Annotated in this window: 101 protein-coding genes and 1 pseudogene (2 of these 102 running past the window's edge); 51 read left to right on the plus strand and 51 right to left on the minus strand. The window is 72.4% G+C overall.

Features of this window, described 5'->3' with window-relative positions; all coding sequences use genetic code 11:
* Nucleotides 1–1,446, minus strand: partial view of a DHA2 family efflux MFS transporter permease subunit gene (locus BMY19_RS08295; protein WP_100251411.1) — the 5' portion only. The gene continues 234 nt to the left of window position 1, outside the view; only the first 1,446 of its 1,680 coding nucleotides appear in the window; it begins with the start codon at nt 1,444–1,446; its stop codon lies off the left edge, out of view.
* Nucleotides 1,443–2,720: an HlyD family secretion protein gene (locus BMY19_RS08300; protein WP_100251412.1), complete on the minus strand. Its 1,278-nt coding sequence runs from the start codon at nt 2,718–2,720 to the stop codon at nt 1,443–1,445. The genes BMY19_RS08295 and BMY19_RS08300 overlap by 4 nt, the downstream gene beginning before the upstream one ends.
* Before the next feature lie 194 nt (nt 2,721–2,914).
* Here BMY19_RS08300 and BMY19_RS08305 point away from each other — a divergent pair, with 194 nt between their 5' ends.
* Entirely contained in the window at nt 2,915–3,577 is a 663-nt protein-coding gene (locus BMY19_RS08305) for an HdeD family acid-resistance protein (RefSeq protein WP_100251413.1), read from the plus strand.
* 160 nt (nt 3,578–3,737) lie between these two features.
* Nucleotides 3,738–6,164 (plus strand): PBP1A family penicillin-binding protein, encoded by a 2,427-nt coding sequence (locus BMY19_RS08310; protein ID WP_100251414.1) that lies wholly within the window; start codon nt 3,738–3,740, stop codon nt 6,162–6,164.
* A 4-nt stretch (nt 6,165–6,168) separates the two neighbouring features.
* On the opposite strand, the gene BMY19_RS08315 is transcribed toward BMY19_RS08310, so the two are convergent.
* On the minus strand, nt 6,169–6,597 hold the full coding sequence (locus BMY19_RS08315) for a DUF1810 domain-containing protein (RefSeq protein ID WP_100251415.1): 429 nt from the start codon (nt 6,595–6,597) through the stop codon (nt 6,169–6,171).
* 114 nt (nt 6,598–6,711) lie between these two features.
* Between BMY19_RS08315 and BMY19_RS08320 the strand changes: the two genes are divergently transcribed.
* Nucleotides 6,712–7,092: a hypothetical protein gene (locus BMY19_RS08320; protein ID WP_100251416.1), complete on the plus strand. Its 381-nt coding sequence runs from the start codon at nt 6,712–6,714 to the stop codon at nt 7,090–7,092.
* On the opposite strand, the gene BMY19_RS08325 is transcribed toward BMY19_RS08320, so the two are convergent.
* Nucleotides 7,079–7,348 carry a hypothetical protein gene (locus BMY19_RS08325; protein ID WP_091926206.1) on the minus strand — a complete coding sequence of 90 codons (270 nt, stop codon included), beginning with the start codon at nt 7,346–7,348 and terminating at the stop codon, nt 7,079–7,081. The genes BMY19_RS08320 and BMY19_RS08325 overlap by 14 nt on opposite strands.
* A gap of 206 nt (nt 7,349–7,554) precedes the next feature.
* Between BMY19_RS08325 and BMY19_RS08330 the strand changes: the two genes are divergently transcribed.
* Together BMY19_RS08330 and pcaD are read left to right on the plus strand one after the other, a co-directional pair.
* Nucleotides 7,555–7,827 (plus strand): DUF2061 domain-containing protein, encoded by a 273-nt coding sequence (locus BMY19_RS08330; protein ID WP_020092598.1) that lies wholly within the window; start codon nt 7,555–7,557, stop codon nt 7,825–7,827.
* A gap of 88 nt (nt 7,828–7,915) precedes the next feature.
* Nucleotides 7,916–8,713 carry a 3-oxoadipate enol-lactonase gene (gene pcaD, locus BMY19_RS08335; protein ID WP_056526010.1) on the plus strand — a complete coding sequence of 266 codons (798 nt, stop codon included), beginning with the start codon at nt 7,916–7,918 and terminating at the stop codon, nt 8,711–8,713.
* A 58-nt stretch (nt 8,714–8,771) separates the two neighbouring features.
* Here pcaD and BMY19_RS08340 read toward each other — a convergent pair whose 3' ends face one another.
* The 7 genes from BMY19_RS08340 to BMY19_RS08370 form a co-directional block, all read right to left on the minus strand.
* Nucleotides 8,772–9,086: a hypothetical protein gene (locus tag BMY19_RS08340; RefSeq protein ID WP_100251417.1), complete on the minus strand. Its 315-nt coding sequence runs from the start codon at nt 9,084–9,086 to the stop codon at nt 8,772–8,774.
* Nucleotides 9,087–9,411: 325 nt separating this feature from the next.
* On the minus strand, nt 9,412–9,825 hold the full coding sequence (locus BMY19_RS08345; protein WP_100251418.1) for a CREC-EF hand family protein: 414 nt from the start codon (nt 9,823–9,825) through the stop codon (nt 9,412–9,414).
* Between the two features lie 194 nt (nt 9,826–10,019).
* Nucleotides 10,020–10,265 carry a hypothetical protein gene (locus tag BMY19_RS08350; protein ID WP_091926210.1) on the minus strand — a complete coding sequence of 82 codons (246 nt, stop codon included), beginning with the start codon at nt 10,263–10,265 and terminating at the stop codon, nt 10,020–10,022.
* A 98-nt stretch (nt 10,266–10,363) separates the two neighbouring features.
* Nucleotides 10,364–11,983 carry an ABC transporter substrate-binding protein gene (locus BMY19_RS08355; RefSeq protein WP_100251419.1) on the minus strand — a complete coding sequence of 540 codons (1,620 nt, stop codon included), beginning with the start codon at nt 11,981–11,983 and terminating at the stop codon, nt 10,364–10,366.
* Nucleotides 11,984–12,134: 151 nt separating this feature from the next.
* Entirely contained in the window at nt 12,135–13,196 is a 1,062-nt protein-coding gene (locus BMY19_RS08360) for an MBL fold metallo-hydrolase (RefSeq protein ID WP_020092592.1), read from the minus strand.
* Between the two features lie 141 nt (nt 13,197–13,337).
* Nucleotides 13,338–13,574 carry a DUF6894 family protein gene (locus BMY19_RS08365; RefSeq protein WP_020092591.1) on the minus strand — a complete coding sequence of 79 codons (237 nt, stop codon included), beginning with the start codon at nt 13,572–13,574 and terminating at the stop codon, nt 13,338–13,340.
* A gap of 308 nt (nt 13,575–13,882) precedes the next feature.
* Complete coding sequence (locus BMY19_RS08370) at nt 13,883–15,133, minus strand: transglycosylase SLT domain-containing protein (RefSeq protein ID WP_100251475.1); 1,251 nt, start codon at nt 15,131–15,133, stop codon at nt 13,883–13,885.
* Between the two features lie 349 nt (nt 15,134–15,482).
* Between BMY19_RS08370 and BMY19_RS08375 the strand changes: the two genes are divergently transcribed.
* From BMY19_RS08375 to BMY19_RS08430, 11 genes are all read left to right on the plus strand, one after another.
* Nucleotides 15,483–16,673 carry an inositol-3-phosphate synthase gene (locus tag BMY19_RS08375; protein ID WP_056526026.1) on the plus strand — a complete coding sequence of 397 codons (1,191 nt, stop codon included), beginning with the start codon at nt 15,483–15,485 and terminating at the stop codon, nt 16,671–16,673.
* A 40-nt stretch (nt 16,674–16,713) separates the two neighbouring features.
* On the plus strand, nt 16,714–17,643 hold the full coding sequence (locus BMY19_RS08380; RefSeq protein WP_100251420.1) for an HD domain-containing protein: 930 nt from the start codon (nt 16,714–16,716) through the stop codon (nt 17,641–17,643).
* A 44-nt stretch (nt 17,644–17,687) separates the two neighbouring features.
* Complete coding sequence (locus BMY19_RS08385; protein WP_100251421.1) at nt 17,688–18,869, plus strand: class I SAM-dependent methyltransferase; 1,182 nt, start codon at nt 17,688–17,690, stop codon at nt 18,867–18,869.
* Entirely contained in the window at nt 18,869–19,864 is a 996-nt protein-coding gene (locus BMY19_RS08390; RefSeq protein ID WP_100251422.1) for a Gfo/Idh/MocA family protein, read from the plus strand. The genes BMY19_RS08385 and BMY19_RS08390 overlap by 1 nt, the downstream gene beginning before the upstream one ends.
* A 219-nt stretch (nt 19,865–20,083) precedes the next feature.
* Nucleotides 20,084–21,685 carry a YcaO-like family protein gene (locus BMY19_RS08400; protein ID WP_100251423.1) on the plus strand — a complete coding sequence of 534 codons (1,602 nt, stop codon included), beginning with the start codon at nt 20,084–20,086 and terminating at the stop codon, nt 21,683–21,685.
* Nucleotides 21,682–22,554: a sugar phosphate isomerase/epimerase family protein gene (locus BMY19_RS08405; RefSeq protein WP_100251424.1), complete on the plus strand. Its 873-nt coding sequence runs from the start codon at nt 21,682–21,684 to the stop codon at nt 22,552–22,554. Before BMY19_RS08400 ends, BMY19_RS08405 begins: the two co-directional genes overlap by 4 nt.
* An 85-nt stretch (nt 22,555–22,639) precedes the next feature.
* Nucleotides 22,640–23,878, plus strand: coding sequence for a glycosyltransferase family 4 protein (locus BMY19_RS08410; RefSeq protein ID WP_091679479.1), 1,239 nt, complete (start codon nt 22,640–22,642; stop codon nt 23,876–23,878).
* A 42-nt stretch (nt 23,879–23,920) separates the two neighbouring features.
* Entirely contained in the window at nt 23,921–24,679 is a 759-nt protein-coding gene (locus BMY19_RS08415) for a PIG-L deacetylase family protein (RefSeq protein ID WP_100251476.1), read from the plus strand.
* Nucleotides 24,669–25,298 carry a uracil-DNA glycosylase gene (locus BMY19_RS08420; protein ID WP_100251425.1) on the plus strand — a complete coding sequence of 210 codons (630 nt, stop codon included), beginning with the start codon at nt 24,669–24,671 and terminating at the stop codon, nt 25,296–25,298. The genes BMY19_RS08415 and BMY19_RS08420 overlap by 11 nt, the downstream gene beginning before the upstream one ends.
* Nucleotides 25,299–25,450: 152 nt before the next feature.
* Nucleotides 25,451–26,539, plus strand: a complete 1,089-nt coding sequence (locus BMY19_RS08425; protein WP_020092580.1) for a lysylphosphatidylglycerol synthase domain-containing protein — start codon at nt 25,451–25,453, stop codon at nt 26,537–26,539.
* 19 nt (nt 26,540–26,558) lie between these two features.
* Nucleotides 26,559–27,830: an ATP-binding protein gene (locus tag BMY19_RS08430; protein WP_170862924.1), complete on the plus strand. Its 1,272-nt coding sequence runs from the start codon at nt 26,559–26,561 to the stop codon at nt 27,828–27,830.
* Here BMY19_RS08430 and BMY19_RS08435 read toward each other — a convergent pair.
* Nucleotides 27,812–28,423 (minus strand): glutathione S-transferase family protein, encoded by a 612-nt coding sequence (locus BMY19_RS08435; RefSeq protein ID WP_100251426.1) that lies wholly within the window; start codon nt 28,421–28,423, stop codon nt 27,812–27,814. The genes BMY19_RS08430 and BMY19_RS08435 overlap by 19 nt on opposite strands.
* A gap of 174 nt (nt 28,424–28,597) precedes the next feature.
* On the opposite strand from BMY19_RS08435, the gene BMY19_RS08440 reads away from it, so the two are divergent.
* From BMY19_RS08440 to BMY19_RS08450, 3 genes are all read left to right on the plus strand, one after another.
* The gene (locus tag BMY19_RS08440) at nt 28,598–31,072 is read left to right on the plus strand and encodes a heavy metal translocating P-type ATPase (RefSeq protein WP_100251427.1); all 2,475 of its coding nucleotides are present in this window, start codon (nt 28,598–28,600) and stop codon (nt 31,070–31,072) included.
* Nucleotides 31,069–31,530 (plus strand): Cu(I)-responsive transcriptional regulator, encoded by a 462-nt coding sequence (gene cueR, locus BMY19_RS08445; protein ID WP_100251428.1) that lies wholly within the window; start codon nt 31,069–31,071, stop codon nt 31,528–31,530. Before BMY19_RS08440 ends, cueR begins: the two co-directional genes overlap by 4 nt.
* A 99-nt stretch (nt 31,531–31,629) precedes the next feature.
* Complete coding sequence (locus BMY19_RS08450) at nt 31,630–32,802, plus strand: M20 aminoacylase family protein (RefSeq protein WP_100251429.1); 1,173 nt, start codon at nt 31,630–31,632, stop codon at nt 32,800–32,802.
* Nucleotides 32,803–32,909: 107 nt separating this feature from the next.
* Here BMY19_RS08450 and BMY19_RS08455 read toward each other — a convergent pair whose 3' ends face one another.
* Nucleotides 32,910–34,310 (minus strand): leucyl aminopeptidase family protein, encoded by a 1,401-nt coding sequence (locus tag BMY19_RS08455; protein WP_100251430.1) that lies wholly within the window; start codon nt 34,308–34,310, stop codon nt 32,910–32,912.
* Nucleotides 34,311–34,436: 126 nt separating this feature from the next.
* Between BMY19_RS08455 and BMY19_RS08460 the strand changes: the two genes are divergently transcribed.
* The 5 genes from BMY19_RS08460 (at nt 34,437) to BMY19_RS08480 (ending at nt 42,264) form a co-directional block, all read left to right on the plus strand.
* Complete coding sequence (locus tag BMY19_RS08460; RefSeq protein WP_091679773.1) at nt 34,437–35,258, plus strand: tetratricopeptide repeat protein; 822 nt, start codon at nt 34,437–34,439, stop codon at nt 35,256–35,258.
* Nucleotides 35,259–35,693: 435 nt separating this feature from the next.
* Complete coding sequence (acnA, locus tag BMY19_RS08465) at nt 35,694–38,393, plus strand: aconitate hydratase AcnA (protein WP_100251431.1); 2,700 nt, start codon at nt 35,694–35,696, stop codon at nt 38,391–38,393.
* 311 nt (nt 38,394–38,704) lie between these two features.
* Entirely contained in the window at nt 38,705–39,391 is a 687-nt protein-coding gene (locus BMY19_RS08470; protein ID WP_100251432.1) for a metal ABC transporter permease, read from the plus strand.
* 217 nt (nt 39,392–39,608) lie between these two features.
* Nucleotides 39,609–41,270 (plus strand): OFA family MFS transporter, encoded by a 1,662-nt coding sequence (locus tag BMY19_RS08475; RefSeq protein WP_051123735.1) that lies wholly within the window; start codon nt 39,609–39,611, stop codon nt 41,268–41,270.
* 76 nt (nt 41,271–41,346) lie between these two features.
* Nucleotides 41,347–42,264 (plus strand): LysR family transcriptional regulator, encoded by a 918-nt coding sequence (locus BMY19_RS08480; RefSeq protein WP_020092569.1) that lies wholly within the window; start codon nt 41,347–41,349, stop codon nt 42,262–42,264.
* 390 nt (nt 42,265–42,654) lie between these two features.
* Here BMY19_RS08480 and rpmG read toward each other — a convergent pair whose 3' ends face one another.
* From rpmG to BMY19_RS08510, 6 genes are all read right to left on the minus strand, one after another.
* Complete coding sequence (gene rpmG / locus BMY19_RS08485) at nt 42,655–42,822, minus strand: 50S ribosomal protein L33 (RefSeq protein WP_020092568.1); 168 nt, start codon at nt 42,820–42,822, stop codon at nt 42,655–42,657.
* A gap of 106 nt (nt 42,823–42,928) precedes the next feature.
* Nucleotides 42,929–44,113 (minus strand): MFS transporter, encoded by a 1,185-nt coding sequence (locus BMY19_RS08490; protein ID WP_244534863.1) that lies wholly within the window; start codon nt 44,111–44,113, stop codon nt 42,929–42,931.
* The gene (locus tag BMY19_RS08495) at nt 44,110–44,853 is read right to left on the minus strand and encodes an NUDIX hydrolase (RefSeq protein ID WP_100251433.1); all 744 of its coding nucleotides are present in this window, start codon (nt 44,851–44,853) and stop codon (nt 44,110–44,112) included. The genes BMY19_RS08490 and BMY19_RS08495 overlap by 4 nt, the downstream gene beginning before the upstream one ends.
* Nucleotides 44,810–45,274: a DUF983 domain-containing protein gene (locus tag BMY19_RS08500; protein ID WP_042674345.1), complete on the minus strand. Its 465-nt coding sequence runs from the start codon at nt 45,272–45,274 to the stop codon at nt 44,810–44,812. Before BMY19_RS08500 ends, BMY19_RS08495 begins: the two co-directional genes overlap by 44 nt.
* A 23-nt stretch (nt 45,275–45,297) precedes the next feature.
* Nucleotides 45,298–47,619, minus strand: coding sequence for a ribonuclease R (gene rnr / locus BMY19_RS08505; RefSeq protein ID WP_100251434.1), 2,322 nt, complete (start codon nt 47,617–47,619; stop codon nt 45,298–45,300).
* Nucleotides 47,620–47,756: 137 nt separating this feature from the next.
* Nucleotides 47,757–48,095: a hypothetical protein gene (locus BMY19_RS08510; RefSeq protein WP_100251435.1), complete on the minus strand. Its 339-nt coding sequence runs from the start codon at nt 48,093–48,095 to the stop codon at nt 47,757–47,759.
* A 125-nt stretch (nt 48,096–48,220) separates the two neighbouring features.
* On the opposite strand from BMY19_RS08510, the gene BMY19_RS08515 reads away from it, so the two are divergent.
* Nucleotides 48,221–51,304: a D-2-hydroxyglutarate dehydrogenase YdiJ gene (locus tag BMY19_RS08515; protein ID WP_100251436.1), complete on the plus strand. Its 3,084-nt coding sequence runs from the start codon at nt 48,221–48,223 to the stop codon at nt 51,302–51,304.
* A gap of 20 nt (nt 51,305–51,324) precedes the next feature.
* Nucleotides 51,325–52,215, plus strand: a complete 891-nt coding sequence (locus BMY19_RS08520) for a ketopantoate reductase family protein (protein WP_100251437.1) — start codon at nt 51,325–51,327, stop codon at nt 52,213–52,215.
* Nucleotides 52,216–52,265: 50 nt separating this feature from the next.
* On the opposite strand, the gene BMY19_RS08525 is transcribed toward BMY19_RS08520, so the two are convergent.
* From BMY19_RS08525 to BMY19_RS08540, 4 genes are all read right to left on the minus strand, one after another.
* Nucleotides 52,266–52,580, minus strand: coding sequence for a hypothetical protein (locus tag BMY19_RS08525; protein ID WP_012320505.1), 315 nt, complete (start codon nt 52,578–52,580; stop codon nt 52,266–52,268).
* Nucleotides 52,581–52,597: 17 nt separating this feature from the next.
* Entirely contained in the window at nt 52,598–54,217 is a 1,620-nt protein-coding gene (locus BMY19_RS08530) for a hybrid sensor histidine kinase/response regulator (RefSeq protein ID WP_020092559.1), read from the minus strand.
* 132 nt (nt 54,218–54,349) lie between these two features.
* Nucleotides 54,350–56,323, minus strand: a complete 1,974-nt coding sequence (locus BMY19_RS08535; protein ID WP_042674354.1) for an AI-2E family transporter — start codon at nt 56,321–56,323, stop codon at nt 54,350–54,352.
* 72 nt (nt 56,324–56,395) lie between these two features.
* On the minus strand, nt 56,396–56,776 hold the full coding sequence (locus tag BMY19_RS08540; protein ID WP_020092557.1) for a response regulator: 381 nt from the start codon (nt 56,774–56,776) through the stop codon (nt 56,396–56,398).
* A gap of 195 nt (nt 56,777–56,971) precedes the next feature.
* Here BMY19_RS08540 and BMY19_RS08545 point away from each other — a divergent pair, with 195 nt between their 5' ends.
* The 3 genes from BMY19_RS08545 (at nt 56,972) to BMY19_RS08555 (ending at nt 59,962) form a co-directional block, all read left to right on the plus strand.
* Entirely contained in the window at nt 56,972–57,607 is a 636-nt protein-coding gene (locus tag BMY19_RS08545; protein ID WP_100251438.1) for a glutathione S-transferase family protein, read from the plus strand.
* Between the two features lie 117 nt (nt 57,608–57,724).
* Entirely contained in the window at nt 57,725–58,639 is a 915-nt protein-coding gene (locus tag BMY19_RS08550) for an amino acid ABC transporter substrate-binding protein (protein WP_091679432.1), read from the plus strand.
* A gap of 81 nt (nt 58,640–58,720) precedes the next feature.
* Entirely contained in the window at nt 58,721–59,962 is a 1,242-nt protein-coding gene (locus tag BMY19_RS08555; protein ID WP_170862925.1) for an MFS transporter, read from the plus strand.
* 336 nt (nt 59,963–60,298) lie between these two features.
* On the opposite strand, the gene BMY19_RS08560 is transcribed toward BMY19_RS08555, so the two are convergent.
* On the minus strand, nt 60,299–61,543 hold the full coding sequence (locus BMY19_RS08560; RefSeq protein ID WP_100251439.1) for an NAD(P)/FAD-dependent oxidoreductase: 1,245 nt from the start codon (nt 61,541–61,543) through the stop codon (nt 60,299–60,301).
* Nucleotides 61,540–62,487 (minus strand): LysR family transcriptional regulator, encoded by a 948-nt coding sequence (locus tag BMY19_RS08565; RefSeq protein WP_026604832.1) that lies wholly within the window; start codon nt 62,485–62,487, stop codon nt 61,540–61,542. The genes BMY19_RS08560 and BMY19_RS08565 overlap by 4 nt, the downstream gene beginning before the upstream one ends.
* 182 nt (nt 62,488–62,669) lie before the next feature.
* Here BMY19_RS08565 and BMY19_RS08570 point away from each other — a divergent pair, with 182 nt between their 5' ends.
* The 4 genes from BMY19_RS08570 to BMY19_RS08585 are packed head-to-tail and all read left to right on the plus strand — an operon-like array spanning nt 62,670 to nt 66,098.
* Nucleotides 62,670–63,725 carry a class 1 fructose-bisphosphatase gene (locus tag BMY19_RS08570; RefSeq protein ID WP_100251440.1) on the plus strand — a complete coding sequence of 352 codons (1,056 nt, stop codon included), beginning with the start codon at nt 62,670–62,672 and terminating at the stop codon, nt 63,723–63,725.
* Between the two features lie 23 nt (nt 63,726–63,748).
* Nucleotides 63,749–64,609, plus strand: coding sequence for a phosphoribulokinase (locus BMY19_RS08575; RefSeq protein ID WP_091926233.1), 861 nt, complete (start codon nt 63,749–63,751; stop codon nt 64,607–64,609).
* Nucleotides 64,610–64,629: 20 nt separating this feature from the next.
* Nucleotides 64,630–65,316, plus strand: coding sequence for a ribulose-phosphate 3-epimerase (rpe, locus tag BMY19_RS08580; protein WP_091926234.1), 687 nt, complete (start codon nt 64,630–64,632; stop codon nt 65,314–65,316).
* Nucleotides 65,310–66,098: an HAD-IA family hydrolase gene (locus tag BMY19_RS08585; RefSeq protein ID WP_091679422.1), complete on the plus strand. Its 789-nt coding sequence runs from the start codon at nt 65,310–65,312 to the stop codon at nt 66,096–66,098. Before rpe ends, BMY19_RS08585 begins: the two co-directional genes overlap by 7 nt.
* Here BMY19_RS08585 and BMY19_RS08590 read toward each other — a convergent pair.
* A complete protein-coding gene (locus tag BMY19_RS08590) occupies nt 66,059–67,033 on the minus strand; it encodes an MBL fold metallo-hydrolase (protein WP_100251441.1) in 975 nt (324 codons plus the stop codon). The genes BMY19_RS08585 and BMY19_RS08590 overlap by 40 nt on opposite strands.
* Before the next feature lie 34 nt (nt 67,034–67,067).
* Complete coding sequence (locus BMY19_RS08595; RefSeq protein WP_100251442.1) at nt 67,068–68,108, minus strand: SDR family oxidoreductase; 1,041 nt, start codon at nt 68,106–68,108, stop codon at nt 67,068–67,070.
* A 229-nt stretch (nt 68,109–68,337) separates the two neighbouring features.
* Between BMY19_RS08595 and BMY19_RS08600 the strand changes: the two genes are divergently transcribed.
* Nucleotides 68,338–69,084, plus strand: coding sequence for a YebC/PmpR family DNA-binding transcriptional regulator (locus BMY19_RS08600; protein ID WP_056526849.1), 747 nt, complete (start codon nt 68,338–68,340; stop codon nt 69,082–69,084).
* 145 nt (nt 69,085–69,229) lie between these two features.
* Here BMY19_RS08600 and BMY19_RS08605 read toward each other — a convergent pair whose 3' ends face one another.
* Nucleotides 69,230–70,216 carry an alginate O-acetyltransferase AlgX-related protein gene (locus BMY19_RS08605; RefSeq protein WP_091926237.1) on the minus strand — a complete coding sequence of 329 codons (987 nt, stop codon included), beginning with the start codon at nt 70,214–70,216 and terminating at the stop codon, nt 69,230–69,232.
* Between the two features lie 177 nt (nt 70,217–70,393).
* On the opposite strand from BMY19_RS08605, the gene ada reads away from it, so the two are divergent.
* Nucleotides 70,394–71,458 (plus strand): bifunctional DNA-binding transcriptional regulator/O6-methylguanine-DNA methyltransferase Ada, encoded by a 1,065-nt coding sequence (ada, locus tag BMY19_RS08610; RefSeq protein ID WP_100251443.1) that lies wholly within the window; start codon nt 70,394–70,396, stop codon nt 71,456–71,458.
* A gap of 192 nt (nt 71,459–71,650) precedes the next feature.
* Here ada and BMY19_RS08615 read toward each other — a convergent pair whose 3' ends face one another.
* Nucleotides 71,651–72,946: a DUF5666 domain-containing protein gene (locus BMY19_RS08615; protein WP_100251444.1), complete on the minus strand. Its 1,296-nt coding sequence runs from the start codon at nt 72,944–72,946 to the stop codon at nt 71,651–71,653.
* Nucleotides 72,947–72,957: 11 nt separating this feature from the next.
* Nucleotides 72,958–73,803 carry a DUF6502 family protein gene (locus BMY19_RS08620; RefSeq protein WP_100251445.1) on the minus strand — a complete coding sequence of 282 codons (846 nt, stop codon included), beginning with the start codon at nt 73,801–73,803 and terminating at the stop codon, nt 72,958–72,960.
* 474 nt (nt 73,804–74,277) lie between these two features.
* Here BMY19_RS08620 and BMY19_RS31605 point away from each other — a divergent pair, with 474 nt between their 5' ends.
* From BMY19_RS31605 to BMY19_RS08635, 3 genes are all read left to right on the plus strand, one after another.
* Nucleotides 74,278–74,406 (plus strand): hypothetical protein, encoded by a 129-nt coding sequence (locus BMY19_RS31605; RefSeq protein WP_020092541.1) that lies wholly within the window; start codon nt 74,278–74,280, stop codon nt 74,404–74,406.
* A gap of 35 nt (nt 74,407–74,441) precedes the next feature.
* Nucleotides 74,442–75,176 (plus strand): outer membrane protein, encoded by a 735-nt coding sequence (locus tag BMY19_RS08630; protein ID WP_100251446.1) that lies wholly within the window; start codon nt 74,442–74,444, stop codon nt 75,174–75,176.
* A 185-nt stretch (nt 75,177–75,361) separates the two neighbouring features.
* The gene (locus tag BMY19_RS08635; RefSeq protein WP_020092539.1) at nt 75,362–75,733 is read left to right on the plus strand and encodes a phospholipase A2 family protein; all 372 of its coding nucleotides are present in this window, start codon (nt 75,362–75,364) and stop codon (nt 75,731–75,733) included.
* Between the two features lie 18 nt (nt 75,734–75,751).
* Here BMY19_RS08635 and grpE read toward each other — a convergent pair whose 3' ends face one another.
* The 3 genes from grpE to BMY19_RS08650 all read right to left on the minus strand — a co-directional run bounded on the left by grpE (nt 75,752) and on the right by BMY19_RS08650 (nt 80,732).
* A complete protein-coding gene (grpE, locus tag BMY19_RS08640) occupies nt 75,752–76,366 on the minus strand; it encodes a nucleotide exchange factor GrpE (RefSeq protein ID WP_026604829.1) in 615 nt (204 codons plus the stop codon).
* Between the two features lie 103 nt (nt 76,367–76,469).
* Nucleotides 76,470–79,262, minus strand: coding sequence for a [protein-PII] uridylyltransferase (locus BMY19_RS08645; RefSeq protein ID WP_020092537.1), 2,793 nt, complete (start codon nt 79,260–79,262; stop codon nt 76,470–76,472).
* 51 nt (nt 79,263–79,313) lie between these two features.
* Complete coding sequence (locus tag BMY19_RS08650) at nt 79,314–80,732, minus strand: TAXI family TRAP transporter solute-binding subunit (RefSeq protein ID WP_020092536.1); 1,419 nt, start codon at nt 80,730–80,732, stop codon at nt 79,314–79,316.
* Nucleotides 80,733–80,956: 224 nt separating this feature from the next.
* On the opposite strand from BMY19_RS08650, the gene BMY19_RS08655 reads away from it, so the two are divergent.
* From BMY19_RS08655 to BMY19_RS08690, 8 genes are all read left to right on the plus strand, one after another.
* Nucleotides 80,957–81,502: a regulatory protein RecX gene (locus tag BMY19_RS08655; RefSeq protein ID WP_091976870.1), complete on the plus strand. Its 546-nt coding sequence runs from the start codon at nt 80,957–80,959 to the stop codon at nt 81,500–81,502.
* 76 nt (nt 81,503–81,578) lie between these two features.
* Nucleotides 81,579–82,790 carry a putative DNA modification/repair radical SAM protein gene (locus BMY19_RS08660; RefSeq protein WP_100251447.1) on the plus strand — a complete coding sequence of 404 codons (1,212 nt, stop codon included), beginning with the start codon at nt 81,579–81,581 and terminating at the stop codon, nt 82,788–82,790.
* Nucleotides 82,790–84,271, plus strand: coding sequence for a UdgX family uracil-DNA binding protein (locus BMY19_RS08665; protein ID WP_170862926.1), 1,482 nt, complete (start codon nt 82,790–82,792; stop codon nt 84,269–84,271). Before BMY19_RS08660 ends, BMY19_RS08665 begins: the two co-directional genes overlap by 1 nt.
* Nucleotides 84,272–84,331: 60 nt before the next feature.
* Nucleotides 84,332–84,628 (plus strand): nucleotidyltransferase family protein, encoded by a 297-nt coding sequence (locus tag BMY19_RS08670; protein ID WP_100251448.1) that lies wholly within the window; start codon nt 84,332–84,334, stop codon nt 84,626–84,628.
* Nucleotides 84,609–84,968, plus strand: coding sequence for a HepT-like ribonuclease domain-containing protein (locus BMY19_RS08675; RefSeq protein ID WP_100251449.1), 360 nt, complete (start codon nt 84,609–84,611; stop codon nt 84,966–84,968). The genes BMY19_RS08670 and BMY19_RS08675 overlap by 20 nt, the downstream gene beginning before the upstream one ends.
* Nucleotides 84,969–84,990: 22 nt before the next feature.
* Entirely contained in the window at nt 84,991–88,149 is a 3,159-nt protein-coding gene (gene polA, locus BMY19_RS08680; protein WP_100251450.1) for a DNA polymerase I, read from the plus strand.
* Nucleotides 88,150–88,369: 220 nt separating this feature from the next.
* The gene (locus BMY19_RS08685; protein ID WP_100251451.1) at nt 88,370–90,457 is read left to right on the plus strand and encodes a hybrid sensor histidine kinase/response regulator; all 2,088 of its coding nucleotides are present in this window, start codon (nt 88,370–88,372) and stop codon (nt 90,455–90,457) included.
* A gap of 55 nt (nt 90,458–90,512) precedes the next feature.
* Nucleotides 90,513–91,484: an NADPH:quinone oxidoreductase family protein gene (locus tag BMY19_RS08690; RefSeq protein WP_100251452.1), complete on the plus strand. Its 972-nt coding sequence runs from the start codon at nt 90,513–90,515 to the stop codon at nt 91,482–91,484.
* A gap of 71 nt (nt 91,485–91,555) precedes the next feature.
* On the opposite strand, the gene BMY19_RS31260 is transcribed toward BMY19_RS08690, so the two are convergent.
* A complete protein-coding gene (locus BMY19_RS31260; RefSeq protein ID WP_244534868.1) occupies nt 91,556–91,822 on the minus strand; it encodes a hypothetical protein in 267 nt (88 codons plus the stop codon).
* On the opposite strand from BMY19_RS31260, the gene BMY19_RS08695 reads away from it, so the two are divergent.
* Complete coding sequence (locus BMY19_RS08695; protein WP_244534867.1) at nt 91,731–93,356, plus strand: methyl-accepting chemotaxis protein; 1,626 nt, start codon at nt 91,731–91,733, stop codon at nt 93,354–93,356. The two genes, BMY19_RS31260 and BMY19_RS08695, sit on opposite strands and share 92 nt — an antisense overlap.
* 54 nt (nt 93,357–93,410) lie before the next feature.
* Here BMY19_RS08695 and BMY19_RS08700 read toward each other — a convergent pair whose 3' ends face one another.
* The 7 genes from BMY19_RS08700 to BMY19_RS08730 all read right to left on the minus strand — a co-directional run bounded on the left by BMY19_RS08700 (nt 93,411) and on the right by BMY19_RS08730 (nt 102,017).
* A complete protein-coding gene (locus BMY19_RS08700) occupies nt 93,411–94,424 on the minus strand; it encodes an adenosine kinase (RefSeq protein ID WP_091926249.1) in 1,014 nt (337 codons plus the stop codon).
* Nucleotides 94,425–94,476: 52 nt separating this feature from the next.
* Complete coding sequence (locus BMY19_RS08705) at nt 94,477–95,052, minus strand: Uma2 family endonuclease (protein WP_026604825.1); 576 nt, start codon at nt 95,050–95,052, stop codon at nt 94,477–94,479.
* 52 nt (nt 95,053–95,104) lie between these two features.
* On the minus strand, nt 95,105–96,514 hold the full coding sequence (locus BMY19_RS08710) for an MFS transporter (protein WP_100251453.1): 1,410 nt from the start codon (nt 96,512–96,514) through the stop codon (nt 95,105–95,107).
* A gap of 99 nt (nt 96,515–96,613) precedes the next feature.
* Nucleotides 96,614–97,543 (minus strand): glutaminase, encoded by a 930-nt coding sequence (locus tag BMY19_RS08715; protein ID WP_100251454.1) that lies wholly within the window; start codon nt 97,541–97,543, stop codon nt 96,614–96,616.
* 308 nt (nt 97,544–97,851) lie between these two features.
* Nucleotides 97,852–99,621 carry an ABC transporter ATP-binding protein gene (locus BMY19_RS08720; RefSeq protein WP_026604824.1) on the minus strand — a complete coding sequence of 590 codons (1,770 nt, stop codon included), beginning with the start codon at nt 99,619–99,621 and terminating at the stop codon, nt 97,852–97,854.
* Nucleotides 99,622–99,825: 204 nt separating this feature from the next.
* Nucleotides 99,826–101,202, minus strand: coding sequence for an MFS transporter (locus tag BMY19_RS08725; RefSeq protein WP_042669687.1), 1,377 nt, complete (start codon nt 101,200–101,202; stop codon nt 99,826–99,828).
* Complete coding sequence (locus BMY19_RS08730; protein ID WP_100251455.1) at nt 101,199–102,017, minus strand: PRC-barrel domain-containing protein; 819 nt, start codon at nt 102,015–102,017, stop codon at nt 101,199–101,201. Before BMY19_RS08730 ends, BMY19_RS08725 begins: the two co-directional genes overlap by 4 nt.
* A gap of 339 nt (nt 102,018–102,356) precedes the next feature.
* On the opposite strand from BMY19_RS08730, the gene BMY19_RS08735 reads away from it, so the two are divergent.
* A complete protein-coding gene (locus BMY19_RS08735) occupies nt 102,357–102,764 on the plus strand; it encodes a hypothetical protein (RefSeq protein WP_026604823.1) in 408 nt (135 codons plus the stop codon).
* Nucleotides 102,765–102,870: 106 nt separating this feature from the next.
* Here the strand turns inward: BMY19_RS08735 and BMY19_RS08740 are convergent.
* The 3 genes and pseudogenes from BMY19_RS08740 to BMY19_RS31610 all read right to left on the minus strand — a co-directional run.
* Nucleotides 102,871–103,224: pseudogene (locus BMY19_RS08740) on the minus strand (PRC-barrel domain-containing protein); the annotation flags it as partial.
* A 118-nt stretch (nt 103,225–103,342) separates the two neighbouring features.
* A complete protein-coding gene (locus BMY19_RS08745) occupies nt 103,343–103,828 on the minus strand; it encodes a DUF2721 domain-containing protein (protein WP_042669689.1) in 486 nt (161 codons plus the stop codon).
* A gap of 49 nt (nt 103,829–103,877) precedes the next feature.
* Entirely contained in the window at nt 103,878–104,000 is a 123-nt protein-coding gene (locus tag BMY19_RS31610; RefSeq protein ID WP_020092516.1) for a hypothetical protein, read from the minus strand.
* Between the two features lie 243 nt (nt 104,001–104,243).
* Between BMY19_RS31610 and BMY19_RS08750 the strand changes: the two genes are divergently transcribed.
* Nucleotides 104,244–104,603: an SWIB/MDM2 domain-containing protein gene (locus BMY19_RS08750; RefSeq protein ID WP_012320460.1), complete on the plus strand. Its 360-nt coding sequence runs from the start codon at nt 104,244–104,246 to the stop codon at nt 104,601–104,603.
* 342 nt (nt 104,604–104,945) lie between these two features.
* Here BMY19_RS08750 and BMY19_RS08755 read toward each other — a convergent pair whose 3' ends face one another.
* The 5 genes from BMY19_RS08755 to BMY19_RS08775 all read right to left on the minus strand — a co-directional run bounded on the left by BMY19_RS08755 (nt 104,946) and on the right by BMY19_RS08775 (nt 110,735).
* Nucleotides 104,946–105,743 (minus strand): SDR family NAD(P)-dependent oxidoreductase, encoded by a 798-nt coding sequence (locus BMY19_RS08755; protein ID WP_020092515.1) that lies wholly within the window; start codon nt 105,741–105,743, stop codon nt 104,946–104,948.
* A 68-nt stretch (nt 105,744–105,811) separates the two neighbouring features.
* Nucleotides 105,812–107,239: an MFS transporter gene (locus tag BMY19_RS08760; protein ID WP_020092514.1), complete on the minus strand. Its 1,428-nt coding sequence runs from the start codon at nt 107,237–107,239 to the stop codon at nt 105,812–105,814.
* A 221-nt stretch (nt 107,240–107,460) separates the two neighbouring features.
* A complete protein-coding gene (locus BMY19_RS08765; RefSeq protein ID WP_100251456.1) occupies nt 107,461–108,807 on the minus strand; it encodes an ATP-binding response regulator in 1,347 nt (448 codons plus the stop codon).
* Entirely contained in the window at nt 108,804–110,024 is a 1,221-nt protein-coding gene (locus BMY19_RS08770) for an FIST signal transduction protein (RefSeq protein WP_026604820.1), read from the minus strand. The genes BMY19_RS08765 and BMY19_RS08770 overlap by 4 nt, the downstream gene beginning before the upstream one ends.
* Nucleotides 110,025–110,165: 141 nt before the next feature.
* Nucleotides 110,166–110,735 carry a c-type cytochrome, methanol metabolism-related gene (locus BMY19_RS08775; RefSeq protein WP_091679369.1) on the minus strand — a complete coding sequence of 190 codons (570 nt, stop codon included), beginning with the start codon at nt 110,733–110,735 and terminating at the stop codon, nt 110,166–110,168.
* Between the two features lie 250 nt (nt 110,736–110,985).
* On the opposite strand from BMY19_RS08775, the gene BMY19_RS08780 reads away from it, so the two are divergent.
* Both BMY19_RS08780 and BMY19_RS08785 read left to right on the plus strand, forming a co-directional pair.
* Nucleotides 110,986–111,660 (plus strand): transglutaminase-like cysteine peptidase, encoded by a 675-nt coding sequence (locus BMY19_RS08780; protein WP_170862927.1) that lies wholly within the window; start codon nt 110,986–110,988, stop codon nt 111,658–111,660.
* A gap of 103 nt (nt 111,661–111,763) precedes the next feature.
* Nucleotides 111,764–112,090: a hypothetical protein gene (locus BMY19_RS08785; protein WP_100251457.1), complete on the plus strand. Its 327-nt coding sequence runs from the start codon at nt 111,764–111,766 to the stop codon at nt 112,088–112,090.
* A 94-nt stretch (nt 112,091–112,184) separates the two neighbouring features.
* Here BMY19_RS08785 and BMY19_RS08790 read toward each other — a convergent pair whose 3' ends face one another.
* Together BMY19_RS08790 and BMY19_RS08795 are read right to left on the minus strand one after the other, a co-directional pair.
* Nucleotides 112,185–112,595, minus strand: a complete 411-nt coding sequence (locus BMY19_RS08790) for an arsenate-mycothiol transferase ArsC (RefSeq protein ID WP_234083060.1) — start codon at nt 112,593–112,595, stop codon at nt 112,185–112,187.
* 106 nt (nt 112,596–112,701) lie between these two features.
* Nucleotides 112,702–112,934 carry the 3' end of a UPF0262 family protein gene (locus BMY19_RS08795; RefSeq protein WP_100251458.1) on the minus strand. 250 nt of this gene lie beyond the right edge of the window, so the window shows 233 of its 483 coding nt (coding positions 251–483); the start codon falls outside the window, past its right edge; the stop codon is at nt 112,702–112,704.

Consider the following 112,934-nt stretch of genomic DNA (forward strand, 5'->3'; position numbering starts at 1 on the left):
GTAGGCCGGCGAGGCCGGGTTGACGCTCTCCACGAGGCGGCTCTGATGGAACTGGCTCCGGTAGGCCAGGATGTTCTGCGCCAGGGAGACGCCCATCGAGCCGCCGACGTTGCGGGCGACGTTGATCAGCGCCGAGGCCTGGTCGGTCTGGTCCTTGCGGATCCCCTCGTACGAGGCCGAGGTGATCGACAGGAACACCATCGGCAGGCCGATGCCGATATAGACCCGCGACCACGCGAAGAACGCGAAGGTCGTGCTGCCGTCGATCCGCGTCAGGTCGTACATGCCCAGCGCCACGATGGTCATGCCGGCGGCGATCAGCCATTTCGGCTGGACGTAGGACGAGATCCGGCCGGTGAGGAACATCATCACCACCGTGACGATGCCGCCCGGGCCGAGGACGAGGCCCGACAGGGTGGCGGTGTAGCCGTAATATTCCTGCGTGATCTGCGGGATGAACTGCGTGGTGGCGATCAGGATCGCCCCGGTGAACATCATCACTAGGAAGCACGAGCCGAACTGCCGGTTGCCGATGAGGCGGAGGTCGACGGCCGGGTTCTCGCGGGTCAGCAGCCACGGGATCATGGCGATGAACGAGACGACCATCAGCACGCCGGACACGTTCATCAGCGTCGAGGTGCCGAACCAGTCCTTCCGCTGGCCCTCGTCGAGGATCACCTCCAGCGAGCCGAGGAACAGGGCGACCAGCACGAAGCCGACGATGTCGAAGCGGATGCCCTTGCGCACCAGGGCGCGGCGCTCCTTCTTGGCCGCGTCGCTGTCCTCGATCAGCCAGTACATCAGCCCGAGGGCGATCACGCCCACCGGCCCGTTGATCAGGAAGCACCAGTGCCAGGAGGCGTTGTCGGAGAGCCAGCCGCCGAGCGTCGGGCCGATCACCGGCGCCACCACGATGGCGACCCCGTAGAGCGCGAAGGCCTGGCCGCGCTTCGCCGGCGGGAAGGAATCGGCCAGGATCGACTGCGCGAGCGGCGCCATGCCGCCGCCGCCGAGCCCCTGCATCACCCGGAACAGCAGCAGCGATTCCAGGCTCCAGGCGAAGCCGCACAGGATCGACGAGACGGTGAACAGCGCCACCGACCACATGAAGAACGCCTTGCGGCCGTAGCGCTTGGCCAGGAAGCTCGACGCCGTGAGCGTGATCGCGTTGGCGACGAGGTAGCTCGTCACCACCCAGGCCGCCTCGTCCGGACCGACCGCGAGGCCGCCCGAGATGTAGCGCAGGGCCACGTTGGCGATGGTGGTGTCGAGCACCTCCATGAAGGTCGCCAGCGCGACCACGCCGGCGATCAGCCACGGATTGTGGCCGCCCGGCGCCTTCCCGGACGCGGCCCTGCCGCCTGCCGCCTTGCCGCCTGCCGCCTTGCCCGCACCCGGCCTGCGCCCCGGCGCGGCCGCGCTCCCCCGGCCGGCCACGGCGCTCACCGCACCGTGACGGTCGGGACGATCGACATGCCCGGGCCGATCGACACGTCCGTCGGCCAAGTCTTGACCACGATCTTCACCGGGATGCGCTGGGTCACCTTCACGTAGTTGCCGGTGGCGTTCTGCGCCGGCAGCAGGCTGAAGGCCGTGCCCGAGCCCGGCTGCACCGAGGCCACCGTGCCCTGGATCTTGCGGCCGGGATACGCGTCGATCTCGATGTCGACCGGCTGGCCCGGCCGCATGTCGGTGATCTGCGTCTCCTTGAAGTTCGCCGTCACCCAGATGTCGTCGGGCACGAACATCGCCAGGGTCTGGCCGGCCTGGGCGAGCTGGCCGACGCCGCCGGTGAGCCGGACGACGCGGCCGGCCTGCACGGCGCGGACCGTCGTGTAGCCGAGGTTCAGCTCGGCCTGCTCGACCTGCGCCCGGTCGCGGCCGAGCTGCGCCTGGGTCGAGGCCTTCTGAGCCTGGAGCGAGCCGACCTGCTTCTGCGCGGCGACCACGCTGGCATTGGCGCTCTGGACCGCCGCCTGCCGCTGCTGCAGCGTCGAGGTCGCTGACTGCGACTGCTGGACCGAGCCGGAGCCGCGCTCGGCGAGGTCCTTGTAGCGGGCCGCGTCCTCCTGGGCGAACTTCAGCGCCGCCTCGGCGGTGGCGACCTGCGCCTTGGACACCTCGATGTTGGCGTACTGCGCCTGGATCTGCGCGTCGATGTTCTTGATGCCGGCCTCGTCGGCGGCGACCTGCGCCTTCGCCTGGTCGAGGGCGATGTCGTAGTCGCGCTGGAAGACCTGGAAGAGGATCTGGCCGGCCTCGACGTGCTGGTTGTCGGTGACCGGCACGTCCACGAGGTAGCCGCCGACCTTCGGCTGGATCGAGATGCTGCGCGCGTCGACGAAGGCGTCGTCGGTGCTCTCGTAGGGGTGCATGTAGAGCAGCCAGTAGAAGAACACGCCGACACAGAGCGCGACGACCGCGAGCCCGCCGAGCAGGAACGCGAGCGGGTGGCGCCGCAGGACGTTGGGGCGCCGCGCTTCGTCCCCGTCGTCGTCGGAATCCGCCGCGTCGTCGCCGGCCTGCCCATCCTGCGCCTCGGGCGCGCCGTCGGCCTCCTCCGCGCCGGGCTTGCGCGCGGTCTCGCGGTCGCACTCGCGGTCCGCGGCCGGCGCGGCGCGGCCGAGATCGAGCACGTCGCGCTCGCGCGCGACGGCCCGGCCGTCGGCCGGCCGCGGGCGCGCCTCGTCCTCGGAGAGGTGCCGCTGATCGTCGAACATGGAAAGTCGTCGCCCGATGGGCCGGCCACCCGGGGGTGACCGGGCTTGTCGCATCGCCCGCCTCAGGCAGCAAAAGCCGGCCGCAGGCCCAAGGTTCCACGCGCGGATCAGCCCGCCTAGGAACGCATGCCGCACTGCGGCGTTCTGCGCCCGGAACCTTTGCCGTTCCCGGCCTCAAGGCCCAGGAGTTCGCCATGACCAGCAGCCCATCCCCGACGCCGAACCGCCCCGGTTCCGGCCCCGCGACCGCCCCCTCCGGCATCCCGCTCGTCGGCGCGGCGCGCCTCGACGCCATGAGTGCGGCCCTGGCGCGGAACTGGTGGCTCGTCGCCCTGCGCGGCGTCATCGCGGTCCTGTTCGGGGCGATCGCGTTCATCGCGCCGGGCGCCTTCGTGCTGTCCCTGGTCCTGTTCTTCGCCGCCTACATGCTCGTCGACGGCGTCGTCGCCGTCGTCGGCGCGGTCCGGGCCGCGCAGCGCCACGAGCGCTGGGGCTTCATGCTGGTCGAGGGCCTCGTCGACATCGTGGTGGGCGTCGCCGCGGTGCTGGTGCCGGCCGCGGCCGTCTGGGCCTTCGTGCTGCTGCTCGCCGCGTGGGCGCTGGTCACCGGCGGCCTGATGATCGCCGCCGCCTTCCGCCTGCACCTCCATTACGGGCGCTGGTGGCTGGGCCTCGGCGGCGTCGTGTCGATCCTGTTCGGCCTCGCGCTGCTCATCAACCCGGGCATGTCGGCCCTGGTGCTGACGTGGTGGATCGGCTCCTACACCTTCGCCTTCGGCATCCTCCTGCTGATCCTGGCCTTCAAGCTGCGCGCCCAGCACGGCGCCGTCGGTCCGGGAGCGCCGCTCGGCCGGTGAGCCGGCCGGGACCGGATCGGGCCCCGTGGCCCGATCCACACGGTGGCGGCGCGATCGACGCGCCGCCCGTCCCGCGACCCAACGGCTGCGGGACACCGCGACGGATGCGGCTTAGAAGGCTCGGTCGGCCGGATCGGCCGGTCCCGGAACACGCACCACGATGACGCCCGACGCGCCGGAACGCGCCCCGGCCGACGGGCCGAAACCGCCGAAGCCGGACCCCGCCGCCGACGCCCCGGACCCGCGGCTCGCCGCCCGGGAGGCCGGGCGGGCCGCGCGCGACCTCGCGCGCCATCTCCGGACCCTCCTCGCCGCGGCCGGGCTCGGCCTCGCGCGGACCGGCCGGGCCCTGTCGGCCCGCGCGGCGGAGCGCCCGCCCGCCGTCGCCGAGACGGACGCGCGCGCCCTGAACCGGCGTTCCCGGCCGATCCTCGGCCGCCGGCACCCGGCCCTGCTCGCCGCCGCCCTGGTGGTCCTGCTGCCGGCCCTGGCGCTGGCGATCTACCTGTTCGCGGCCTTCGTGAGCCTGCCGCCGCTGGGCGGCGCCGTGGTCGAGACCGGCCAGCGGGCGATCACCGTCGAGGCCGACGACGGCCGGGTCTTCGCCACCCGCGGCAGCTTCCGCGGCCAGAAGCTCACCGCGGCCGACCTGCCGCCGCACCTCGCCCAGGCGATCGTGGCGATCGAGGACCGCCGCTTCTACAGCCACTGGGGCATCGACCTGCGCGGCCTCGCCCGGGCGGCGTGGCGCAATCTCCGCGGCGGCGGCGTGCGCGAGGGCGGCTCGACCATCACCCAGCAATATGTCCGCCTGACCTCCCTCAACCAGGAGAAGACGCTCTGGCGGAAGGTGCAGGAAGCCTTCCTGGCACTGCGGGTCGAGTCGACCATGAGCAAGGACGCGATCCTGCTCGGCTACCTCGACGCCGCGTATTTCGGCGCCGGCGCCTACGGGGCGGACGCGGCGGCGCGGCGCTACTTCGGCAAGCCCGCCAAGGCGCTGAACCTCCCGGAATCGGCGATGCTGGCCGGTCTGGTGCGGGCGCCCTCGCAGCTCGCCCCGACCCGCAACCTCGGCGGCGCCAAGGAGCGCGCCGACGTGGTGCTCCAGGCCATGGTCGAGACCGGCGCGATCTCGCAGGCCGAGGCCGACGCCGCGCGCAAGCAGAGCGTGACCCTGAAATCGCCCCCCGAGGCGCCGCCCGGCACCAACTACTTCCTCGACATGATCGCGGGCGACGTGAAGCGCCTCGCCGGCACCGACGGCGACATGACGGTGCGCTCGACCCTCAACCTCGACCTGCAGAGCCTCGCCGAGGGCGTCGTGGCCCGCCGCCTCGACAAGGACGGCGCCCGCCGCAAGGTCGGCCAGGCCGCCATGGTGGTGCTGTCGAAGGAGGGCGCGATCCTCGCCATGGTCGGCGGCCGGGACTACGAGGACAGCCAGTTCAACCGCGCCGTCCAGGCCAAGCGCCAGCCCGGCTCCCTGTTCAAGCTCCTCGCCTACCTGACGGCCTACGAGAAGGGCTACACGCCGGAATCCGTGATGGTCGACCGCCCGGTCCAGATCGGCGACTGGCAGCCCGAGAACGACGACGGCCGCTACCGGGGGCCCGTGCCCCTGCGGACCGCCTTCGCGCTCTCGATCAACACCGTGGCGGCCCAGCTCGGGCAGGATGTCGGCATCCCGGCGGTGATCGCCACCGCCCGCAAGCTCGGGATCCAGTCGGACCTGCCCAACGTGCCGAGCCTCGTCCTCGGCTCGGGCGCCGTGAGCCTCCTGGAGATGACCCGCGCCTACGGCTCGGTCCTGTCCGGGCGCACCCCGCTCCAGTCCTACGGCATCCAGGCGATCCGCGGGGCCGCGCCGCAGCCGCTCTACGTCCGCGCCGACGCGGCCCCGGGCCCGATGCTGGCGCAGGAGCCGCGCACCATGATGCTCGACTCGCTGCAGGCGGTGGTGGAATCCGGCACCGGCCGCGCCGCGCGGGTGCCCGGCCAGATCATCGGCGGCAAGACCGGCACGAGCCAGGATTTCCGCGACGCGTGGTTCGTCGGCATGACCCCCGACCTCGTGGTCGGGATCTGGGTCGGCAACGACGACGACAGCCCGATGAACCGCATGTTCGGCGGCGAGATGCCGGCCGGGATCTTCCACGACTTCGTCCAGCGGGCCGCCGAGAAGCTCGCGAAGGGCAAGGCCCGCCCCTCGGCGGAGCGGACCGAGCCGGCTCGGGCCGCCGCCGCGCCCGCGGCCGAACCCGTCGCGGCCGGCGAGGTCCGCGGCGTTCCGGAGGTGATCGATACCGGCACCCTCAACCTGCGCGGGCGGGTCGTGCGCCTCCTCGGCGTGGTCGGCGAGCGCGGCCATCTCGCCCGCCAGCTCGCCAGCTACCTGCGCCGCCGCGAGGTGGTCTGCACCGGCCTGTCCGACGGGGCCACGGCCCGCTGCCGCATCGAGGGCGACGACCTCGCCGGGCTGATCCTGGCCGCGGGCGGCGCCCGCGCCTCCGAGGACGCCCCGCCGGACCTCCTGGGCGCGGAGGAGCAGGCGCGCGCCGAGCGGGTCGGCCTGTGGGGCCGGTGAGGGCCTAGCCCGTCCCGAGCTTCGCCAGCGTCCGCGGGTCGGGGACGCCGTCGAAGTAGCGCGCCAGCGCGTCGGCGAAGACCGGCTCCTCCGGCACGGCGCGGGCGAACAGCGTCACGCTGGAGCGGAACTTCAGATCGTCGGGCGAGCCGAAGATCGCGTGGGCCGAGCGCCCGGCGACGGCGTTGACGGCCGCCGTGCAGGCGCGCAGGCGCGCGCCGAGCACCGGGTGCGCCGCGTAGGCCTGCGCCTCCGCGAGAGACCCGATGGCGTAGCGCTGCGCCATCGGGCTCGCGCCGAGCCCGGCGATCTGCGGGAAGATGAACCACATCCAGTGGCTGCGCTTGTCGCCGGCCTGCAACTCCGCCAGGGCGCGCCCGTAGACGCCCTCCTGCGCGGCGACGAAGCGGCCGAGGTCGTAGGTGTCGCTCATGCGCGGCTCCGTTGTTCCGGTCCCGCACCGTCAACCGCGCGGCGGCCGCCGGGGATGCAGGCGCGGGTCCGGAGTGCCGCTGACGCCGCGCCGGGATTGGTGTAAGCGCCGCCCATGCTCGCAACGCTCGTCGCCTTCATGGTCGCGAACCCGGCGATGAGCCACGCCCTGACGGCGATCCCCGAGACCGCCGGAATGGCGGCCGTTCTGATCCTGCTGCGCAGTCCCCGACCGGAAGGCGTCGCGGCGCTCGTGGTCTCGACCTACTATTACGGCCGCGAGGCCGGGCAGCAGGAACACGTCCTCAAACACGCGGGCTGGGACGCCGTTCAGGCGCATCTCGGCGCCGAGTTCCTGTACGGCTGGTCCCTGCCGAATCTGCAGCAGTGGGTGGCGCCGACCTGCGCGGCCTGGGCGGTCGCGGCCGCGATCTATCTGGTCCGGTCGCGGATGGCGCGGGCGGCTCCGCCGGGTGCCCGGCTCAGGCGCGGGTGAACGGTCCGTCCGACGGCCCGATCTCGCTCCGGTCTCCGAGGAGCCGCCGGCCCGAGGCGATGATCTGGACCGTCTCGCGGCTGGAGCACTGGCGCCGCGCCAGGGCCTCCAGGTCGCGCAGGTAGTCGATGACGGGACCACGCTGCTTGTCGGCTCGGCCGATCACCGGCTCGACCTTGGCGGTCACGAGGCCGCCGACCGTGTCCCAGAACTCCGCCGGTCGGATCGCGGCGTCGCCCATCGCAGGCTCGTGCATCCCCGGTCTCCTCTGCGCTCGCACCGCTCTTGTCGAGCGTTTCGGCCGCCGGCGCATTGACCCATGTTGAAGACGCTCCTCCGGAGCGCGGGGCTCGCGGCATCGTCATCCGCGCGCCGGGCGATCCGGCGGGGCAGCATCCGGTGCGCCGCCCCATAATGGACCGCGCCACCGCGCGCGTTTCGGATCGACCGCAGGGAGCCCGCATGCCCGCCGACGACGTCCCAACCCGCGATGCCCGCGCACCCGAGCCCGCACGGACGCGCGCGCCCCCGGCCGGGGAGAGCCGCCTCCGCTCGATCGCCAAGGCCGTGAGCTGGCGCGTCGTCGGGAGCCTCGACACGCTGCTGCTGTCCTACCTGTTCACCGGCAGCGTGCTGGTCGCCGGCTCGATCGCCTCGACCGAGACCGTGACCAAGACCGTGCTGTACTACCTCCACGAACGCGGCTGGGGCCTGATTCCCCTTGGTCGCGCCTGAGATCCGTCCGGGAGGCCGCGTTGCCCGCCAGCTCCGCCCCCCGCCCGGCGGCGTGACATCCTCGAGAGCCCGAACCGGAGAGAGTCGCATGCCGCAAATCACCGTCGGAGGACTCGGCCTCCGCTACCACCTCGAGGGCCCGGAGGACGCCCCGGTCGTCGCTTTCTCGAACTCGCTGGGGGCGACCCTGGAGATGTGGGACGCGCTGGTGCCCGCGCTGACGGGGCGTTACCGGACGCTGCGCTACGACACGCGCGGCCACGGCGGGTCGGAGACGCGCGACGGGCCGGTCGCGATCGCGGATCTGGCCGGCGATCTCGCAGGCCTTCTGGACGCCCTCGGCATTGGACGCGCCCATCTCGTCGGCCTCTCGCTCGGCGGGATGACCGTGCAGGCGCTGGCGAGCGCCGATCCCGGACGCGCGCTCAGCGCCACCCTGATGGCGACGGCGGCCTTCCTGCCGAGCCTGCAGAGCTGGGACGAGCGCGCCGCGACCGTGCGCGCCCAGGGGACGGCGGCCGTGGTCGAGGCGACGCTGGGGCGCTGGTTCACGCCGGGTTTCGCGGAGCGCGCCCCCGAGACGGTGCGGGCTGTCCGCGAGCGATTCCTGGCCTGCGATCCGGCCGGCTACGCGGTGTGCTGCGGGGCGATCGGGCGCATGGATCTCCGTCCGGCGCTCGGAGCCATCACCGCGCCGACCCTGGTGATCGCCGGCCGCGACGATCCCTCGACGCCCCCGGCCATGGCCGAGGAGATCTGCGGCGGCATCGCCCAGGCCGAACTCGTCGTGCTGCCCCGGGCGGCGCACCTGCTCGCCGTCGAGCGCGCCGAGGCGGTCGGCGGCTACCTGCGCGCCTTCCTCGACCGCGCCGCGCCGGGCGCGTAGGCGGGCCGCGGCGGCGTCGTCCCGTCAGTCGCCCGAGTGTCCGGGACCGCGCGCCGCTTCAGTGGCAGGCGATCCCGACATCGGCGGGCGACATCCCGCGCGCCAGGCGCCGCCCGGTCCGCAGCAGCGCCTGCCCGAGCAGCGACACGGTCAGCGCGTCGCCGTCCTGCTCGGCCAGCCGATAGGCCGCGAGCAGGGCGTCGCCGAGATCGCCGAGCGTTGCCGCCGGCTCCGCGTCCGCGCGCTCCGGCCGGCTCCCGGCAATCCGGTCGCGTCCGTCCGCCGCCGCCGCGCCGTGCGGTCCCTCGGTCAGCGCGACCGGTCTCGCGCGGCGTCTCGCGTTGCCATCGTCCTCTGGTGAGCCGTTCCGCATCGTCTTGGTCCCTCAACCGCCTCGAGGGTGCACCTACAGGTTGCGGACCGTCAACTCCCTCCGACCGCGCCCGGCGAGCGGTCGAGCGTCGCAGCCGGCGCGGCGGCCGGACGGGGTGTCGGACGGGGGGTCGGATGTTCCGTCGGCGCGGGAGCGGCCGGAGCCCGCAGAACAATCGCCACGATCCACAACTTTTACGTGCAGGCCCCATGGATCGGCGCGTCCGGGCGAAGGTTCAGGGTCGCCATGAACGCAGCAAGGCCCCCGCGGTCAGCGCCGCGGAGGCCTCGCTCATCCACGCTCCATCAGGAGCGCGCGGACGGTTTTACTTGATGAGGGCCAGGAGAGCCTTGCCGGCCTTGGAGTTCAGCTCCTTGGCGTCGAGGGTGCCGTCGTTGTCCGGGTCGGCCAGCTTGAAGCGCTCGCCGACGGCCGCGAGGTACTCCTTCTTGTCGAGGGTGCCGTCGCTGTCCGGATCGGCCTGCTTCACGCCGGAGGCGCTCAGGCGGCCCTTCAGCTCCTTGGCGTCGAGGGTGCCGTCGGCGTCCTTCTCGAGACGGTCGAAGGTCGCCGAGGCCACCGCCTCCACTTCCTTCATGTCGACGGTGCCGTCGTTGTCGGTGTCGATCATCTTGACGGCACTCGACCCGCTCATCGGCTTGGCGAAGGCGGCCGGAGCGGAGAGGCCGCACACCGCGAGGGTGACCGCCGCGAAGCCACTGATGAAACGTGAGGTCATTGCCAGATGCTCCCGAAATTTGATGCTCGATCTTCCTAGTCTCCGACTCACCGTGCCGCAAGTGCGAAATTCGACCCTGTGGGTTGCGTGCTGTCCCGGGCCGCGCTTCGGAGACGCGGCATAGAAAAAGGGGCCGGCGCGAGCCGACCCCCGAAGAGAGCGCACAATCGCCGGCAGGCGATTCGCGCGGTGATTCAGTATCCGTAGCCGCGCCGCGTCACCGGGCGGTCGTCGTCGAACCGCTGGCGTCGGTAGAGACGATCCTCGTCATAGGCGCGGTCGCGCCGATACTCTTCGCGGCGGAAATCGCGCTCCCGCTGGGCGCGGGAGCGCAGGTCGACACTCGGCCCGTCGGGACCGATATCGATTCGCTGCGCCGCAGCGGGGACGACGCTCGTCAGGGAGGCGGCCAGGACGGCGCCGGCAAGCAGGGTCTTCATGGGACTCTCCTTCGTGCGTTCGGAGTCCAACCCGTCCTCGCGCCGATCGTTCCCGATGTTCTCCCGTTCTTCCCGGAGCTGGCACAGATCCGGGCTGATCAGGCGAGCGTCGCCAGGTCCTGAAACCAGTGCTGCGCCTGGACGTAATTCTTCACCCGCGACGACAGAGCGTGCGGATTGGTGTCGTGAACGACCCAGACCTGCACGGCATCGTCCACGACGATTTCGTGAATGCGCGCGAGCAGCCGGTTCTGCTCGGCCACGTCGAGGCTCGCCTTCACCTTGTCGCAGAGGGCGTCGACCTCGGGGTTGCGGTAGTGGCTCCAGTTCACGCCGTTCGGCGCGATCTGCCGCGAATCGTAGAAGCGCAGGATCGCGTAGAACGGGTCGGAGGTGACGTAGGCGATGTTGCCGGCGCTGACGCCCTTGAGGCTCGGATCCGCGGCGCCCTGGCGCCACGCCGTGTAGGCCACCTCCAGCTCCACGGTCTTGAACGCCACCTGGATGCCGACCTCGGCCCAGCTCTGCTGGACGAACTCGTTGATCGGCAGCGACAGCATCTGCCCGGTGCCGCCGGTCGGGATCAGGACCGTGGCCTTCACGGGGTTCTTCACCGAGTAGCCGGCCTCCTCGACGAGCTTGCGCGCCGCCTCGACGTCGGTCCGGATCTTGAAACCCGGCTTGCCGAACCACGGGCTCGATTCCTGGACCTGGCCGACCGCGGGCTGGGCGAGGCCGCCCATCAGCTCGACGACGCCCGCGCGGTCGATGGCGAGGTTGGCGGCCTTGCGCAGGCGCAGGTCGCGCCAGGGCGAGCCCTCCACCATCGACAGGTGGTAGTTCCAGACATGGGGCGTCTCGTTGCCCACGACCCGCATGCCGGCGGCCTTCAGGCGCGGCACCGCGTCGGGCGCGGGCGTCTCGATCAGGTCGACGCTGCCGGACAGGAGCGCGTTCACCCGGGCGAGGTCCTCGGGCACGCAGGCAAGGGTCAGCTTCGCGAGCTTCGGGACCCGCTTCGGGTTCCAATAGCCGATGTTCGGCAGCAGCTCGAGGCGCACCCGCGGCACCAGCTGCCCCATCCGGAACGGCCCGGTTCCCGAGGGCTCGAAGGCGAACTTCGCCCAGTCCTTTCCGACCTTCTCGTACTGCGCCGGCGACGAGATCAGGAACCAGAGCATCTGGTAGGGGAACAGGCTGTCGGGCGTCTTGGTGACGACCTGGACGGTCTTGGCGTCGACCTTCCGGTAGCTCGCGACGCCGGGCAGGCGCGGGCGGACCTGGGACGCCTGCCGCTGGTCGAAATGCGGCGCCTCCTTGTTCAGCACCTTGTCGAAGTTCCAGATCACCGCGTCGGCATCGAAGGCCGACCCGTCGTGGAAGGCCACGCCCTCCCGCAGGTGGAAGGTCCAGACCTTGGGGTCGGCCGGGTCGGCCTCCCAGGCGGTGGCGAGGCCGGGCACCATCTTGCCCGGCCGGTCGGCGACGTCGAGTTCCCAGGCGACCAGGGGATCGTAGAGGGTCAGTCCGGTGAACTGGTAGCCGCCCGCGCCCCGGTCCGGCTGGCCGGTTGTGAGCGGCAGGTCGGTCATGGAGATGCCGTAGGTCAGGGTGCCGGGGGCCGCGCCCTGCGCGCCGGCGCGGCCCGCCGCCCCCAGCGCCGCCAGGGCGACGCCCCCGGCCATCAGGGATCGGCGTGTCGGCTTGATCGGGTTCATCGTGTCTCTCGGCTGAAGGCGCGGGCGCCGCACGGAACGGCACTCGCCCTCGGGCGCGGCGGCGCGGTCCGGGCCTCCACCCCATGCTGCATACAGAATGATGCACGCATCGTGCCCAATGGCCGCCGGCGTTCCCCGGATAGCCCGGGGGTCAGGCCTCCCAGACCTGGCCGGGCCTCAGGGCGACGAAGCGCTCGGCCGGGATGCCGGCCCCGCCGAGGGCCGCCGCCAACGCCTCGGCGGGCCGCTCGACGCCCTCGTCCGTGAGCTGGAACGTGCCCCAGTGATGGCCCAGCGCCTGCTCGGCGCCGAGCAGGCCGAAGACCTTCACCGCCTCGGCCGGGTCGACGTGCTGCGCCTGCATGAACCAGCGCGGCTCGTAGGCGCCGATCGGCAGCGTCGCGAGGCGCGGCGGCCCGAACCGCGCCCGCACGTCGGAGAAGAGGGCGCCGTCGCCGAAACCGGTGTCGCCGACATGGTAGTGCACGCCGCGGGGCGAGGTGATCACGAAGGCGCACCACAGCGCCATGCGCCGGTCGTTGACGCCCCGGGCCGACCAGTGGTTCGCGGGCGTCAGATGGACCTGCAGCCCGTCGCCGAGATCGACCGACTGTCCCCAGTCGCGGGTCTCGACATGCATCGTGTCGTCGTAGCCGCGCAGGATCGTGTCGTTGCCCAGCGGCGCCACGATCAGCGGCTGGTGCGCCTGCCAGAGCCGGGCGAGGCTCGGCCCGTCGAGATGGTCGTAGTGATTGTGGGTGACCAGGATCGCGTCGATCGGCGGCAGGTCGGCGAAGGCGATGCCCGGCGGGTTGACGCGCTTCGGCCCGGCGAAGCGGACCGGGCTCGCGCGCTTGGCGAAAACCGGGTCGATCAGGATGTTCCGGCCGGCGACCTGCACGAGGTAGCTCGCGTGGCCGATCAGCACGACCCGCAGGCCCTCGACGCGCTCCGGCGGCCGGTCGGCCGGGTAGGGGCTGGGGAAGCTCTTGGGCCAGGGCTCGCGCTGCCGCTTGGCCTGCCAGCGCAGCACGTCGGGGAGCGCCTTGTCGGTGGACTGACCGGGCAGGAAGAATCGCAACCCGTCGAAATGGTCGGAGGTCGGGCCGCGGTAGTACGGGTTCCGGCCGCGCCGGTGCGCGGCGTAGCCGACGCCGCCGAGCGTCATGACCGTGGCCGCACTCGCGACCGTGAGCAGGCTGCGCCGTTTCATGGGTCCGAGATGGCCGGAACCGGGGGCCGGTCAAGCACTGCCGCGGCGCGGCGGGGAGCCTCAGGGCGGTTTCGGCGCCGTCTCAGGGACGTCGCTCAGCGACGTCTGCAGGGACGCATCAGGCGGCCGGAGCGCGCCGGCTCACTCCACCATCTCGGCAGCGAGGGACAGGCGCGCCCGGTAGACCACCTTGCCGACGCCGTCGCGGACGCAGGCCACGTAATCCTGGCGCTCGACCTCCGGCAGCATGTCGCGGGCGATCGCCGACATGATCCGGGTGACCTTGGCGCGGGCCGCCGGAAGGTCCGGCAGGTCGAATCCGACCTCATCGTGGATCGGCTGGGAGCCGTCGTGCAGGTCGATGAAGTAGCGGGGCATCGGCGCCAAGCATCTCTAAGAGAAGTAGTCTGCCGATAGGATTGGTCTTGCTATGGTTAACAGTGCCTTAAAAGCCGAGCTTTGAGGCCGCTCGACGGTCGGGCGAAAGCCGCTTCCGGCCTCGCTGCGCCGCGCCCGCCCCGTCCCGACGTTTCGCGACGCCGCGGGCCGGCGCGGCCCGGCGCGGGAGACTTCCTCGGCGGACGCGGCCGGGAGAGCCGCCCGTCCGACGGATCCGGCGGGCCGGATTCTTCGGGCCGAAGCCGCGAGCCGGCCCGCTCAGGCGGGCCGGCGCCGCGATCCGGTCCTCACACGCCGTCCGGCGGCAGCGCCTCCGTCACCTCGACGCGGCGGTTGCCGGCCACCGGAACCGTCTCCTCGGTGGCGGCGACGTCGCTCTGAGCCGGCGCCCTGTCGAGCGCCTCGGCGACCGCCGCCACGCCCTGATAGCGGGTCAGCCGCCGGTCGATCATGCCGTCGATCCGGTCGTGCAGCTCTGACACGGTCAGGCTGCGGCGCTTGCCGCCCGTCTTCTCGGTGAACAGGCCGCGATTGGCCCGCGCCGCGGTGCGAAACTCGCGGCCGGCGACCTCGTCGGGCTTCTCGGAGGAGAGCGACAGGAAGCGCCCGGCGCTCGCGGTGCCGAGGAAATGGGCGAGGTACAGCTCGGTCGTGGTGAGCGCGCGCCCGACCCGGGCCTCGATCCGGTCACGGTCGCGCTTGATCAGCTCGGCCGCCATCAGGGCGGCGACGCGCGGGTCGTTGCGCAGGCCGAGCACCCGGGCGCGCATGCTGCCCGTCACGGTGATCGCGGCGCCCCGGCCCTTCACGGCGGCGGCTTCCTCGGCGAGCCCGTAGCGCGCGCCGTAGTCGCGGATCATCTCCAGCCAGGTGCGGGCAACGAACTGGAACAGGCCCTGCGCCGAGGAAGTCGCGGCCTTCGCCGCGGTGTCGAAGCTCGATTCCTTGTCGGCCAGCGCCATCATGTAGACGGGATCGACGCCGGCCTCGTCGGAGGCCTTGACGATCGTGTCGACCACCTTGCGCGGCACGCTGCGCTCGCCGAACTTGACCGCGTCCTGCTCCTGCGTCACCCGCGGCAGGGCCGCGAGGTCGTCCTGGATCAGGGCGGTGGTGGCGGGCTCCTGCTCCGGCACGGGCAGGCCGTTCCAGGCATCCTTCGCCGGTGCCGATGCCGGTGCGTCTGCCGATGCCGCGGGCGCCTCGGCGGGAACCGCGGGCTCGAACGCGCGTTGAGCGAGTTCCTGAGCGGCGCGCGGGCTGGTGTCGACCCGGTCGTGGGCCTGGGCGGCCGGCGCGAAGTAGGCGGGCGCGAAGGCGGCCTGCGGCAGGCCGAACCCGGCGACGAGCCCGAGGGCCAGCGTCCCGGAGATCCGGCCGAGGCCGGTGCGGCGAAGTGACCGGCGCCCTGCGTCGCGCCCGGCCCGCGGCAGCCACGCCACGGCTTCATCCTCGAAATGCCCCGTGCCGGTCAGGGTCTGCGGCACGAGTCGGTTCACGTCGTCGGCGCAACGCGCCGGCTCCGGGAAAACCCCCATCATCGGTCCTCTTCTAGATCGGTCCTTGCGTCCGCCCGGCTCTGACGGCCGGGTTTTTTCTGGAAGCGGCGGCCCTATCGACGCCGGCCGTGACCAGAATGGGACGGCCCCGTGATCCAAGCGTGGCACGGTCAAGGAAGGGTTAACCCTCCCGCTTAGGGCCCCGTTAACGCCGCCGACCGGCGGCCGACCGGCCGCGCGCGGGACGACGACGGGGCGATGTTGTCGCATTCGGGTTGGAACGGAGCACCGCCGAGCCAGTTAGGTACGGCCCCGGGGGGGTGAATTTCCGTCCCAGGACGGACCCTTCAAGACGCCACCCGCGTCCGCACAAGGACATCAGTTTCCGATGAGCATGCAGTCCGGTCGCCGCGTCGGTGTCGCCTTCGTTGGCATGGGAGGCGCCGTCGCCACCACCGCCATCGCCGGCATCGAGATGATCAAATCCGGCTCCAACCGTCTCGACGGGCTGCCGCTCGCCGGTCTCTCCGTGGCCGGCATGGCCGACTACAAGGACCTCGTCTTCGGGGGCTGGGACCTGAACGGCGACGACCTCGCCTCCGCGGCGAGCGGGCACGGCGTGCTCTCGAAGGACGACATCGAGAACGGCGCCCAGGTCCTGAAGGGCATCACGCCCTGGCCGGCGGTCGGCAGCGCGAAGTTCTGCAAGAACATCGACGGTCAGAACCGGATCGTCGCCAAGGACCACCGCGAGGCGGTCTCGGTGATCGCCAACGATCTCCGCCGCTTCCAGAAGGAGAGCAACCTCGACGACGTGGTCGTGGTGAACCTCGCCTCCACGGAGCGCTGGCCCGACCTCAGCGACCCGACCCTGAACTCCACCGCCGCCTTCGAGAAGGGCCTGGATTCGAGCGACGAGGCGATCTCGCCGGCGATGCTCTACGCCTACGCGGCGATCAAGAGCGGCATCCCCTACGCCAACTTCACCCCGAGCGTCGCCGCCGACGTCCCGGCGCTCCTCGACCTCGCCAAGGAGCTGAACGTCCCGGTGGCCGGCAAGGACGGCAAGACCGGCCAGACCATGATGAAGACGGTGCTGGCCCCCGCCTTCAAGGCGCGCGCCCTCCACGTCGACGGCTGGTTCTCGACCAACATCCTGGGCAACCGCGACGGCCTCGCCCTGAACGATCCGAACTCGCTGCAGTCGAAGCTCAACACCAAAGGCACGGTGCTCGACTCGATCCTCGGCTACCCGGTCGAGGACCACCTCGTGCACATCCACTATTACCGCCCGCGCGGCGACGACAAGGAGGCCTGGGACAACATCGACGTCACCGGCTTCATGGGCCAGCGGATGCAGATCAAGGTCAACTTCCTCTGCAAGGACTCGATCCTGGCCGCCCCGCTCGTCATCGAGATCGCCCGCGTCCTCGATCTCGCGAGCAAGCGCGGCGACGGCGGCGTGCAGGAGCAGCTCTCGACCTTCTTCAAGGCGCCGATGGTCAAGAACGGCCACGGTCCGGAGCACGCCTTCGGCAAGCAGGAGCAGATGCTCCGCGACTGGCTGGGCGTGCACTAGGTTTCGTCAGAACCAGGGGGCGGCTTTTCGGAACGAGACGATGCCAAGCGAGAATGAGCCGCCCCGTTCCGGCGGCGCCGCGCCGGAAGCGCTGCGCGACCTTCTGGTCGAGATGAACGACCTCAAGCGCGTCCGCTCCGCGGGCCGTACGGGCTCGATCGCCGAGCGGCTGTTCACGCAGGGCTGGGGGCTGCTGACCGGCGGCGCCGCGCCGGACGACGTCGCCCTCGACATCGCGGCCGTCACGCTGGCGGCGACGCGCCTCTGCGACCTCGACGCGGCCTTCCTGACCGCGGCCGGGCTCTCCGACGCGGCGGCCTCAGCGGTGCTGGTGGCGGGGTTCGACGCCGTCACCGGAGAGCTCGATCCGGACCTCCGCGACCGCCTGCGCGCGCGGCTCGCGCCGCGTCCGGCCGGCCGGCCCGGGCCGCTGCCGGGCTTCGTCGGCGCCCTGGCACAGCAGCCGCGGGCGGGCGTCACCTGCCCCGGCCGCGCCCGGATCCTGCTGGAGCCGCCGGAGAACCACGCCGAGCACTGCCTGATCGTGGCGGTCTACGGCGTCTGCCTCAGCCCGTTCTACCGGGCCGATCCCGGCACCGTGTTCCTGGCCGCGATGACCCACCACTTCCACAACGCCGCCATGCCGGATGCCGGCTTCACCGGCGAGATGCTGCTCGGCGACCATCTCGGCCCGATCATGGCCACCACCGCCGCGTGGGCCCTCGCCGAGCTCGACGCGCCCCTGCGGGCCCAGGTCGAGCGCGCCCGGGCGGTGCTGCCCGACGACGCCACCGCCGAGGGCCGCGCCTTCCACGCGGCCGACTGCATCGATCGCGTCCTCCAGATCGCCCAGCACCTGCGCGGGGCCTCGACCACGATGGGGATGGTGCTCGACGAGTGGGAGCTGGTCCATGCCGGCCCGGTGAAGGGCTTCCACGATCGTGTCCTCGCCGACATGCGCATCCCTTGATCGCCGGACCCGGTCGCCCATCTGCCCGGGCGGCCCCGAGAACCATGATCCCGTTCGAACTCAGATCGCCGGACACCGGCAACCCGCTGAAGGCCGATGGCCCGCACGCCCTGCGCGACGCGGAGACCGGCGCGCGCTGGCCCGTGATCGACGGCATCCCGTACCTGCGGATCAACCGCGCGGCCCTGGTCGAGCGGGTGCTCGCCCATCTCGACGCCGGCGAGCCCGACGAGGCGCTGGCCGCGCTGCTGGTCGATCAGGACGATTGGTGGAACGGGCCGCCGGCCGATCCCGCCGGGATCATCCGCCTGATCAAGACGCGCCGCGAGGCGACCCTCCGCGAGGCGGTCGAGCTCCTCGGCTGGGGCCGCGTCGGCGACTACTTCCTGCACCGCTGGAGCGACCCGACCTTCCTGGCCGGCCTGTCGCTGCTGGAGGCGCACTGGAACGAGCCCGTCTGCGTCTTCGAGTTCGCCTGCGGCATCGGCCACTACCTGCGCGAGTTGCAGCGGCGCGGCTGCAAGGTCGCCGGCGCCGACGTGGTCTTCGCCAAGCTCTGGGTCGCGCGCCACTGGGTCGTGGCCGAGAAGGCGCAGCTCGTCTGCTTCGACGCCGGCTCGCCCCACTGGCCGATCCCTGGGGCGCCGGTCGACCTCGTCGTCTGCAACGACGCCTTCTACTTCCTCGACGACAAGGCGGCGCTCCTCGAGAACCTCCGCCAGAACGCCGGCGACGACGGCTGGCTGGCGCTGAGCCACATCCACAACCGCGACTGTCCGGGCTTCTCGACCGGACGCGCGGTGACGGCCGAGGAGATCGCCGAGTTCTTCCCCGACGCCCTGGTCTACGACGACGCGGAGCTGACCCGGGCGCTGGTCGAGGCGCGGGCGCCGGGCCCGCAGGACCCCGCCGCCCTGCGGAGCTGCGAGGCGTTCTCGGTGGTGTGCGGTCCCGGGATGCGACCGGCGCCGCGCGCCTTGGTCGACGGCCTCACCCTGCCGAAGCCCGGCACCGTGCTGCGGCTCAACCCGCTCTACGTGCCCGAGGGCGGCGGTTACGTCATCCGCTGGCCCTCGGAGCGCTACGAGGCGGAGTACGCCCCGCGCGCAACGTACCCGCTGCACTCCCCGGGACCGGAGTCGCTGACCTTCGACGAAAGCCTCGATGCGCCGGAAACGCAGCGCGTGCGCGTGCGCGAGTTCGTCGACCTGCCGGAGCGGTGGTGATGGACGCGGTCGGCTGGGGCATCGTCGGCTACGGCTGGGTCGCCCGCGACTACATGGAGCCCGGCATCCGCGCGGCCGGGCACCGGCTGGTGGCGGTCAGCGATCCGAACCCGGAGAGCCGCGCGGCCGCCGAGCGGGCCGGTGCCCGCGTCCACGCCGATCTCGCCGGCCTGATCGCCGAGCCCGCGGTCGAGGCGGTCTACGTGGCGACGCCGAACCACCTGCACCGCGGCGCCGTCGAGGCGCTGGCCGCTGCCGGCAAGGCGATCCTGTGCGAGAAGCCCATGGCGGCGACGCTGGCGGATGCCGAAGCCATCGCGCACGCCGTCGACTCCCAGAAGATCTTCTACGGAACGGCCTTCGACCAGCGGCACCACCCGGCCCACCGGACGATCCGCGCGCAGGTCGAGGCCGGGCGGCTCGGCACGGTGACGACCGTACGGATCGTCTACGCCTGCTGGCTCGGTCGCGACTGGTCGGAGGCCGGGCAGCCCAATTGGCGGATCGACGCCGCCCAGGCCGGCGGCGGCGCCCTGATGGACCTCGCCCCGCACGGGCTCGATCTCGTGGACTACCTGCTCGGCGAGCCGATCGCCGACCTCGCGGCCCTCACCCAGACCAAGGCCCAGGATTACGCCGTCGACGACGGCGCCCTGTTGATCGGGCGCACGCGGAGCGGCGCACTGGCGAGCCTGCACGTCGCCTACAATTGTCCCGACGCGCTGCCCCGCCGCCGCCTGGAGGTGGTCGGCACGAAGGGTCTGCTCGTCGCCGAGAACACGATGGGCCAGACGGCCGGCGGCTCGCTGACCTTCGTCGACGGCGCCAGCGGGCGCGCGGAACCGCTCGCCTTCGACGCCGACAGCTCGCCCTTCACCGAGCAGGTGCGCGCCTTCGGCTCGGCGCTGCGCCGGCCCGAGGAGCGGGCCGCGTACGCGGCGTCCCGGGACCTTCACACGATGCGGCTCGTCGCCCGCGCCTACGGGCAGGGGTAGCGGACACAGGATACGCAGCCACGGAACCACACCCCGGCATCTCCCACCCACGCCCTCATCCTGAGGTGCCCGCGTCAGCGGGCCTCGAAGGAGGGCTCCAGGGATCGCGCGTCCGACTGGAGCCCTCCTTCGAGGCCTCCGCTGCGCTTCGGCACCTCGGGATGAGGGGATGAATGGGAGGGGGTGCGGCGCACGGTTCGAGGAAGACGGGAACACGACGTGAGCAACGCAGACGCCTTCCACGACCAGGACGACCGCGCCCGCCACGAGCGGATCAAGGCGCCGCGCCCCTACCGTTTCGGGGCCAAGCGGCCGATCGAGGGCCTACCCGAGACCCTGCCCGACCCGGTCAAGGCCTATCTCGACGTGCTGCCGGAGGGGCGCGTCGTCGGCTTCCCGCTGGCGCCACTCGATCGCACCGGCATCCCGGTCTGGTTCGTGGCCCTGTTCCTCGACGACCCGTTCTTCGTGGGCGCGATGCCGTCTGGGATCGGCTACGGCGCCACCGACGACGAGGCGCTGATCGGCGCCGTGGCGGAGATCGCCGAGAACCTGATGCCCTCGCTCGCGGTGCTGCCCCGCGCGAAGGAGCGGGCGAGCTATACCGATCTCGCCCGAGTCTACGGCGCCAAGTCGGTCGCCGACCCGCTGACCCTGTGCCTGCCCGCTGGGTCCCCGGTCGGCCGCGACACGGTGCTCGAGTGGACGCCCGCGATCCGCCACGCCACCGGCGAGATCGTCCTGATGCCGCTCGACGTCGCCGCCACCGACTATTTCGAGCTGTCGGAGGGCTACAAGCCTTTCACCAACCTGATCACCAACGGCCTCGGCGCCGGGCCCGACGTGCCTTTCGCGCTGGGCCACGGCGTGCTGGAGCTGCTCCAGCGGGACGGCAACGGCCTGCTGTTCCGGGCCCTCGACCAGGGCGTGATGCTCGACCTCGACGGCATCGGCTCGGAGAACGCCGCCATGCTGGCCCGGCTGAAGGCGCTGGGCATCCGGGCGCTGCCGAAATTCGCCACCGACCAGTTCGGGCTGACCAACCTCTACGTCGTCGGCTACGACGAGGATCCGGCGCGCACCCCGGCGCCGATCGCCCTCTCGGCCTGCGGCGAGGCCTGCGACCCGGACCGGGAGCGGGCGCTGCGCAAGGCGCTGCTGGAATTCCAGGCGGCCCGGGTGCGCAAGACCTTCGGGCACGGCCCCCTCGACATGGCCGCCACGGTGACGCCGCCCGGCTACGTCGACGCCTTCATCCAGAAGGCGCTGCCCAGCCTGGACCTCGAGGAGAGCCGCGCACTCCAGGCCATGCTCGAATGGATCGAGATGCCGGCGGCCGACCTGCGCGGCGTGCTGGCCGACACGGTCTATTCCGAGCGCAGCACGAAGCGATTTACGGAGTTGCCTTCCACTCCGGCCGCCGACGGCCATGCGCGGGGGAAGATCGCCTGCGACCGGCTGCTCGAAGCCGGGTTCGACGTGCTCTACGTCGACTGCACACCGCCGGGCGGCGGGGTCGGCGTCGTGAAGGCGATCGTGCCGGGGCTCGAGGTCGAGACCATGAGCTACTACCGGATCGGCGAGCGCAACACGAGGAAGCTCATCGACCGCGACCATCCACTCATCCAGTTCGGCACCGAGAGCGAGACTTTGCGGCCGGTGCGTCTGACCCCTGAAGCCCTGGAGCGGTTCGGCGGCCAGCCGCTGTTCGACGTGGCCCTGGCCGAGCGGATCGTCGGGCGGCACTATCCGCTCTACCGCGAGCCGGAATCGCACCACGCGCCGTTCCGCCTCGCCCAGCGGAAGGGGAGGGCGGCGTGACGCTCCGGTTCGCCTACAACACCAACGGCGCGGCCAACCACCGCCTCGACGACGCGATCCACCTGATCAAGGCGGCGGGCTACGACGGCGTGGCGCTCACCCTCGACATCCACCACCTCGACCCCTTCGCCGACACCTGGGCGGCGGAAGCCGGCCGGGTGGCGAGCCTGCTGGAGAAGCTGGAGCTGACCTGCGTCATCGAGACGGGCGCCCGCTTCCTCCTCGATCCGTCCGCCAAGCACGAGCCGACGCTGGTGACCGCCGACGCCGCGGGCCGCGCCCGGCGGGTCGGCTTCCTCAAGCGGGCGATCGAGATCGGCGCCATGCTCTCCGCCGAGGCGGTCTCGTTCTGGGCCGGCGTGCCGAAGCCCGGCGTCGATCCCGGCGAGGCGCGGCACTGGCTGGAGGAGGGGCTGAACGAGGTCGCCTCGTTCGCCGCCGAGGCCGGTGTCGTGCCCTGCCTGGAGCCCGAGCCCGGCATGCTGATCGAGACGCTCGACGACTACGCTTCCCTCTCCGTGCCGGGCTTGAAGCTCGCCCTCGACACCGGCCATTGCCTCGTCACGGGCGAGCGCGAGCCGGCGGCCGCCGTGCGGGAATTCGCCGACCGGATCGGCACCGTGGCGATCGAGGACATGAAGCGCGGCAGCCACATCCACCTGCCGTTCGGCGAGGGCGACATGGACGTGCCGGGTGTCCTGGAGGCCCTGGAGGCGGTCGGCTTCGGCAAGCTGATCTGCGTCGAGCTGTCTCGCGAGAGCCACCGGGCAGACGTGATGATCCCGCAGGCGCTGGACTATCTCCGCGGCTGTCGGCGCCCCGGCCCGGTCCTGGCCGGCGAGCAGGAGACGCGGCGGCAATGGCAGTGAGAGCTGAACCGCGGCGAGGCGAGGATCGGGCACGGGAGAGGGGGCGCCTCGGCGCCTCGCCCGGTCAATGCGAAAGTGCGGCGCGATGAGAATCCTCTTCCTCAGCCGCCGCTATTTCCCGGCGATATCGGGCATGAGCGTCTACGCGCAGAACCTGCTGCGCGAGCTGGTCGGCGCCGGCCACGACGTCACGATGATCTCGCAGTACCGGGGCGACGCCTTCGGCACCCGGGTCTACGGGGGCGGGCCGCCCCCGCCGGTGCCGGGCGTGCGGGTGATCGGCCTGGAGCAGCTCGGCGAGCAGGCGTCGGGCGACTTCGAGCGCGACATCGCCGCGATGGTGGACGCGATCTGCCGCGAGCACGCCCGACAACCCTTCGACATCCTGCACGCGCAATACGGTTACCCGACCGGCTGGGCGGTGCTGCTCGCCGCGCGCGAACTCGGCGTGCCGAGCGTCGTCTCGATCCAGGGCGGCGACGGCCACTGGGTCGGCTCTTGCTGCGAGACCCACCGGGTCGCCATGTGCGAGGTGCTGGCCCACGCCAACGCGCTGCTGATCGGCGGCGCCTCCTTCGTGGACGAGGTCTGCGAGCGGCTCGGGTCGGACCCCGCCCGCTTCACCATCGTGCCCGGCGCGGTCGACACCGACCGGTTCGCGCAGGGCACGCCCGACGGGCTGCCCGCGCCCCATCCGGGCCCGGTGCGGCTGTTCTACCACGGCCGGGTCGACCGCCGGAAAGGCGTGCTCGACTTCATCGAGGCCCTGGCGATCCTGCGCGCGCAGGGCACGCCGTTCGCCGCCACCATCTCGGGGATCGGGCCCGACGTGGACCCGGCCAAGGCGCTCGCCGCCGAGCGCGCCTTCTCGGAGCGGGAGATCGCCTTCACGGGCTACGCCGAGTACGCCACCGTGCCCGACCTCTACCGCCGCGCCGACGTGTTCGTCTCGCCGACCTACGCGGAGGGCTTCTCCAACACGATCCTGGAGGCGCTCGCGGCCGGGCTCGCCACCGTCTCGTGCCACGCGGTCGGCGTCTCGGACTGCCTGCGCGACGGGGAGAACGGGCTGCTGGTGAACCCGGGCGACGTCCCGGCGCTGGCCGCCGCGCTCACCCGGGTCATCGCGGACGCGGATCTTCGCCGCCGCATCGCGACGGCCGGCTTGGAGGAGTGCCGCCGCGTCTACTCGTGGCACGCGGTCGGGCGGCAGATCATGGACGTCTACGCCCGCGTGCGCGGCGAGCGGCCGGCCACCGGCTTCTCGCCGGATCTGCCCCACGATCCGACCTGTCGATTCCGCGCCGAGCCGCACCTTCTCTGAGCGCGCGGGTTGGAACCCATCGAGACCGTCGCACCCCGGACCATGCCCACCGCGCTCGCCCTCTCGCCCCATCTCGACGACGCGGCCTTCTCGTGCGGCGGCCTCCTGGCAAGCCTCGCGCAAGCTGGCTGGCGCGTGGTGATGGCGACCCTGTTCACCGGCAGCGTCGCCGAGCCGAGGGGCTTCGCGCTCGCCTGCCAGCTGGACAAGGGGCTCGGACCGGAGGTCGACTACATGGCCCTGCGCCGGGACGAGGATGTCCGGGCTGCCGCGGCGCTCGGCATCGCGCCGCCCGTCCACCTGCCGTTCCGGGAGGCACCGCACCGAGGCTACGGCTCGGCGCCGGAGCTCTTCGCCGACACCCGCGCCGACGACGGCGTCGCGGCCGATCTGGCGCCGGCCATCGCGGGGCTGATCGCTGCGGAGAGCCCGGACCTCCTCCTCGCCCCGCAGGCGATCGGCGGCCATGTCGATCACGTCCAGGCGGTCCGGGCGCTGCGCGGCCTCGCGCCGGCGCGGCCGATCCTGTGGTGGCGCGACTTCCCCTACACGGTGCGGGACGCCGCCCCGAAGGAACCCCTCGCCGACCTGTTCGCCGACCTCGCCGAGCCCGCGATGCGCCTCACCCCGGACGCGCAGGCCCGGAAGCGCGCCGCCTGCGCGGCCTATGCCAGCCAGATCGGCTTCCAGTTCGGCGGCGTGGCCGGCCTCGACGCGCGCCTCGCCCGGGAACAGGGCACCGAGCGCTTCCGCCGGTCCGGCCGCCTCGGCCCCGCGATCCCCGGCCTCGATGCCGGCTGAGCCGCGGGCGCCGAAGGCGCTGGCCGATCCGGATGCCCTCGCGGCCCGCCGCGTCCTGATCGACAGCCCCCACATCGCCCCGATCCGGGCGCTGGCGGCGACCATCGCGGCCGAGCGCTGCGCCCCGGTCCCGGCGCCCGACCCGCTGGACGGCGGCGTCGGCGCGCGGATGCTCCTGCTGCTCGAGACCCCCGGCCCGGCGGTCCTGCGCACCGGCTTCGTCACCCGCGACAGCGCGAACGGCACGGCCGCGAACCTGTTCCGCTTCCTCGCCGAGGCCGGGCTCGGCCGGGCCGACACGCTGATCTGGAACGCGGTCCCCTGGCTCATCCACGCCGAGGGCGCCCGCAACCGGGCGCCCCGCCGGGCGGAGGTGGCGGCGGCCGCGCCCTATCTGGCCCCGCTCCTCGACCTGCTGCCGCGCCTCGCCGTGGCGGTGCTGGCCGGCCGCTTCGCCGGCGAGGCCGCGCCCGCCCTCGCGGCGCTCCGCCCCGCCCTTCCGGTGATCCGGGTGCCGCACCCGAGCCCGACCTATGTCTGCACCGCGCCGGAGGTGCCGGAGCGGATCCGGCGCGGCCTCGCGGAAGCGGCCGCGATCCTCGATCGGACCTCCGGCTGAGGATAGATCGCCCGTCACGGGCCTGCCTTCCCTGGCCTTGCGCCCCGGTTCGGCCTACATGCGGGGCAACGGGCCGCGGTCCGGGAGATTCCGGCACGGGCTGACGGCCTTCGGGCCGGGCCGCGCAGCCGGAAGGGCGGACGCCGATCGGCATGAATTTTCAGGGACAGCACCGGAGCCCGGCCGAGCCGGTCGAGCCGGTCCAGCACGATGCCGAGGCGGGCTCGAAGCGGAAGAGCCGGCGCAGCCGCTATGCCTGGATCGGCACGGCGGCCAGCATCGTGCTGTTCGCCGTCTCCCTCGGCGTCCTGTGGAAGCTCGTGCAGAGCGTCAGCTGGGCGGAGGTGCGCAGCGCCATCGCGGCGGCGACCGCCGAGCAGCTCGGGCTCGCCTTCCTGTTCGTCGGCATCAGCTACCTGTTCCTGACCGGCTACGACGCGCTGGCCCTGCGCCAGCTCAAGATCAAGGTGCCGTACCGGATCACCGCGCTCGCCTCCTTCACGAGCTACGCGGTGAGTTTCACCCTCGGTTTCCCGCTGCTCACTGCCGGGACGATCCGCTACTGGATCTACGCCCGACAGGGGCTCTCGACGGCCAAGATCGCCGCGCTCACCGTCATCGCCGGCTTCACCTTCTGGCTCGGCATGGGCGTGGTGCTTGGCCTGAGCCTGATCATCGAGGCCGGCCAGCTCGCCGGCCTCGCCTTCACGTCGATCCGGATCAACCAGGGCGTCGGCCTCGCGGCGCTCGCCCTGGTGCTCGGCTACCTCGCCTGGGTCTCGGCCAAGAAGCGCAGCATCACCGTCAAGCAGTGGCGCCTGGAACTGCCGGGCGCCTCGGTCTCCATCGGCCAGATGATCGTCGGGATCGGCGACGTCTGCGCGGCGGCGGCGGTGCTCTACGTCCTGCTGCCGCAGGAGACGACGCTCGGCTTCACCACCTTCCTGGCGATCTACGTGCTCGCCGCCATGCTGGGGATCGCGTCGAACGCGCCGGGCGGGATCGGGGTGTTCGAGGCGACGATCCTGCTCGCCCTGTCGAGCCTGCCGCGCAACGAGGTGCTGACCTCGCTGCTGCTGTTCCGGGGCTGCTACTACGTCGTGCCGTTCGTGACCGCCCTGGCGATGCTCGGGCTGTACGAGATCGTCAAGCGCGCGGGCGGCGCCCGCGATCCCGGGCCTCCGGAGGGCACGGCCGGCCCGTCCGGCCGGGCGTGGCACGACGAGTCCGAGCCCCGCTGAGCGGCCGGCCGCGCCCGCCATGTCCGGCCGCCTGCGCAGCTCCCCCGCCTGGACCGGCGCCGCGATCGCCGCGGGCCTGCTCGGGCTCGCCACCGCGCTGGCCGGGCGGCTCGATCTCCCGCTGATCCTGATCGGCCTCGCGGCGGTCTGCCTGGGCGGCTGGCTCGGCGGGCGCGGCCGCGAGGCGCCCGCGCCGCGCCCGGCCACCACCACGCCGCGCCACGCCGTCGCCGAGGCGCTGCTCGCCCACGTGCCGGACCCGGTCATCCTGGTCGACCGGCGCACCCTGGTGCTGGAGGCCAATCCCGCCGCCCGGGCGCTCCTGCCGGCCCTCCACCAGGCCCGGCCGCTGTCCTTCGCGCTCCGCGACCCGGAGGTCCTCGACGGCATCGAGGCCGTGCTGAGTTCGGGCCTCCCCCGCCGCGTCGCGCTGTCGACCCGAGTGCCGCTGGAGCGGACCTTCGATGTCCAGATCGGCGCCCTGCCGATGCCCGACGGGTCCGGCGTCAGCGCGCTGCTGTTCCTGCGCGACCTCACCGCGGCCCGGCGCCTGGAGGCGATGCGGGTCGACTTCGTCGCCAACGCCAGCCACGAGCTGCGCACGCCGCTCGCCACCCTGATCGGCTTCATCGAGACCCTGCAGGGGCCGGCCCGCGACGACGCGCAGGCCCGGGAGCGCTTCCTGGAAATCATGCGCGTCCAGGCCCTGCGGATGACGCGGCTGATCGACGACCTGCTGTCGCTGTCGCGGATCGAGCTGCGCGAGCACGTCGCCCCCACCGCGGTGGTCGATCTCGGGGCGCTCGCCCGCCAGATGGTCGACGCCCAGGGCCCGCCCGCCGAGGCGCGGGGCGCCACGATCCGGCTGGAGGAGGGTGCGGGCCCCTACGCGGTCCCCGGCGACGCCGACGAGCTGGCGCGGGTCATCGAGAACCTGATCGAGAACGCCGTGAAGTACGGCGGCGGCCGGATCAGCGTCGGGCTCGCCCGCCAGGACGACCCGCGCCTCGGGCGCCGCGTCGTCCTGTCGGTGGCCGATGACGGGCCGGGCATCCCGCCCGAGCACATCCCGCGGCTGACGGAGCGCTTCTACCGGGTCGACGTCACCTCGAGTCGCGCCCGCGGCGGCACCGGGCTGGGGCTCGCCATCGTCAAGCACAGCCTCAATCGCCACCGCGGTCGCCTCGCCATCGAGAGCGCGGCCGGCGAGGGGACGACCGTGCGGGTCAGCCTGCCCGAGTACGGCGCCGCGCCGCCTCGGTTCGCGGCCGATCAGGCCGGCCCGGTATAGGGGCCGATCCCGAGCCCGGCCTCGACGCGCCCGACCCAGGCGCGGATCGCCGGGTAATCCGTCAGGTCGAAGCCCCCCTCGTGGGCCATGCGCGTGTAGGCGACGAGCGCCACGTCGGCGAGGGTCAGGATCTCGCCCGCCATGAAGGCCGAGCGCCCGAGGGTGTCCTCCATCAGCCGCAGGGCGTCGGCGCCGCGCTCGGCGAGCTTCGGGTCGAGATCCTCGGGCGCCCGCTTGAGGTAGTGGAGCTGGTAGCGGCGGACCGCGATGTAGGGCTCGTGGCTGTACTGCTCCCAGAACATCCACTGCAGCATCCGGGCGCGGGGCAGGGGCTCCGCGGGTACCAGCGCGGAGCCCTCCGCGAGGTAGACGATGATCGCGTTCGATTCCGACAGCACGGTGCCGTCGGGCAGGACGACGATGGGCACGCGGCCGGCGGGGTTCAGGGCGAGGAACTCGGGCCGGCGCGTCCCGCCGCCCGGGACGTCGACGTCGCGCCAGACCGCCGGGATGCCGAGATGCGCCGCGACCCATTTGACCTTGAGGCAGTTGCCGGAACCCGGGTCGCCGTAGATCGTCAGCGGCTCGCTCATCGGTGTCCCCGTCGCTCCGGTGGGCGGCGACCTTGGCCGGACGGGCGCGATTCGACAACGGCCGCGGCCCGCATCGACCGGCCGGATCCGGAGCCTCGCCCGCGAACCCTTGACCTTCCCATCATGGGAAGCTCCATCTGACCGGGCATGGATGCTTCCAACCGGACCACCGCCATGTCGAGATCCGTCGCCCTGACCCTCCCCGTCGCGGGCATGTCCTGCGCCTCCTGCGTCGGCCGCGTCGAGCGCGCCCTCGCGGCGCTGCCCGGCGCCCGTGACGTGGCGGTGAACCTCGCCACCCACCGCGCCAGCCTCGTCCTCGACGGGGCGACGAGCCCGGGCGACGTCGCGACGGCGCTCGCGGATGCCGGCTACCCCCTCCCAGAGACGCAGAGCCTGCTGGCCGTGGATGGGATGTCCTGCGCGAGTTGCGTCGGCCGCGTCGAGCGGGCGCTGGCCGCCGTGCCGGGGGTGACCGGCGCCAGCGTCAACCTCGCCGCCGGCCGGGCCGCGATCCGCCATCCCGAGGGGGTGGTGCCGATGGACGCGCTGGTGGCGGCCGTGGAGACGGCCGGTTACGAGGCCCGACCGGTCGAGGCCGGCCACCCGGTCGACCCCTCCGCCCGTCAGGCCGAGGAGGGGCGCGCCCTGCGCCGCGACCTGATCGTCGCCGCCCTGCTGTCGGCGCCCGTCGTGGTTCTCGACATGGGCGGCCACCTCCTGCCCGCCCTGCACGGCGGCCCGGTGACGGCCCTGGTCCAGGCCGCGCTGGCCACCCTGGTCCTCGCCGGCCCGGGGCGGCGCTTCTTCCTGCGCGGCGTCCCGGGCCTCCTGCGCGGCCATCCCGACATGAACGCCCTGGTCGCCCTCGGGGCCGGCGCCGCCTACCTGTACTCGCTGGTCTCGACCCTGGCTCCGCACCTCCTGCCGGCCGGGGCGGCGCACCTCTACTTCGAGGCGAGCGTCCTGATCGTCACGCTGATCCTGCTCGGCCGGACGCTGGAGGCCCGCGCCAAGGGGCGCACCGGCCAGGCGATCGCGCGGCTGATGGACCTGACGCCCAAGACCGCCCGGGTCGTCCGCGACGGTGCGGAGACCGAGGTTCCCCTCGACGCCCTGCGCCTCGGCGACGTCGTCCGGGTGCGTCCGGGCGAGCGGGTGGCGGCCGACGGTGCCGTGGTGGCCGGTAGCAGCCACGTGGACGAGAGCATGGTGACGGGCGAGCCGGCCCCGGTGCGCAAGGGGCCGGGCGATCCCGTGGTCGGCGGGACGCTCAACGGCCGCGGCAGCCTCGACCTGCGGGTCGAGGCCGTGGGCGGCGCCACCGTGGTGGCGCAGATCGCCGCCATGGTGGAGCGCGCCCAGGGCGGCAAGCTGCCGATCCAGGCGCTGGTCGACCGCGTCACCGGGCGGTTCGTCCCGGCGGTGATCGGCATCGCCGCGGTGACCTTCCTGGCCTGGCTGGCGCTGGCGCCGGCCCCGGCGCTGGGTCCGGCCCTGGTCAACGCCGTCGCGGTGCTGATCATCGCCTGCCCCTGCGCCATGGGGCTGGCGACGCCGACTGCCATCATGGTCGGCACCGGGCGCGCGGCGGCGCGCGGCGTGCTCTTCCGCGACGGCGCGGCGCTGCAGGGACTGCGCGACGTGCGGGTGGTGGCCCTCGACAAGACCGGCACCCTGACCGAAGGCCGCCCCCGGCTCACCGAGATCGTCCCGGCCGCGGGCGTCGCGGAGGACGCGGTGCTGGCCCTCGCCGCCGCGCTGGAGACCCGCTCCGAGCACCCGCTGGCCGGCGCCGTCGTGGCGGCGGCCCGCGAGCGCGGCCTCGACCTGCCGGAACCGGGCAGCTTCGAGGCGGTGGCGGGCTTCGGGATCGCCGGACGTGTCGCGGGCCGGGCCGTGGCCCTCGGCGCGCCGCGCTACCTGGAGCGTCTCGGCGTCGCCCTCGACCCGGATCTCGCTGCCCGGGCCGAGGCGCTGGCGGGCGCGGAGCGGAGCCCGATCCACCTCGTCCTCGACGGGCGCCACGCCGCGATCCTGGCGGTGGCCGATCCCGTGAAAGCCGGCGCCCGCGCGGCGGTCGCGGCCCTGAAGGCGCGCGGCCTCGCGGTGGCGATGGTCACGGGCGACGATCCCGTCACCGCCGCCGGCGTGGCGCGGAGCCTCGGCATCGACGCCGTGGCCGCCGGGGTGCTGCCCGGCGGGAAGGTCGAGGCGGTCCAGCGGTTCCGGGCGGAACACGGGCCGGTGGCCTTCGTGGGCGACGGCATCAACGACGCGCCGGCGCTGGCCGAGGCCGATGTCGGACTGGCGATCGGCACCGGCACCGACATCGCCGTCGAGAGCGCCGACGTGGTGCTGATGTCGGGCGATCTGGAGGCCCTGGTCGAGGCCCTGGCGCTGTCGCGGGCGGTGATGGCCAATATCCGCCAGAACCTGTTCTGGGCCTTCGCCTACAACGCCGCGCTGATCCCGGTGGCGGCCGGCGTGCTGGTGCCGTTCGGCGGCCCGGCCCTGTCGCCGATCCTGGCCGCGGGCGCCATGGCCTTCTCGAGCGTGTTCGTCCTGGGCAACGCCCTGCGGCTGCGCCGGGCCGGCGGGCGTCCCGCGGCGGCCGAGGGGCCGGCGCTGGCCGCGAGGCCGGCATGAGCGCGGCGACCCTCACGATCGGCGAGGCGGCGCGCCGGACCGGCGTCTCGGCCAAGATGATCCGCTGGTACGAGGCGACCGGCCTGCTGCCGCCGGCCGCCCGGTCCGAATCCGGCTACCGCCACTACGGCGAGGCGGACCTGCACACGCTGCGCTTCATCCGCCGCGCCCGCGATCTCGGCTTCAGCGTGGACGCGATCGCGGATCTCCTGGCGCTCTGGCGCGACCGCGCCCGGCCGAGCGCCGGGGTGAAGGCGATCGCGCAGGAGCAGATCGCCGATCTGCGCCGCCGCATCGCCGAGATGGAGGGCATGGCCCGGACGCTGGAGCACTTGGCGGAGGCCTGCTGCGGCGACGCGCGGCCGGACTGCCCGATCCTGGACGACCTCGCCGCGGGCGACCATACACCCGCGCCGCGGCGGCGCGGGCGCGGGATCACGGGGCCGGGTGCGGCGTGAGCGGGGCGCCGCGGATACCGAGCTTGGCCGTTGACGGCGGCTCTGGCCCCGGCTTTGCTGGTCCGGCCCACCCGCAAAGGCCACGAGAGCCCCGCCCCGATGCCCGTCCTCGAACGGATCCGCGCTTTCGCCGACACGATGACGGCGTGGCGGCACGACCTGCACGCCCATCCCGAGCTGCTCTACGACGTCGACCGCACCGCCGGCTTCGTCGCCGAGACGCTGCGGTCCTTCGGCTGTGACGAGGTCGTCACCGGCATCGGTCGGACCGGGGTGGTGGGCGTCATCCGCGGCCGGGGATGCAGCTCCAACCGTGCCATCGGCCTGCGCGCCGACATGGACGCCCTGCCGATCCAAGAGGTGCGCGACCTGCCCTACCGCTCCGCCGTGCCGGGCAAGATGCACGCCTGCGGCCACGACGGTCACACGACCATGCTCCTCGGCGCCGCCAAGTACCTCGCCGAGACCCGGGATTTCGACGGGGCGGCCGTGCTGATCTTCCAGCCAGCCGAGGAGGGTGGCGGCGGCGGCGAGGCGATGGTCGACGACGGAATGATGGAGCGGTTCGGGGTCGAGTCGGTCTACGGGATGCACAACATCCCCGGCATGGCGGTCGGCACCTTCGCGATCCGGCCGGGGCCGATCATGGCCTCGACCGATCGCTTCACGATCACGATCGAGGGACGGGGCGGCCACGCGGCCCTGCCGCAGAACGCCGTCGACAGCGTGCTCGTGTCGAGCCACGTGATCATCGCCCTGCAGAGCATCGTGTCGCGCAACCTCGACCCGGTGCAGTCGGCCGTGGTCTCGGTCTGCGCGCTGGAGGCCGGCGAGGCCTTCAATGTCCTGCCGCAGACCGTCACCATGCGCGGCACCATGCGCACGCTGTCCCAGGCCGTGCGCGGCGAGATCAAGGCGCGGATCGAGACCCTGGTGGCCGAGATCGCCGGCGGCTTCGGCGCGCGGGGCGGGGTCGCGTACGGGGCGAGCTACCCGGTGACCGAGAACCATCCCGCCGAGACCGATTTCATGGCCGGCGTCGCCGAGGCGCTGGTGGGTGAGGAGAACGTCGACCGGACGGTGGCGCCGATGATGACCGCCGAGGACTTCTCCTACATGCTCGCCCGCCGTCCCGGCGCCTACATGTTCATCGGCAACGGCGACAGCGCCTCGCTCCACCACCCGCACTACGATTTCAACGACGCGGCCGCGCCGTACGGGGCTTCCCTGTGGGCGCGCCTGATCGAGACCGGGCTGCCGCGCACCGCCTGAGCGCGCCCCCAGCCGCACCGTCATCGCGCGCGCAGCGACCCAGCCCACGCCGTTAGAGGTTGCGCAGCCCTGGGTCGCTTCGCTGCGCTCGCGATGACGGGAGGCGATCAGCCGCCGTAGCGGGCCTTGAGCAGCGCGTAGGTCAGCCGCGCCGTCTGGACCTCGCCGCCCTCTGGCCGGCCGGGCTTGGCGGAGGGGTTCCAGCCGTAGAGGTCGAAATGGCCGTGCGCCTTCGTGTTGGGCGCGAAGCGGCGCAGGAACAGGGCCGCGGTGATCGCTCCCGCGAACGGCCCGCCCGAGACGTTGTTGAGGTCGGCCACCTTGGAATCGAGCAGGCTCGCGTAGGGCGCGTGCAGCGGCATGCGCCAGACCGGGTCGATCGCCACCCGGCCGGCCCGCGCCACCGCCTCGGCCAGCGCGTCGTCCTCCGTGAAGAAGGCCGGCAGGTCCGGCCCGAGGGCCACCCGGGCCGCGCCGGTCAGGGTCGAGAAGTCGAGGATCAGGTCGGGGGAATCCGCGTCCGCGAGGGCGAGCGCGTCGGCCAGGATCAGCCGGCCCTCCGCGTCGGTGTTGCCGATCTCGACGCTGAGCCCGGCCCGGCTCGGCAGCACGTCGCCGGGGCGGAAGGCGTTGCCCGCGACCGCGTTCTCCACCGCGGGGATCAGCAGGCGCAGGCGCAGGTTCAGGCCCGCGCCCATGACCATGTCGGCGGCGGCCAGCGCCGCGGCGGCGCCGCCCATGTCCTTCTTCATCAGCAGCATCGCGGCCGACGGCTTCAGGTCGAGGCCGCCGGTGTCGAAGGCGACGCCCTTGCCGACCAGGGTCACGCGCGGCGCGTCCGCCGGCCCCCAGGTCAGGTCGATCAGCCGCGGGGCCCGGGGCGACGCGGCGCCGACCGCGTGGATCAGCGGGTACCCCTCGGCGAGGGCCCCGCCTTCCGTGACGGCGACGGAGGCGCCGTGGCGCTCGGCCACCGCCCGGGCGGCCGCCTCGATCTCGGCGGGTCCGAGATCGTTGGCCGGCGTGTTGACGAGATCCCGGCCCAGCGCCACCGCGGCGGCGATCCGCTCCACCTCGGCCGCGTCGATGCCGGCGGGCGCCGCGAGCCGGGCCTTCGTGCCGCCGCCGGACCGGTAGCGGCCGAAGCGGTAGCTCCCCATCAGCCAGGCGAGGGCGGCCTCGGCCGGCTCGGGAGCGTTGTCCAGGCGGAAGGTCCCCTCCGGCAGCAGCCCCGGCAGCTTGCCTGCGAGGAGCCTGTCGTAGGCCGCGGCCTCGGGATCGCCGAGGCCGAACAGGACCCGCGCGAGGCCGCCGTCCGGGCCGGGCAGGAGCGCGAGGCTGCCCGCCTTCGGCTTGAAGCCGATGGCCCTGGCGAAGCTCCGCTGGGCGGGCTCCAGGCCGGACTCGACCGCCGCCCAGCCCCCGGTGGTGACCAGCGTCACCGGTACGGCCTGGGTGTCGCCGGGCTGGAGCCCGCGGGTCGTCGCCGGAATCTCGGCCTGGATCATGTGCCTCTCGCGTGCCGCCCGGACCGGCGGCTTAACCGGTGATTAGGGTTAACGCTCTATCACCGGCCGGCCGGGAGCGTGAAGCGCGTGCCATCGCGTCCGGTCCCGATGCCGGCGGAGCGCACCATGATGACGGCCCTGTTCCGGGTCACCCGATCCCAGGCACGCCCCGGACGCCGCGCCGCCCTCGCGGCCGCCGTCGTCGCGCTGGGCCTGGCCGGCTGCAACACCCGCTCGCCCGAGACGACCGGGTCGATCGGCCCCCTCGGCGGGCCGTCCGCGGCCGCCGCGGCGCCCTCGCGGCAGGACATCGACCGGCTGGCCGAGCGCTACAACGCCGACCCCGCCGACGGGCGCACGGCGATGGCCTACGCCCGCGCCCTGCGGGCCACCGACCAGATCGGCCAGGCCTCGGCGGTGCTGCAGCAGGCCGCCCTGCGCAACCCGCGCGACCAGGCCCTGCTCGGTGCCTACGGAAAATCGCTGGTCGAGGCGGGCCGCTTCCGCGAGGCGATCGACGTGCTCTCCAACGCGCACACGCCCGCCAATCCCGACTGGCGCATCCTGTCGGCGCAGGGCTCGGCCTCCGCCCAGCTCGGCGAGCAGGCCCGCGCCCAGGGCTTCTACGAGGCCGCCCTCAAGATCCGCCCGAACGAGCCCTCGCTCCTGTCCAATCTCGGCCTGTCCTACGCGCTGTCGCGCAACCTCGATCAGGCCGAGCAGACCCTGCGCCTCGCCGCCGACCAGCCCGGCGCCGACGCGCGGGTGCGCGCCAACCTCGCCATGGTGCTCGGCCTCAAGGGCCGCTTCGCCGATGCCGAGGCCGTCCTGCGCCGCGACATGAGCGCCGAGGAGGCGGCCACGAACGTCGCGTCCCTGCGCAGGCTCGCGGCCCAGCCGAATCGATCGAAGGCCCTGTCCGTCGCGGGCGTGCCCGGGCAAGGGTAGGGCGCCCGCGCCACGCGACTCCCGCCCTTCTGCGGGCTCGCGGACGTACGCAGCAGCACCGGCAACACCCGTGCGGCTCTCCGCTCCCGCTCGGGAGAGGGGGCCTGTCGCGCTCGGCCGCCACCGTCGATGCCCCTGGAGATGCGCGAGTCGCCCAGGCCTCCGCGGCGCGCGCCCAGTCGCCGCCACGGTCCCCGACAGGAAAACGCACCTGTCATGACGACCCGGTAGCGGCCAGATTCGAAAAGTTCTATATCCCTCCGCGGCTGCGCCGCGCGGCATCACGGGCGTCCAAATCGCCCCCGCGCATCGTCCTGCCCGGGCACTCCCGGGGCGGCGCGCGCCCGTCGGGCGCTACACAGGCCGAACACGGATCTCGTAGCGCAGGTCTTGCCTGCGCGTGTTCGACAACCCGCAGCGAGGATAGAACCAGCCGTGCCCTCACTCGACAGCTTCAAGGCCCGCCAGACGCTCGAAGCCGGCGGCAAGACCTACACCTACTATTCCATTCCCGCGGCCGAGAAGAACGGCCTCGCCTCGGCGGCCGCGCTGCCCTTCTCCATGAAGGTGATCCTGGAGAACCTGCTCCGCTACGAGGACGACCGCTCGGTCAAGAAGGCCGACATCGAGGCCGCCGTCGCCTGGCTCGACCAGAAGGGCAAGGCCGAGGTCGAGATCGCGTTCCGCCCCTCCCGCGTGCTGATGCAGGACTTCACCGGCGTCCCGGCGGTGGTCGACCTCGCGGCCATGCGCGACGCCATGGTGGCGCTCGGCGGCGACCCGCAGAAGATCAACCCGCTGGTGCCGGTGGACCTCGTCATCGACCACTCGGTGATCGTCGACGAGTTCGGCACCCCGAAGGCGCTGGCCGACAACGTTGCCCTCGAATACGAGCGTAACGGCGAGCGCTACACCTTCCTGAAGTGGGGCCAGTCCGCCTTCGACAACTTCTCGGTGGTCCCCCCGGGCACCGGCATCTGCCACCAGGTGAACCTGGAATACCTTGCCCAGACCGTCTGGACGAAGTCGGAGAACGGCGCCGACGTCGCCTATCCCGACTCGCTCGTCGGCACCGATTCGCACACCACCATGGTCAACGGCATGGCGGTGCTGGGCTGGGGCGTCGGCGGCATCGAGGCCGAGGCGGCCATGCTCGGCCAGCCGCTCTCGATGCTGATCCCCGAGGTCGTGGGCTTCAAGCTGTCGGGCAAGCTGCCCGAGGGCACCACCGCCACCGACCTCGTGCTCACCGTCACACAGATGCTGCGCAAGAAGGGCGTGGTCGGCAAATTCGTGGAGTTCTACGGCCCCGGCCTCGACGACATGGCTGTCGCCGACCGGGCCACGATCTCCAACATGGCCCCCGAGTACGGCGCGACCTGCGGCTTCTTCCCGGTCGACCAGAAGACCATCGACTTCCTGAAGGTCACCGGCCGCTCCGACGACCGGATCGCCCTGGTCGAGGCCTACGCCAAGGCGCAGGGCATGTGGCGCGACGCCCAGACCCCCGACCCGGTCTTCACCGACACGCTGCAGCTCGACATGGGCGAGGTCCGGCCCTCGCTCGCCGGCCCGAAGCGCCCGCAGGACCGCGTGCTGCTCGACGGCGCCAAGCCCGGCTTCGCCGCCTCGATGGAGACCGAGTTCAAGAAGGCCGCCGACCTCGCGCGCCGCTACCCGGTCGAGGGCACCAACTTCGACATCGGGCACGGTGACGTAGTGATCGCCGCGATCACGAGCTGCACCAACACGTCGAACCCCTCGGTGATGATCGGCGCGGGCCTGCTCGCCCGCAACGCCGTCGCCAAGGGCCTGCGCTCCAAGCCGTGGGTGAAGACCTCGCTCGCGCCCGGCTCGCAGGTGGTCGGCGAGTACCTGGAGAAGTCCGGCCTGCAGGAGCCGCTCGATGCGCTCGGCTTCAACCTCGTGGGCTTCGGCTGCACGACCTGCATCGGCAATTCCGGCCCGCTGCCGGAGGCGATCTCGAAGGCGATCAACGACAACGACGTCGTCGCCGCGGCGGTGCTCTCGGGCAACCGCAACTTCGAGGGCCGCGTGAACCCCGACGTGCGGGCGAACTACCTCGCCTCGCCGCCGCTCGTGGTGGCCTACGCGCTGGCCGGCTCGCTGCAGATCGACATCACCACGGAGCCGCTGGGCCAGGGCTCGGACGGCAAGCCCGTCTACCTCAAGGACATCTGGCCGTCCTCGGCCGAGGTGCAGCAGTTCATCGAGGAGAACATCACCTCCGCGCTGTTCAAGTCCCGCTACGCGGACGTGTTCGGCGGCGACCAGAACTGGAAGGACGTCGAGGTCACCGAGGCCGAGACCTTCGCTTGGAACCCAGGCTCCACCTACGTGCAGAACCCGCCCTACTTCGTCGGCATGGAGAAGACCCCCAAGCCCGTCGAGGACATCGAGGGTGCGCGCATCCTCGGCCTGTTCCTCGACTCGATCACCACCGACCACATCTCGCCGGCGGGCAACATCCGCGCGGCCTCGCCGGCCGGCGAGTACCTGCAGTCGCACCAGGTGCGCGTGCAGGACTTCAACCAGTACGGCACGCGGCGCGGCAACCACGAGGTGATGATGCGGGGCACCTTCGCCAATATCCGCATCAAGAACCAGATGGTGAAGGACGCCTCCGGCGGCGTGGTCGAGGGCGGGTGGACGCACTTCCAGCCGTCCGGCGAGAAGATGTTCATCTACGATGCGGCGATGAAGTACGCCGAACAGGGCACGCCGCTCGTGATCTTCGCCGGCAAGGAGTACGGCACCGGCTCGTCGCGCGACTGGGCCGCGAAGGGCACGAAGCTGCTCGGCGTCCGCGCCGTGGTGGCTGAGAGCTTCGAGCGCATCCACCGCTCGAACCTCGTCGGGATGGGCGTGGTGCCGCTGGTCTTCCAGGGCGACACGAGCTGGCAGTCGCTGGGCCTGAAGGGTGACGAGACCGTCACCATCAAGGGCCTCGCCGGCGAGCTGAAGCCCCGCCAGACGCTCACCGCGGAGATCAAGTCCGCCGACGGCTCGGTGAAGCAGGTCCCGCTGACCTGCCGCATCGATACGCTCGACGAGCTCGAGTACTTCCGCAACGGCGGCATCCTGCCCTACGTGCTGCGCACGCTCGCGGCGTGAGCCTCCGGAGGGCAGCGTCCCCGCTGCCCGCGCGGTAATCAGGCGGCGCCCACCGAGTGCCGCCTGACTCGTTTTCGGTCGGTGCCGTCGTCCGACGCGCCACCCCGTCATCGCGAGCGCAGCGAAGTGATCCAGGGCAGCGCGACGGAGGAAGTCCTTGCGCCGGCTGGATTGCTTCGCTCCGCTCGCAAAGACGGTGGTGACTGACAACCTCGCTTCTGTCGCCGAGCAGGTCGTTTCGCTTGCGCGCAACCTTGTTTCGCGCACGGGCCGCCCCATAACCCGGCTCCTGAAACCAGGATGGGACCCCGATGAAGCACCTCAGTAAGACACTCGTCGCCGCCGGCCTGACGGCCCTGCTGTCGAGTGCGGCCTTCGCCGCGCAGGTCGAGCGCGTCCGCGGGACCGTCGACAAGGCCGACGGCGGCACGGTCACGATCAAGACCGACGACGGCAAGACCGAGACCGTCGACGTGAGCGGCGCCAAGTTCGCCTGGGTTGTCCCGTCCAGCCTCGACGCGATCAAGGACGGCGTCTTCATCGGCACCGCCACCAAGGGCGAGAACCCGATGACCGCCCTCGAGGTCGTGCTCTTCCCCGAGTCGATGCGCGGCACGGGCGAGGGCCATTACGGCTGGGATTCGATCACCGACCACACCGCGGGCGCCGGCGCCAAGGTGAAGAGCGCGATGACCAACGGCACGGTGAAGGCCGAGTCGTCGAACGCCCCGAAGGTGAAGAGCGCGATGACGAACGGCACCGTGAAGGCCGACAAGGCGGCCTCGGGCGGCGAGCGCACGCTGACGGTGAGCTACGGCAAGGACGGCTCCAAGGAGATCGTGGTGCCGGCCTCGGCGCCGATCGTGGCCTTCGAGCCTGCCGACAAGGCGATCCTGACGCCCGGCTCCAAGGTCTTCGCCGTGGTCGCCAAGGACGGTGCCAAGGCCGACGGCAAGCTCATCGCGGTCGGCAAGGACGGCCTGACGCCGCCCATGTGAGGGCGGCAGCCGCTGCGGGCGCCGGACAGACCGGCGCCCGCAGCGGCGGTCCATACGGCCTCCGGACGGCGCGTTGACGAGGAATCCGCATACAGTCGGCGCCGGACTGGATTAAAATCGACGTCTCAGCGTGTCGCGCGCTGGCACCCTGCACACAAATCGCGCATCGTCCGCCGCCGCGAGGCCCGCCAACGAGGCCGCGGCGGAGGAGTCCATCATGGGTGCTGGAGTGGCAGGCGCGATCGCGCCTGAGGGAACGCCGAGTCTGTTGTCGCGCGAGCGGATCGTCGCCAAGCCGGGCTTCAACCGGTGGCTGGTGCCGCCGGCGGCGCTGGCGATCCATCTCTGCATCGGGATGGCCTACGGCCTGTCGGTGTTCTGGCTGCCGCTGACCCGGGCGCTCTCCGTGGGCAAGCCGGCGCCCGCCGCCTGCCCCGACATGGGCGTGATGACGGCCCTGTTCACCACCACCTGCGACTGGCGGGTCAGCGACCTCGTCACGGTCTTCTCCATCGGCATCGTCGTGCTCGGTCTCTCGGCCGCCCTGTTCGGCGGCTGGCTGGAGCGGGCCGGACCGCGCAAGGCCGGCATCGCGGCGGCCCTCTGCTGGGGCGGCGGCTTCCTGATCGGCGCCTTCGGCGTCTACATCCACCAGCTCTGGCTGGTCTGGCTCGGCATGGGCCTGATCGGCGGCATCGGCCTCGGGCTCGGCTACATCTCGCCGGTCTCGACCCTGATCAAGTGGTTCCCGGACCGGCGCGGCATGGCGACCGGCATGGCGATCATGGGCTTCGGCGGCGGCGCGATGATCGGCTCGCCCCTGGCCGACAGCCTGATCAAGAGCTTCCGGACCGCTGATTCGGCCGGCGTCTGGCAGACCCTCGCGGTGATGGGCGTGGGGTACATCCTGTTCATGCTGGGCGGCGCGTTCGGCTACCGGGTGCCGCCGGCCGGCTGGCGCCCGGACGGCTGGACCAGCCCGACCGCCAAGAACGCCATGATCGCCTCGGGGCACGTCCACCTGCGCGACGCCCACAAGACCGTCCAGTTCTGGATGATCTGGCTCGTCCTGTTCCTCAACGTGTCGGCCGGCATCGGCGTGCTGGCGCTGGCCTCGCCGATGCTCCAGGAGATCTTCGGCGGCGAGCTGATCGGCCTGCCCGGCACCGGCTTCTCGGCCCTCGACGCCGGCCAGAAGGCGCAGGTCGCGGCCATCGCGGCCGGCTTCGTCGGCCTGCTCTCACTCTTCAACATCCTGGGCCGGTTCTTCTGGGCCTCGATGTCGGACCGCATCGGCCGGAAGGTCACCTACGCGATCTTCTTTGCCCTGGGCGGCCTCCTGTACGCGGCGGCACCCTGGGCCGCCGGCATCGGCTCGCAGGCGCTGTTCGTCGCGATCTTCTGCGTGATCCTGTCCATGTACGGCGGCGGCTTCGCGACCGTGCCGGCCTACCTCGCCGACGTGTTCGGCACGCAGTTCGTGGGCGCCATCCACGGGCGCCTGCTCACCGCCTGGTCGATGGCCGGCATCGTCGGGCCCTTCGTCATCACCAAGATCCGCGAGGCGCAGGTCGCCGCGGGCGTGCAGGGGGCCGATCTCTACGGCCGGACCATGTACGTGCTGGCGAGCTTCCTGGCGGTCGGCTTCCTCTGCAACCTGCTCGTCCGGCCCCTGGCGCAACGCTGGTTCATGTCCGATTCCGAGCGGGCCTCCCTGGACGTCCGCGCCGGCGCCACGGCCTCGGGGCCGTCCGGCTCCTTCGGGATCGGCCGTGGCGGCTTCAGCGCGGGGGCCGCGCTGGCCTGGGCGGTGGTCGGCATCCCGATCGTCTGGGGCATCGGCATCACCCTGTCGAAGGCGTTCATCCTGTTCCGCTGAGCGGGCACGCTCGGTTGTGGCGGGCCCGGCGGGCCGCTAGGTTTCCGGCGCCTCGCCGTGCCGGGATGCCTTCGTCGTGATCGACAAGCTGGACTTCCTGCTCGCGCTCGCCCGCGAGCAGCATTTCGGGCACGCCGCCGAAGCCTGCGGCGTGACCCAGCAGACCCTCTCGGCCGGCGTGAAGCAGCTGGAGAACCGGTTCGGCGTGCAGCTCGTGCTGCGCGGCTCCCGCTTCCAGGGCTTCACCCCCGAGGGCGAGCGGGTCCTCGAATGGGCGCGGCGCATCGTGGCCGACGCGCGGGCCATGCACGAGGAGGTCACGGGCCTGCGCCGGGGCCTGACCGGCCATCTCCGCATCGCCGCGATCCCCACGGCGCTGCCGATGATCGTGAACCTCACGACGCCCTACCGCGAGCGGCACCCGGACGTGCGGCTGACGGTCGAATCGGCCACCTCCGCCGACATCTTCTCGCTGATCGAGAACCTGGAGGCGGATGCGGGCCTGACCTACCTCGACAACGAGCCCCTCGGGCGGGTGATCTCCGTCCCGCTCTACCGGGAGCGCTACCGCCTCGTGACGGCGATCGGCGGGCCCTTCGAGGGTCGCACCAGCGTCACCTGGGCCGAGACCAGCCGCCTGCCCCTCTGCCTGCTCACGCCGAACATGCAGAACCGGCGGATCATCGACCAGCAGATCCGCGAGGCGGGTGCGGATCCCGCCGCGACCCTCGAGTCGAACTCGATGATCGTGCTGCTGACCCACGTGCGCACCCTGCGCTGGGCCTCGATCATGCCGGAGATCCTAGTCGACGCCCTGGGCCCCATGGAGGGCGTGCGCACGATCCCGATCACCGCACCCGACCTGGAGCACACGATCGGCCTCGTCGCCCCGCGGCGCGAGCCGTCCACGCCGATGGTGACGGCGCTCGTGGCTATCGCGCGGTCCCTGGCACGGACGCTCGATCCGGATCTGGCCGCGCCGGGCCCTTCCTGAGCGGTCGGCTCCGGGCGCGGGCCGGAACGCGGCGTTCCGCGAGCAAGCCGCGGGTCGCCCGGAGCGCGTACACCGGCAGCGTCAGGACGCGCCAGAGCGCGAGGATTGCCGCGGTGATGAGAATCGCCAGCAGGATCCGCTGCATCGAACCCGCCCTCCAACCGCCGAGCTGGCCGAGAACGCGGGCCGGTGATCGGCCGGCGGGTCGGGCAGCGTCCGGGACGAGCGACGGTTAACGAGTCGTGCTGGCGCCGGGCTGTCGGCCGGTCAGGTCGCGGTTCGGGAGATCCCGGCGACGCCGTGCGCGGGAACGCGCCGGGCAAGGAAAAAGCCGCCCCGTCTCCGGAGCAGCTTCCCGTGGGCGGTCAGGCCGCGAAGCGGCCCGCGGCCTTACTTGATCTTGGTTTCCTTGAAGTCGACGTGCTTGCGCGCGACCGGGTCGTACTTGCGCATCGTCAGCTTCTCGGTCTGCGTGCGGGAGTTCTTCTTGGTGACGTAGAAATAGCCCGTGTCGGCGGTGGAGACGAGCTTGATCTTGACGGTGACGGCCTTGGCCATGGCGCGGCGCTCCTGCAGGGTGCGGCATTCCGCGTGAGCGAAACGCAAATGGCCGGGAGGGCCCGGCCGAATACGGGCGGGTGAATGCCCGATCGGGCCCGGCAGGTCAAGAGCGGACGCGCCGGCGCTCCGTCGCGGCGAGCCAGCCGGCGAAGGCCAGGAACAGGGCGAGCAGCGCCAGCGCGAACCCGTTCGGCGGCACGAGGTCGAGCCCGCCGCCGATCACCGGCGGCCCCAGCATCAACCCGACATTGTAGAGCACCACGAAGGCCGCGTTGGCGCCCGCGAGATCGTTCGGCGGCGTGCGGTCGCCCAGCATCGCGAGGCCGACCGTGTAGAGGGTCCCGGCGATGCCGCCCCAGACGAGGAGCAGCGCGCCGAACGCCGCCGGATGGCCGGCCGCGAGGGGGATCAGGGCCGAGCCCGCCGCCCCCGCGAGGCCCGCGCCGAGGAGCACCGCGCCCCGGTCGAGGCGGTCGGCGAGCCAGCCGAACGGGATCTGGAACAGCACGTTGCCCAGCGCGATCAGGCTGACGAGGCCGGCCGCCCCCTGCGCGTCGTAGCCGAGGCGCAGGCCGTAGAGCGGCAGGATGGCGAAGATGCCGGTCTCCACCGCCCCGTAGGCCAGGGCCGCCGCCAGGGCGCCGGGGGCGAGCCGGACGTAGCCGAGGATGCCGCGGCCGGAGCCCGTCTCGATCGTGGGCGACAGGCCGCGGGCCAGGGCGATGGGCAGGCCGCCGGCCAGCATGAGGGCGGCCCCCGTCGCGTAGGGCGCCAGCCCCTCGGTCCCGACCAGGGCCAGCAGCAGCGGACCGACCGCGAAACCCGCCGCCAGCACGGTGGCGTAGATGCCCATCACCAGGCCGCGCCGCTCCGGCGGGGCGGCGGCGTTGATCCAGTACTCGGAGAGGACGAACAGCGCCCCGAGCGTCGCCGAGAAGACGAAGCGCAGGGGGAACCACAGGGCGATGCCCGGCAGCAGCGGGAACAGCGCGAGGCTGATCGCCCCGACGAGGAGCGCCAGACCGAGCAGCGGGGCGACGCCGACCCGCGCGGCGAGGCGCGGCACGAACGGCACCGTGCAGATGCTGGCGATGCCCGCCTCCGCGGTGTTGAGCCCGATCAGCGTGCTCGACGCGCCGCGCCGCTCCATCTCGATCGAGAGGAGCGGGATCGACAGGCTGAGCCCGATGCCGACGACGGTGACGCAGGTCACGGCCGCCGAGATCGCCGCCACGTCCTCCGAACTGATCCCCCGCCGCCCGTCCTGCAATCCGTCCGGACCGCTCACAAGGCCACCCGCTCGCGCCGCCCGTAGCGCTCGTAATGGAAGGGGATCATCCGGTAGGGCGCGAAATCGACGGCGATCTGCGCCTCCAGCTCGTCGAGGATCGCGCGGGTGATGAAGGGGAGGTCGAGCTTGCGGGCGGCGTCGAGCCGGACCCAGGCGAGTTCGGTGAACTCGGCGTCGGCCTCGACCCGCCCCGGCTCCTCGGCCGCCACCATCCGGCGGTCGACGGTGAAGAAGCGCGTGTCGAAGCGGCGCACGCGCTTCGGCGGGGTGATCGCGCGGGCGACGAGGTGCAGCGCCTCGAGGTCGGGCAGGACGCCGTGCCGGGCGAACCCCTCCCAGCCCGCCGGCACGTCCTCGGGCGCACCGTGCTCGGTCGTGCCGAGGAGCAGACCGGTCTCCTCGTAGGTCTCGCGGATCGCGGCGAGCGCCAGCGCCCGGCCGAGATGGTGCGGCGGCCGGGACACCTGCCGGGTCAGCGCCGCCTCGGCGTAGTCGGGGAGCGCCCCGGCCACCGGCATGTGGCGATCGCCGAGCTCGATCCGGCCGCCCGGGAAGACGAACTTGCCCGGCATGAAGGCGAGGTTCGGGTTGCGCCGGCCCATCAGGACCTTCGGGCCGCCCCGTCCGCGCCGGTCGATCACGATCATGGTCGCGGCGTCGCGCGGCCGCAGGCGCGCCGCGGCGGGCTTCCGCTCAGGAGCTGTGACGATCGGGGGCTCCCGCTGCGGCTCCGGCAAGGCGCGTCTCCTCAAGCCCCGCTGCGGGGCGGCTCCGCGGTAGCGTGGCGAAGCCGTGCATGCCAAGGGCGTATTGCAGCCCGACGACGGCGCCCTTCACGGGCTGGAGCAGGGCCAGCGCGAAGACGAGGGTGAAGACCGGCCACACGCCCATCTCGACCCAGAGCGGCACGTCGTAGGCGCTCTCGGTCTCCAGGATCAGGTAGCCGACGATGTGGGCGACGATGAAGATCACCACGTAGGGCGGCAGGTCGTCGGCCCGGTGGTGGTGCAACTCCAGGCCGCACACGTCGCATTCCGGCCGCACCTTGAGAAAGCGGCCGAAGATCCGGCCCTGGCCGCAATGCGGGCAGCGGCCGACGAAGCCGCGGGCCATCGCGGGGATCAGGCGGGTGCGCTCGGGAATCGCGTCGGCGGCCATGCCCCGGCTCTACACCGCCCGGGTCAGCGGCGCGAGCCGCGGTGGCGCGACCCGGTGTTGCGGATGCCGGCGGGGCGACCGGGCGGCGCGGCCTTGAAGGGCCGCCCGCCGGACTTCTTCCCCGGCCCGGCGGACCGGGCGCCGGAGCGGGTCCGGCCCTCGCTGAGCAGCTCGAAGCGCAGCGCCCCGGCCACCGGCGCGGCCTCCACGAGCCGCACCTCGACCCGATCGCCGAGGCGGAACGTCTCCCCGGTGCGCTCGCCGACCAGGGCGTGGCGGCCCTCCTCGTGGCGGAAATAGTCGGCGCCGAGCTGCGAGACCGGCACGAAGCCGTCCGCGCCGGTCTCGTCGAGCTTGATGAACAGGCCGGCCCGGGTGACGCCGGCGATCTGGCCCGCGAAGGTCGCGCCGACTTGGTCGGCGAGGTGGTGGGCGATGAGCCGGTCGATCGTCTCGCGCTCCGCCGCCATGGCGCGGCGCTCGGCCGCCGAGATCTGCTCGCCGATCTGCGCCAGCTCGCCGAGGGAGATTTCGCTCGCGAGCCCGTCCGAGCCGAGCCGGCAGGCGGTGATCAGCGCGCGGTGCACGATCAGGTCGGCGTAGCGCCGGATCGGCGAGGTGAAATGCGCGTAGCGGCGCAGGTTCAGGCCGAAATGCCCGAGATTCTCCGGGGCGTAGACGGCCTGGGCCTGGCTGCGCAGGATCACCTCGTTGAGGAAGACCCCGTGCTCGGTCTCGGCCGCGGTGGCGAGGATCCGGTTGAACAGGGCGGGGCGCAGCGCCCCCTCCTTCGGCAGCTTGATGCCCACCGAGGCCAGGACCTCGCCGAGTGCCCGCATCTTCTCCAGGGCGGGCTCGTCGTGGACGCGGTAGATCAGCGGCTGGCGCGCGTGCTCCAGGGTCTCGGCGGCGGCGACGTTCGCCTGGATCATGAACTCCTCGATCAGCCGGTGGGCGTCGAGGCGCTCCGGCACGATCACCCGGTCGACCGCGCCCTCGGGGCTCAGGAGGACCTTGCGCTCGGGCAGGTCGAGGGCCAGGGGCCCGCGGCGGTCGCGGGCCGCGCGCAGGGCCGCGTAGGCCGCCCAGAGGGGGCGGAGCGCCGTCTCCAGCAGCGGGCCGGTCGCGTCGTCCGGCCGCCCGTCGATGGCGGCCTGCGCCTGCGCGTAGGCGAGCTTGGCGCGGGAGCGCATCATCACCCGGTGGAAGCCGTGGCGGCGCTTCTCGCCGTCGGCGGCGATGATCATCCGCACCGCCAGCGCCGGCCGGTCCTCGCCCTCGCGGAGCGAGCAGAGGTCGTTCGAGATCCGCTCGGGCAGCATCGGCACGACCCGGTCGGGGAAGTAGACCGAGTTGCCCCGCTCCAGCGCCTCCCGGTCGAGGCTGGAGCCCGGCCGGACATAGGCGGCCACGTCCGCGATGGCGACGGTGAGGATGAAGCCGCCAGGGTTGGCCGGGTCGGGATCGGCCTCGGCCATGACGGCGTCGTCGTGGTCCTTGGCGTCCGGCGGGTCGATGGTCACGAGCGGTCGGTCGCGCCAGTCCTCGCGGCCCTTCAGGGTGGCGGGCTCGGCGGAATCCGCCTCCGCCAGCGTCGCGTCGGCGAAGACGTGCGGGATGTTGTGGAGGTGCAGGGCGATCAGGCTCACCGCCTTCTCGGAACCGAGCGAGCCGAGCCGCTCCCGCACACGCCCCTTCGGCAGGCCGAACCGGGTCTCGCGCTCCAGCGAGACGCTGACGAGGTCGCCGTCGCGGGCCTGCCCCTCCTCGCCGGGCGGGATCAGGATCTCGCGGCCCTGCGCGCGCTTCTCGACGGGCACGATCCGGCCGCCCTGCGCGCCGGCCCGGTAGACACCGATGATCTCGGCCTTGTTCTTCCCGATGACCTTGACGACCCGGCCGGTGTAGCCGCCCTCCGCGTCGCGCTCGACCCGGATCAGGGCGCGGTCGCCGATGCCCGGGGCCGGACGGTTGCCCTTCCGGGGGCCGCGGGGCTGCGTCAGCACGATGGCGGGCGGCTTGCCGGTGCCGGTCCACTCCACCGGGACCGCGAGGAAATCGCCGTGGCGGTCGCGGGAGCGGATGTCGGCCAGCACGACCGGCGGCAGATGGCCCGCCGGGGCGAGGCCGCCGCGGCCGCGGTCGAGGGCGCCGTCCTCCTCGATCTCCTTGAGGACGCGCTTCAGGTCGATCTTGGCGGCCCCCTTGATGCCGAAGGCCTTGGCGATCTCCCGCTTGCCGACGCGCTCCTTCGACTCGGCCACGAAGGCGAGGATCTGCTCACGGGTGGGGAAGGGCTGCGGAGCGGCGGGCTCGGCCGCCGGGGCGGTGGTGCGTCGTGCCAAAAGGGGGGTGCCGGAGAGTTCTGCGATAGACGGGACCCGCGTGCGGGCGCGGGACCGAGGCGTCGGTCCTGTGACGCTAACATGGGTGTCCGGCCCGCGCGCGGCAACGCCGTGCCGGCACTCCTCAACAGGCGCGATCAGCCGGTCGAGGCGCCCTTGCGGATGCGGGCCACAGCCTGATCCACGTCGAGGCCGGGTGCGAGGAGCTCGTCCAGGGTGAAGGGGCAGGCGCGCGGCAGGGTCAGGTTCACCCGTCCCTCCAGCGGCGCGAGTTCCGGGCTCTCCGCCGCCTGGACGGCGAGCGTCCAGGCGCCGTCCATCCGCAGGCTCTCGGGCTCGGGCGGATCGCCCGCGAGGGCGGCGAGCCTGGCGCGGCCGGCCGCGCGGCAGGCGTCGCTCAGGCCCTCGTCCGAGAGGAGGGCGGCCTTGATCAGTTCGGCCAGGGCGTCCCTGACCCGTTCGAGGCTCGCGTTCATGGGCATCCGTTCCGGAGAATTGCGGGAGGTCGCGGGAAGTCGCGGATGCGTGGCAAGCCGGGTGCCAGCGCGCCCCGTCCCGTCGCCGATGGTCTCCCGCGATCCGCCGGGTGTAGAAGGCGCGGATGATCCCGGTCCTGACCCGCCACACCGAGGCCGTGCCGCTCTACGCCGCGGCCTGCGCCGAGCTGCGCCTGCGCGGCTTCGAGGGCGACCTGACGCTCTCGGACGCCGACCGCACGGTCTTCTCCACCGACAACTCGATCTACCAGGTGGCGCCGGGGGCCGTGGCCTTTCCGCGCACCCGCGACGACCTCGTGCGCGTCGCCAAGCTCCTCGCGGATCCGCGCTTCGCCGAGATCGTGATCCGGCCCCGGGGCGGGGCGACCGGCACCAACGGGCAGTCGCTGGGCCACGGCCTCGTGGTCGACACCTCGCGGCACATGAACCGCATCCTGGAGATCGACGTCGCGAACCGCGTCGTCCGGGTCGAGCCGGGGGTGGTGAAGGACCAGCTCAACCGGGAGCTCGCCAAGCACGGCCTGTTCTTCGCGCCGGAACTCTCCACCTCGAACCGCGCCACGATCGGCGGGATGATCTCGACCGATGCCTGCGGGCAGGGCTCGTGCCTCTACGGCAAGACCCGGGACCACGTCCTCGCGCTGACCTGCGTGCTCGCCGACGGCACGGTCTGGACCGCCGAGCCCCTGGACCCGGCCGGGCTCGACGCCGCCAAGGGCCGCGACGACCGCGTCGGCGCCATCCACCGCACCGTCGACGCCGTCGTCACCGAGAACGCCGCGCTCATCGCCGAGCGCTTCCCCAAGCTCAACCGCTGCCTCACCGGCTACGACCTCGCGCATCTGCGCGACGCGGGCGGCCGATTCGACCTCAAGAGCGTGATCTGCGGCTCCGAGGGCACGCTGGCGCTGATCGCCGAGGCGCGGCTGAACGTGCTGCCGATCCCCAAGGCCGCCGTGCTGGTCGCGCTCTCGTACATCGACTTCGACGCGGCGCTGCGCGACGCGCAGGCGCTGCTGCCGTTCGGCGCCGCCTCCGTTGAGACGATCGACTCCACGGTCCTGGCGCTGGCCCGCAAGGACCCGATCTGGGCCGAGGTGCGGGCCTTCTTCCCCGACGATCCGGCCGGGCGGCCGGTGGACGGCATCAACCTCGTGGAGTTCGTCGGCGACGACGCCGCGACCGTGGAGGCGGCCCTCGCGCGGCTCACCGGGACGCTGGAGGCCGAGCGCGGCACCGACACGAAGCGCCTCGGCTTCACCATCGCCCGGGGCGACGCGATCGAGCGGCTCTGGACCATGCGCAAGAAGGCGGTGGGCCTGCTCGGCGCCGCCAAGGGCGACGCGCGCCCGATCCCGTTCGTCGAGGACACGGCGGTCCCGCCGGAGCGGCTCGCCGACTACATCGCGGAGTTCCGCGCGCTCCTCGACGGCAAGGGGCTGCGCTACGGCATGTTCGGCCACGTCGATGCCGGCGTGCTGCACGTGCGGCCGGCCATCGACCTCAAGGACCCGGCGCAGAACGGCCTGATCCGCGAGGTCACGGAGGGGGTGGTCGCGCTCACCGCCAAGTACGGCGGCCTGCTCTGGGGCGAGCACGGCAAGGGCTTCCGGTCGGAATTCGTGCCGGCGACGTTCGGGCCGCTGATGCCCGCGCTGGAGGCGGTCAAGCGCGCCTTCGACCCGGACGACCGGATGAACCCGGGCAAGATCGCCTCCGCCAGGGGCGCGGGCCTGACCCGGATCGACGGCGTCCCGCGCCGGGGCGAGCGGGACCGCGCCATCCCGGCGCCGGTCCGGGCAAATTTCGACGAAGCGCTCCACTGCAACGGCAACGGCGCCTGCTTCAGCTTCGACGCGGACGAGGCCATGTGCCCGTCCTGGAAGGCGACGCGGGAGCGGCGCCACTCGCCCAAGGGCCGCGCCTCGCTGATGCGCGAGTGGCTGCGCCGCGCCGCGGAGGCCGGGGTCGACCCGGCCGCCGAGCTGGCGCGGCAGCGCGCCGGGTGGCTCTCCGACGTGGCGGCGACCCTGCGGAGCCGCCTCCGCGGCCGGTCCGGGGCCGACGACTTCTCCCACGCCGTCAAGGAGGCGATGGACGGCTGCCTCGCCTGCAAGTCCTGCACGGGGTCCTGCCCGATCAAGGTCGACGTGCCGACCTTCCGGGCGAAGTTCCTGGCGCTCTACCACACGCGCTACGCGCGGCCGCTGAAGGACCATCTCGTGGCGGCGCTGGAGCCGCTGCTGCCGCTGGCGGCGCGGGCGCCGCGCCTCTTCAACGCGGTCCTGGCCAACCCGCTGGCCCGGCTGATCCTGGCCCGGGCCGGGCTGGTGGCGATCCCGGCCCTGTCGCCCGTCGCGCTCGCGGCGCAACTGGCGGAACGCGGCGTCGCCGTCGCGACCCCGGACGCCCTGGCCCGGCTGGACCCGCAGGAGCGCGCGCGGTCCGTGCTGGTGGTGCAGGACGCCTTCACCAGCCACTTCGACGCGGAAGTCGTGGCCGACAGCTGCGACCTCCTCGCCGCCCTCGGCTTCCGGCCCTGGCTGGTGCCCTACCGGCCGAACGGCAAGCCACTGCACGTGCACGGCTTCCTGGCGCGGTTCGCCGCCGTCGCCCGCTCGAACGCCGCGATGCTGCGCGACCTCGCCGGGCACGGCGTGCCCCTGGTCGGGATCGACCCGTCGATGACGCTGACCTACCGGTCCGAGTACGCGCAGTCGCTGGGCGGCGATCTCCCGAAGGTCCACCTCCTGCAGGAATGGCTCGCCGCCCGGCTCGACCGGATCGCGCCGGGGCAGGGCGGGCGCACGATGCGGCTGCTGCCCCACTGCACCGAGCGCACCAACGCGCCGGGCGCGGTGCGGGACTGGCAGGCCGTGTTCGCCCATCTCGGCCTGCGGCTCGAGGTGCCGGCCGCCGGCTGCTGCGGCATGGCGGGGACCTACGGTCACGAGGCGCGCCACCGCGCCACCTCCGAGGCGATCTACGGCCTGAGCTGGGCCCGCCACGTCGCCGAGGCGCCCGGCTGCACCCTGCTGGCGGACGGCTATTCCTGCCGCTCGCAGGCCAAGCTGGTCGACGGCGTGCGGCTGCGGCACCCGGCCCAGGCGCTGCTGGAGCATGTCCGCGCGGCCGACGCGGGCGCGGCGCCCTTCCATCCCGAGCGCGCCGCGGCGGTGGCGCCGTGAGCCCCGCCGTGAGCCCCGCCATGACCGTCGCCGTCGTGGGGGCCGGCGCGGTCGGCTGCTACTACGGGTTCCTCCTGGCGCGGGCCGGCCACGCGGTGACGCTGATCGGCCGTCCCGCCCTGGTCGAGGCGGTCGAGAAGGACGGTCTCGTGCTGGAGAGCGCGGCCGGGACGGCCTCCGTGCCCGTCCGGGCGACCGATACGGGGGCGGGCGTGTCGGGCGCCGACCTCGTGCTGGTCTGCGTGAAGTCGGGCGACACCGAGGCGGCGGGCGCGATGATCGCGCCCCACCTCGATCCGGCCGCCACGGTCCTCAGCCTCCAGAACGGCGTCGACAACGCCGAGCGGCTCGCCGCCGTGCTGGGCCGGCCGGTCGTGCCGGTGGCGGTCTACGTCGCCACCGCGATGGCCGGTCCCGGCCACGTCCGGCACAACGGGCGCGGCGACCTGATCCTCGGCGCGTCCGAGACGAGCGGGCGCGTCGCCGCCGCGTTCGCGGCGGCCGGCATCCCGACCACCGTCTCGGCGAAGGCCGTCGACGCGCTCTGGGCGAAGCTGATCATCAACTGCGCCTACAACGCCCTGTCGGCCCTGACGCAGCTGCCCTACGGCCGCCTGGTGGAGGGCGAGGGCGTGGCCGCGGTCATCGCGGACGTCGTCCAGGAATGCGCGCGCGTCGCGGAGGCCGAGGGCGTGTCCGTGTCGCCCGGCATCCTCGACGACGTGATGGCGCTCAGCGCCGCCATGGCCGGACAGCGCTCGTCCACCGCCCAGGACCTGGCCCGCGGCCGGCCGAGCGAGATCGACCACCTCAACGGCACCATCGTGCGCCGGGGCGCGGCGCACGGGATCCCGACGCCGGCGAACCGGCTGCTGCACGCGCTGGTCAAGCTCGCCGAGCGGCGGGACTGAGATCGGCCCCGCACCGGCCGGAGGCCGGCGGCCCGGCTCGCGACGGGCCGTCAGGCCCGAGCGGCGGCGTTGGCCTTGCGGGTCGCGGCGGCCTTCCGGGCGGAGGCGGAGCGCTCCGCGGCCGTCCGCCCGGCCGAGGCCTTGCCGCCGGACGCGCCGCCCTTGTGGGCGGCCGGGTGACCGGTGGCCTTGCCGCGGCCCGATCCGCCCGGCTTCTTGCCGCCGCCGTCGTCCTTGTTGACGGTGGCCCAGGCCCGGGCCTCCGCCTCCTTCTCCGGCACGCCGCGGGACTCGTACGACTCGGCGATGTGCTCGGCCTTGCGCTTCTGCTTGTCGGTGTATTTCGACTTGTCGCCCTGGGACATGGGCCGTCTCCCGAAGCTCAGCCCACCCCGGTCGGACCGTCGAGGATCGCGCGCACGCGGCGGACCAGCTCCGTGCGCCGGTAGGGCTTGTTCAGGAGATCAAACTCCGAGCCGCCGATATCGGTTCGCTCCAGGCTCGCCTCCGCGTAGCCCGTGGCGAGCAGCACCTTGAGCTTGGGCTGGCGGCGCCGGGCCTCGCGGGCCAGGAGCACACCGTTCATGCCTCCCGGCATGATCAGGTCGGTGAAGAGCAGATCGACCTTCCCGCTCGAGTCCAGGATCTCCAGCGCCTCGCGGGCATTGCTCGCGACCAGCGTCGTGTAGCCGAAGTCCCGCAGGATCGTGCGGGCGAGCTCGGCCACGTCCTCGCGGTCGTCGACGATCAGGATCGTCTCGGTGCCCTGGCGGTCCACGGCCCGCAGCGAGACCTTCGCGGGGGCGTTGACGTCGCCGTCGGTCGCGGGGAACGACAGGCGCACCGTCGTGCCGGACCCCACCGCCGACTCGATCTGCGCGGCGCCGCCCGACTGCTTGGCGAAGCCGTAGACCATCGACAGGCCGAGACCCGTCCCCTTGCCCTCCTCCTTGGTGGTGAAGAACGGGTCCATCACCCGGGCGAGCACGGCGGGCGGGATGCCGGTGCCGCTGTCCCTGATGGCGATGCTGACGTAGCGGCCGTCGCGCAGCGGCCCGATCTCCCGGCCGCGCGCGGCGATCTCGCTGTTCTCGGTGGAGATCCGGACGGTGCCGCCCTCCGGCATCGCGTCGCGGGCGTTGATCAGCACGTTCAGGATCGCGACCTCGGCCTGGGTCGGGTCGACGCGGCAGTTCCAGAGATCGGGCGCGAGGTCGAGTTCGACCTTCACGGCCTCGCCCACCGAGCGGGCGACCATCTCGCCCATCCCCTCGATCAGGGTGTTGAGATTGACCGCGCGGCCGTCCAGCCGCTGCTTGCGGGCGAAGGCCAGCAATTGCTGCGTCAGCGTCGTGGCGCGCTCGGCCGCCTGCCGGATGTTCTCGGTGGCGCGGCCGAGCCGCGCGCGGTCGGCGTCGGGCTTCTCCAGGCCGGCCGCCAGGATGTCGACGTAGCCGACGATCACCTGCAGCAGGTTGTTGAAATCGTGCGCGATGCCGCCGGTGAGCTGGCCGAGCGCCTCCATCTTCTGGGCCTGGCCCAGCGCCTCCTCGGCGTCGCGGCGGCGCGAGACGTCGAGCTGCGAGCCGAAGTAGTACACGAGCTCGCCGTCGGCATTGTAGACCGGCGAGACGAACAGGGCGTTCCAGAAGGTCGAGCCGTTCTTGCGGTAGTTCAGGATCTCGGTGGCGAACTCGCGCTTCTCGGCGATCGCCGCGCGGACCTGCGCGACGCTCTCGCGGTCGGTGTCGGGACCCTGGAGGAAGCGGCAGTTGCGCCCGATCAGCTCTTCCGGCGTGTAGCCGGTCATCGCCAGGAACGCCCGGTTGGCGAAGATGATCGGGTTGTCGGGTTGGCGCGGATCGGTGACGATCATCGGCATCCGCGTCGTCTCGACGGCCGCGAAGAAGATGTCGCTCTTGCGATCGGTGATGTCGCTCGGGGCGCCGTCCCGGATCGGGGGACTCGGCCCGGAGGGCGGTGTTTCTGGCGTCTCAGACATGCGAGGCGGTCGTCACCTTCCTGGCCGGGAAAGACCTCTGCGCCCGGTCAATCACGCGAGGCGTGCGCGAGACTAGCGGCCGGACGGCCGAAGTCGACCTTGTATCCCCAGCGGCGGTGTCGCGCGAAGGGCTCATGCCGCGGCCGGCCGCGCCGCCTCGGAAGGCGCGCCCACGGGGGCCGGGACGAGCCGGGGCGGCGCGGCCTCGCGGCAGGCGCCCAGCACCGCCGACAGCGCCTCGTTCAGCGACGTCACCAGGAAGTCCGCCGAGGTCGCCCGGCGCAGCCGCTCCAGGGTCGCGGGATCGCGCTCGCGCCAGAAGCCGACCAGGATGCGGACACCCGGCACCGCGGCCCGGGCCTGCCGGACGGTGAACCGGATCTGCGACAGGCTGACCGGCTCCAGGTAGGAGAAGCAGATCAGCGCGAGGCCGTCCGGGTTCTGCGGCCGCTCGCCGGCGCGGATCGCCGCCATGGACAGGATCTGCGAGGCCAGCCCGTGGCGCGCGAGGATCTGGCTCAGCATCAGCGTCGCCGCCTCGTCGAACGGGCCGCGGCTCGACACGCACAGCACCGGCGTCTCGCCGCGCCAGTTGGGCGCGAGATCCTCGCGCTCGAGGACGATGCCGGCCACCTGCCGGTCGGGCCCGACGGCGGCGAGCGCCGCCGCGGTCTCGGTGTCGGGGCCGCGGCCGGATCCCCGCCGGGCGCGGCGCCCGACCGGCGCCGTGCCGAGGCGGTCCACCACCGTCCCGATCGCGGCACCGACCTCCGCCTGCCGTTCCCGATCCAGGGTGCCGCGGGACAGGTCCTCCTGTGCCAGCAGGAGGCCCGCGAGGGCGACCTCGTCGTAGTAGGTGACGAGGGCGCGCTCCTTCAGGAACTGCCAGCCCTGATCGATCGCCTCGACCGGGTCGCCGGCCAGCATGCGCTGGTAGAAGATCTCGGGCGGCGACAAGGCGGGCTGATCGCCGAGCAGCACGTCGAGGTACCAGAGCCGCTCCACGTGCCGGCCGAGCACAACGAGGCAGACGGTGAGGGGCGTGGCCAGCACGAGGCCGATCGGGCCCCACAGGAACGTCCAGATCGTCGCGGCCAGGATGACGGCGACCGGCGAGAGGCCGGTGGAGTGCCCGTAGAGCAGCGGCTCGATCACGTGGCCGCAGATCGGCTCGACCACGAGGAACAGGGCCGCGGTGGCGATCACCATGCTCCAGCCGGGATCGACGGCGGCCGCGAGGATCAGCGGCAGCAGGGCGCTGATCGCCGCGCCGATATAGGGCACGAACCGCAGGATCGCGGCGAGCACGCCGAAGAGGGTCGGGCTCGGCACGCCGATCAGCCAGAGGCCGATGCCGATCACCAGCCCGAAGGCGATGTTGAGGGCGAGCTGGGCCAGGAAGAACCGGCTCAGCCGGCTCGTGGCGTCGTCGATCGCCGCCGTCGTGCGCCGCAGGTCGCCCGAGCCGCCGGCGAGCCGGATCGCCCGGTTCCGCAGGTCCTCGCGCTGGAGCAGGATGAAGATCGTGAAGATCAGGATCAGGCCGGTCGTCGCCAGCGGGTGCAGGATCGGGCCGGCGAAGGTCTGAAGCGTGTCGACGACGCTCGCGCGGGCGGGGGTGAGCTCGACCGTGAGCGGGTGCGTGCGCGATCCCGGCTCGCCGCGGACCTCCGCGGCCGGCGGCGGCTGCAGGGTGGCGCTGAGATCCTGCACCATGTCGACGATCCGCGAGAGCGTGCCGGTCCCGGCCGTCGCCCCGCGCAGATCCTTGATCTTCGTGCGCATCACCTGCGTGTAGCGCGGCAGGTCGGAGGCGAGCTGGGACGCCTCGCTGGCGATCAGGCTGCCGATGCCGAACAGGGCGCCGAAGACGATCACCACGACCAGCAGGACCGCGGGCGCGCGGGGCACGCGCAGCCGCCGCAGCATCCGGACCGCCGGCACGAGGACGAAGCTCAGGAGGATCGCCAGCGTCACCGGCACGAGGATCTCGCGCCCGAGGTAGAGGGCCGCCATCGTGGCGACCACGAGGAGGAGCGACGCCAGCGCCACGAAGATCGGCAGGCCCTGCCGCAGGCGCTGGGCAGTGACGGGATCCTCGCTCACGGACACGCTCCACTCACATCAGGTCTCGGGGCCACAGATCTCGGGGCCGCGGGTCGCGCGTCCGCTGCCGGGTCAGCTCGCCTGCGCGGTCTCGCCCAGGGCGGCGCTGATCTGGCTGAGCAGCTTCGAGAAATCGACGGGCTTCGGGTGATAGTCGTCGCAGCCGGCCTGGATGGCCTTGTCGCGGTCGCCCGACATGGCGTGGGCCGTGAGCGCGATGATCGGGATCGCCCGGGTGTCGGTGCCGGATTTCAGCGTCCGGGCGACCGACCAGCCGTCGAGGACCGGCAGGTTCATGTCGAGGAGGATCACGTCGGGCTGGCCCGAGCGCGCCTGCCGGACGCCGGCCTCGCCGTCATGCGCGAGCATCACCTCGTAGCCGCGCCGCTTGAGGCGGCGCGAGAGGAAGTCCCAGATCTCTTCGTGGTCCTCGACCAGCAGAATCTTCGCCATCAGAACTCGTAACCCCCGGCTCGCGTCGTGCCGGTCGGAGGCCCAACGCGCGGCAACGCACAATCGCCCAACGTTCCTGCCGCGATTCCGGTCCCTGGAGAAGTGGCCTCCGGTCCGCGGTTGACCCGTCGGTCCGCGGGTAAGAGCGTGGACGCCAACGAATCGACAATCCTCGAACGGGGCGGAATGGCCAGTATGCCTGACATCGAGTTCTATCATTCGCCCAATACCCGCTCGTCGGGCGTCCGCGTGCTGCTCGAGGAACTCGGGGTCCCGTACCGGCTGCACGCGCTCAACATGCGCGCCGGCGAGCACCTCCAGGACGCCTATCGCGCCGTGAACCCGATGGCGAAGGTGCCGGCGATCCGCCACGGCGACGCCGTGGTGACCGAGCAGGCGGCCGTCTACCTCTACCTGGCCGACCTGTTCCCCGAGGCGGGGCTCGCCCCGGCACCGACCGAGCCCGACCGGGCCACCTACCTGCGCTGGATGGTGTTCTACGGCTCCTGCTTCGAGCCCGCGGTGGTCGACCGGTACCTGAAGCGGGAGCCGGGCCCGCGCGCCATGTCGGCCTACGCCGATTACGACAGCGTCATCGCTCGGGTGAAGGAGGCCCTGACGCCCGGCCCGTACCTGCTCGGCGCGCGCTTCAGCGCCGCCGACGTGCTGTGGGGCGGCGCCCTCGGCTGGACGACGGGCTTCGGCCTCGTCGCGCCCGACCCGGTGCTGGCGGCCTACGTGGAGCGCATCCGGTCCCGCCCGGCCTCGCGGAAGGTCGCGCCCGCGGACGCGCAGCTCGCCGAGGTGCACCAAGCGGCCGCGTCCGCCTGACCGCGGCCGGACTCTTGCTGGGGCTCGCGCCGGGGGCCGGCCCCGGCGCGCGGTCCGGTCTCCCGCCGCCGGCGCACCCCGCGGACGGCCCCTCGCGCGACCGGAACCCGTCGGCCCATGCGTCTGCTCGCTCCCCTCATCGCCGCGCTCCTCCTCGGCGCCCCCGCGGGGGCCGCGCGGGCCGCCGATCTCACCGGCACGCTCAGGAAGATCCACGACAGCAACAGGCTGGTCCTCGGCGTGCGCGATACCGCGACCCCGTTCAGCTACCTGGACCAGAACCAGAAGGTCGTCGGCTTCGCGGTCGACATCTGCCTGAGGATCGCCGACGCGGTGAAGCGCGAACTGAAGATGCCGGGCCTCGAGGTCGGGATGGAGTTCGTCAACTCCTCCTCCCGCATCCCGCTGATGACCAACGGCACGATCGATCTCGAATGCGGGACGACCACCAACAACGCCGAGCGCAAGAAGCAGGTGGACTTCACCAACACGCACTTCCTCACGGCGACCCGCTTCGTCTCCCGCAAGGACCAGCACATCGCCGGCCTGGACGACCTGCGCGGCAAGACGGTCTCGTCGGTCGCCGGCTCGACCAACATCCTGATGCTGATCAAGGCCAACAACGAGCGCAAGCTCGGCATCACGGTGATCGCCGCCAAGGACGTCCCGGAGGGGTTCCTCATGGTCGAGACCGGCCGGGCCTCGGCCTTCGTCATGGACGACGTGCAGCTCAGCGTGGTCGCGGCCCAGTCCAAGGAGCCCGCCGCCTACGTGGTCAGCGAGGAGACCCTGTCCAATCCGGAGCCCTACGGGATCATGCTGCGCAAGGACGACCCGGCCTTCAAGGCGGTGGTCGACCGGGCGACGGCCGATCTCTACCGGAGCCCCGAGATCACGGTGCTCTACGACCGCTGGTTCCTGAAGCCCGTGCCGCCGCGCGGCCTCAACTACAACGTGCCGCTGTCGTCGGCCCTGCGCTGGGCCTTCGCGCACCCGACCGACAATTCGGATCCCGCGTTCTACGCGCACTGATCTGTCGCGCGGCGGGGTTCCGCTCCGGCGAGGGAGATGCGATGCCGCGGGTCTGATCCCGCCCGCGTCGCGAAGCGTGCCATGACCGACAGCACAGAGCCGGCTCTCCCGTCCAGCGCGGCCGTCGCCGCGCCGCCGGCCACGTCGATCCCGCGCCTGATCGTCGTGCTGGCCTGCGCGGGGTTCGGCAGCACCTTCGCGCTCCGCTCGGTCGAGCCCCTCGTCGGCGTGCTCGCCCGGGATCTCGCGAGCGACGCCCACACGGTGGCGCTCCTCTCCACCGCCTTCGCGCTGCCCTACGCGTTCATTCAGCCGGTGCTCGGCCCGATCGGCGACGCGCTCGGCAAGGAGCGGGTGATGAGCACCTGCCTCGCGGTGCTCGCCGTGGCGCTGACCCTGTGCAGCGTCGCGCCGGATATCGGCAGCCTGTTCGGCCTGCGCATGCTGGCGGGGGCGGCCGCGGGCGGCTGCATCCCACTCTCGCTGGCCCTCCTGGGCGACCGCGTGCCGATGGAGGGTCGCCAGGTGGCGATCGGGCGCTTCCTCGTGGCGGTGATCCTCGGCCAGCTCTCGGGCTCGACCTTCGCGGGTCTGATCGAGGCGGCGATCGGCTGGCGCGGCGTCTTCGCGGTCACCGCCGCGGTGGCCGCCCTGGCCTGCGCGGCGACCGTCCTCGGCTTCGACCGGGCCGGCCGGGCCTCGGCCCGCCGCCCCGCCTTCGGCGAGGCGGTGACGCGCTACCGCACGATCCTGGGCAATCCCCGGGCGCGGGTGCTGTTCTCGGCGGTGTTCATCGAGGCCATCGCGATCTTCGGCGTGTTCCCGCACCTCGCCCCGCTGATCGAGGCGCGGGGGGAGGGCGGCCCGCGCGAGGCCGGGCTGGTGCTGGCGGGGTTCGCGGTCGGCGGCCTGCTCTACTCGGCCCTGGTCGGGCTGCTGGTGCGGCTGCTCGGCCTGCCGCGGATGCTGATCGGCGGCGGCCTGATCTGCGGCGCGTCGCTCACCGTGGTCGGGCTCGCGGGCTCCTGGCAGGTCGACTGCGCCGCGCTCACCGCCATGGGCCTGGGCTTCTACATGCTGCACAACACCTACCAGACGCAGGTCACCGAGGTCGCGCCCAAGGCCCGCGCCTCCGCGGTGGCGCTCCACGCCTTCTCGTTCTTCTGCGGCCAGGCGCTCGGCGTCGCGGTGATCGGGCAGGCGCTGCTCCGGTTCGGGCAGCTCGGGGCCCTGCTCGGATGCGCCGTCACCATCCTGGCGCTCGGGATCGCCACCGCCATCGCCCTGCGGCAGAAGCCGGGACCAGTCCCGTTTACCGGCTGAGCGCGCCTTTTCCCGGACGCCCGCAACGCACTGGAAGGCGATCCGGGAACCAGCACACGAAGCGCCGCGAAAGCGGCACCGCATATCGACGCTTCGCGACGTTTCGCGCTGGATCCCGGGTCGCATTCCGCTGGTGCTCCATGCGCCCGGGAAAGGGCATGGTGCTCGGACGATTCAAAGCGGCGTCCAGCCGGTCCATGGTTTTCCGACAGTAAGTCTGAACCGCGCGAGGTCGTCCTTGCGAGCGCAGCGAAGCAATCCAGTGTCGCGCCACGCCTCCCGATGTCGCGCTGCTCTGGGTCGCTTCGCTACGCTCGCGATGACGCGGAGCAGCTCTCAGACCCGCCCCATCGCCAGCCCCTTCAGGTCGAAGTCCGGATCGGCCGCCTGGTCGGGCGTCAGCGGCGTCCCGGCCGCGAGCAGGCGCCGCGCGATCATGTGATCGCCCGCGCGGTCGACGGATTCCACCGCGCTCAGGCGCCCGTCGCGGAAGCGGAAGACCGAGAACGCGTCGCCGGTCCCGCGGACGACGCCGGCATCGCGGGGTCCCGACAGGCCCGCGATCTGCAGCTTGTGCGGACCCTGGTCGCTCCAGAACCACGGCAGCGCGCCGTAGGCGGCGGGCTTGCCGGTGAGGCGCCCCGCGAGGCAGCGGCCCTGGTCGATGGCGTTCTGCACGGACTCGATCCGCACCGTCCCGTCCGGCGTCAGCCCGTGGGCGAAGGGGATCGGGAAGCGGGCGCAGTCGCCGATCGCCGAGATGGCCGGGTCGGGCGTCGCCAGGAACGCGTCGACCCGCACGCCGTCCTCGGCCGGCAGGCCGGCCTCCGCGGCGAGTTCCCGGTTCGGCAGGACGCCGATCCCGACGAGGATCAGGTCGGCCGCGCGTTCGCTTCCGTCCGCCAGGGCGACGCCGGTGGCGCGGCCGTCCCGCCCGACGATCGCCGTCACGCCGGCCCCGAAGGCGAAGCGCACGCCCATCGCGGCGTGGGCGCGGCGGAAGAATTCGCCCATCTCGGACGAGACCGCCCGGGCCATGGGCCGCTCGGCCGCCTCGATCACCGTCACCGGGAGGCCGCGCGCGGCCGCGACGGCGGCGAATTCGAGACCGATGAAGCCGGCCCCGATGACCACGATCGCCCGGGCCTCGGCGACTGCCGCCTTCAGGGCGTCGGCATCGGCGAGGCCGCGCAACTGGCGCACGCCCGCGAGTTCGGCGCCCGGGACCGGCAGGGGGCGGTTGCGCGCGCCGGTGGCGAGCACGAGGTGGTCGTAGGGGAGGTCGGTGCCGTCCGAGAGCTGCAGGCGGCGCGCGTCCCGGTCGACCGCGACGGCGCGGAGCCCCGGGCGGTGCGCGATGGCGTGCTCGGCGAAGAAGCCGGGCGGGCGCAGGAACAGGCCCTCCCGGTCGGTCTTCCCGGCGAGGTAGGCCTTCGAGAGCGGCGGCCGCTGGTAGGGCAGGGCGGTCTCGTCGCCCACCAGGGTGATCGGGTCGCGGAACCCGCCCTCCCGCAGGGACGCGGCGAGCTGGAAGCCGGCCTGCCCGGCCCCGGCCACGACGACGCCGGCAGCGGCGCTCACGCCTTGGCTCCCGCCAGCACCAGACCGCTCTGGGCGACGCCCGGCAGGCAGCGCGCGCCCTCCGACATCAGGTAGGACCAGACCGCGGAGGCGGCCGGACCCAGCACCTTGTCGGCGCGCCGGACCGCGTACCAGTCGCGCCGGATCGGCAGGCCCCTGACGTTGAGGAGGACGAGGCGCCCGCTCTCCAGCTCGGCCGCCACGGAGTGCACCGAGAGCAGCGCGATCCCGAGCCCGGCCATCACCGCCTGCTTGATGGTCTCGTTCGACCCGGTGTCGATGTCCAGCGGCGCCCGCTTGACCAGGACGCCGCTCATGAACTCCTCGAAGACCATGCGGGTGCCCGAGCCCTCTTCGCGGAGGAAGAACGGCTGGTCCGCGAGGTCCTCGCGGTTCAGGTCGGTCCGGCCCGCCAGGGGGTGGCCGGGCGGCGCGATCAGCACGATCGGGTGCGGCCCGAAGGTGGCGGCCTCGATCGGGAAGTCCCGGGGCGGGCGGCCCATCAGGGCGAAGTCGATCTCGTAGCCGCGCAGCGCCTCCACGGTCTGGCCGCGGTTGCGCACCGACAGGCTGATCTCAACGCCGGGATGCTTCTTGACGAAGCCCGCGATCACCTGCGGGGCGAAGTACTTGGCGGTGGAGACGACGCCGAGCGCCACGCGGCCGCCCTCCGCGCCGCGCAGGGTGCGCAGGCGGTCCGTGCAGGTCTCCAGCACCGTGTTGATGCTGTCGATCGCCCAGAGCATCTCGCGGCCGGCATCCGTCGGCTTGAGGCCCCCCGGCGTCCGGTCGAACAGCAGCAGCCCGGCCTCCTCCTCCAGCTGGCGGATGCGCGCGTAGAGGGCGGCCGAGGTGACGTTCAGCTCCTGCGCAGCCCGGGTCATGGTGCCGAGGCGGGCCACGGCAGCGACCGCCTGAAGCTGCTTGAGAGAGAGGTTGCGCATGGCGGACATCTCGTTTTTTTCGTCCTATGGCACAAGATCGCACAGAAATCTTGAAGGCCCCGCCGCGGGTTCCTGTCGATCCGGAGACAGAGACCGCTATCTTGGCAGCCAAGCGGCCGCTACAGAGCCGGCGCGGAACGCGCGATCCCCGCGAACGGGATCCGAGCAGGAGGAGTAGGCCGATGGCAATTTCAGCGGCGATCGGGACGCCCCTCGAGACCTGCCTGGCGCAGGCCGTGGACGCCAATCCGGCGCTGAAGGACGCCGCCGCGGTGATCGCGGCCGTGGCGCGGTCGGCGGTGGAGATCAGCGAGCGGATCGGGCGCGGCGCGCTCAGCGGCGACCTCGCGGCGGCCGGCGATCACAACAGCGACGGCGACGTCCAGAAGGCCCTCGACGTCATCGCTCACGAGAGCGTGACCGCGGCGCTGCGGGGCGCGCCGGTCGCCGAGGTCGCCTCCGAGGAGGCCGAGGAGGTGATGCGTCTGAACCCGGACGCCCCGCTCGCCGTCGCCATCGACCCCCTCGACGGCTCCTCCAACATCGGCGTGAACATGGCCGTCGGCATGATCTTCGGCATCCGGCCGTCGATCAAGGATCCGGCGAATCCGCTGGCCTCGTTCACCACCCCCGGCTCGACGCAGATCGCCGCGGGCTTCGTCACCTACGGCCCGGCCACGGCGCTGATCCTGACGCTCGGCGAGGGCACCCAGTCCTACGTGCTCGACCGCGCCGAGGGCCGGTTCAAGCTGACGAACCCGGCGATGTCGGTGCCGGCCTCCACCAAGGAATTCGCCATCAACGCCTCCAACGCTCGGCACTGGGACGCGCCGGTGAAGGCCTATATCGAGGATTGCCAGCGCGGCACCGAGGGGCCGCGCGACAAGGACTACAACATGCGCTGGCTCGCCTCGCTGGTGGCCGACATCCAGCGCGTGCTGAACCGCGGCGGCGTGTTCCTCTACCCGGGCGACGCCCGGAAGAACTACGCCCGCGGCCGCCTGCGGCTGCTCTACGAGGTCGCGCCCGTGGCCATGCTGGTCGAGCAGGCCGGCGGCGCGGCGACCGACGGCCAGACGCGGATCCTCGACCTCGTGGCCACCGGGATCCACGAGCGCGCGCCGCTGGTCTGCGGCTCCACCGAGGAAGTGGCGTGCGTCGCCACCTACTATGCCGGCGGCAAGCCCGATGCCGGCCGCTCGCCGCTCTTCGGCCAGCGCGGCCTGATGCGGTCATAGCCGCACCGTGAAGTCGTAAAGGCATGTCGGCGCGGCACCCCATCATCTCGGTGACCGGCTCCTCCGGGGCCGGGACCACCTCGGTGCGCAACACCTTCGAGCAGATCTTCCGCCGCGAGGACGTGCGGGCGGTCTTCATCGAGGGTGACGGCTTCCACGCCTTCGACCGCGACACGATGCGGGCGATGATGGCGAACGAGCCGACGCTGTCCCACTTCGCGCCGCGGGCCAACCTCCTGCCCGAGCTGGAGGCGGTGTTCCGCAGCTACGCCGAGTCCGGCACCGGCCGGACCCGTCACTACGCCCACGACCAGCACGACGCGCAGGCCTACGGCATCCCGGAGGGCAGCTTCTCGGACTGGGAGACGTTCCCGCCCGATTCCGACCTCCTGTTCTACGAGGGCCTGCACGGCTGCGTGGCCGACCCGGACGTCGACATCGCCCGCTACGCCGACCTGAAGATCGGCGTCGTGCCGGTGATCAACCTCGAATGGATCCAGAAGCTGCACCGGGACCGCTCGTTCCGCGGCTACTCCACCGAGGCGGTGACCGACGTGATCCTGCGGCGCATGCCCGACTACGTGCAGACCATCTGCCCGCAATTCTCGTTCACCGACATCAACTTCCAGCGGGTGCCGACGGTCGACACGTCGAACCCGTTCATCGCCCGCTGGATTCCCACCGCCGACGAATCGATGGTCGTGATCCGCTTCAAGGACCCGAAGGGGATCGACTTCTCGTATCTCGTCTCCATGATTCACGACAGTTTCATGAGCCGGGCCAACTCCATCGTGATCCCCGGCGGCAAGCTCGACCTGGCGATGCAGCTGATCCTGACGCCGATGATCATGCAGCTCGTCGAGCGCCGCCGCCGGCTGGCCTGAGCCGACCCCGAAAGCCTCCCATGCTCGCACCCGTCATCGCCCCGTCGATCCTGTCCGCCGACTTCTCGAAGCTGGCCGAGGAGACCCGCGCCGTGGACGCGGCCGGGGCCGACTGGATCCATCTCGACGTGATGGACGGGCATTTCGTGCCCAACATCACCTTCGGGCCGCCGGTGGTGAAAGCGCTCCGGCCGCACACGCAGAAGTACTTCGACGTGCACCTGATGATCGCGCCGGCCGATCCGTACCTCGCGGCCTTCGCGCAGGCGGGGGCCGACGGCATCACGGTCCACGCCGAGGCCGGGCCGCACATCCACCGCTCGCTCCAGACCATCCGCGACCTCGGCAAGCGCGCCGGCGTGGCGATCAACCCGGGCACGCCGGCCGCCATGGTCGAGCCGGTGCTCGACCTCGTGGATCTCGTGCTGGTGATGACCGTCAATCCCGGCTTCGGCGGCCAGAGCTTCATCAAGGGCGCCATGGAATCGGTGGCGCGGGTGCGCGCCATGGTGGCGGGCCGGGACATCCGCATCCAGGTCGACGGCGGGATCGACCCCGAGACGGTCAAGGTCGCGAGCCGCGCCGGCGCCGACACGTTCGTGGCCGGCAACGCGGTGTTCAGCGGCGGCCCGGGCGCCTACGCCGAGCGCATCGCGGCGATCCGCGAGGGCGCGGAGGGCGCCTCCGGTCGCGACCTGTCGTGCTGAGGGCGCTGATCTTCGACGTCGACGGGACCCTCGCCGAGACCGAGGACCTGCACCGGCAGGCGTTCAACCGCGCCTTCGCGGAACTCGGCCTGCCCTGGCGGTGGGACGAGGCGCTCTACGCCGACCTGCTGGCCGTCATGGGCGGCAAGGAGCGGCTCGCCCACTACATCGACACCGAGCACCCGGCGGAAGCCGCCGCGCTCCACGCCCGCGCGCCGGAGATCCACGCCATCAAGACGCGCGCCTACGGCGACCTCGTCGCGCGGAACGGCCTGCCGCTGCGCCCCGGGATCGCCCGGCTGATCGCCGAGGCCCGGGCCGCGGGAATCCGGCTCGCGGTGGCCACCACGACGAGCCGCCCGAACGTCGACCGGCTCCTCGCCGCCAATTTCCCGCCGGACGCAGCGCCCTTCGACGTGATCGCGGCCGGCGACGAGGCGAGCCGCAAGAAGCCCGCCCCCGACGTGTTCCTGCTGGCGCTCGCCGGCCTGGAGATCCCGGCCTCCGAGGCGGTGGCCTTCGAGGATTCGGCCGCCGGCATCAGCTCGGCCCGGGCCGCCGGGCTGCCGGTCCTGGCGACCCGGAGCCGCTACACCGAGAGCCACCGGCTCGACGGCGCCTTCTCGGCCGTCTCGGATCTCGGCGAGCCGGACCGGCCGCACCGGCACCTCGCGGGCGTCGAATGGCCGGGCGGGGTCGTGGATCTGGCCTCCCTGATCCGGTGGCACGAATCCCAGGACGGTCAGAGCGTGCCAGCCCAGGCGATGGGCACGAGCCGGTAGCCCGGTCCGTCCCGTTCCACGTGGCCGAGCGACGGGAAGGGGAAGTGGTAGCCGACCACGAGGGCCCTCTCGGACGCGGCCGTGTCGTAGAAGCGGTGGCGCGTCGCCTGGGCCTGATCGGCGTCGTGATCGTACATCACGTGCCAGTCCGGGTGCTGCAGGAAGAAGGCCGGGATGTTGGTCACGTCGGACTGGATCAGCAGACGGTCCGCACCCGAGGCGACCGCGAAGGCCGTGTGGCCCGGCGTGTGGCCGGGGGCGGCGAGGGCGGTGATCCCGGGCACGATCTCCTCGTCCCACGCGAAGCTGCCGATCCGGTCCTTCAGGTCGCCGAGCACCCGGCGGGTGTTGGCGAAGTAGCCTTGCGTCACCGGGTCGGCGGCGCGGGCCATGTTGGCGTCGCTCATCCAGAACGCCCAGTCGGGTGCGGCGGCCCGGATCTCGGCGTTCGGGAAGGCGAGGGAGCCGTCCGCCCGCTTGAGGCCGTTCGTGTGGTCGGGATGGAGGTGCGAGAGCAGGACGAGGTCGATGTCCTCGGGCCTGATCCCGGCCGCCGCGAGGTTCGCCGCGAGGCGGCCGACGGGCGCGCCCGGCACCGGGCCGTTGCCGGTATCGATCAGGACGAGCTTCGCGCCCGTGTTGATCAGCGTCGGGTTGAACGGCACCGTCACCTGGCCGGGGGGCATGTAGGCCGCCCGCGCGGCGCCGAGCGCCTCGTCCCGGGGAACGTTGCGCACGAAGCGGTCCGGCATCGGGAAGCTGCGCGCCCCGTCGTTGAGGATCGTGACCTCGCAGCTGCCGACGCGCGTCCGGTAGAGGCCCGGCGCCTGCGCTCCGCCGAAGGGTGCGGTGGCGCGGGCGCGGCCGCCGAGACCCAGGACGGCCCCTCCCGCGAGCGCGGCCCGCACCAGATCGCGACGGTTCGTGCCCGGCATCGGATCCTCCTTGAAACCCGCGTTGGCCCGTGGCCTAGCGTCGGCCCGGCCGGCGATCGGCGCGGGCGTCCGCCCGCCCGTGCGCCTCGGTGGCGAACAGCATCGTCCCGGCCACGAGGCCGAGCGCGGCCGCGATCCCGAACTTGAGCCAGCGCGGGTCGGCCGCCGCGACGTCGCTGGTCGCGCGGGAGTCGAAGCGGCCGTGGGCGCCGGGATCGGTGTCCACCGGGTCGTAGAGGTTGTCGGGTCGGTTCTTCTGCGCCTGCACGCCGGTCATCTCCCCGCGATAGCCGTGCCGGGCGAGGTAGCCGTCGATCCAGCCCGGGATCAGCATGTTTCCGATGATCGCCTTCCAGGCCGAGGCCCCGATCCACATTTCCCGGGGCGCGTCGTGCGCCGCCCGGAAGACGTGCCGGGCGATGGCCTCCGGCTGGTAGATCGGCGGCACCGGCTCGAGCTTGCGCGGTAGCCGCGAGCGCGCCCAGTCGAATTGCGGCGTGTTCACGGCCGGAAGCTGTACCATCGTCAGGCGGACTCGGCTGCGGTCGTGGAGCAGTTCGCTGCGTAGGGAATCGACGAAGCCCCGCACGGCGGCCTTGGCGGCGCAGTAGCTCGCCTGGAGCGGGATCGACCGGTAGGCGAGCGCCGAGCCGACATGCACGATCGTGCCCCGGTCGCGCGGGACCATGTGGCGGAGGGCCGCCAGCGTGCCGTGCACCTGCCCCAGATAGGTCACCGCGGTGGCGCGGTGGAACTCGTCCGGGCTCGTCTCCTGAACGGGCGCGTAGACCGTCACCATCGCGTTGTTGACCCAGACGTCGATGCCGCTGAACGCCTCGGCCAGCGCGTCGGCGGCCTGGGCGACGGCCTCCGCGTCGGCGACGTCGGCCGCAAAGGCCAGGGCCCGGCCGCCGGCCCGCTCGACATCGCGGATCGTGCCCCTCAGCCCCGCCGGGCCGCGCGCGATCAGCCCCACGTTCCAGCCGTGCCGGGCGAATTCGTGGGCGACAGCCCGGCCGACGCCGGCGCTCGCGCCCGTGACCATGACCGTGCTGCGTCCGTTCCGGCTCGACATCGGGTTCCCAGCTGCGCGTGAAGTCCAGCGCCAACGCCCGAGACGGCGACTTTTTCCGCGGTCACGGGATTGCGAAGCCCGCGGGGCCGTGTCGGCCCGTGTCGCGCCGACCGGCAGCGGCCGCGTTGCTTCGTCCGAAGGCGGCGGCCTATATACGGCGCGACCTCACAGCCGCGACGGCGGGGTCCCGCACGCCCGCCCGCGCCAACGAACAAAAGTCCGAACCGTCATGGCAGGCCATTCGCAGTTCAAGAACATCATGCACCGGAAGGGCCGGGTGGACGCGGTCCGCTCGAAGGTGTTCGGCAAGCTCGCCCGCGAGATCACGGTGGCGGCCAAGCTCGGCACGCCCGACCCGGCGATGAACCCGCGCCTGCGCGCCGCGATCCTGGCGGCCCGCGCCGAGAACATGCCCAAGGACAATATCGAGCGCGCCATCAAGAAGGCCGCCGGCGCCGACGGCGAGAACTACGAGGACATCCGCTACGAGGGCTACGGGCCCGGCGGCGCCGCGCTGATCGTCGAGGCACAGACCGACAACCGCAACCGCACCGCCTCGGACGTGCGCTCGGCCTTCACCAAGTCCGGCGGCAGCCTCGCCGAGACCGGGGCCGTCGCCTTCATGTTCGACCGCGTCGGCGTGATCGCCTACCCGGCCTCCGTGGCCGACGCCGACACGATGCTGGAGGCGGCGATCGAGGCCGGCGCCGACGACGTCAGCTCCGGCGAGGACGGACACGAGGTCATCTGCGCCCAGGATTCCTACGGCGAGGTCACCAAGGCCCTCGAGGCGCGCTTCGGCGAGCCCGCGCGCACGGGCCTGATCTGGAAGGCGCAGAACACCATCAATGTCGACGACGAGACCGGCGAGAAGCTCATCCGCCTCGTCGAGGTGATCGAGGATCAGGACGACGTCCAGAACGTCTACGTGAACTTCGCCCTGTCGGACGCGCTGGTGGCCAAGCTGCAGGCGTGAGGGGCACGGCCGGCGAGCCGGGAACGGACTGTCCCGGTCGCAGCCATGCCGGGCGCGCTTGCGCTCCGGATCCCGCTCGGCAATCCCGGACTGGCGAATTCGGGGGTGGCGGCGTGTTCGCCCTCCGGAGTTCCGGGCTCGCCCGTCAGGCGCCCGCGGCTGCGAGTTCGGCCCCGAAGCGGTCCTGCGCGTAGCGCTCCACCGAGAAGGTGTCGTCGGGCAGCTGCACCATGAAGCGCTCGGCCACCTCGGTCAGCACGATGTCGGGCCGGACGCGCTCAATATACGGCCAGTCCAGCGAGGTGCTCCAGACGAAGTGCACCTCGCGGAACGTCTCGGCCAGCATGATCGTCAGCATGTACGGCATGACGTGCGAGAAGGAATCGCCGAACAAGACCAGCCGGCGCGGGTCGGTGGCCTTGGCGTTCCCGTAGATCACGTGCGCGCCGACATGCAGCGTGTGCAGCAGGCCGGCCTTCTCCCGGGCCTCGACGATCGGGCTGCCGTAGGTCCGGACCGCGTCCTGCTGCATCAGGACGGTGCGCGAGCGCGCCCGCCGGGGTGGATCGAAGGCGCTCCCCAGATCGCCGTCGTGGTCGGTCTCGAAGGACGGCCGCTCTCGCAGGTCCTGCCGCGGCTCGGCGCCCAGCGCCCGGCAGATCTCCGCGTAGGCGAGATAGCAGCCGTCGGCGGACCAGTGGGTGTCGGTCCGGCAGTAGAGGTCGGCCGCGTCGCGCTGCGCCCGCATCGGCGTCACCAGATCGATGCAGGTCTGCCGCCAGCGCTTCCGCCGGCGCCAGGCCGCGTACAGCCCGACCGGACCCGGGAAGCGGCCCGCCGGGGGCTCGCTGTGGAGGAGGCGGTAGGCCGGCGACGCGCCCGGCCGGATGGTGAGCCCGTCGAGCCGGTGATCGTAGATCATCAGCTTCTCCGGGGCGACGACGTGGCGGTACAGGATCCCCTGGGCGCGCAGGCGCCGCTCCCGCGTCGTCACGAGGCTGCGCCACTGCCAGATCAGCTCGGTCGTCTCCTCCGGCCGCTCGTACTGGCCGAGCACGTCGTTCGTGCCCGTCTTCAGGAACAGCCAGCCGTCCTGGCCGACATGGATGTGATCGGGCGTGCTCGAAGCCATGGCGCACTCGTGAGGCGGGTCGCCCTTCCGGCGGCCGCCGATGTCGAATTCGGCCGCAAGGCGCGGGATGCCGGAGCGGCGGCGGACCGGCAGAGTGCCGCACGCGTCATCCACCACCCGGCAGGCCCCGTCATGCCCCTCCTCAACGCCCGCGCCAAGCCGCATAGTACGGCTGCCATGAGCCCCGTTCCCGCGACAGACCCCGGCGATGCCGAGCGCTGGGCCGCCCTCGCCGCCCGCGACCCGCGGGCCGACGGCACCTTCGTGTACGCGGTCCGCACCACGGGCGTGTACTGCCGCCCGAGCTGCGGCGCGCGCGCGGCGCGGCCCGAGAATGTCAGCTTCCACCGGACCTGCGCCGAGGCCGAGGCTGCCGGCTTCCGGCCGTGCCGCCGCTGCCGCCCGGACGAGCCCGCCCTCGCCGAGCGCCGGGCCGAGGCGGTCGCCCGCGCCTGCCGCCTGATCGAGACGGCGGAGACGGTTCCGTCCCTCGCCGCGCTCGCCCGCGCCGCCGGCCTGAGCGCCTACCACTTCCACCGGGTGTTCAAGGACGCCACCGGCGTGACCCCCAGAGCCTACGCGGCCGCCCACCGCGCCGCCGCCGTGGCGCGGCGGCTGCCTGGGGCCGCCTCGGTGACGGAGGCGCTGTACGAGGCCGGCTACGCCGCCGCGAGCCGGTTCTACGCGGCGGGCGCGCCGCGCCTCGGCATGGCGCCCGCCGCCTACCGGACGGGCGGCGCGGGCCTGCGCATCCGGTTCGGCATCGGCGCCTGCAGCCTCGGCGCGATCCTCGTCGCCGCCACCGAGGCGGGCGTCTGCGCGATCCTCCTCGGGGACGCGCCCGAGCCGCTCCTGCACGATTTCCAGGACCGCTTCCCCGCCGCGGAGATCGAGGGCGGCGACCCGGCCTTCGAGGGCTGGATGGCGCGGGTCATCGGGCTCGTCGAGGCGCCGGGCAGCGGCCTCGACCTGCCCCTCGACATCCGCGGGACGGCGTTCCAGCAGCGGGTCTGGACGGCGCTGCGCAAGATCCCGGTGGGATCCACCGCGACCTACGCGGAGATCGCCCGGGCGATCGGCCTGCCGACGGCGACGCGCGCGGTCGCGCAGGCCTGCGGGGCGAACCCGGTCGCGGTGGCCATCCCCTGCCACCGCGTCGTGCGCTCGGACGGTGCCCTGTCGGGCTATCGCTGGGGCGTCGCGCGCAAGCGCGCGCTGCTCGACCGGGAGGCGGAGGCCTGAAGTCCCGCGCTTCCGGTGCTCCGTGCGGTCTGCCCCAGGGCCGTTCCCTTTCGTAGTGCGACGGTCCGGAGGAAAGGTGCCTCCGGTCGAGACAGCCGCGACTTGCCCCGCTCCCGAGCGGGAGAGGGGAACCGCGCCTCGCTCAAGACAGGCTCGGCGATCGTCACTGTCCCGACGTGGCCGGGGGCGGCGCTAGCGTCGACCGCCGCCAGGGCCGCCGAAACCGCCGCCGCCCGGGCCCGGGCCGGGGCCCCCGGGCGGACCGCCGAAGCCCCCGGGGCCGCCCGGGAACGCCCCGGGGCCTGCCGGCGGCGTGCCGCCGAAGCCGCCGCGCGGCGCTCCGAATCCGCCGGTGCCCTCCGATCCGGGGACGACCGCGCCTCCCGGCCGGGTGTCGATCGCGGGGCCGCGCGGTTCGCCGATGCCGCCCAGGCCGCCCTGGCGGCCTCCGGGCTCGGCGCCGAAGCGGCCGGGCGCCTCGTCGGGGAGGTTGCGGAGGTCGAGCCGGTCGCGCTCCCGCTCGAACCGCGGGGCGTCCGGCCGCTGCGGCTCGGGCGCGATGCGGTCCTCGATCCGCAGCCGCTCCACCGTCAGGTCCCCGTCCCGCGCGATCGCCGCGGTCAGCACCGCCCGCACGCTCCCGGTGCGCGGAACCTGCGCGCCCGGACGACCCGCGACGGCGTAGCCCGCGCCGACGTCGAGCCTGCCGCTATCCCGGCCGATATAGGCCTCGATCGAGACCTGTTTCAGACCCGGCGGGAAGGGCAGACCGACCTGCGCGGCGTTGGTCACGGTGAGCACGCCGTTCGCCGCACGGCCCGTCACCAGGGCGCGCCGGCCCGGCGGCAGGGCGTCGGCGCCCGCGAGGCGGAGGCCGCCGATCCCGAGGCCGCCCGCGACCCGCCGCACCGGGCCGGCGACGCGGTCGGGCCCGGTGTCCCGCGGCTCGATCAGGCTCGCCACGATCACGCCGTCGGGCCGGCGCAGCCCGCTCACCGCGACCCGCGCGCCCGGCTGCCACGCGCCGCCGAGACCCGTGGTCGAGACCCGCTGGCCGAGCACTACGAGCCGCCCAGGCGCGACCGATTCCACCGTCCCGACCACTTCGCTCGTGACGTCGATCCGCCCCGTGGCGAGTCCGCCGCCCTCGGGCCGCGCCACCACGTGGACGACCTGACCGATCTTCAGGTCGGCGGCCTTCGCGGCCGTGCCGTCGATATGCACCTCCACCTCGGGCGGATAGGCAATGCGCAGGTCGTTGACGACGATCGAGCCGAAGCGTCGGATCGTGCCGATCACGCCGGTGCCGCCGATGCCGCGGTCGCCCTCGCCGAGGGGCCCGCTCTTCGGCTCGTCGGTCCGCATCATGCCGGTCCCGCCGATGCCCTGATCGCGCGGGGATTCCTGCGACCGGACGGTGCCGGGCAGCACGGTCGCGGCGCCCGCTAGCAGGCGCAGGACGAACCGGCGATTGAGCGTGGCGCGCACCGGCCGGCCTCTCACCGCTCGTCCGCTCGCCGCGCCGGCGGCGCCGCTTCGGTGTAGACGTACAGGCCGAAGTTCCAGCGATGCGTGCCGCCGGGATCGGTCTGGCAGGCGGCGTGCGCTTCCCGGTTGGCCTGCTGCAGCGCCTCCATGGCGATCTCGCGGGCGCGCGACTCGAGCCGGGTCGCGAGGTCCTTGGACAGCCCGTCGTAGTGGACCGCCCGCTCGAGGAAGCGCGGCGCGTCTCCGAAGATGTTGGCGACGGCGGCGGCGATATGGTCGTGCAGGTTGCGGCCGAAATAGTAGAGCTGGGGCCCCTCGGCGCCGTCGCCCCTCGGTACGTAGGCGGCCTCGGCCAGCACGATCCGGTCCTGCGGATCCGTGAAGGCCAGCCCGCGATCGAGCCACTCGTCGAGGACGGCGCGCGGCCGCAGGTCCCGCGTCACGCCCGCGACCAGCGACTCGAACGAGGGTGCGCCGCCCTCGGCCGTGCGCGGAAGTTTCAGGGGCTGGCCCTGCGCGTCGGTGAAGGCCGGGTCGGCGATCCAGCGAGCGATGATCCGGCTGGTGCGGGAGACGACCGCCGGGACGGCGCTGACCGGAGCACCGGCGCCCCGCAGGCGCCGGACCTCCTTGCGGTGGATGCCGGTGAGCAGGGAGACGCGGCTGTCGGTCTGCTCCTTTCCGGCGAGGGCGAAGTCGTACTCGGCGACGTTCACGTAGAGCTCGCGCAGCAGGTCGGTGAGCGCCGGGAAGGTGATGCCGCGGGCGACGAGCAGGCGCACGAGGGGGCGCAGCAGCCGCGCCAGCGGCGCGTGCAGGCTGGCGCCCTCCCGCGGTGTATCGGCAGTATCAGACATGGCCGCATCGTGACGGCTCATGCTGTGGGACACAATCCCACCGCGTGCGAAGGCGCACGCTGGTCCCTCGATTTCGCTTTGACGTGGGATTTTTGCACACGTAAAACGGCTTCGTGGTCAAATTTCCCACGAAATGCGGGGCCGGCCGATGACGATTGATACGCGAACGCTCGTGGCGAGGCCCCTGCCGCCGCTCACGCTTCCCACCGCCCAGGCGCGACGGGCAAGCCTGAGTGATCCCCTTCCGCGGCTCCGACGCCTCGTCTGCGTCGTCGCCGCGCTCACACTGCCCGTCCTCGGGGTCGCCGTCGCGGAAACGGTCCACCGCGCCGGTTCACCGAGGGCGCCGCAGGCCGCCGCTCCCGCCACCCCCTCAGGCGGGGCGGCGGCACCCTCGGGCGCCGTCGGGCCCCGACGCGCCGCGAGAACCGTGAGGGTCGCGGCACGCACGGAAGAGAACCGCGAGGTCCGCTCTTGATCGCCCTGTCCGGTATCGACCGCGCACGAACCGCGCCGACCTGCGGTGGAGCGGCCATTCTCGATCTCGCCCTCTGCCTGATCCTGTCCGTGACCGTCGTCGGGCTGCTCCTCCTGGCCCTCTGATCCCGCGGCTCCGCCGCGCGCCGAACGAGATTTCCATGAACGCACGAACCTCCGCAGCCCTCGCGGGCGCCGCATGCGGCTGCCTGGCCCTCGCCGCCCAGGCGGCCGACCTGCCCCGCCGCGCGCCGCCGCCACTGCCGTCGCTCCCGGTCTTCACCTGGACGGGCTTCTATGCCGGCGTGAATGCGGGATACGCGTTCCCGACCGGGAGCGGCGGCTTCACCGACCCGACCTACGGCGCCATCACGGGCGGCGGCCGGTCAGGCGGCTTCGCCGGCGGCGGCCAGATCGGCTACAATTACCAATTCACGCCGGGCTCCGGCGGCGTCGTCGGCGTCGAGGCCGACATCCAGGGCGCGGCCTTCGCCAAGGCGGACGCCGCCTATCTCGGCACCACGCCGTATTACAGTGTCCGACCGAGCCTCGACTATTTCGGCACGGTCCGCGCCCGGCTCGGCTACGCGTTCGACCGGGTCCTCGTCTACGGGACCGGCGGTTTCGCTTACGGCGGCGGGGCGCGCGCGACGGACGCGGGCGCCTACCCCTACACCCTGCCGTCGACCGACCGGACCGGATACGCGGCCGGCGGCGGCATCGAGTACGCCTTCACCGAGAAGCTCTCCGCCAAGGTGGAGGCGCTCTACCTCCATCTCGGCCGCGGAACGAACGCCGCCACGTACTACAACGCCAGTGTTCCGGCGTTTTATGGTGCCGGCAAACAGGACTCCGGGTTTGCGGTGGTTCGGGCCGGTGTGAATTACCGATTCTGAGCAATATTCGTTCGACGATAGCTTGACGGAGCGGTCAAGCTGGGTCGCAATGCCCTGCATTCGGCTTCGCGAATCTGTCGGCCGCGCGAGCCTGTCCACGGCCGAGGGATGTCGGTGAGGCCGGATACCGCGCGGGTGCAGCCCCGCGGGACCGCGGATTCTCTCCGACAGGATCGGCCGTGAGCATGCCCAGCTCGACCTCCCTCACGACAATGCTGCTCGCCGTCGCGCTCGCGGCCTGCACCGTCCCGGCGCGGGCGCAGGAGATCGTGCCGCCCGGGCCCGACGGGCGCGGCGCCATCCTGATCTACGGGAATTTCTGCGGCCCCGGCAGCCGCGGGCCCGGCTACCCGCCGATCGACGCGCTGGATCTCGCCTGCGCGCACCACGACGCGTGCTCGCCCGAGCCGGCCGCGGGAACGCTGCCGACCTGCGCCTGCAACGGCCGCCTCCGCGTCGAGGCGGGGCTCGTCGCCCGCGATCCGGCCGCGCCGGCCCGGACCCGCCAGACCGCGCAGTTCATCTCGGATTTCGCCGCGGCGCTGCCCTGCCAGTAGGGCGCACCGCGGGACCGTTCAGGCCGCGTCGGCCGGGTTGGCGGCTGCCTTCGGGCCGCCCTTGGCGACGCCCACCAGGGCCGGGCGCAGCACGCGCTCGCCGATGACGTAGCCCGCCTGCACGACCTGCACGACGGTGCCGGCCGGAACCTCCGCGTTCGGCACCTCGAACATCGCCTGATGGCGGTTCGGGTCGAACTTCTGGCCCTGCGGCTCGACGATCTTCACGCCGTGGCGCTCGAGGGTCTTGCCGAGGTCGCGCTCGGTGAGCTCGATCCCGTCGATCAGCCCCTTCAGGGCGCCGTCGGCCGTGGCCTTCGCGTCGGCCGGGACGCTGTCGAGGGCGCGGCGGATGTTGTCGGCGACGTTGAGCACGTCCCGGGCGAAGTTGGTCACCGCGTAGGCGCGCGCGTCGGCGACCTCGCGCTCCGTCCGGCGGCGCAGGTTCTCCATCTCGGCGAGGGTGCGCAGCGTCCTGTCCTTGAGCTCGTCGCGCTCGGCGGTCAGCAGGGCCAGGGCCTCCGCGACCGGATCGACGGTGGCCGACTCGCTGCCCTGACCCGCGGGCGCGGGATCCTGGGCCGCGCCGGCACCGGCTTCGACCGTGGTCTGGCGCTGGTCATCCTGGGGCATGTCGTTGCTCGTCATCACGTTTCAGTCGTGGGCGGGAATCGGTGAGGGATGGTGGAATCGGCGCTGATATCTGGCCACGGGGCCGCGAAATCAACCCGTACGCTCACGCCTCGCGCGGCGGCGGCGCCGCCACCAGCGCCTCCAGACCCTCGGCCTTCAGCGTCGCGACGTCGTGGGCGAACACGTCCATCACGGCGGCCCGGATCGCGGCCTGCCGGTCGGGCTGCGTCACCCGCGTGCCGGTGAGGTCGGTGACGTAGAAGACGTCCACGGCGCGCTCGCCGAACGTCGCCACATGCGCCGACGTGATGTTGAGCGACAGCCGGCTGAAGGCCGTGGTGAGCTCGTAGAGCAGGCCCGGCCGGTCGAGGCCGGTGATCTCCACCACGGTCTCCCGGCTCGACAGGGCGTTGTCGATGATGACGTCCGGCGGCACCGGGAAGGTCTTGGCGCGGGTGCTGGTCGGCGGGTGCTTGTCGGCCACGAGGTCGGCGATCTTGATCTCGCCCTTCAGCGCCCGCTCGATCGCCGCTGTGATGCGCTTGGTCCGACGCAGCTCGTCGTCGTCCCGCTCGAAGGCGCGCGAGATGAAGATCGTGTCGAGGGCGAACCCGTCCGTGGTGGTGAAGATCTGCGCGTCGACGATGTTGCTGCCGGCCGCCGCGCAGGCGCCGGTGACGATGGCGAGCAGGCGGGGATGGTCCGGCGAGTAGACCGTGATCTCGGTCACGCCCCGGACGGGATCGAGGGCGACGTCGGTCGCGCTGGTCCGCCCGTCGCGCACGACGTCGCGCAGGAAGATCGCGTTCTTGAGCTGGCGCGTGCCGTCGACCTTGAGCCAGTAGGCTTGGCTGTGGCGGGCCGCGTAGGCGTCGAACTCCTCCGAGCCCCAGCCGGGCAGCTGTTCCCGCAGGCCCATCTGCACGAGGCGCACCCGGTCGGTGCGGGCGATCTCGGAATGGCCGCCCGAGAGGTAGACCTCGGTCTCGTCGTACAGGGTGCGGACCAGGGTGCCCTTCCAGGCGGTCCAGACGCCGGGACCGACGGCGGTGATGTCGGCCACCGTCAGGATGGTCAGGAGCTTCAGCCGCTCCAGGCTCTGCACGCTCGCGGCGAAGCGCTCGATCGTCTTGGCATCCGAGAGGTCGCGGCTCTGCGCGGTCATCGACATCAGCAGGTGGTGCTCCACGAGCCAGCGCACCGTCTCGGTCTCGGCCTGGTTCAGGCCGAAGCGCGGGCAGAGCTTCTCGGCGATGGCGGCGCCGGCGATCGAGTGGTCCTCCGGGCGGCCCTTGGCGATGTCGTGCAGCAGGATCGCGACGTAGAGCGCGGTGCGGTTGTGGATCGAGTGCACGAGGCGCGAGACCAGCGGGTAGGTCTCCTGGGCCCGGCCCGATTCGATGTCCGCCAGCACGCCGACCGTGCGCAGCAGGTGCTCGTCCACCGTGAAGTGGTGGTACATGTTGAACTGCATCATCGCGACGATGCGGCCGAAATCCGGGATGAAGCGGCCGAGCACGCCCGCCTCGTTCATCTCGCGCAGCGCCTCCTCCGGCGCGTTCCGCGAGGTCAGGATCTCGACGAACAGCCGGTTCGCCTCGGGATCCACGCGCAGCGACGGGTTGACGAGGCGCAGGGACCGGTTAGCCAGCCGCTTGGCGTCCGGATGGATCGCGAGGTTATGCCGGTCGGCGAGCCAGAACAGCCGGATGAGGTTGACCGGGTCGCGCTCGAAGGCGTCCTCCGCGCGCAGGTTCACCCGGCCGTGGTCGATCCAGAAATCCTCCGCCTCCATGGCGGTCGCCCGGAACCGGTCGCGGAACCGGCCGATCCAGCGGTCGAGAACCGGCGTGCGCTTGGCGTGGCGCGCCTCCAGCTCCGCGCAGACGATGGCGGTGAGATCGCCCACATCCTTGGCGATGCGGAAATAGGCCTTCATGAAGCGCTCGACGCCGGAGAGGCCGCCCCGGGCCTCGTAGCCGAAGCGCTCGGCGATCCGCGGCTGCAGACCGAAGGACAGGCGCTCCTCGGCGCGCTTCGTGGCGAAGTGCATGTGGCAGCGCACCCGCCACAGGAACTCCTCGCAGCGCTCGAACAGCGCGTACTCCTCCGGGGTGAACAGGCCGGCGCTGACGAGCTCGATCTGGTCGCGGACCCGGTAGGTGTACTTGGCGATCCAGAACAGCGTGTTGAGGTCGCGCAGGCCGCCCTTGCCGTCCTTGACGTTGGGCTCGACGAGGTAGCGCGAGGTGCCGGCCTTGGAGACGCGCAGGTCGCGCTCGCGCAGCTTCGCCTCGACGAACTCGGCGGCGGATCCGACCACCAGCTCGGCGTCGAAGCGCGTCACGAGCTCCTCGTAGAGCACCCGGGTGCCGAACAGGTACCGCGCCTCCAGCAGGGCCGTCCGGATCGTCATGTCGGCCCGCGCCTCGCGCAGGCACTCCTCGACCGAGCGGGTGGCGTGGCCGACCTTCAGTTTCAGGTCCCACAGGACGTAGAGCATCCCCTCGACGACGCTCTCGGACCACGCGGTCTGCTTGTAGGGCAGCAGGAACAGCAGATCGATGTCCGATCCCGGCGCCATCGTGCCCCGGCCGTAGCCGCCGGTGGCGACCACCGCGAGCTGCTCGCCGGTCGACGGGTTGTCGTTGGGATAGAGCCGCCAGACCACGGCGTCGTGGATCGCCCGGACCACCGCGTCGGTGAGATTCGACAGGGTCTGCGCGCACAGCAGCCCGTTGCGGTCCTCGAGGAGCTGCGCCTCGGCGGCCCGGTGGCCCTCCTCGATCACCCGGCGCAGCTGCGGCACCAGCGCGGCCCGGAGCTTCGTGGGCTCGCGGGCCTCGCGGTCGAGGTTCTCGAGAACCGTATCGAGGGCGGCGACGGGATCGAACATGGTTCCCGTTAGCATGATATCCCTAAGCCGCCAGCCATGCGGCGCCCGCCGCTACTCCGCGGCCGGCAGATCGAGGGCGAGCAGCCGGGCCGTGCGGTTGCGGGTCGCCGCCCGGGGCTCGGTCTCGCTCGTCTGCCGCCGCGCGTCGGCGATGGCCGCGTGGACGCCGTCGACCGCCAGGATCAGCGCGCTGACCGTCCGCGCGTCGATGCTGCGCTCGCGGGCGTAGCAGACCACGTCCGCCACCAGCCCGTCGGTCTCGATCGCGATCGCGTCGAGTTCGGCGGCGCTGGTCGCCGCGCGCACCTCGCGCATGATGTCGAGGAGCCGGTCGAGGACGAAATCGACCCGCTCCCGGCGCTTGCGGGCGAGGCGCTGGCCGAGCCACGCGAAGCCGGAGCCGATCGTGCCGCCGAAGAAAGCGAACAGGTAGATGTAGTCCTCGTAGCGGTCGAGGAAGGTCTGCTGCTCGCGCTCGAAATAGTCGACGGCGCCGGGGTGGTTCGGCAGGCGCGCCGAGGTCGCCGCCACCGTCGTGTCGAAGTCCGGCGCCTTCATCAGCTTGGCCACCGGCGCGGTCGAGGCGAGCCGCGAGCGCCACTCGAACAGGTGCTGCGTCGCCGAGGCGACCGCGACGCGGCTCACCGTGCCGCGGGCCATCAGGCGATAGGAGGCGCCGACGGTCTTGACCTCCTCGTCGGGCCGCTTCGGGCGGCCGCCGAAGGTGCCGGCCGGGATCGTCACCGACTGCAGCTCGGGGAAGCGCTGCAGGATCGCGTCGCCGTCCGGGATCGAGACGAAGCCGATCTTGCGGTCCGGCGCGCCCAGCTCGACGGCGCGGACGACCGCGGCCGCCGGCTTGGAGGCCGGGCTCGCGATCACCGCCACCGCGTCGACCCGCTTCTCGGTGAGCGCGGCCGTGACGTCGCCGACCTTCAGCGGCACCACGACCACGTGGCCGGGCTCCGCCTCGGCGGCGTGGCCGGCCTCCGGCGCGTCCTCGCCCACGATGTCCGGCACGAGGTCGTAGAAGGACAGGAGGTTCGTGAGGAACGACAGGTCGGCGCTGTGACGGACCACGATGCCGAGCCGCTTGCGCGCCAGGGCCGGCACGTCGTCGAGATCGGCCGCCTCCGGCGCCGCGATGACGAGGGCCTCGTCGTGCAGGATCGCCAGGGTCAGCCCGTTCTCGGGCAGGAACACGTCCGGCCGCACCACCGCGAGGTCGGCCTTGTTGCGCTGGAGTGCCAGGGCGCTGTCGCGCACGTCGCCGTAGCGCACCACCTTGAGACGGACGTCTTCCCGCGCCCGGTCGAGGGCGCCGGCATAGGCCTCGATCAGCGCGGCCTCGGGCCCGTCCTGGGGGCCGACCGCCACCGTCAGAGTGTTCGGGCGCGACAGGTAGACGATCGCGGCCGCGGCCGCGGCGAGCCCCAGGGCCACGAGGACCAGGAGCCACTCGCGCCGCATCAGTACGGCCGCCGCGCCGTGCAGCCGCGGGCGCCATCGGCCCTGCGGAGTGCCGGGCGAAGAACGGTGGTTCGGGCCATGGCCGAGCCTGTCGCGTTGCACGCGTTCCATACCCGAGTCATGGAACGCAAACCTGTCGAGATCGTGAAGAACCGGTGAAATCTCCATTCGTTGCAGGATCCGCGCCAGAAGGTCGCGACCGCGAGATCAAGCCGCCCGGCCCCGTGAGCCCGGCCTGGCTGGAGCGTGCGGCGCTCCACTATCTGGAGCGCTACAGCGCCTCGACCGAGATGCTGCGCCGGACGCTCGCGCGCCGCGTCCAGAAGCGCGCGCGGGCCCGGGGCGAGGATCCCGAACGCTTCGCCGACCTCGTGACGGCGACCGTCGCGCGGGCGGTGTCGGCCGGCCTCGTGGACGACGCGCGCTTCGCCGACACCCGCCTCGCCACCCTGCGGCGTCGCGGCACCTCGACCCGCGGCGTCTCGGCCAAGCTCGCCGCCAAGGGGGTCCCGCGCGACGTCGTGGAGGCCGCCATGCTGGCGGAGCGCGACGCCCTGCCGGACGGGGAGGCGGACGCGATCGAGGAGCAGGCCGCGCAGGCCTACGCCAAGCGGCGACGCCTGGGACCGTATCGCCGCCCGGACCAGCGGGCGACGCACCGCGACCGCGACCTCGCCGCCCTGGCCCGGGCCGGCTTCGCCTACGGCCTCGCCCGCCGTGTGGTCGACCGGGAGCCCGACGAATCCGGCGAGCCCGACGCGCCCGCGTGACGGGTGCGGCATCGCGGCCCGGGGTGAACGCCGCGCCGGCCTTGCACCTTCGGCCGTGTTGTTCATTGTCTGTTCGATGGACGAGACCCTGGCCAAGAAGCTGCGCATCCTCGCGGACGCCGCCAAGTACGACGCCTCCTGCGCCTCCTCGGCCGCGCCGAAGCGGGCGGCCGGCAAGGACGGGCTCGGGTCGACCACCGGCGCCGGGATCTGCCACGCCTACACGCCCGACGGGCGGTGCGTCTCGCTCCTCAAGATCCTGCTGACGAACTGGTGCCTGTTCGACTGCGCGTACTGCGTGAACCGGCGCTCCTCGAACGTGCGGCGGGCGAAGTTCACCGTGGAGGAGGTCGTGAACCTCACCCTGAACTTCTACCGGCGCAACTACATCGAGGGGCTGTTCCTCTCCTCCGGCATCATCAAGTCGCCCGACCACACGATGGAGCTGCTGACCCGCGTGGCGAAGTCGCTCCGGCGCGACCACGGCTTCGCCGGCTACATCCATCTCAAGTCGATCCCGGAGGCGAGCCCCTGGCTGATCGAGGAGGCAGGCCTCTACGCCGACCGGCTCTCGATCAACGTCGAGCTGCCCACCGAGGCGAGCCTGGAGCGCCTCGCTCCCGAGAAGGACGGCGCCGCGATCCAGGGCGCCATGGCGCAGATCGGCGAGCGCATCGTGCAGGCCAAGGCCGAGAAGCGCCGGTTCTCGCCGGCCGGCCACTCGACGCAGGTGATCGTCGGCGCGGACGCCACCACCGACGAGGCGCTGATCCGCAAGAGCGCGCTCCTCTACGGCAGCGTCGGCCTGAAGCGGGTCTACTACTCTGCCTACAGTCCGATCCCGGACGGGTCGTCGATCCTGCCGCCGAAGCCGCCGCCGCTCCAGCGCGAACACCGGCTGTACCAGGCCGACTGGCTGCTCCGGTACTACGAATTCACCCCCGACGAGGTGGCCGACGCCTCCGAGGGCGGGATGCTCGCCCTCGACATCGACCCGAAGCTCGCCTGGGCGCTGAAGCACCGGGACAAGTTCCCGGTGGACGTGAACAAGGCCGACCGGGAATGGCTCCTGCGCGTGCCGGGGCTCGGGGCGCGGGCGGTCGACAAGATCGTCAGGGCGCGCCGCCACGCGACCTTGCGCCTCGATGACGTCGCCCGGCTGACCTCCGGATTGAAGCGGGCGCGCCCGTTCTTGGTGGCCGCCGACCATCGGCCGGTCGGGCTGACGGACCGGCTCGACCTCCGGGCGCGGCTGGTCGAGCCCGCGGCGCAGCTGAGCCTGTTCTGATGGGAGCGGGTCACGCGCCGAGTCCTTCTCCCTCCCTGGAGAGAGGGGATTCGCTGTCGCCGCGCGCCGTCGCGCTGCGCCCCGGCGCCGATCTCGACGGTTTCCGCAACGCCGCCCGGAGCCTCGTCGCGCGGGGCGTCGCGCCCGAAGCCGTGACGTGGTCGGTGACGGACGCGCCCGGCCTGTTCGGCGGCGACGCGGAGCAGGCCGCCGGGACGCCGCTTGTCCTGCCGAAGGCCGTCGCTACCTTGATCCCGCAGGTCATTCCCCACCGCGATCCGGAGCGCTACGGCCTGCTCTACGCGCTGATCTGGCGGGTCTGCCGCGGCGAGCGGCACCTGATGGAGGTCGGCAGCGACCCGCTGGTCCACCGCCTGCACCGGATGGCGAAGGCGATCGGGCGCGACCTCCACAAGATGCACGCCTTCCTGCGCTTCCGCCGGGCGGAGGGACCGGACGGCGAGCGCTACGTCGCGTGGTTCGAGCCGGACCACCACATCCTCGAGGCGGCGGCACCGTTCTTCGTCGATCGCTTCCGCGGGATGCGCTGGTCGATCCTGACGCCCGAGGGCTCGGCCCATTGGAACACCGAGACCCTGACTTTCGGGCCGCCCGGCGACCGTGCCCAACTTCCGGAGGGCGACGGCTTCGAGGCCGGCTGGCAGACCTATTACGAGAGCACGTTCAACCCGGCCCGCACCAACCTGAAGGCGATGCGGGCGGAGATGCCCAAGAAGTACTGGCACAACATGCCCGAGACGGCCGCGATCCCGGCCCTGGTCCGGGCGGCGGCCGGGCGCACCGAAGCCATGATCGAGAGGGAGCCGACCTTGCCCACACGCCGCGAACCCGCCCGGGCCGTCGCCGCCATGGCCGACCAGGATCCCAAGAGCCTCGACGAGCTGAACGCGATCATCCGCCGGACCGAGCCGCTGGTGCCGGGGGCCACCCAGGCCGTGCTCGGCGAGGGGTCGGTCGGGGCGACGGTGGCCTTCGTGGGCGAGCAGCCCGGCGACCAGGAGGACCGGCAGGGCCGGCCCTTCGTCGGGCCCGCCGGCCAGCTGCTCTCCCGCGCTATGGCGGAGGCCGGGATCGACCGGGGCGCGAGCTACCTGACGAACGCGGTCAAGCACTTCAAGTTCGAGGAGCGCGGCAAGCGCCGCATCCACCAGAAGCCGACAGCCGGCGAGGTCAGCCACTACCGGTGGTGGCTCGACCGGGAGCTCGAGTTCGTCGGTCCGAAGCTCGTCGTGGCGCTCGGCGCGACCGCCGTGCTGGCGCTGACCGGCAAGGCGATCCCGATCACCCGGGCGCGCGGTCCGTTCCGCTTCGACCGGCACGACAACCGATTCCAGGGCTTCATCACGGTCCACCCGTCCTACCTGCTCCGGTTGCCGGACGAGGCGAAGGCGGAGGCCTACGCGGCCTTCGTGGACGACCTGCGCCGGGTGGAGGCGCTCGGGCGCGAGCTCACGGCCTGATCCTCCTCTGCCGCGGTTCTGCTATGCTGGCGGCCGCCGATTCCCTCCGGTCCCGCCGCCATGGACAAGCTCGCCGCCCTCGACATCCTGCGCGCCAACGAGGCGGAACTGCGCCGCCGCGGCGTGCTGCACGCGGCCTTGTTCGGTTCGGTTGCCCGGGGCGACGCGCAGGCCGACAGCGATCTCGACGTGATGATCGAGATCGACCGGGAGCGCGTGCGCGACCTCTTCACCTATGCCGGCCTGTGCCGCTTCATCGACGAACTGTTCCCGGTTCCGGTCGACGTGGCCGACCGGGAAAGCCTGAAGCCGCGCGTCCGTCAGCGGGCCGAGCACGATGCGGTTTCCGCCTTCTGAACGGGCGCTCGCCGCCTGCGAGGACATCATCGACAACGCCGATGCCGCTCAGCGCTTCGTCGCCGGCATGTCGTTCGAGGCCTTCGTGGCGGACCTGCGGACCAACTACGCGGTCGTCCGCTGCCTGGAGATCGTCTCGGAGGCGAGCCGACGGCTGACCGACGCGATGCGCGAGCGCCATCCGGATGTTCCGTGGCGCGACATCGCCTCCATCGGAAACGTCTTTCGTCACGGCTACCATGGCGTCAAGCTGGACATCGTCTGGCGGACCGTCCACGAGCGCTTGCCCGTTCTCGTCGCGGCCTGCCGCGCCGAATTCGTCCGCGCGCCCGACTCCTGATCGCCCCGAGCCGCCTGAGCCCATGACCGACTCGAAGCCCGACTCGAGCCCCGAGACCAAGCCCGTCGGACCCGGCGATCAGGTGATCCTGGTCGACGGCTCGTCCTTCATCTTCCGGGCCTATTTCCAGTCGATCAACCAGGACCAGAAGTACAACTCGCGTCCCTCCGACGGGCTGCCCACCGGCGCCGTGCGGCTGTTCTGCACCAAGATCGCGCAGTTCCTGCAGGACGGCGCCGCCGGCACCATGCCGAGCCATCTCGGGATCGTCTTCGACAAGTCGGAGGGCTCGTTCCGCAAGGAGATGTTCCCCGACTACAAAGGCCACCGCCCGGACGCGCCCGACGACCTGAAGCGCCAGATGCCGCTGATGCGCGACGCGGTGCGCGCCTTCGGCCTGCACGCGGTGGAGCTGGAGCGCTACGAGGCCGACGATCTCATCGCCACCTACACCCGCCAGGCCGAGGCGCGGGGCGCGGGCGTCATCATCGTCTCGTCCGACAAGGACCTGATGCAGCTCGTCGGGCCGCAGGTGCGGTTCTACGATTTCGAGTCGGGTGCCAAGGGCAAGCCCGGCTACCGGCCCGAGCGCAACCTCGACGTCGAGGCGATCGTCGCCAAGTGGGAGGGCCTGCAGCCGAACCAGATCGGCGACGCGCTGGCGCTCATCGGCGACACCTCCGACAACGTGCCGGGCGTGCCCGGCATCGGCCTGAAGACGGCCGCGGCGCTGATCAAGGAGTTCGGCAGCCTCGAGGCCCTGCTGGAGCGGGCGGGCGAGATCAAGCAGCCCAAGCGGCGGGAGACGCTGCTCGCCAACGTGGATCAGGCCAAGCTGTCGCGCAGGCTCGTGGCGCTGATGGAGGACGTACCGGTCCCGGTGCCGCTGGACGACCTCGGCGTGCCTCAGCCCAATCCCGAGAAGCTGGTCGGCTTCCTGAAGGCGATGGAGTTCAACACGCTGACGCGCCGCATCGCCCAGATGCTACACGTCGATCCCGAGGCGGTGAAGCCCGATCCGCGCCTCCTGCCGGGCGCCCGGCCGCACGGCTACGGCAACGCCGCCGGCGGCAGCGACGCGGTGCCGTTCTTCGGCGATTCCGTGCCGCCGGATCCCGAGACCGCGGCCGCCGGGGCCGAGCGACCGCCGGGCGCCGCCCCGCCGGAGGGCGGCGAGATCGATCCCTTCGCCGATCTCGACCTGCCGGACGCGCCCGCCAAGCCCCGGGCGCCCGTCGAGGCGACGCCCGGCAACGTGGTGGCGGCACGGGCCGCGGAATCCGTGGCGCCGTTCGACACCGCCGCCTACGAGACGGTCTCGTCCCTGGAGCAGCTCGACGCCTGGATCGCCGAGGCCGAGGAGGCCGGCGTGATCGCGGTCGATACCGAGACCGACTCGCTCGATGCCCACAGGGCCGGCCTCGTCGGCGTCTCGCTGGCGGTCGCCACCGGCCGGGCCTGCTACATCCCGCTCGCCCACGTCCAGGCCGCCAAGGTGCAGGCGGACGCCACCGACCTGTTCGGCGAGGGCGCCGCGCCCTCCGACGTGGTCGAGCCGGTGCCGGGCCAGATCCCCCTGAAGGAGGCCGTCGCCCGGCTGAAGCCGCTCCTCGAGCACCCCGGCGTCCTGAAGGTCGGCCAGAACCTCAAATACGACTGGGTGGTGCTCGCCCGCTACGGCATCGAGGTCGCGCCGTTCGACGACACGATGCTGATCTCGTACGTGCTCGACGCCGGCAAGGGCGGCCACGGCATGGACGAGCTGGCCCGCCGGCACCTCGGCCACCAGCCGATCACCTTCTCGGACGTGGCCGGCACCGGCCGCAACAAGGTGACGTTCGACCGCGTCGCCATCGACAAGGCCACCGCCTACGCGGCCGAGGACGCGGACGTGACCCTGCGCCTGTGGCGGATGATGAAGCCGCGCCTCGTGGCCGAGCACCGGGTCGCCGTCTACGAGACCCTGGAGCGGCCCCTGCTGCCGGTGATCGCCCGGATGGAGCAGCGCGGCATCCGCGTCGACCGGGAGATGCTGAGCCGCCTGTCCGGGGATTTCTCGCAGATCCTCGTCCGCCTGGAGGAAGAGATCCAGGAGGATGCCGGGGAGAAATTCTCGGTCGGCTCGCCGAAGCAGATCGGCGACATCCTGTTCGGGAAGATGGGTCTGCCGGGGGCCAAGAAGACGCCGTCGGGCCAGTGGGCCACGCCCGCGACCCTGCTGGAGGAGCTGGCCCAGGCGGGCCACGAGCTGCCCAAGAAGATCCTGGAATGGCGGCAGCTCTCGAAGCTGAAATCCACCTACACGGACGCGCTCCAGGCCCATGCCGACCGCGAGACGGCGCGGGTCCACACCTCGTTCTCGCTGGCGGCGACCACCACGGGGCGGCTGTCCTCCTCCGAGCCGAACCTGCAGAACATCCCGATCCGCACCGAGGAGGGTCGCCGGATCCGCCGCGCCTTCGTGGCGGCGCCCGGCAGCCGGCTGATCTCGGCCGACTACTCGCAGATCGAGCTGCGGCTGCTGGCCCACATGGCCGACATCCCGGAACTCCGGAAGGCGTTCGAGGACGGGATCGACATCCACGCGGCGACGGCCTCGGCGATGTTCGGCGTGCCGCTCAAGGCGATGACCCCCGACCTGCGGCGCCGGGCGAAGACCATCAACTTCGGCATCATCTACGGCATCTCGGCCTTCGGCCTCGCCGACCGGCTCGGCATCGGCCGCGAGGAGGCCTCGGCGTTCATCAAGCAGTATTTCGAGCAGTTCCCGGGCATCCGGGACTACATCGAGACCACCAAGAAGAGCTGCCGCGACAAGGGCTACGTCACGACCCTGTTCGGCCGCGTGTGCCACTACCCGCAGATCCGCTCCAACAACCCCTCCGAGCGCGCCAGCGTCGAGCGGCAGGCGATCAACGCGCCGATCCAGGGCTCGGCCGCCGACATCATCCGGCGGGCCATGACGCGGATGGAGGCGGCCCTCGCCGCGAAGAAGCTCAGGGCGCGCATGCTGCTGCAGGTGCACGACGAGCTGGTGTTCGAGGCGGCCGAGGACGAGGTGGAGCGGACGATCCCGATCATCCGCGGCGTCATGGAGGAGGCGCCGGCGCCGGCCCTGACCCTGAAGGTGCCGCTGGTGGTCGAGGCCAACGCGGCGGGCAACTGGCAGGAGGCGCATTGACGGGTCGGACCGAGGCTCAGCCGGCCGTCTTCGCGAGCGGAGCGAGGCGATCCCGTCGGCGCCGCGCTTTCCGACGTCCCGTAGCCCTGGGTCGCTTCGCTCCGCTCGCGAGGACGGCGGCGCGCTGAGACGACGTCGTTGAACCGCGACCGGGCAGCTTGGAGATGCCGCCGAAGACGGTCATACGCCGTACGCCCATGACCTGCATCGCTCAAAGCCCGTGACCGACCCCTTCCCCTTCCTCTCCGGCGGCGGTGAGGCCGCGCGGATGATCCGCGCGCGCGACTGGTCGGATCATCCCCTGGGGCTTCCGCAGACGTGGCCGGCGGAGTTCCGCGCGGCCCTGTCGCTCGTCCTCAACTCGCCGGAATCGATGATCCTGGCCTGGGGGCCCGACCTCCACTTCTTCTTCAACGACACCTACTTCCCGCTGCTCGGTCCGCGGCTGCCCTGGGCGATGGGTGAGCGGTTCGACGTGGTCTGGGCCGATGCTTGGGATCAGGCCAAACCGATCATCGACGCCGCCATGGCGGGCCGCCCGGAGCGTTTCGTCGACCTGCCGTGGCAGCTCGACACCGATCGGGGCGCGCGGGAGACGTGGTGGACCTTCTCGTACTCGCGGGTTCTCGACGCCGAGGGCCGGGTCGCCGGCCTGTTCATTCTCACCAACGAGACCACCGGTCGGGTCCTCGCGGACGCCGCCCTCAAGGAGAGCCAGGGCCGGCTCGAGGCGGCGCTCGCGGAGCTGCGCGACCTGAACGCGACCCTGGCGCACCAGGTCGAGGAGCGCACGGCCGACCGCAACGCCCTGTGGACGCTCTCGTCCGACATGATGCTGCGCTGCCTGTTCGACGGGACGATCACCGCGGTGAACCCGGCCTGGACCGAGGTGCTGGGCTGGCGCCCGGACGAACTGATCGGAACCAAGCTCATCGCCTTCGTCCACCCGGACGATCTCGACCGCACCGTCGAGGGCGCGCGCCAGCTCTCCGCGGGGTCGAGCCTCGCGCGCTTCGACAACCGCTACCGCCACCGGGACGGCGGCTATCGCTGGATCAGCTGGGCGGCCCGGCCCGGGGAGGGCGTCATCAACGCCGTCGGCCGCGACTTCACCGCGGAGCGCGAGCGCGCCGACGCCCTGGCCGCCGCCGAGGAGGCCCTGCGCCAGTCGCAGAAGATGGAGGCGGTCGGCCAGCTGACCGGCGGCATCGCCCACGACTTCAACAACCTGCTCGCCGGCATCTCCGGCTCGCTGGAGCTGATCCAGACCCGGCTCGGCCAGGGCCGCGTCATGGACGTCGACCGCTACATCAACGCCGCGCAGGGGGCCTCGAAACGGGCCGCGGCGCTGACCCACCGGCTGCTCGCCTTCTCGCGTCGCCAGACCCTCGACCCGAAGCCCACCGACGTGAACCGGCTGGTGGCCGGCATGGAGGAGCTGATCCGCCGCACCGTGGGCCCCGCCGTGGTGGTCGAGGTCGTGGCGCCGCCCGGCCTCTGGCCGGCCCTGGTCGACCCGCCGCAGCTCGAGAACGCGCTCCTCAACCTGTGCATCAACGCCCGGGACGCGATGCCGGAGGGCGGCCGCATCACGATCGAGACCGCCAATGCGTGGCTCGACGAGCGCGCCGCCCGGCGCCACGACATGCCGCCGGGCCAGTACCTGTCGCTGTGCGTCACCGACACCGGCAGCGGCATGGCGCCGGAGATCGTCGGCAAGGTGTTCGAGCCGTTCTTCACCACGAAGCCCCTGGGGCAGGGCACCGGCCTCGGCCTGTCGATGATCTACGGTTTCGCGCAGCAATCGGGCGGCCAGGTGCGGATCCACTCGGAGGTCGGCAGGGGCACGACGGTCTGCCTGTACCTGCCCCGCCACCGCGGCGCGGTCGCCGAGGAGGACGCGCACACCGCCGTCGGCGCGCCGCCGCGGGCCGCGCCGGGCGAGACCGTGCTGGTGGTCGACGACGAGCCGACCGTGCGCATGCTGGTCACCGAGGTGCTGGAGGATCTCGGCTACACGGCGATCGAGGCCGCCGACAGCGCGGCCGGCCTCAAAGTGCTGCAATCCGACGTGCGCATCGACCTGCTGGTGTCCGACATCGGATTGCCGGGGGGCATGAACGGGCGCCAGATGGCCGAGGCCGGGCGGCTCACGCGCCCGGGCCTCAAGGTCCTGTTCGTCACCGGCTACGCCGAGAGCGCGGTCTTCGGCAACGGGCCCCTCGAGGCCGGGATGCAGGTCATCACCAAGCCGTTCGTGGTGGAGGTGCTGGGCGCCCGCATCCGCGAGATGATCGGAACGGCTTGACCGCACGGTCGGTTCGGGCCTGATCGGCCGGGACACGCCGGGGAGGAGGGACGCCATGCGGGCGCTGCTGTGCACGAGGCTCGACGGGCCGGAGCATCTGGAGATCGTCGAGCGGCCCGACCCGGTGGCGGGCCCCGGGCAGGCGCTGGTGCGGATGCGGCTGGCGGCCCTGAACTTCTTCGACACGCTGATCACCGCCGGGCGCTACCAGGTGAAGCCGACCCTGCCGTTCTCGCCGGGCGGCGAGGGGGTCGGCGTGGTCGAGGCGCTGGGCGAGGGCGCCGCGGGCGTGTCCGTGGGCGACCGGGTGATCGTCCATGCCGGGCACGGCTGCTGCGCGGAGCTGATCGCCCTCGACGCCGCCCGGCTCACGCCGGTGCCGGACGCCGTGCCGGACGAGCAGGCGGCCGGGCTGACCATCACCTACGGCACCTCGCTGCACGCCCTGGCGAACCGCGCGCGCCTGCGGCCCGGCGAGTGGCTGGCGGTCCTCGGCGCCTCCGGGGGCGTCGGCCTCGCTGCCGTCGAGCTCGGCCGGCTGATGGGCGCCCGGGTGATCGCCTGCGCCTCCTCGGAGGAGAAGCTATCGGTCGCCCGCGCCCACGGCGCCGAGGCGGGCGTGGTCTACGACCCGGCGACGCTCAAGGACGAGCTGCGCCGGATCTCGGGCGGCGGGATCGACGTGGTCTACGACGCGGTCGGCGACGCCTACGCGGAGCCGGCCCTGCGGGCGCTCGGCTGGCGCGGGCGCTTCCTCGTCATCGGCTTCGCCGCCGGCGCCATCCCGCGGCTGCCGCTGAACCTGATGCTCCTCAAGGAACTCGACGTGCAGGGCGTCCACTGGGGCGCCTTCCTGGACCGGGAGCCGGAGGCGCACCGGGCCGATCAGCGCCGGCTCCTCGACTGGGTCGCCGCGGGCAGGCTCACCGCGCAGGTCCACGGCGTCTACCCGCTGGCGGAGTACCCGGAGGCCTTCGGCCTCCTGACCCGCCGCGCGGCGGTGGGCAAGGTTCTCCTGCGGCCCTGACCCGGGGCGCGGCCGCCCGCCTCAGCCCGGATCGGCGCGCGACCCGCAGCGCGGCGTCGGCGGGCGATGCGCTATGCGTTCCGCGCCGATCTGCGGCGCAGATCGCTGCCGCAGTAGAGGTTGCGGAAAAATCTGTCTTTCATCTTCATGCATCCCGACGCGACGGTGTCGTCCTCTGTGGTGCCCGAGATGAGACTGCGAAGAAGTATCGTATCAAAGCTGATACTGCCCTCGATCGTCGGATTTCTGCTTTTCCTGGCAAGCTCGGCCGTCGGCTTGCTGCAGATACAGGCCATCAACGCCGCCGCCGTGGAGACCCGCGACGTCTGGGTGCGCAAGGACAACGATCTCCATACGATTCGATTCTTGATGCTGCGGTACCACACGACGACGATCCGCAAGGTGGTCGCCGTCGACGACGGTGAGAACCGGGACCTCGATGCCGAGTTCGTCGAGATGGATCGGTCCATCCCCGAGGCCTTCCAGAGCTACCGCGCGCGCGCGACGACGCCCCGGGAGCGCGCGCTCTGGGACGCGTTCGAGGGGCGGTGGAAGGTCTATCGCACCGCCCAGGAGGCGATCCTCGCCCCGCTCAGGCGCGGCGACCGGACCGCGGCCCGCGACGCCATCGCGCCGGCCCGCCCGCCGCTCGTGGCCGCCTTCGATGCCCTGGCGGATCTCGCCCAGGTCACCGCCGAGGGCACGAACGTCTCGGTCCAGCGCTCCGAGGACGCGTTCCGGACGGCGTGGTCCGTCACCGTCGCGCTCGCGGTCATCGGGTTGCTCATGACCGGCGCGGCGGTCTGGTGGGTCTGGCACCGGGTCGCCCGCCCGATCCGGTCCCTGGCCGGAACCATGGGCCGGCTCGCGGCCGACGACCTCGACGCGGCCGTCGGCGGTTCCGAGCGCGGGGACGAGATCGGCGTCATGGCGGCGTCCGTCCAGGTCTTCAAGGACGGCCTGATCCGGGCGCGCACACTCGAGCACGACGCCGCACAGGCCCGCGCCACGGCCGAGGCGGAGCGGCGGAGCGGCATGCACCGGATCGCCGACGCCTTCGAGGGCACGGTCGGCGGCATCATCGGCACGGTCTCGGCCGCCGTCGCCGCGCTGCAGGACACGGCCTCGGCCATGAACGCGGCGGCCGCCGACACAGCCGATCGCTCCATCCGGGTGGCGAGCGCGGCCGAACGCGCCGCCAGCACCGTCAGCGTCGCGGCGGCGGCGGCCGAGGAGCTCGGCGCCTCCGTCCAGGAGATCGGCCGCCAGGTCGCGGGTTCGACGGAACTGACACAGTCGGCGGTCGCGGACGCGGCGGCGACCGCGCATCTGGTCCAAGAGCTGAACGGGGCGGCGATCCAGATCGGTCATGTCGTGACCCTGATCTCGACCATCGCCGAGCAGACGAATCTCCTCGCGCTGAACGCCACGATCGAGGCGGCGCGGGCCGGCGCGGCGGGCCGCGGCTTCGCCGTCGTGGCCGCGGAGGTCAAGGAACTGGCCGGTCAGACCGCGCGGGCAACCGACGAGATCGGCGGCCACGTCGCCCGGATCCAGTCTTCCACCGGCGACGCCGTCACGGCGATCGGACGCATCGGCGGTCGGGTTCAGGAACTCAGCGCGGTGGCGACGCGGATCGCCAGCGCCGTGGAGCAGCAGGGCGCCGCGACGCAGGAGATCGTCCGCAACGTCTCCCAGGCCGCCCAGGGGGCAGCGGACGTCACCAGCACCATCACGGGCGTCGCCGACGCGGCGAAGGGGACCGGAGCGGCGGCCGATCAGGTTCTCACGGCAGCCTCGGAGCTGTCGAACCGGTCCGGCCACCTCAGGGACGAGGTGACGCGCTTCCTCGCGACCGTCCGCGCGGCCTGAGCGCGCGGGATCGGCGCGGACGCGGATCTCCGACCGCGCGCCCGGCGCGCCGGCTCAGAGGAGCCCGCGCGCCTTGGCCAGGCCGACCAGGTCCGCCTGCGGGCGGGCGCCGATATGCTGGATGACCTCGGCGGCCGCGAGCGTGCCCAGGCGGGCGCTGGCGACGTTGTCGAGCCCGCGGGCGTGCCCGGCCAGGAAGCCGGCGGCGAACAGGTCGCCCGCGCCGGTCGTGTCGACCACGGTCTGGACCGGGCTCGCCTCGACGGCCCGGACCTCGCCGCCCTGAACCACCAGGGCGCCGTCGGCCGAGCGCGTGACGAGGCCGAGCAGGTGCCGGCCGCGGGCGTTGCGCTCGTCGCGCAGGGCCGCCACGGCGGCCTCGGGATCCTCGGTCTCGTAGAGGCTCTGCAGCTCGGCCATGTTGGCGAACAGGATGTCGATGCTGCCGTCCCGCACGAGGCCGAGGAACTCGTCGCGGTAGCGGCCCACGCAGAACGCGTCCGAGAGGGTCAGCGCGACGGCGTTGCCCGCCTGATGGGCGAGCTGCGCGGCCTTGCGGAACGCGTCCTTGGCGGCCGGCGGATCCCACAGGTAGCCCTCGAGATAGACGACGCGGGCCGAGCTCACGAGCGCCTTGTCGACGTCGTCGGGCGACAGGCCCTGGCAGGCGCCGAGATACGTGTTCATCGTGCGCTCGCCGTCCGGCGTCACGAGCACGAAGCACCGGGCGGTGGCCGGCCCCTCGGCGGCGGCCGGGACGGCGAAGTCGACGCCGGTCGCCTTGAGGTCGTGGCTGAACAGGCCGCCGAGCTCGTCGTTCCGGACCTTGCCAACGAAGCCGGTCTTGGCCCCGAGGAGCGCCGCGCCGACCGCGGTGTTGGCGCCCGAGCCGCCCGACACGATCGTCGCCGGTCCCATCGCCTGGAATAGCGCCTCGGCCCGCGGCTCGTCGATGAGCTGCATCGCGCCCTTGGTGACGCCCTGCGCCGACAGGAAGGCGTCGTCCGTGCGGGCGATCACGTCGACGATCGCGTTGCCGAGCACGAGGAGATCGAGGGGTGCAGTCATCCGGGCGTCCTGATTCGCGTTCGCGCCGCTGTGGCATCCGCCTCGGATCGGATCAAGCGCCGTCGTCGGCGGGCGCGAGGTCGGCGAACAGCTCCGGCACGGGCAGGCGCAGGCCGGGCGGCGTCAGGTCCAGCGTCTCCCGGGTCGCGATGCGGGTCTCGATCAGGCCGCCCTGCGCGCGGCGGTGATGGATGACGAGACGCTTCACCGGATCCACGATCAGATAGTGGATGACGCTCTCCAGACCGAAGTAGCGGGTCAATTTCAGGCCCGAGTCCACCGCGCGTGTGCCCGGCGACTGAACCTCGACGACGATGACGGGATCCGGCACTTCGATGGCATCGAGATCCATCCGGGGCCCACAATAGACCAGTGCATCCGGTTCGAACGTCGTCGTGCTGTCGATGCGGACCGTCATGCCGTCGGGCATCATGTGGCAGACGACACCGGAGGCTCTGATCGCGCGATTCAGCGCTGTCTGTGCTGCGAACTTGACCAACGCATGTCCGGCCCGCTCCGGTGACATCGCGAACACCTCGCCATCGACCAGCTCGAATCGCCCCGGCTGCCCCTCGGCCCAGGCGAGAAACTCGTCGACCGTCATCCGGGATCTCGGCTGAGCGACCATGCCCGAGGTTAGCACGGATTCGGCTTGCCGGGAGCTGTGCTCCTCACGGGCCTCACCCCGCGATCTTCTCCAGCGCGACGTCCCGCGTCCGGGGACCCAGCAGCCCGACGAGCAGGCCCGCGGCCAGCATCGCCGCCGAGATGAACAGGAACACGCCCGGCGTCCCGGCCTCCCGCAGCACGAACGCGATGACGAAGCCGGTGAAGATCGCCGAGAAGCGGCTCCAGGAATAGACGAAGCCGACCGCCCGGGCCCGGATGCCCGTGGGGAACAGCTCGGCCTGATAGGCGTGGAAGCTGTACGACATCACGTTCGAGGCCAGCGTCAGGCCGATGCCGAGCGCCACGATGACGGTGACGTCCCGCGTCTGCGCGAAGGCCAGGCCGCAGGCGATGTAGAGGAGGGCGGCGCCCACGATGACGTGCTTGCGCTCGAACCGGTCGGCGATGGCGAGGCCGATCAGGGGCCCGACCGGGGCGGCCAGCGCGATCAGCGCCGTATAGGCGAGGCTCGACGTCACCGTGATGCCCTGGGCCACCAGGAGGGTCGGCACCCAGTTGGCGAAACCGTAGAAGCCGACCGTCTGGAAGACGTTGAACCCCGCCATCATCAGGGCGCGGCGCCGGTAGGGCTGGACCCACATGTCGCGGAACGCGCCGCGCGGCTGCACCGGCTCCGGCGCGGCCGGTGCGGGAAGCGCGCCGCCGTGCTCGGCCGCGATCCGCGCCTCCAGCCGCCGCAGGACCGCCTCGGCCTCCGCCAGACGGCCGTGCTCGACGAGCCAGCGCGGGCTCTCCGGCAGGCCCGCTCGCATCCACCAGACCACGATCGCCGCCGAGGCGCCGATCAGCACCACCCAGCGCCACCCGTCGATGCCGAGGGGCGCCGCCGGGATCAGCAGGTAGGACAGGAACGCCACGACCGGCACGGCGGTGAAGCCGATGCCCTGGCACAGGGCGAAGGCCCGGCCCCGGATCGCCTTCGGCACCAGCTCGGACAGGTAGCTGCCGATCGTCACCATCTCCAGGCCGAGGCCGATCCCGGCGATCAGGCGCCAGAGATTGAGGCCGAAGGCGTCGCTCTGGCAGGCCATCACCACGTTGGCGGCGGTGTAGGACAGCAGCGACCACGTGAAGATCGCCCGCCGGCCGAACCGGTCGGCGAGCCAGCCGCAGGCGATGGTGCCGATGAACAGGCCGGTGAAGAGGGCCGCGACGAAGCTCGCGACACCGCTGGCGCCGAACAGGCCCGGGGTCGTCGGCGTGAGGATCCCGGCCTTGACGAGGCCCGGCGCGACGTAGCCGGTGAACAGCAGGTCGTAGAGCTCGAAGAAGAAGCCGAGGCCGAGCAGCACCACGAGGCGCCAGACCGTCGGCGTCGCCGGAAGCCGGTCGAGGCGGGCCAGGATGGCGCCGGGATCGAGACCTTCCTCGGAAGCCCGGACTGCCGTACGCGTCGCCATGCCGGTGCGCCCCGTTTCGGCGCCGCGGCGCCCCGCCGGCGCAGTGCCGCGGAAGCGGGCGCCGCGCAAGAGGGAGCGACGCGGGGCGCGGCGCTCCCCTCAGGCGCCGAAGACGGACCAGCCCATGCGCTGCGTCAGCCGCTCCAGGGCGATGCGGCCGAGATGGGAATTGCCCGCCGCGTCGAGGCCGGGCGACCAGACGGCGATGGACGCCTTGCCGGGCGCGATCGCCAGGATGCTGCCGCCGACCCCGCTCTTGCCCGGCAGGCCGACGCGGTAGGCGAACTCGCCCGACCCGTCGTAGTGGCCGCAGGTCAGCATGATCGCGTTGATGCGGCGCGCGCGCTCGGCCGAGACCACCGAGTGGCCGGTCGACGGGTTGACGCCGTTATGCGCCAGGAACCGTCCGGCCCGCGCGAGCTGGCGGCAGTTCATCGCGATGGCGCAGTGGTGGAAGTAGACGCCGAGGGTGTAGTCGACCGGATTGTCGAGGACGCCGAACGACTTCATGTAGTTGGCGAGCGCGGTGTTGCGGAAGCCCGTGCGCTTCTCCGAGGCCGCCACCGTCTCGTCGATGATGATGCTCGTATCCTGGGCCAGGAACTGCATGAAGCGCAGGATCTCGCCCAGCGCCTCGCGGGGCTCGTGGCCCGAGAGGATCACGTCGGTGACCGCGATCGCGCCCGCGTTGATGAAGGGATTGCGCGGCACGCCACGCTCCCGCTCCAGCTGCACGATGGAATTGAACGGATTGCCCGAGGGCTCGCGGCCGACCCGTTTCCAGAGGCGGTCGCCGACCATGCCGAGGGCGAGGGTGAGCGTGAACACCTTCGACACGCTCTGGATCGAGAACGGCGTCTCGCTGTCGCCGCCGGTGAAGACCTGCCCCTCGGCATCGATCACCGCCAGGCCGAACTGGCCGGGATCGACCCGGGCGAGCTCCGGGATGTAGTCCGCGACCGCGCCGCGGTCGGGGCGCTGGGCCATCTCCTCGGAGATCTCCCGGATGACGTGGGCAAGGTCGGGCACGGTCGGGCTCGGGCGTCGCGTTGCGTCGGAACCGGGCCGGTTCGCGACGTCTCAGGCGATGCAAGGTCCGGTCCGGCCGCGCGGTGATCTAGCAGTGCCGAGCGGGCGTGGGAACCGGAGCGGCCGTGCCCGCGCGACGATCGGCCGGCGAGCGCCGGCCGCCGGGCCGTCACTCGATCTGCACCGTCATCGCGAGCGCAGCGAAGCGACCCAGGGACGCGCCACGCTCGGGCATCGCGTGCCTCACTGGATTGCTTCGCTGCGCTCGCAAAGACGGCTGCGGTGCGTCCGCTCGGCGAGAAGGATCATCACGCGGCGGCGAGCGCCATCGCCATGGATTCCTTCTTCATCAGCTCCCGGAAGAAGCCGTCGAGATGGGTCAGCTTGTCGGGCGAGCCGTCCTGCGCGATGCGGCCGCCGTCGAGCACGACGATCCGGTCGAAATCCTGCAGCGTCGAGAGGCGGTGCGCGATCGCGATGACGGTCCGGCCCTTCATCAGGTTCGCGAGGGCGTGACGGATCGCCTGCTCGGATTCGGCGTCGAGCGCCGAGGTCGCCTCGTCGAGCAGCAGGATCGGCGAGTTCTTCAGGATCGCCCGGGCGATGGCGATGCGCTGGCGCTGGCCGCCCGAGAGCTTCACGCCGCGATCGCCCACGATCGTGTCGAAGCCTTCCGGCAGGGCCTTGATGAAGTCGGTGCAGTGCGCCGCCTCGGCCGCCTGCCAGACCTCCTCGTCGGTCGCCTCGGGCCGGCCGTAGCGGATGTTCTCACGCAGGGAGCGGTGGAACATCGAGACGTCCTGCGGCACGACCGTGATGGCCTCGCGCAGGGATTCCTGCGTGACGCGCTCGATGTTCTGCCCGTTGATGCGGATCGCGCCGCTCTGCACGTCGTAGAAGCGCTGGATCAGCGAGAACAGGGTCGACTTGCCGCCGCCCGACCTGCCCACGAGGCCGACGCGCTGGCCGGGCTCGATGACGAGGTCGAAGTCGGTGAAGACGGGGCGCCCGTCCGGATAGCTGAACGCGACGTGCTCGAACTCGATCTTGGCGCCCTGGCCGCTGAGCGGCTGCGCCTCCGGATGGTCCACGAGGTCGTGGGGCTGGAGCAGGGTGTGCAGCGCCTCGGAGAGGCGGGCGGTGTGCTGGGTCGCGTCGACCAGCGCCACCGCGAGGTCGCGGGTCGCGGCGAGGATGCGGATGCCGAGCGTGCAGACGAGGACCACCTGACCGTTCGTCGCCTGGCCGGCCTCCCACATCTGGATCGCCCAGTAGAGCAGGCCGAACACGGCGAGCACGGTGAGCACCGCGTGCACGATGCGCAGCTTCTCGAGGTAGAGCAGGGACGAGCGGCGGGCGCGCATCTCGGTGGCGACGGTGCCCTCGAAGCGCTGGCCCTCGCGCTTGAACGCCGAGAAGGCGCGCACGAGCGACATGTTGCCGACGAGGTCGACCATCTCGCCGTCGACGGAGGCGGCCTTGGCGGCGAAGTCGTGGTGCAGCGGCTTGCCGGCCGCGGCCATCTTGAACATCAGCACGACGACGGCGGCGAACACGCCCGCCAGGATGCCCGCCATGGTGAGGTTGACGGTGGCGATGTAGGCGATCGATCCGAAGGCCGCGACCGTCGGCGGCATCACGTTGAACACGAACATGTTCTCGACCGTGAAGATCGCGTTCGAGGTCGCCGTGATCCGCGACGCCAGGGTGCCCGGCTGGCGGTCGGAGAAGAAGGTCGGGGAGTGGCCGGTCAGGTGCCGGAACAGGTCGCGCCGGATGTCGCCCGTGATGCCCACGAAGGTGAAGGCGCCGGTCAGCGCGGCCACGCGCCAGAGCATGTTGTCGGCGGCGATGAAGGCGATCAGGACCGCCAGGGCGCCCCAGATCACGGTGTTGTCGGGGCCGGGACCCTTCGTCAGCGCGTCGACCACGCCCTTCAGGGCGTAATCGGTGGAGACCGAGAAGCCGACGGCGCCGAGCACCGAGATCAGGATGACCAGGTGCGGCAGCCAGCGGCGCCGGAGATACCGTCCGACGAAGGCGAAGGGCCTGTCGGCGTATCGGTGCAGCTCTTCCATCGCGGTGACCATTCCGTATTCGCGCGGCTTTGGCTTACGGGCTGAGGCGGAGTGCAGCGCGGGCGCAGTCTGACCCGCAGCGGCAACGCGAGAGCGTTGCCATATGTTTCACCGGCTCGCACCTTCGCCGCGCTTTTATCCGCAGAACCTGAACGCCGCTTGAGCGGCTCGGAAACACCCAAGCGAATCCGATGCCGCGCCGGGTCAGGCCGCGCGCTCCGGCTGGCGCGTCTCCGGCATGATCAGCGCCACCAGCATGAAGGCCGCGAAGCCGACGACCGCGAGCCCCAGGAAGGCGCTGTGGCTGCCGAGATGGTCGGCCATGATGCCGGCGAGCGAGGTCGAGAGGGCCGCGCCGATGCCCATGGCGGTCCCGACCGCACCGAGGGCGAGGTTGAAGCGGCCGGTGCCGCGGGTGAGGTCCGACACGATCAGCGGCACCATCACGCCCAGCACCGAGGCCGAGATCCCGTCGAGCACCTGGATGGCGACGAGGCCGTAGGGGTTGGTCGTGTAGGCGAGCAGCAGGCCGCGGACCGGGAGGGCGCCGAAGCCGAACAGCAGCACCGGGTAGCGGCCGAAACGCTCGGCGGCCCGGCCGACCGCCGGGGCGCTGACCGCGAGGACGGCCTGCGGGACCATGATGCAGGCCGCCACCAGCGCGGTCGCGGTCTCGCTCGCCCGCAGGGTCAGGACGCTGCCGACGAGGGGCAGCATCGCGGCGTTGGCGAGGAAGAACAGCACCATGCAGGCCGCGAAGCACAGGAGGCCGCGGTTGGTCAGGAGCGCGCGGATGCCGTCCTGGCCGGACGCGGGCGCCGTCGAGGCCGGCGCCGCCTGGGCCGGGGCCGGCTCCTTGAACACGCCCGGATCGATGTCCTGGGCGCGGATGCGCGCCAGCGCGATCACCGTCGGGATCCCGAGGGCGGCGGTGAGGTAGAAGACGGCGCCGTTCGACAGGTAGTAGCCGATGGCGCCCATGCCGGCCGCGCCGAGGGCGTTGCCGAGGGCGGCGAAGCTCGCGTTCCGGCCGAGGCGCTCGCCGGCCCGGGCGCGCCCGACCAGACCGATGCTGATCGCCGCGATGGCCGGCGTCAGCACGCAGCTCGCGGCCGAGTGGAGCGCCATCGCCAGGAGCACGATCAGGAAGCTCGGCCAGACCGCCAGCGCGAAGGCGCTGCCGGCGATCCCGATGACCGCCACGGCGGCGGCGAAGCGCTTCGAGCGCACGACGTCGACGAAGGCGCCCCCCGGCACCTGGCCGAGGAGCGCCACGAGGCTGCCCACCGTCAGGGCGAAGCCGATGTCGGACTGGGTCCACTTGGCCTGGGAGAAGTAGACCGCCAGGAACGGCCCGAACCCGGTCTGCAGGTTCGCGACGAAGAACGCGAAGGCGTCGAGGCCGTAGCGGCTCGCCGACGAGATCGCGCGTTCGCCGTGGACCGCCGAGCCTGCCGGTGCGCGCGCGGCCTCGGCCGCCTGATCCTTCAGGCGGGTCGGACGGGAACGGATGTCCTGCCGGGGCACGTCGCGCTCGCGGGGGGCGGCGGCGGTTCTGACCTTCAACCGGGCCACCGTCACTTATCCGGTGCCTTCTCCGGGGGCGGGGCGGGGGCGGGCGCGGGCACAGGCGCGGCAGGGGTCGGCGGGGTCGCGGCGGCCGGCGCCGCGGCGCCCGAGGCCGCGTTGCCGGGCGCCGGCGCGGCCGGGGCCGACTGCGGCGGCGTCGCGGAGCCCGCCGTCGGCGCGGCCGCCTGCTCGCCCTCGGCCGCGGGCGCGGCCGGGCTGGCGGGGCCCAGGACCACGATCGGCTCGCCGGCCTTGTATTCCGGGGAGACGCGGACCTGATTGCGGGTCAGCGCGACCGACAGCTTGCGCTCCTTCCCGCCGTCCGGCGTGAAGCGCAGGGCGCGCCAGTCCACGGCGATCTTGCGGGTTCCCACACCGAGGAAGCCGCCGAAATCGATGATGGCGGCGCGGGGATGGCCCTCCTTGTCGATGATGATGTCGATGACGCGCCCGAGCTCGTCGCCGCCGGCGCTGCGCACGCTGCGGCCGAGCAGGCTCTCGTAATCCTGCGTGTCGAGGACGGTGGCGGGTGTCCCCTGCTGCTGGGCCTGGGTCGCGGAGGGCGGCGCGCCCGCGGCAGCCGGCGGGCTGGCGGGCGGGGCGGCCGGGGTCGCCGCGGCCGGGGTCGCCGCGGGCGGTGGCGTCGGGGCCGGTACCGGGGCCGACGTCTGGCCCGGGGTCTGGGCAGGCGTCTGGGCCGGCGGTGCGGATGGCGGCGCGGCCGGACTCTGCGGCGCGGCCTGACCGGCAGGACCCTCGCTGCCGCTCACCTGGGCCTGCGCCGCGGCCCCCGACGCCCAGAGGGCGAGCGTCACGGCCGCGATCATCCGGTTGGTTCTGAACACGCTTCGTCCTCTGAGGAAAGGCCGGGCCGCGCCGGCGTGCCGGCGCGTCCTCGACCGCATTCGGCCGGTTCCGGGTCCGCCGCCGGCAGGATCCCGCCCGCGGATGGCGTCGTGCCGCAGGACCTGGGCGAAGTTATGGACCGCGGCGGCCTCGCAGCAAGGCTCGGGCCGCGCGGGGCGCCCGCACGGCCCGAGGGGGCGGCGTCATCCCCCGGCGTCCCGCGGCGCTGTCTGGTTTTCGCCGCATCCCCAGCGTAGACAACCGCGCATAAACCCACGCGAGCCGCGGATGGCACCGTGGCCACTGTCGAGGACTACACGATGTCGACCCTCACCACGTCGCGATGCGCGGCAGCACGCGGCCTCGCGCTCGGTGCCGCCCTGTCCGGTCTCGTGGCCGGCTGTCAGGCGCTCGGCGGAGGCGGAGGCGTGATGCCGGCGACGGAGGTCGGGCTGCCGCCGTCGCTGCGCGGTTCGCTGCCGAACCGCGAGCCGCGCAACGCCGCGGTCGATGCCGACGGTCAGCCTCTCCAGACGGCGCCGACGAGGCAGCTCGCGATTCCCAAGACCGCCGGCGGCGCCACGCGGACGGCCGACAGCGGCGAGCGCCGCATCCGGCGCGAGGATCTCGACGGCGGCAACGCGGCCGTCGGCGGCAGCGGCGGCAGCGGCTCGATGGGCCCGATGCTGTCGCCGGGTGGCAGCGTCGGCCTCGGCGGGAAGTTCTGAGCCGGCACGTCCCGGGGCCCGCTCCGCAGCGAAGCGTCCGCGCGCCGCGACGCGGGATGATCCGCGCCCGACAGCCCGGGTCGACGAGCCAGGCCTAACCGGCCGCCTGGCTCGGCGCCTCCGCGAGCACGCCGGGCTCGAGATCGACCACGTAGCCGCCGAGTTCAGTGCTGTAGCTCAGCGCCTTCCAGGGCAGCGGGTGGTGGGTCTCGCCGAGCCCAAGGAAGCCTCCGAAGGCCAGAACCGCGTAGGCGACCTGTCCGGAGATCTTGTCCACCATGAAATTGTGGATAGCGCCGAGGTGGCGGCCGCTGCGGTCGTAGACGGCGGTGCCCTCGACCCTGTTGGACGCGATCAGACGCGGCGTCTCGTCGATGGCGACGCCTTCGCCGGCGGCGGGGTCGAGCTCCAGCGTGCCGGGCTTTCTCAGGGTGCGCTCGTTGGGCAGGTCCGTCGGCATGATCTCTCCCGGTTCGCGCGCGGGGTCGTGCCCGCGCGGCGGTCCCTCGGCTCACTAAGCGCGCCGGTCGGGACCGGTTCCGCCGGCGGGGCGCGGGGTCCGGACCCGCACCGAGCGCTCAGCGGTCGGGCGGCATGCCGGCGCTCGCCCGCCGCTGGTTGATCCGGTCGCGGACCGAGCGGTTCGCCAGCAGCATCTCGAAGCCGAAGGCCACGAGGGCGCACAGCGTGCACAGGATCGCCGCGCCGAACAGGCCGAACAGCAGGGTCGCGACCGTGCTGTCGCGCAGCGCGCCCACGAACAGCGTCAGCACCGAGCCGCAGGTCGCCACGCCGCCGAGCGCGGCCAGGAACACCGCGGCGTCGAGCGCGAGGGAGCGCCGGTGAAGGCGGTCCAGGCGCTGACCGAGGCGGACGCGCTCGGCGTCGCCGGCCCCCGCCAGCAATCCGGAGACGTGGTCGGCCTGGTCCGCCACGCGCGCGAGGCGGGCCCCGAAGACGTTGAGGAGCGTCGCGATGCCCGACAGCAGGAAGACGGGGCTGAGCGCCACCTGGACGACGTGCGCAGTCCCTTCCAGGCTCGCGAGGGTGATCGGGTCGGTCATGCGGTCGGGCTGATGCACCCGGCGGACCGGCGCGGCAATCCCGGTTCGCTCAGATCAGTCCGCGCCCCGGCGCGGTGCCGGAGGCCGTCGTCTCTGCGCGGATCACCAACCCGAGACCGGTGACCAGTCCGGTGGCGAGCAGGAGCGCGAGCGTGAGGGCCGGGGCGAACATGTCTGTACTTCGCGCGCAGGATTGTTAAGAGCAGGTTTCGCGCCCGGCATCGGACCGAATAATCTTCACCACGGCGTCGATCGGGCGATCCCACAGGGGATTCTCGTGCGTGCCTTGTGGATGAGGGGGCTGCAAAGGCAATTTCCCCTTGGAACGGCGGCGGCACCGCTTAGTTGCTGCTATGCTGGCTCGGCCGTGGGGCGATCATGCCCCGGCCTGCGGCCCGAGAACCGGAGGAAGTTTATGGCCACAAAGACCGAGAAGGCTGCGCCGAAGGCGGCCAAGACCACCAAGACTGCGGAGAAGGCCGCCCCGGCGAAGGCTGCGAAGCCGGCTGCCGCCAAGTCGGCCGGCACCAAGCCCAACGCTCTGCAGCAGCCGCTGAAGCCGTCGGCCGAGCTCGGCGCCATCGTCGGTACCAGCCCGCTGCCCCGCGGCGAGGTGGTCAGCAAGGTTTGGGACTACATCAAGAAGAACAATCTTCAGAACCCGCAGAACAAGCGCGAGATCGTTGCCGACGACAAGCTCAAGAAGGTCTTCGGCAAGGACAAGTGCTCCATGTTCGAGATGAACAAGCATCTCGCCGCCCACCTGAAGGCCTGATCACGACCTAGAGCCAAGTCCGGCGTCTCGTCTGGGCCGACGGCTCTAGGTGCCTCCGCGACGCTCCAGTCGGGCCGGCCGACCGGCCGACATGGCGCGGCGCGCCGCGGGCGAAAGCCCGTTATCCAGAGCCGCCGGTCGCTCCGGCGGGCTCGGGCGATCCGCGGAGCGGGGCGCGTCCACAGGTCCGGATCCACGGGTCTGGATCGCGGGCTTCCTCGCGCGCTCTCGCCGGGCCATCGCGGTGCCGCGTCCGCGGATTGGTCGACCGGGCCACCACTTCCGAGACCGGCGGGTGATGCCCGGACCGGTCCTGATCCCGGGGTCGGGCCCTGCCTGATCCTAGGCGACGCCCTGCAGGACACCGCCATCGACCCGCAGAGCTGCGCCGGTGGTGGCGCTCGCGGCCGGGCTGCAGAGATAGGCGACGAGGTTCGCCACCTCCTCCACCCGCGCGAGGCGCCGGATCAGCGAGGAGGGCCGGTGCTCCGCGACGAACTGGCGGCCCATGGCCTCGAGGTCGGCGTCGGCCGCGCCGCCGGCCATCTGCGTCATGAACTCCGCGACGCCCTCCGACAGGGTCGGGCCGGGCAGGACGCTGTTGACCGTCACGCCGCTGCCGGCCACCGTCTGGGCGAGCCCGCGGGAAATCGCGAGCTGCGCGGTCTTGGTCATCCCGTAATGGACCATCTCGGTCGGCGTATTGATGCCGGACTCGCTGGAGATGAAGATCACCCGGCCCCAGCCGCGCTCCGCCATGCCGGGCGTGTAGGCCCGGGACAGGCGCACGCCGCTCATCACGTTGACGTCGAAGAAGCGCTGCCAGTCGGCATCCGGGATCTCGAAGAACGGCTTCGGCTCGAAGATCCCGGTGTTGTTGACCAGGATATCCACGACCGGCAGCCCCTGGACGAGCGCGGACACGCCGTCCGCGGTCGCGACATCCCCCGGTGCCGCGAAGGCGCGGCCGGCCCGCGCCTCGCCCCGCAGCCTCGCCAGCGCGGCCTCGACGCGCTCGGGCGTGCGGCCGTTGATGCCGACCTCGGCGCCGAGATCGAGGAGTTCCTTGGCGATGGCGTAGCCGATGCCGCCGGTCGAGCCGGTGACCAGGGCCTTCCGGCCGGAGAGATCGAGATCCATGGGACGCTCCTGCACGTGACTCGTCGCGTCAACGCGGTCCCGCGCCCGCGGTGGCATACGGGGTCGGTCTAGCCGCTCCGACTCCGCCGCAGGACGCTGGCGCAGCCGCCGATCACCGAGAGCGCCACCGCGCAGGAGAGCGAGATGGTGACGGCCCGCTCGGCCCCGAGCCCGTGCGTCAGGCCGAAGATCACCGCCACCAGGGCCGCGCCGAGCGACTGCCCGGTGAGCCGCGCCGTCGACTGCATCCCGCTCGCCCCGCCGGCCCGCTCGCGCGGCGCCGAGGTGACGATGACCTTGTTGTTGGGCGACTGGAACAGGCCGAAGCCGAGGCCGCACAGGGTGAGCCTCCAGACGATGTCGAGGGTGGCGGGGGCCGCGGGCAGGAGCGTCACGCTGACGAGCCCGGCGGCCATCATGGCCAGCCCGACGCCGCCGAGGATGCCGGGCGGGTAGCGGTCCGCGAGGCGGCCGGAGATCGGCGCCATCGCGGCGACCGCGATCGGCCAGGGGGTGAGCAGGAAGCCGGTCTGGGTGCTGGAGAGGTGCAGCACGTCCTGGAAGTAGAAGGGCAGCGCCACGTAGGAGACCATCTGGGCGCAGAACGAGGCGACGGACGTCGCCATCGACAGGGCGAAGGCGGGGATCCGCAGCAGGTCGACCGGCAGGAGCGGGGCGGGCAGCCGGATCTGGCGCCGGACGAACACCGCGCCGATGACCAGGGCGGCGGCGAGCTCGACGATCGCGACGCTGCGCGCCTCCGGATCGCCGAGACCGTCGATCCCGATGATCAGCAGGCCGAAGGTCAGCGCATTGAGCACCGCGCTCGCGAGGTCGAAGGGGCGGCCGCTCGCCGGTGTGACCGGCAGGGTCCGGGACGCCACCGCCAGGGCCAGCAGGCCCACGGGGATGTTCACGAGGAACAGCCAGGGCCAGGTCGCCACCGACAGGATCGCCGCCGCCACGGTCGGGCCGGCGGCCGAGGCCACCGCCACCACCAGCGCGACGTTGGCGACCCCCTGGCCGATCATCCGGTGCGGGTAGATGAAGCGCACGAAGCCGATATTCACGCTCATGATCGCCGCGCCACCGAGGCCCTGGACGATGCGGGCCGCGATCAGCATCGGCAGGTTCGGCGCGACCGCGCAGGCGAGCGACGCGGCGACGAACAGCGCGAGCCCCGGCAGGTAGACTTTCCGGAAGCCGAAGATGTCGCCGAGGGCCGCGAACGGCAGGAGGCTCGCCGTGACGGCGACCTGGTAGGCGTTGACCACGAAGATCGCGTCGGCCGGCCGGACCGCGAGGTCCTTGGCCATGACGGGCAGCGCCACGTTGACGATGGCCCCGTCGAGGACCGCCATGGTCATGGCGAGCCCGATCGCCGCCATGGCGAGGACGCGCTCGCGCGGCGGCAGGCCGTCCTGGACGGGCCCCTGCGCGGTGCCCTGAGGATGACCCGGCGGGCTGCCTGTCGGACCGTGCGGGACCTGCGCCATGGGTGCGCGCTCCTGCGGCGTCCCGGCGGGTCCGTGACGTCGATGGCGGGGGGACATCCGGGCACGGGACGCGCCGCGGATGCTGCTCCCTGTCGCGCAGGCGGGGAGGCCCGTCGAGGGGTACCGTGTGTCCTATGTCACGGCGCGGACGGGAGTGTTCGCCGCGGACGCCCGCGGCTCGGACCGGGCGCGAGCCGGCGCGTCGCGGCGCCCGATCGGGCTCAGGCCAGCATGTAGGTCAGCAGGGAGCGGAGCTGGGCCGGCTTGATCGGCTTGTGCACGAGCTCCGCGCCGGCGGCGGTGACGCGCTCCTCGACCGCGCCGGTATGGTCGGCGGTGGTGACGATGACCGGGAGCGGCCCGGTATGCAGCGCCCGGAGATAGGCGGCCACGTCGAGGCCGCAGGCGCCGTCGTCGAGATGGTAGTCGAGCACCAGGATGTCCGGCGCCCCGGCGCCCGCCGCGACGGCGGCCTTCACCCCCGCGAGGTCGCGGAAGGTCGAGACCCTTGCATCCCAGTTCTGGAGCAGGCGCGCGAGGGCGTCGGCCGTGGAGGCGTCGTTCTCCACGACGAGGACGTGGGCTCCCGAGAGCCGGGTCGCCACCGGGGCGGGCGGCGCCGCGGCGGCCGGGACCGCGCTCAGGGGCAGCGTCAGCGACACCCGGGTGCCGTGGCCGACCCGGGAGCGCAGCCGCAGGGGATGATCGAGGGCGAGGGCCATGCGGCGGACGATCGACAGGCCGAGGCCGAGGCCAGGCTCCTCGCCGCTGCTCGGCCGGTCGCCGCCTCGGAAGAACTCGTCGAAGACGAGCTCGCATTCCTCGGCGGCGATGCCGCAGCCCGTGTCGGTCACTTCGATCCAGACGCCGCCGGACCGGCGCCGGGCCGCCAGGACGATCCCGCCGGTGCGGGTGTAGCGGACGGCGTTGGAGACGAGGTTCTGGAGGATCCGCTGCAGGAGCACCACGTCGCTGGTGACGGTCAGGTCCGGGCAGTGCACCGACAGGCGCAGGCCCTTGCGCTGCGCGAAGGGTTTGAAGCTCTCCGCGATCCCCGCCAGCAGGTCGGGCAGGAAGACGGGCTGGACTTGCGGCCGGACGATCCCGGCATCGAGCTTCGAGATGTCGAGCAGCGTCTTGATCAGGTCCTCGATGGTCTGCAGGCCCCGCTCCACCTGTCCGGCGATGGTGCGCGCCTCCGGCGGCACGTCGAGGTCGGCGAGCGCCGAGATCGAGAGGCGGGCGGCGTTGACCGGCTGCAGCAGGTCGTGGCTCGCCGCCGCCAGGAACCGCGTCTTCGAGCGGTTGGCAGTCTCGGCCTCCTCCTTGGCCGCGGCCAGCGCCTCGTTGGAGCGCTCCAGCCGGTGCATCAGCCCGGTCAGCTCCTCGGTGCGGGTGCGGACCCGGCCCTCGAGCATGATCGCCGTCTGGAACAGCGAGTAGGCGCTGCCTCGCTGGTCCATGGAGCGCTCGACATGGGACATCAGCGCGGCGTTGATCCGCTCGAGCTTCTCGATCCGCCGGTGCAGCGACGCGTCGGTCTCGAGTCCGTTCGGGTGCAGGGTCACGACGCGGCCGGGGCGGGGGCCGCGGCCGGCGCGCCCGCGGCGAGGGTCTTGCCGATGGCGATGCCCGTGAAGGTCTGGTTCAGGTGCATCGCCCGGTACTGCTCGCCGAAGGTCTCGAAGCCGACGACGTTGTAGCGGCGGTAGAGGTCGGCGATCCCGTGCCGGACCTGCCGGCTCTCGGCGTCGAGGCGGCGGAGCACGCACTCGAAGCCGATGATGAGGTCGACGCCGCCGAGCACGGCGTCGAGGCGCGCCAGCTCCGCCCGGGTCGAGGCGACGATGTCGCGCGGCTCGGCGAGGGTCAGCACCACGCCCTCATCCACCGCGCAGAAGAAGCTGAGCGAGCCGTCCTCGTTCATCCGCCGGATCGAGCGGCAGAAATACTCGCCGCCGACCTTCACGGCGAGCGGGTAGGCGGCGAAGCTCATCGGCGACAGGCCCTCGGGGTCGAGGCCGATCGCCATCGCGTATTCCCGGGCCGCCGGCTCGGCGTTGAGCTCGTGCACGGTGCGGCGCTCGCCGTCCGAGGCGGTGACCACGAACTTGGTCCGCGTCGGCTCGAAATTGTCGCTCTTGAAGATCTCCACCGAGAAGTCGGTCTCGACGAGCACCAGGACCGCCGCCTTGCGGTGGATCTTCCCGCCGTGGAGCATGACGGCGTCCCGGAAGCGCAGGTCGTCGCCGGCCGAGCCGCCGACGATCGGGATGCCGTCGAGCGCCCAGGCGATCGCCGAGACCACGGTCTCCTCGGCGTTGGCGAGCCCGTCGATCAGCGACAGGGCGAAGCGGTGGCCCGTGCCGGCCGCGTCGACATCGCGGCACCGGTCCAGCGGGTCCAGGGTCCGGCGCAGCGCCCGGACCGCCGAGGCGGTCCGCTCCACGTCGAGGTGGTCGATGGCGTCGAGGACGGTCGAGACGATCCGGAAGCGCTCGGCCGGGAACGCGATGACGACGAGCCCGCGGTCGAGGCCGCCGGCCGGGGCGATGCCGCCCGACATCGAACAGCCGGCCACCGGCACGCCGGGGAACCGGGTCTCCAGGGCACGGGCCAGGATCTCGGCATCGTAATCGGCGGAGAAGAACGCGACGACCTGCGACAGGGCGGTGTCACCGACCGCGAGCGCCACCTCCGCGGCCGCGTCGGCGGCCCCGGCCGCGTCCGTCCAGGCCGTCCAGATGCCGCACAGATGGCGGCGCACTCCCGATCCTTGAGCCACGTTCCACCCCCTGCGACCCCCTCGGCAGGCTTGGCGCCCGCTCTTCAGCGTCTTGGGCGGAGTATGTCGTGCGCGATCGAGCGGTGCAACGGGGCGTGTCGACCCGGTCCGGTTCGCGCGGGAAGCCGGACCGGGGCGGCCTCACTTCATGCAGGCATCCTCGGCCTTCTCGAAGGCCGCGGGCTTGGGTTCGTGCTCGGACGGCCGGTTGCGGCCGAGCGCCCCGTCGGAGCGGGCGCGGAGATAGGTGTAAATGTCCGGCAGGTAGCAGGTGACGTTCTTGTTCTCGCCGAAGGCGGGCATCACCAGCTCCTGCGAGGCGTTCACGTCCCTCTTGCCGCCCACGACGATGCCGGCGAACTGCGCGTAGTCCATGCCCTTGAGGGCGTCGACCAGCGACGGCGCGTAGGTCGATCCCAGCCCGTCGGGGCCGTGGCAGGCCATGCAGTTCGCGCTGTACCGGACGTAGCCGGACATGGTGTACCAGTCGACCATCTTGCCGCCGTCCGTGACGTGGTAGGTCGGGTTACCGTTCTTGTCGGTGTACTGACCGTCCTGGACCTTGGCCGGCTGCGTCGGCCCCTCGCTCTTCAGGTCGGTCGCGGGCGGGGCGGCGGTCGGAGCCGCGGCGGAGGCCGGCAGCATCCCCAGGGTTCCCGCTGCGAGCCCGGCCAGGACGAGGCCGGCCACTCTGTCTGCAACGCACCGCATACGTCTTCCTCCTGCCGCCCACAGGCTTCTTCTTGGTGGCGCGGTGCCGGGATAACGGCGGATCTCGTCCGAGAACACCTTGAGACGCCTTCACGTTTTCGCGCACGGCCGGTGAGCGTCACGATGACCGGCCGAGAGTGCGCTTATCCGCGTTGCGCACAGCATTAACCTTTTGTTAATCGGCGGATTGCCGCCGGCCCGCCGGCGTGAGAGCTTTCGTTAACGAGAGCTTAACGGTTGGGTCCCGGCGATGCGGTTCGCGGTTTCCATGATGCAGGGCCTGGTCAAGGGACCCGCCTCGCGTCGGCTCTCCCGGAGCCGCCGGGCGGCCCTGGCTGCCCTCGCCGTCGCGGGGCTCGCCGCCCCGGCCCAGGCGCAGACGCTGGCGAGCCTGCCCACCGAGGCCGGCGCCCGGGTGCAGGGCGATGCCAAGCCGATCGCGGCGTGGGTGACGTTCTGCCAGAATTACGCGGCGGAGTGCGCGCTGGACCGGGGTGAGCCGGCCCGGATCAGCCTGACGCCCGCCACCTGGGCGACGATCGTGTCGGTGAACCGGCGGGTCAACAAGGCGATCGAGCCGATGACCGACCAGGACCACCTGCACGTGGCCGACCGCTGGGACCTGGCCGAGGACGGCATCGGCGACTGCGAGGACTTCCAGCTGCTCAAGCGCCACATGCTGGCCGAGGCCGGCCTGCCGCGGCGGGCGATGCGCATGACCGTGGTGATCGACGAGAAGGGCGAGGGCCACGCCGTGCTGACCCTGATCACCGACCGCGGCGACCTGGTGCTCGACAACAAGACCAGCGCGATCCTGCCCTGGCACAAGACGGGCTACGTGTTCATCAAGCGCGAGAGCCAGGACGCCGTCGCCTGGGTCTCCCTCGGCGGCGTCACCTCCCCGGTCACCACCGCAAACCGGTGAACAAGCCACGCGGCGAGCAGTGGAACCTCGGCCGCACGCGCCGTTGCTTAACGGATCGCTAACCCTGCGGCGCCACTCTGTCGGGCGACGGAGTGCCTTAACGATGCCGCGAGCCCGCCACGTGACGCCGCTCCCGCTTCTGGCGGTCGTCCTCGTCGCCGCCGCCTGCGGCACCGCCCGGGCCGCGAGCGAGACCGAAGCCCGCCACGCCGCGTGGCGCGACTGCGTCAGCCGCAATTTCCGGATCCAGGCCGCGCTGACGGACCGGGATCTCGCCGCCGACGCCGCCTTCCGGGCCTGCCGGACCGCCGAGGACGCCTATCTCGCGACCCTCGCGGCCTCACCGCTGCTCGACGACGAGGACATCGGGCGCGCCCGGCCGCTCCTCGCCGGCCGAATGCGCGCTTGGCTGGTCGGCAACCGCGGCTGACGTCGGGGATTCCCGGCAGCGGCCATCGGGAAAGGATGTTTCCGCCAAGCGCGTGAGGTCGGCCAGCAAGGCAGCGTCGCGGCGGCCTGTCCGCCTATGCCTTCAGGCGCGCCTTGATCCGCCGGGTCAGCCCGTCGCGGACGTCGCGGTAGGCGTCGAGGCGCTGCTCGCGCGAGGCGTCCTGCAGCAGCGTCGGGTCGGGGGTCGGCCAGTACTCGACATCGGCCGCGAGGGTGTGCGTCAGGTCCAGTGCCCGGTGGTGCGCCTCCGGCGCGAGGGTGATGATCAGGTCGAAGTTCAGGCCCTCCCAGTCCTCCAGCTCCTCCACGGTGCGCGGGCGGTGCCGGCTCGCGTCGATGCCGACCTCGTCGAGGGCGGCGACCATGAACGGGTCGGTGGGCTCGCCGGAGCGCACCCCGGCCGACTGCACGTAGGTGGACTTGCCGAAATAGGCGCGCGCGATCGCTTCCGCCGCCACGGAGCGCACGGCGTTGTAGTTGCACATGAACAGGACGGACTGCACCCGCCGCTTCTTCGGGGGCGCGTGGGGAAAAGGCTCGGGAGGAGGCTCGGGAGCGGGCTCAGCCATCGCCGGTCGGCGCGGAGGGCGCCTAACCCTTCCAGTGCAGCGCGAAGATCAGGGTGAACAGGCGGCGCGCCGTGTCGTGGTCGAGGTCGACCTTCCCCTCGAGCCGCTGCTTGAGCGTCTCGGACGCCTCGTTGTGCAGGCCCCGCCGACCCATGTCGATCGCCTCGATCTGCGACGGTGAGGCGGTGCGGATCGCGTTGTAGTAGCTCTCGCAGATCATCTCGTAGTCGCGGATCACCCGCCGGAACGGCGTGA

The organism is Methylobacterium sp. UNC300MFChir4.1 (assembly GCF_900110155.1).
Classification (GTDB): Bacteria; Pseudomonadota; Alphaproteobacteria; order Rhizobiales; family Beijerinckiaceae; genus Methylobacterium.

Bases quoted from the DNA above. Each gene is read 5' to 3' on its own strand.
- BMY19_RS08520 (WP_100251437.1), top strand. From the start codon at position 51,325: ATGACCGTCGCCGTCGTGGGGGCCGGCGCGGTCGGCTGCTACTACGGG.
- BMY19_RS08780 (WP_170862927.1), top strand. From the start codon at position 110,986: ATGCGGTTCGCGGTTTCCATGATGCAGGGCCTGGTCAAGGGACCCGCC.
- BMY19_RS08460 (WP_091679773.1), top strand. From the start codon at position 34,437: ATGATGACGGCCCTGTTCCGGGTCACCCGATCCCAGGCACGCCCCGGA.
- BMY19_RS08310 (WP_100251414.1), top strand. From the start codon at position 3,738: ATGACGCCCGACGCGCCGGAACGCGCCCCGGCCGACGGGCCGAAACCG.
- BMY19_RS08350 (WP_091926210.1), bottom strand. From the start codon at position 10,265: ATGAAGACCCTGCTTGCCGGCGCCGTCCTGGCCGCCTCCCTGACGAGC.
- BMY19_RS31610 (WP_020092516.1), bottom strand. From the start codon at position 104,000: ATGTTCGCCCCGGCCCTCACGCTCGCGCTCCTGCTCGCCACCGGACTG.
- BMY19_RS08385 (WP_100251421.1), top strand. From the start codon at position 17,688: ATGATCCCGTTCGAACTCAGATCGCCGGACACCGGCAACCCGCTGAAG.
- BMY19_RS08360 (WP_020092592.1), bottom strand. From the start codon at position 13,196: ATGAAACGGCGCAGCCTGCTCACGGTCGCGAGTGCGGCCACGGTCATG.
- BMY19_RS08620 (WP_100251445.1), bottom strand. From the start codon at position 73,803: ATGTCTGATACTGCCGATACACCGCGGGAGGGCGCCAGCCTGCACGCG.
- BMY19_RS08325 (WP_091926206.1), bottom strand. From the start codon at position 7,348: ATGCACGAGCCTGCGATGGGCGACGCCGCGATCCGACCGGCGGAGTTC.
- BMY19_RS08755 (WP_020092515.1), bottom strand. From the start codon at position 105,743: ATGGATCTCGATCTCTCCGGCCGGAAGGCCCTGGTCACCGGCTCGACC.
- rpe (WP_091926234.1), top strand. From the start codon at position 64,630: ATGCTCGCACCCGTCATCGCCCCGTCGATCCTGTCCGCCGACTTCTCG.
- BMY19_RS08570 (WP_100251440.1), top strand. From the start codon at position 62,670: ATGGCAATTTCAGCGGCGATCGGGACGCCCCTCGAGACCTGCCTGGCG.
- BMY19_RS08565 (WP_026604832.1), bottom strand. From the start codon at position 62,487: ATGCGCAACCTCTCTCTCAAGCAGCTTCAGGCGGTCGCTGCCGTGGCC.
- BMY19_RS08440 (WP_100251427.1), top strand. From the start codon at position 28,598: ATGTCGAGATCCGTCGCCCTGACCCTCCCCGTCGCGGGCATGTCCTGC.
- BMY19_RS08525 (WP_012320505.1), bottom strand. From the start codon at position 52,580: ATGTCCCAGGGCGACAAGTCGAAATACACCGACAAGCAGAAGCGCAAG.
- BMY19_RS08475 (WP_051123735.1), top strand. From the start codon at position 39,609: ATGGGTGCTGGAGTGGCAGGCGCGATCGCGCCTGAGGGAACGCCGAGT.
- ada (WP_100251443.1), top strand. From the start codon at position 70,394: ATGAGCCCCGTTCCCGCGACAGACCCCGGCGATGCCGAGCGCTGGGCC.
- BMY19_RS08595 (WP_100251442.1), bottom strand. From the start codon at position 68,108: ATGTCGAGCCGGAACGGACGCAGCACGGTCATGGTCACGGGCGCGAGC.
- BMY19_RS08345 (WP_100251418.1), bottom strand. From the start codon at position 9,825: ATGACCTCACGTTTCATCAGTGGCTTCGCGGCGGTCACCCTCGCGGTG.
- BMY19_RS08370 (WP_100251475.1), bottom strand. From the start codon at position 15,133: ATGGGGGTTTTCCCGGAGCCGGCGCGTTGCGCCGACGACGTGAACCGA.
- BMY19_RS08690 (WP_100251452.1), top strand. From the start codon at position 90,513: ATGCGGGCGCTGCTGTGCACGAGGCTCGACGGGCCGGAGCATCTGGAG.
- BMY19_RS08630 (WP_100251446.1), top strand. From the start codon at position 74,442: ATGAACGCACGAACCTCCGCAGCCCTCGCGGGCGCCGCATGCGGCTGC.
- BMY19_RS08650 (WP_020092536.1), bottom strand. From the start codon at position 80,732: ATGCGGCGCGAGTGGCTCCTGGTCCTCGTGGCCCTGGGGCTCGCCGCG.
- BMY19_RS08545 (WP_100251438.1), top strand. From the start codon at position 56,972: ATGCCTGACATCGAGTTCTATCATTCGCCCAATACCCGCTCGTCGGGC.
- BMY19_RS08790 (WP_234083060.1), bottom strand. From the start codon at position 112,595: ATGTGCAACTACAACGCCGTGCGCTCCGTGGCGGCGGAAGCGATCGCG.
- BMY19_RS08320 (WP_100251416.1), top strand. From the start codon at position 6,712: ATGCTCGCAACGCTCGTCGCCTTCATGGTCGCGAACCCGGCGATGAGC.
- BMY19_RS08515 (WP_100251436.1), top strand. From the start codon at position 48,221: ATGATCCCGGTCCTGACCCGCCACACCGAGGCCGTGCCGCTCTACGCC.
- polA (WP_100251450.1), top strand. From the start codon at position 84,991: ATGACCGACTCGAAGCCCGACTCGAGCCCCGAGACCAAGCCCGTCGGA.
- BMY19_RS08375 (WP_056526026.1), top strand. From the start codon at position 15,483: ATGAGCATGCAGTCCGGTCGCCGCGTCGGTGTCGCCTTCGTTGGCATG.
- BMY19_RS08555 (WP_170862925.1), top strand. From the start codon at position 58,721: ATGACCGACAGCACAGAGCCGGCTCTCCCGTCCAGCGCGGCCGTCGCC.
- BMY19_RS08425 (WP_020092580.1), top strand. From the start codon at position 25,451: ATGAATTTTCAGGGACAGCACCGGAGCCCGGCCGAGCCGGTCGAGCCG.
- BMY19_RS08710 (WP_100251453.1), bottom strand. From the start codon at position 96,514: ATGGCGACGCGTACGGCAGTCCGGGCTTCCGAGGAAGGTCTCGATCCC.
- BMY19_RS08605 (WP_091926237.1), bottom strand. From the start codon at position 70,216: ATGGCTTCGAGCACGCCCGATCACATCCATGTCGGCCAGGACGGCTGG.
- BMY19_RS08745 (WP_042669689.1), bottom strand. From the start codon at position 103,828: ATGACCGACCCGATCACCCTCGCGAGCCTGGAAGGGACTGCGCACGTC.
- BMY19_RS08785 (WP_100251457.1), top strand. From the start codon at position 111,764: ATGCCGCGAGCCCGCCACGTGACGCCGCTCCCGCTTCTGGCGGTCGTC.
- BMY19_RS08760 (WP_020092514.1), bottom strand. From the start codon at position 107,239: ATGGCGCAGGTCCCGCACGGTCCGACAGGCAGCCCGCCGGGTCATCCT.
- BMY19_RS08575 (WP_091926233.1), top strand. From the start codon at position 63,749: ATGTCGGCGCGGCACCCCATCATCTCGGTGACCGGCTCCTCCGGGGCC.
- BMY19_RS08435 (WP_100251426.1), bottom strand. From the start codon at position 28,423: ATGAGCGAGCCGCTGACGATCTACGGCGACCCGGGTTCCGGCAACTGC.
- BMY19_RS08510 (WP_100251435.1), bottom strand. From the start codon at position 48,095: ATGAACGCGAGCCTCGAACGGGTCAGGGACGCCCTGGCCGAACTGATC.
- BMY19_RS08775 (WP_091679369.1), bottom strand. From the start codon at position 110,735: ATGCGGTGCGTTGCAGACAGAGTGGCCGGCCTCGTCCTGGCCGGGCTC.
- BMY19_RS08390 (WP_100251422.1), top strand. From the start codon at position 18,869: ATGGACGCGGTCGGCTGGGGCATCGTCGGCTACGGCTGGGTCGCCCGC.
- BMY19_RS08355 (WP_100251419.1), bottom strand. From the start codon at position 11,983: ATGAACCCGATCAAGCCGACACGCCGATCCCTGATGGCCGGGGGCGTC.
- BMY19_RS08720 (WP_026604824.1), bottom strand. From the start codon at position 99,621: ATGGAAGAGCTGCACCGATACGCCGACAGGCCCTTCGCCTTCGTCGGA.
- BMY19_RS08410 (WP_091679479.1), top strand. From the start codon at position 22,640: ATGAGAATCCTCTTCCTCAGCCGCCGCTATTTCCCGGCGATATCGGGC.
- BMY19_RS08660 (WP_100251447.1), top strand. From the start codon at position 81,579: ATGGACGAGACCCTGGCCAAGAAGCTGCGCATCCTCGCGGACGCCGCC.
- BMY19_RS08635 (WP_020092539.1), top strand. From the start codon at position 75,362: ATGCCCAGCTCGACCTCCCTCACGACAATGCTGCTCGCCGTCGCGCTC.
- rpmG (WP_020092568.1), bottom strand. From the start codon at position 42,822: ATGGCCAAGGCCGTCACCGTCAAGATCAAGCTCGTCTCCACCGCCGAC.
- cueR (WP_100251428.1), top strand. From the start codon at position 31,069: ATGAGCGCGGCGACCCTCACGATCGGCGAGGCGGCGCGCCGGACCGGC.
- BMY19_RS08550 (WP_091679432.1), top strand. From the start codon at position 57,725: ATGCGTCTGCTCGCTCCCCTCATCGCCGCGCTCCTCCTCGGCGCCCCC.
- BMY19_RS08430 (WP_170862924.1), top strand. From the start codon at position 26,559: ATGTCCGGCCGCCTGCGCAGCTCCCCCGCCTGGACCGGCGCCGCGATC.
- BMY19_RS08600 (WP_056526849.1), top strand. From the start codon at position 68,338: ATGGCAGGCCATTCGCAGTTCAAGAACATCATGCACCGGAAGGGCCGG.
- BMY19_RS08730 (WP_100251455.1), bottom strand. From the start codon at position 102,017: ATGATCGCGGCCGTGACGCTCGCCCTCTGGGCGTCGGGGGCCGCGGCG.
- BMY19_RS08500 (WP_042674345.1), bottom strand. From the start codon at position 45,274: ATGGCCGCCGACGCGATTCCCGAGCGCACCCGCCTGATCCCCGCGATG.
- grpE (WP_026604829.1), bottom strand. From the start codon at position 76,366: ATGCCCCAGGATGACCAGCGCCAGACCACGGTCGAAGCCGGTGCCGGC.
- BMY19_RS08380 (WP_100251420.1), top strand. From the start codon at position 16,714: ATGCCAAGCGAGAATGAGCCGCCCCGTTCCGGCGGCGCCGCGCCGGAA.
- BMY19_RS08750 (WP_012320460.1), top strand. From the start codon at position 104,244: ATGGCCACAAAGACCGAGAAGGCTGCGCCGAAGGCGGCCAAGACCACC.
- BMY19_RS08670 (WP_100251448.1), top strand. From the start codon at position 84,332: ATGGACAAGCTCGCCGCCCTCGACATCCTGCGCGCCAACGAGGCGGAA.
- BMY19_RS08330 (WP_020092598.1), top strand. From the start codon at position 7,555: ATGCCCGCCGACGACGTCCCAACCCGCGATGCCCGCGCACCCGAGCCC.
- BMY19_RS08455 (WP_100251430.1), bottom strand. From the start codon at position 34,310: ATGATCCAGGCCGAGATTCCGGCGACGACCCGCGGGCTCCAGCCCGGC.
- pcaD (WP_056526010.1), top strand. From the start codon at position 7,916: ATGCCGCAAATCACCGTCGGAGGACTCGGCCTCCGCTACCACCTCGAG.
- BMY19_RS08645 (WP_020092537.1), bottom strand. From the start codon at position 79,262: ATGTTCGATCCCGTCGCCGCCCTCGATACGGTTCTCGAGAACCTCGAC.
- BMY19_RS08540 (WP_020092557.1), bottom strand. From the start codon at position 56,776: ATGGCGAAGATTCTGCTGGTCGAGGACCACGAAGAGATCTGGGACTTC.
- BMY19_RS08530 (WP_020092559.1), bottom strand. From the start codon at position 54,217: ATGTCTGAGACGCCAGAAACACCGCCCTCCGGGCCGAGTCCCCCGATC.
- BMY19_RS08315 (WP_100251415.1), bottom strand. From the start codon at position 6,597: ATGAGCGACACCTACGACCTCGGCCGCTTCGTCGCCGCGCAGGAGGGC.
- BMY19_RS08675 (WP_100251449.1), top strand. From the start codon at position 84,609: ATGCGGTTTCCGCCTTCTGAACGGGCGCTCGCCGCCTGCGAGGACATC.
- BMY19_RS08365 (WP_020092591.1), bottom strand. From the start codon at position 13,574: ATGCCCCGCTACTTCATCGACCTGCACGACGGCTCCCAGCCGATCCAC.
- BMY19_RS08420 (WP_100251425.1), top strand. From the start codon at position 24,669: ATGCCGGCTGAGCCGCGGGCGCCGAAGGCGCTGGCCGATCCGGATGCC.
- BMY19_RS08470 (WP_100251432.1), top strand. From the start codon at position 38,705: ATGAAGCACCTCAGTAAGACACTCGTCGCCGCCGGCCTGACGGCCCTG.
- BMY19_RS08340 (WP_100251417.1), bottom strand. From the start codon at position 9,086: ATGCGGAACGGCTCACCAGAGGACGATGGCAACGCGAGACGCCGCGCG.
- BMY19_RS08300 (WP_100251412.1), bottom strand. From the start codon at position 2,720: ATGTTCGACGATCAGCGGCACCTCTCCGAGGACGAGGCGCGCCCGCGG.
- BMY19_RS08700 (WP_091926249.1), bottom strand. From the start codon at position 94,424: ATGACTGCACCCCTCGATCTCCTCGTGCTCGGCAACGCGATCGTCGAC.
- BMY19_RS08415 (WP_100251476.1), top strand. From the start codon at position 23,921: ATGCCCACCGCGCTCGCCCTCTCGCCCCATCTCGACGACGCGGCCTTC.
- BMY19_RS08305 (WP_100251413.1), top strand. From the start codon at position 2,915: ATGACCAGCAGCCCATCCCCGACGCCGAACCGCCCCGGTTCCGGCCCC.
- BMY19_RS08705 (WP_026604825.1), bottom strand. From the start codon at position 95,052: ATGGTCGCTCAGCCGAGATCCCGGATGACGGTCGACGAGTTTCTCGCC.
- BMY19_RS08735 (WP_026604823.1), top strand. From the start codon at position 102,357: ATGTCGACCCTCACCACGTCGCGATGCGCGGCAGCACGCGGCCTCGCG.
- BMY19_RS08590 (WP_100251441.1), bottom strand. From the start codon at position 67,033: ATGCCGGGCACGAACCGTCGCGATCTGGTGCGGGCCGCGCTCGCGGGA.
- BMY19_RS08450 (WP_100251429.1), top strand. From the start codon at position 31,630: ATGCCCGTCCTCGAACGGATCCGCGCTTTCGCCGACACGATGACGGCG.
- BMY19_RS08665 (WP_170862926.1), top strand. From the start codon at position 82,790: ATGGGAGCGGGTCACGCGCCGAGTCCTTCTCCCTCCCTGGAGAGAGGG.